Source organism: Nocardia sp. CC227C, assembly GCF_030767025.1.
Classification (GTDB): Bacteria; Actinomycetota; Actinomycetes; order Mycobacteriales; family Mycobacteriaceae; genus Nocardia.
This window is the reverse complement of the sequence record NZ_JASITE010000010.1, coordinates 112087-226321: the sequence shown is the minus strand read 5'-3', so window position 1 is coordinate 226321 and position 114235 is coordinate 112087. Positions and strand designations below refer to the sequence as shown.

118 protein-coding genes and 3 pseudogenes (2 of these 121 running past the window's edge) are annotated in these 114235 nt (G+C 66.2%); 90 read left to right on the top strand and 31 right to left on the bottom strand.

Features of this window, described 5'->3' with window-relative positions:
- The 7 genes from QMO76_RS21765 to QMO76_RS21735 form a co-directional block, all read right to left on the bottom strand.
- Positions 1-24 carry the start of a vitamin K epoxide reductase family protein gene (locus QMO76_RS21765; RefSeq protein WP_306363157.1) on the bottom strand. 546 nt of this gene lie to the left of the window's left edge, so the window shows 24 of its 570 coding nt (coding positions 1-24); it begins with the start codon at positions 22-24; its stop codon lies beyond the left edge, outside the window.
- Positions 21-809, bottom strand: coding sequence for a thioredoxin domain-containing protein (locus QMO76_RS21760; protein ID WP_306363156.1), 789 nt, complete (start codon positions 807-809; stop codon positions 21-23). Before QMO76_RS21760 ends, QMO76_RS21765 begins: the two co-directional genes overlap by 4 nt.
- Positions 810-952: 143 nt before the next feature.
- Positions 953-1804, bottom strand: coding sequence for a polyphosphate kinase 2 family protein (locus tag QMO76_RS21755; protein WP_306363155.1), 852 nt, complete (start codon positions 1802-1804; stop codon positions 953-955).
- Positions 1805-1902: 98 nt separating this feature from the next.
- Entirely contained in the window at positions 1903-2598 is a 696-nt protein-coding gene (locus QMO76_RS21750) for an ESX secretion-associated protein EspG (RefSeq protein WP_306363154.1), read from the bottom strand.
- 272 nt (positions 2599-2870) lie between these two features.
- Positions 2871-4112: a trans-acting enoyl reductase family protein gene (locus QMO76_RS21745; RefSeq protein WP_306363153.1), complete on the bottom strand. Its 1242-nt coding sequence runs from the start codon at positions 4110-4112 to the stop codon at positions 2871-2873.
- 22 nt (positions 4113-4134) lie between these two features.
- Complete coding sequence (locus QMO76_RS21740) at positions 4135-5580, bottom strand: AarF/ABC1/UbiB kinase family protein (protein ID WP_306363152.1); 1446 nt, start codon at positions 5578-5580, stop codon at positions 4135-4137.
- A gap of 212 nt (positions 5581-5792) precedes the next feature.
- On the bottom strand, positions 5793-6485 hold the full coding sequence (locus tag QMO76_RS21735; protein WP_306363219.1) for a TetR/AcrR family transcriptional regulator: 693 nt from the start codon (positions 6483-6485) through the stop codon (positions 5793-5795).
- A 158-nt stretch (positions 6486-6643) separates the two neighbouring features.
- Here QMO76_RS21735 and QMO76_RS21730 point away from each other — a divergent pair, with 158 nt between their 5' ends.
- The 6 genes from QMO76_RS21730 to QMO76_RS21705 all read left to right on the top strand — a co-directional run bounded on the left by QMO76_RS21730 (position 6644) and on the right by QMO76_RS21705 (position 12164).
- The gene (locus QMO76_RS21730) at positions 6644-7975 is read left to right on the top strand and encodes a DUF445 domain-containing protein (RefSeq protein ID WP_372342035.1); all 1332 of its coding nucleotides are present in this window, start codon (positions 6644-6646) and stop codon (positions 7973-7975) included.
- 125 nt (positions 7976-8100) lie between these two features.
- Positions 8101-8640: a helix-turn-helix domain-containing protein gene (locus QMO76_RS21725; protein WP_282780609.1), complete on the top strand. Its 540-nt coding sequence runs from the start codon at positions 8101-8103 to the stop codon at positions 8638-8640.
- The gene (locus QMO76_RS21720) at positions 8637-9296 is read left to right on the top strand and encodes a heparin-binding hemagglutinin (RefSeq protein WP_306363151.1); all 660 of its coding nucleotides are present in this window, start codon (positions 8637-8639) and stop codon (positions 9294-9296) included. The genes QMO76_RS21725 and QMO76_RS21720 overlap by 4 nt, the downstream gene beginning before the upstream one ends.
- Positions 9297-9430: 134 nt before the next feature.
- Entirely contained in the window at positions 9431-9724 is a 294-nt protein-coding gene (locus QMO76_RS21715) for a DUF2516 family protein (protein ID WP_306363150.1), read from the top strand.
- A gap of 148 nt (positions 9725-9872) precedes the next feature.
- On the top strand, positions 9873-10895 hold the full coding sequence (locus tag QMO76_RS21710; protein WP_306363149.1) for an alpha/beta fold hydrolase: 1023 nt from the start codon (positions 9873-9875) through the stop codon (positions 10893-10895).
- Positions 10896-11150: 255 nt separating this feature from the next.
- Positions 11151-12164, top strand: a complete 1014-nt coding sequence (locus QMO76_RS21705; protein ID WP_306363148.1) for an alpha/beta fold hydrolase — start codon at positions 11151-11153, stop codon at positions 12162-12164.
- 153 nt (positions 12165-12317) lie between these two features.
- Here the strand turns inward: QMO76_RS21705 and purU are convergent, their stop codons facing one another.
- Together purU and QMO76_RS21695 are read right to left on the bottom strand one after the other, a co-directional pair.
- Entirely contained in the window at positions 12318-13205 is an 888-nt protein-coding gene (purU, locus tag QMO76_RS21700; protein WP_306363147.1) for a formyltetrahydrofolate deformylase, read from the bottom strand.
- A 57-nt stretch (positions 13206-13262) separates the two neighbouring features.
- Entirely contained in the window at positions 13263-13823 is a 561-nt protein-coding gene (locus tag QMO76_RS21695) for a GNAT family N-acetyltransferase (RefSeq protein ID WP_306363146.1), read from the bottom strand.
- Positions 13824-13894: 71 nt separating this feature from the next.
- On the opposite strand from QMO76_RS21695, the gene deoC reads away from it, so the two are divergent.
- Positions 13895-14554: a deoxyribose-phosphate aldolase gene (gene deoC, locus QMO76_RS21690; RefSeq protein WP_306363145.1), complete on the top strand. Its 660-nt coding sequence runs from the start codon at positions 13895-13897 to the stop codon at positions 14552-14554.
- A 341-nt stretch (positions 14555-14895) separates the two neighbouring features.
- Here deoC and QMO76_RS21685 read toward each other — a convergent pair whose 3' ends face one another.
- Positions 14896-16251 carry a DUF2993 domain-containing protein gene (locus tag QMO76_RS21685; protein ID WP_306363144.1) on the bottom strand — a complete coding sequence of 452 codons (1356 nt, stop codon included), beginning with the start codon at positions 16249-16251 and terminating at the stop codon, positions 14896-14898.
- 112 nt (positions 16252-16363) lie between these two features.
- Here QMO76_RS21685 and QMO76_RS21680 point away from each other — a divergent pair, with 112 nt between their 5' ends.
- Together QMO76_RS21680 and QMO76_RS21675 are read left to right on the top strand one after the other, a co-directional pair.
- Positions 16364-16966: a hypothetical protein gene (locus QMO76_RS21680; RefSeq protein ID WP_306363143.1), complete on the top strand. Its 603-nt coding sequence runs from the start codon at positions 16364-16366 to the stop codon at positions 16964-16966.
- 134 nt (positions 16967-17100) lie between these two features.
- Entirely contained in the window at positions 17101-18606 is a 1506-nt protein-coding gene (locus QMO76_RS21675) for a hypothetical protein (RefSeq protein ID WP_306363142.1), read from the top strand.
- A 6-nt stretch (positions 18607-18612) separates the two neighbouring features.
- Here QMO76_RS21675 and QMO76_RS21670 read toward each other — a convergent pair whose 3' ends face one another.
- From QMO76_RS21670 to QMO76_RS21660, 3 genes are read right to left on the bottom strand one after another with little or no spacing between them, the layout of a single operon-like run.
- A complete protein-coding gene (locus QMO76_RS21670) occupies positions 18613-19410 on the bottom strand; it encodes a class I SAM-dependent methyltransferase (protein ID WP_306363141.1) in 798 nt (265 codons plus the stop codon).
- Complete coding sequence (locus tag QMO76_RS21665; protein WP_306363140.1) at positions 19380-19895, bottom strand: DUF2505 domain-containing protein; 516 nt, start codon at positions 19893-19895, stop codon at positions 19380-19382. The genes QMO76_RS21670 and QMO76_RS21665 overlap by 31 nt, the downstream gene beginning before the upstream one ends.
- 31 nt (positions 19896-19926) lie before the next feature.
- Complete coding sequence (locus QMO76_RS21660) at positions 19927-20412, bottom strand: DUF2505 domain-containing protein (RefSeq protein ID WP_306363139.1); 486 nt, start codon at positions 20410-20412, stop codon at positions 19927-19929.
- A gap of 68 nt (positions 20413-20480) precedes the next feature.
- Between QMO76_RS21660 and QMO76_RS21655 the strand changes: the two genes are divergently transcribed.
- From QMO76_RS21655 to QMO76_RS21645, 3 genes are all read left to right on the top strand, one after another.
- A complete protein-coding gene (locus tag QMO76_RS21655) occupies positions 20481-21758 on the top strand; it encodes a UDP-N-acetylmuramate dehydrogenase (protein ID WP_306363217.1) in 1278 nt (425 codons plus the stop codon).
- 96 nt (positions 21759-21854) lie between these two features.
- Positions 21855-23063 carry an Ig-like domain-containing protein gene (locus QMO76_RS21650; RefSeq protein ID WP_372342034.1) on the top strand — a complete coding sequence of 403 codons (1209 nt, stop codon included), beginning with the start codon at positions 21855-21857 and terminating at the stop codon, positions 23061-23063.
- 67 nt (positions 23064-23130) lie between these two features.
- On the top strand, positions 23131-24945 hold the full coding sequence (locus tag QMO76_RS21645) for a hypothetical protein (protein ID WP_306363138.1): 1815 nt from the start codon (positions 23131-23133) through the stop codon (positions 24943-24945).
- 88 nt (positions 24946-25033) lie between these two features.
- Here QMO76_RS21645 and QMO76_RS21640 read toward each other — a convergent pair whose 3' ends face one another.
- The 4 genes from QMO76_RS21640 to QMO76_RS21625 all read right to left on the bottom strand — a co-directional run bounded on the left by QMO76_RS21640 (position 25034) and on the right by QMO76_RS21625 (position 29367).
- Positions 25034-26590, bottom strand: a complete 1557-nt coding sequence (locus tag QMO76_RS21640; protein ID WP_306363137.1) for a class I adenylate-forming enzyme family protein — start codon at positions 26588-26590, stop codon at positions 25034-25036.
- Positions 26587-27339 (bottom strand): glycosyltransferase family 2 protein, encoded by a 753-nt coding sequence (locus QMO76_RS21635; protein ID WP_306363136.1) that lies wholly within the window; start codon positions 27337-27339, stop codon positions 26587-26589. Before QMO76_RS21635 ends, QMO76_RS21640 begins: the two co-directional genes overlap by 4 nt.
- Positions 27340-27448: 109 nt before the next feature.
- The gene (locus QMO76_RS21630; protein WP_306363135.1) at positions 27449-28333 is read right to left on the bottom strand and encodes a hypothetical protein; all 885 of its coding nucleotides are present in this window, start codon (positions 28331-28333) and stop codon (positions 27449-27451) included.
- A complete protein-coding gene (locus tag QMO76_RS21625; protein WP_306363134.1) occupies positions 28330-29367 on the bottom strand; it encodes a 3-oxoacyl-ACP synthase III family protein in 1038 nt (345 codons plus the stop codon). The genes QMO76_RS21630 and QMO76_RS21625 overlap by 4 nt, the downstream gene beginning before the upstream one ends.
- A 116-nt stretch (positions 29368-29483) precedes the next feature.
- Here QMO76_RS21625 and QMO76_RS21620 point away from each other — a divergent pair, with 116 nt between their 5' ends.
- Both QMO76_RS21620 and QMO76_RS21615 read left to right on the top strand, forming a co-directional pair.
- Positions 29484-29759, top strand: a complete 276-nt coding sequence (locus QMO76_RS21620; RefSeq protein ID WP_306363133.1) for a hypothetical protein — start codon at positions 29484-29486, stop codon at positions 29757-29759.
- A gap of 79 nt (positions 29760-29838) precedes the next feature.
- Positions 29839-30414: a TetR/AcrR family transcriptional regulator gene (locus QMO76_RS21615; protein ID WP_306363132.1), complete on the top strand. Its 576-nt coding sequence runs from the start codon at positions 29839-29841 to the stop codon at positions 30412-30414.
- Here QMO76_RS21615 and QMO76_RS21610 read toward each other — a convergent pair.
- The gene (locus QMO76_RS21610) at positions 30401-31135 is read right to left on the bottom strand and encodes a helix-turn-helix domain-containing protein (protein WP_306363131.1); all 735 of its coding nucleotides are present in this window, start codon (positions 31133-31135) and stop codon (positions 30401-30403) included. The genes QMO76_RS21615 and QMO76_RS21610 overlap by 14 nt on opposite strands.
- A 697-nt stretch (positions 31136-31832) precedes the next feature.
- Here QMO76_RS21610 and QMO76_RS21605 point away from each other — a divergent pair.
- Positions 31833-32030 (top strand): hypothetical protein, encoded by a 198-nt coding sequence (locus QMO76_RS21605; protein ID WP_306363130.1) that lies wholly within the window; start codon positions 31833-31835, stop codon positions 32028-32030.
- 104 nt (positions 32031-32134) lie between these two features.
- Here the strand turns inward: QMO76_RS21605 and QMO76_RS21600 are convergent, their stop codons facing one another.
- Positions 32135-32389 carry a helix-turn-helix domain-containing protein gene (locus QMO76_RS21600; RefSeq protein WP_282777319.1) on the bottom strand — a complete coding sequence of 85 codons (255 nt, stop codon included), beginning with the start codon at positions 32387-32389 and terminating at the stop codon, positions 32135-32137.
- 140 nt (positions 32390-32529) lie between these two features.
- On the opposite strand from QMO76_RS21600, the gene QMO76_RS21595 reads away from it, so the two are divergent.
- From QMO76_RS21595 to QMO76_RS21585, 3 genes are all read left to right on the top strand, one after another.
- Positions 32530-33087, top strand: a complete 558-nt coding sequence (locus QMO76_RS21595) for a helix-turn-helix domain-containing protein (RefSeq protein ID WP_306363129.1) — start codon at positions 32530-32532, stop codon at positions 33085-33087.
- Between the two features lie 88 nt (positions 33088-33175).
- Positions 33176-33913 carry an alpha/beta fold hydrolase gene (locus tag QMO76_RS21590; RefSeq protein ID WP_306363128.1) on the top strand — a complete coding sequence of 246 codons (738 nt, stop codon included), beginning with the start codon at positions 33176-33178 and terminating at the stop codon, positions 33911-33913.
- 1 nt (position 33914) lies between these two features.
- A complete protein-coding gene (locus QMO76_RS21585) occupies positions 33915-34586 on the top strand; it encodes a hypothetical protein (protein WP_306363127.1) in 672 nt (223 codons plus the stop codon).
- A gap of 4 nt (positions 34587-34590) precedes the next feature.
- Here QMO76_RS21585 and QMO76_RS21580 read toward each other — a convergent pair whose 3' ends face one another.
- Together QMO76_RS21580 and QMO76_RS21575 are read right to left on the bottom strand one after the other, a co-directional pair.
- On the bottom strand, positions 34591-34788 hold the full coding sequence (locus tag QMO76_RS21580; protein ID WP_306363126.1) for a DUF397 domain-containing protein: 198 nt from the start codon (positions 34786-34788) through the stop codon (positions 34591-34593).
- Positions 34781-35581, bottom strand: coding sequence for a helix-turn-helix transcriptional regulator (locus QMO76_RS21575; RefSeq protein ID WP_306363125.1), 801 nt, complete (start codon positions 35579-35581; stop codon positions 34781-34783). Before QMO76_RS21575 ends, QMO76_RS21580 begins: the two co-directional genes overlap by 8 nt.
- 172 nt (positions 35582-35753) lie before the next feature.
- On the opposite strand from QMO76_RS21575, the gene QMO76_RS21570 reads away from it, so the two are divergent.
- From QMO76_RS21570 to QMO76_RS21485, 18 genes and pseudogenes are all read left to right on the top strand, one after another.
- On the top strand, positions 35754-35951 hold the full coding sequence (locus tag QMO76_RS21570; RefSeq protein WP_306363124.1) for a hypothetical protein: 198 nt from the start codon (positions 35754-35756) through the stop codon (positions 35949-35951).
- A gap of 327 nt (positions 35952-36278) precedes the next feature.
- Positions 36279-36946: pseudogene (locus tag QMO76_RS21565) on the top strand (IS5 family transposase); the annotation flags it as partial.
- Between the two features lie 18 nt (positions 36947-36964).
- On the top strand, positions 36965-37099 hold the full coding sequence (locus QMO76_RS21560; protein WP_306363123.1) for a hypothetical protein: 135 nt from the start codon (positions 36965-36967) through the stop codon (positions 37097-37099).
- A gap of 616 nt (positions 37100-37715) precedes the next feature.
- Positions 37716-38123: a hypothetical protein gene (locus QMO76_RS21555; protein ID WP_306363122.1), complete on the top strand. Its 408-nt coding sequence runs from the start codon at positions 37716-37718 to the stop codon at positions 38121-38123.
- A gap of 99 nt (positions 38124-38222) precedes the next feature.
- Positions 38223-39047, top strand: coding sequence for a hypothetical protein (locus QMO76_RS21550; RefSeq protein ID WP_306363121.1), 825 nt, complete (start codon positions 38223-38225; stop codon positions 39045-39047).
- A 173-nt stretch (positions 39048-39220) separates the two neighbouring features.
- A complete protein-coding gene (locus QMO76_RS21545; RefSeq protein WP_306363120.1) occupies positions 39221-39493 on the top strand; it encodes a hypothetical protein in 273 nt (90 codons plus the stop codon).
- Positions 39447-40835 (top strand): IS701 family transposase, encoded by a 1389-nt coding sequence (locus tag QMO76_RS21540; protein ID WP_306363119.1) that lies wholly within the window; start codon positions 39447-39449, stop codon positions 40833-40835. The genes QMO76_RS21545 and QMO76_RS21540 overlap by 47 nt, the downstream gene beginning before the upstream one ends.
- A 162-nt stretch (positions 40836-40997) precedes the next feature.
- A complete protein-coding gene (locus QMO76_RS21535; protein WP_306363118.1) occupies positions 40998-41444 on the top strand; it encodes a hypothetical protein in 447 nt (148 codons plus the stop codon).
- A gap of 143 nt (positions 41445-41587) precedes the next feature.
- A complete protein-coding gene (locus QMO76_RS21530) occupies positions 41588-43018 on the top strand; it encodes a hypothetical protein (RefSeq protein ID WP_306363117.1) in 1431 nt (476 codons plus the stop codon).
- A 137-nt stretch (positions 43019-43155) separates the two neighbouring features.
- Positions 43156-43707, top strand: a complete 552-nt coding sequence (locus QMO76_RS21525; protein ID WP_306363116.1) for a hypothetical protein — start codon at positions 43156-43158, stop codon at positions 43705-43707.
- 193 nt (positions 43708-43900) lie between these two features.
- Positions 43901-44338, top strand: coding sequence for a hypothetical protein (locus QMO76_RS21520; RefSeq protein WP_306363115.1), 438 nt, complete (start codon positions 43901-43903; stop codon positions 44336-44338).
- Between the two features lie 75 nt (positions 44339-44413).
- The gene (locus QMO76_RS21515; RefSeq protein ID WP_306363114.1) at positions 44414-44779 is read left to right on the top strand and encodes a hypothetical protein; all 366 of its coding nucleotides are present in this window, start codon (positions 44414-44416) and stop codon (positions 44777-44779) included.
- Positions 44780-45272: 493 nt separating this feature from the next.
- A complete protein-coding gene (locus QMO76_RS21510; protein ID WP_306363113.1) occupies positions 45273-45482 on the top strand; it encodes a hypothetical protein in 210 nt (69 codons plus the stop codon).
- Entirely contained in the window at positions 45483-45779 is a 297-nt protein-coding gene (locus tag QMO76_RS21505; RefSeq protein WP_143983727.1) for a hypothetical protein, read from the top strand. It begins immediately after the preceding gene.
- Between the two features lie 286 nt (positions 45780-46065).
- Complete coding sequence (locus tag QMO76_RS21500) at positions 46066-46689, top strand: hypothetical protein (RefSeq protein WP_306363112.1); 624 nt, start codon at positions 46066-46068, stop codon at positions 46687-46689.
- Positions 46686-49487: a hypothetical protein gene (locus tag QMO76_RS21495; RefSeq protein ID WP_306363111.1), complete on the top strand. Its 2802-nt coding sequence runs from the start codon at positions 46686-46688 to the stop codon at positions 49485-49487. Before QMO76_RS21500 ends, QMO76_RS21495 begins: the two co-directional genes overlap by 4 nt.
- Entirely contained in the window at positions 49481-50074 is a 594-nt protein-coding gene (locus QMO76_RS21490; RefSeq protein ID WP_306363110.1) for a hypothetical protein, read from the top strand. The genes QMO76_RS21495 and QMO76_RS21490 overlap by 7 nt, the downstream gene beginning before the upstream one ends.
- A 24-nt stretch (positions 50075-50098) precedes the next feature.
- A complete protein-coding gene (locus tag QMO76_RS21485; RefSeq protein WP_306363109.1) occupies positions 50099-50623 on the top strand; it encodes an SUKH-4 family immunity protein in 525 nt (174 codons plus the stop codon).
- A 553-nt stretch (positions 50624-51176) separates the two neighbouring features.
- Here QMO76_RS21485 and QMO76_RS21480 read toward each other — a convergent pair.
- A complete protein-coding gene (locus QMO76_RS21480; protein ID WP_306363108.1) occupies positions 51177-51791 on the bottom strand; it encodes an SMI1/KNR4 family protein in 615 nt (204 codons plus the stop codon).
- A gap of 142 nt (positions 51792-51933) precedes the next feature.
- Between QMO76_RS21480 and QMO76_RS21475 the strand changes: the two genes are divergently transcribed.
- From QMO76_RS21475 to QMO76_RS21395, 17 genes are all read left to right on the top strand, one after another.
- Entirely contained in the window at positions 51934-52371 is a 438-nt protein-coding gene (locus tag QMO76_RS21475; RefSeq protein ID WP_306363107.1) for a hypothetical protein, read from the top strand.
- A 75-nt stretch (positions 52372-52446) separates the two neighbouring features.
- A complete protein-coding gene (locus tag QMO76_RS21470) occupies positions 52447-53037 on the top strand; it encodes a hypothetical protein (RefSeq protein ID WP_306363106.1) in 591 nt (196 codons plus the stop codon).
- A 201-nt stretch (positions 53038-53238) separates the two neighbouring features.
- Positions 53239-53529, top strand: coding sequence for a hypothetical protein (locus QMO76_RS21465; protein ID WP_282777287.1), 291 nt, complete (start codon positions 53239-53241; stop codon positions 53527-53529).
- 62 nt (positions 53530-53591) lie between these two features.
- Positions 53592-53906 (top strand): DUF5361 domain-containing protein, encoded by a 315-nt coding sequence (locus QMO76_RS21460; RefSeq protein WP_306363105.1) that lies wholly within the window; start codon positions 53592-53594, stop codon positions 53904-53906.
- Positions 53907-54007: 101 nt separating this feature from the next.
- Positions 54008-56383, top strand: coding sequence for a hypothetical protein (locus QMO76_RS21455; protein ID WP_306363104.1), 2376 nt, complete (start codon positions 54008-54010; stop codon positions 56381-56383).
- Positions 56380-57273, top strand: coding sequence for a phage tail protein (locus QMO76_RS21450; RefSeq protein ID WP_306363103.1), 894 nt, complete (start codon positions 56380-56382; stop codon positions 57271-57273). The genes QMO76_RS21455 and QMO76_RS21450 overlap by 4 nt, the downstream gene beginning before the upstream one ends.
- On the top strand, positions 57273-58838 hold the full coding sequence (locus QMO76_RS21445; protein WP_306363215.1) for a phage tail protein: 1566 nt from the start codon (positions 57273-57275) through the stop codon (positions 58836-58838). The genes QMO76_RS21450 and QMO76_RS21445 overlap by 1 nt, the downstream gene beginning before the upstream one ends.
- Complete coding sequence (locus tag QMO76_RS21440) at positions 58754-59899, top strand: hypothetical protein (protein ID WP_306363102.1); 1146 nt, start codon at positions 58754-58756, stop codon at positions 59897-59899. The genes QMO76_RS21445 and QMO76_RS21440 overlap by 85 nt, the downstream gene beginning before the upstream one ends.
- Before the next feature lie 4 nt (positions 59900-59903).
- Positions 59904-60980, top strand: a complete 1077-nt coding sequence (locus QMO76_RS21435; RefSeq protein WP_306363101.1) for a hypothetical protein — start codon at positions 59904-59906, stop codon at positions 60978-60980.
- A 12-nt stretch (positions 60981-60992) separates the two neighbouring features.
- Positions 60993-62042 (top strand): hypothetical protein, encoded by a 1050-nt coding sequence (locus tag QMO76_RS21430; protein WP_306363100.1) that lies wholly within the window; start codon positions 60993-60995, stop codon positions 62040-62042.
- Positions 62043-62125: 83 nt separating this feature from the next.
- Positions 62126-63418, top strand: a complete 1293-nt coding sequence (locus tag QMO76_RS21425; protein WP_306363099.1) for a hypothetical protein — start codon at positions 62126-62128, stop codon at positions 63416-63418.
- A gap of 44 nt (positions 63419-63462) precedes the next feature.
- Positions 63463-63867, top strand: coding sequence for a hypothetical protein (locus QMO76_RS21420; protein WP_306363098.1), 405 nt, complete (start codon positions 63463-63465; stop codon positions 63865-63867).
- A 16-nt stretch (positions 63868-63883) separates the two neighbouring features.
- Entirely contained in the window at positions 63884-64648 is a 765-nt protein-coding gene (locus QMO76_RS21415) for an N-acetylmuramoyl-L-alanine amidase (RefSeq protein ID WP_306363097.1), read from the top strand.
- Between the two features lie 5 nt (positions 64649-64653).
- Entirely contained in the window at positions 64654-64848 is a 195-nt protein-coding gene (locus QMO76_RS21410) for a hypothetical protein (protein ID WP_306363096.1), read from the top strand.
- 78 nt (positions 64849-64926) lie between these two features.
- Positions 64927-65289, top strand: a complete 363-nt coding sequence (locus QMO76_RS21405; protein ID WP_306363095.1) for a hypothetical protein — start codon at positions 64927-64929, stop codon at positions 65287-65289.
- 706 nt (positions 65290-65995) lie between these two features.
- A complete protein-coding gene (locus QMO76_RS21400) occupies positions 65996-67981 on the top strand; it encodes a hypothetical protein (protein ID WP_306363094.1) in 1986 nt (661 codons plus the stop codon).
- 68 nt (positions 67982-68049) lie between these two features.
- Positions 68050-68469, top strand: coding sequence for a hypothetical protein (locus QMO76_RS21395; protein ID WP_306363093.1), 420 nt, complete (start codon positions 68050-68052; stop codon positions 68467-68469).
- A gap of 449 nt (positions 68470-68918) precedes the next feature.
- On the opposite strand, the gene QMO76_RS21390 is transcribed toward QMO76_RS21395, so the two are convergent.
- A complete protein-coding gene (locus tag QMO76_RS21390) occupies positions 68919-69476 on the bottom strand; it encodes a hypothetical protein (RefSeq protein WP_306363092.1) in 558 nt (185 codons plus the stop codon).
- A gap of 213 nt (positions 69477-69689) precedes the next feature.
- Between QMO76_RS21390 and QMO76_RS21385 the strand changes: the two genes are divergently transcribed.
- From QMO76_RS21385 to QMO76_RS21355, 7 genes and pseudogenes are all read left to right on the top strand, one after another.
- The gene (locus QMO76_RS21385) at positions 69690-70145 is read left to right on the top strand and encodes a hypothetical protein (RefSeq protein WP_306363091.1); all 456 of its coding nucleotides are present in this window, start codon (positions 69690-69692) and stop codon (positions 70143-70145) included.
- Positions 70129-70602, top strand: coding sequence for an NUDIX domain-containing protein (locus QMO76_RS21380; RefSeq protein ID WP_306363090.1), 474 nt, complete (start codon positions 70129-70131; stop codon positions 70600-70602). Before QMO76_RS21385 ends, QMO76_RS21380 begins: the two co-directional genes overlap by 17 nt.
- A gap of 263 nt (positions 70603-70865) precedes the next feature.
- The gene (locus tag QMO76_RS21375; RefSeq protein WP_306363089.1) at positions 70866-71681 is read left to right on the top strand and encodes a type II toxin-antitoxin system HipA family toxin; all 816 of its coding nucleotides are present in this window, start codon (positions 70866-70868) and stop codon (positions 71679-71681) included.
- 509 nt (positions 71682-72190) lie between these two features.
- Positions 72191-72967 carry a hypothetical protein gene (locus QMO76_RS21370; protein ID WP_306363088.1) on the top strand — a complete coding sequence of 259 codons (777 nt, stop codon included), beginning with the start codon at positions 72191-72193 and terminating at the stop codon, positions 72965-72967.
- A gap of 71 nt (positions 72968-73038) precedes the next feature.
- Positions 73039-73353 carry a hypothetical protein gene (locus QMO76_RS21365; protein WP_306363087.1) on the top strand — a complete coding sequence of 105 codons (315 nt, stop codon included), beginning with the start codon at positions 73039-73041 and terminating at the stop codon, positions 73351-73353.
- 789 nt (positions 73354-74142) lie between these two features.
- Positions 74143-74592, top strand: a pseudogene (locus QMO76_RS21360) (FAD-binding protein); the annotation flags it as partial.
- Positions 74593-74775: 183 nt separating this feature from the next.
- Positions 74776-75600, top strand: coding sequence for a BBE domain-containing protein (locus QMO76_RS21355; protein WP_306363214.1), 825 nt, complete (start codon positions 74776-74778; stop codon positions 75598-75600).
- Positions 75601-75604: 4 nt separating this feature from the next.
- Here QMO76_RS21355 and QMO76_RS21350 read toward each other — a convergent pair whose 3' ends face one another.
- Positions 75605-76429 carry a cyclase family protein gene (locus QMO76_RS21350; protein ID WP_306363086.1) on the bottom strand — a complete coding sequence of 275 codons (825 nt, stop codon included), beginning with the start codon at positions 76427-76429 and terminating at the stop codon, positions 75605-75607.
- Positions 76430-76781: 352 nt separating this feature from the next.
- Here QMO76_RS21350 and QMO76_RS21345 point away from each other — a divergent pair, with 352 nt between their 5' ends.
- Positions 76782-77129, top strand: a complete 348-nt coding sequence (locus QMO76_RS21345) for a hypothetical protein (protein ID WP_306363085.1) — start codon at positions 76782-76784, stop codon at positions 77127-77129.
- Positions 77130-77290: 161 nt separating this feature from the next.
- Here QMO76_RS21345 and QMO76_RS21340 read toward each other — a convergent pair whose 3' ends face one another.
- Complete coding sequence (locus QMO76_RS21340) at positions 77291-78028, bottom strand: SDR family NAD(P)-dependent oxidoreductase (protein WP_306363084.1); 738 nt, start codon at positions 78026-78028, stop codon at positions 77291-77293.
- 74 nt (positions 78029-78102) lie between these two features.
- Between QMO76_RS21340 and QMO76_RS21335 the strand changes: the two genes are divergently transcribed.
- The 9 genes from QMO76_RS21335 (at position 78103) to QMO76_RS21295 (ending at position 89852) form a co-directional block, all read left to right on the top strand.
- The gene (locus tag QMO76_RS21335; RefSeq protein WP_306363083.1) at positions 78103-78927 is read left to right on the top strand and encodes an alpha/beta fold hydrolase; all 825 of its coding nucleotides are present in this window, start codon (positions 78103-78105) and stop codon (positions 78925-78927) included.
- Between the two features lie 298 nt (positions 78928-79225).
- Entirely contained in the window at positions 79226-80578 is a 1353-nt protein-coding gene (gene mshA / locus QMO76_RS21330) for a D-inositol-3-phosphate glycosyltransferase (RefSeq protein ID WP_306363082.1), read from the top strand.
- Positions 80575-81108, top strand: coding sequence for a YbjN domain-containing protein (locus QMO76_RS21325; RefSeq protein ID WP_306363081.1), 534 nt, complete (start codon positions 80575-80577; stop codon positions 81106-81108). The genes mshA and QMO76_RS21325 overlap by 4 nt, the downstream gene beginning before the upstream one ends.
- 18 nt (positions 81109-81126) lie before the next feature.
- Positions 81127-82044, top strand: a complete 918-nt coding sequence (locus QMO76_RS21320; RefSeq protein ID WP_306363080.1) for an ROK family protein — start codon at positions 81127-81129, stop codon at positions 82042-82044.
- Positions 82045-82226: 182 nt separating this feature from the next.
- Positions 82227-82964 (top strand): phosphoglyceromutase, encoded by a 738-nt coding sequence (locus tag QMO76_RS21315; protein ID WP_039817626.1) that lies wholly within the window; start codon positions 82227-82229, stop codon positions 82962-82964.
- A gap of 300 nt (positions 82965-83264) precedes the next feature.
- Positions 83265-85316: a CocE/NonD family hydrolase gene (locus tag QMO76_RS21310; RefSeq protein ID WP_306363079.1), complete on the top strand. Its 2052-nt coding sequence runs from the start codon at positions 83265-83267 to the stop codon at positions 85314-85316.
- Positions 85317-85444: 128 nt separating this feature from the next.
- Complete coding sequence (locus QMO76_RS21305) at positions 85445-87475, top strand: CocE/NonD family hydrolase (RefSeq protein ID WP_306363078.1); 2031 nt, start codon at positions 85445-85447, stop codon at positions 87473-87475.
- 446 nt (positions 87476-87921) lie between these two features.
- Positions 87922-89166, top strand: coding sequence for a cell wall metabolism sensor histidine kinase WalK (locus tag QMO76_RS21300; RefSeq protein WP_306363077.1), 1245 nt, complete (start codon positions 87922-87924; stop codon positions 89164-89166).
- Positions 89163-89852 (top strand): response regulator transcription factor, encoded by a 690-nt coding sequence (locus QMO76_RS21295; protein WP_306363076.1) that lies wholly within the window; start codon positions 89163-89165, stop codon positions 89850-89852. Before QMO76_RS21300 ends, QMO76_RS21295 begins: the two co-directional genes overlap by 4 nt.
- 205 nt (positions 89853-90057) lie before the next feature.
- On the opposite strand, the gene QMO76_RS21290 is transcribed toward QMO76_RS21295, so the two are convergent.
- Both QMO76_RS21290 and QMO76_RS21285 read right to left on the bottom strand, forming a co-directional pair.
- Positions 90058-90309 (bottom strand): hypothetical protein, encoded by a 252-nt coding sequence (locus tag QMO76_RS21290; RefSeq protein ID WP_306363075.1) that lies wholly within the window; start codon positions 90307-90309, stop codon positions 90058-90060.
- Between the two features lie 11 nt (positions 90310-90320).
- Positions 90321-91184 (bottom strand): hypothetical protein, encoded by an 864-nt coding sequence (locus tag QMO76_RS21285; RefSeq protein WP_372342032.1) that lies wholly within the window; start codon positions 91182-91184, stop codon positions 90321-90323.
- 65 nt (positions 91185-91249) lie between these two features.
- On the opposite strand from QMO76_RS21285, the gene QMO76_RS21280 reads away from it, so the two are divergent.
- The 9 genes from QMO76_RS21280 to QMO76_RS21240 all read left to right on the top strand — a co-directional run bounded on the left by QMO76_RS21280 (position 91250) and on the right by QMO76_RS21240 (position 101104).
- Complete coding sequence (locus tag QMO76_RS21280) at positions 91250-92257, top strand: Ppx/GppA phosphatase family protein (protein ID WP_306363074.1); 1008 nt, start codon at positions 91250-91252, stop codon at positions 92255-92257.
- The gene (locus QMO76_RS21275) at positions 92254-94446 is read left to right on the top strand and encodes a hypothetical protein (RefSeq protein ID WP_306363223.1); all 2193 of its coding nucleotides are present in this window, start codon (positions 92254-92256) and stop codon (positions 94444-94446) included. The genes QMO76_RS21280 and QMO76_RS21275 overlap by 4 nt, the downstream gene beginning before the upstream one ends.
- Positions 94447-94469: 23 nt before the next feature.
- Positions 94470-95402: a sugar phosphate isomerase/epimerase family protein gene (locus QMO76_RS21270; protein WP_372342037.1), complete on the top strand. Its 933-nt coding sequence runs from the start codon at positions 94470-94472 to the stop codon at positions 95400-95402.
- 548 nt (positions 95403-95950) lie between these two features.
- On the top strand, positions 95951-96850 hold the full coding sequence (locus tag QMO76_RS21265; protein WP_306363073.1) for a thioesterase family protein: 900 nt from the start codon (positions 95951-95953) through the stop codon (positions 96848-96850).
- Between the two features lie 141 nt (positions 96851-96991).
- Entirely contained in the window at positions 96992-97810 is an 819-nt protein-coding gene (gene proC / locus QMO76_RS21260; RefSeq protein ID WP_306363072.1) for a pyrroline-5-carboxylate reductase, read from the top strand.
- A gap of 513 nt (positions 97811-98323) precedes the next feature.
- Complete coding sequence (locus QMO76_RS21255) at positions 98324-98563, top strand: helix-turn-helix domain-containing protein (RefSeq protein WP_081592759.1); 240 nt, start codon at positions 98324-98326, stop codon at positions 98561-98563.
- Positions 98564-98749: 186 nt separating this feature from the next.
- On the top strand, positions 98750-98851 hold the full coding sequence (locus QMO76_RS21250) for a 30S ribosomal protein bS22 (RefSeq protein ID WP_003402602.1): 102 nt from the start codon (positions 98750-98752) through the stop codon (positions 98849-98851).
- Between the two features lie 211 nt (positions 98852-99062).
- On the top strand, positions 99063-100094 hold the full coding sequence (locus tag QMO76_RS21245; protein ID WP_306363071.1) for an NAD-dependent epimerase/dehydratase family protein: 1032 nt from the start codon (positions 99063-99065) through the stop codon (positions 100092-100094).
- A complete protein-coding gene (locus QMO76_RS21240) occupies positions 100091-101104 on the top strand; it encodes a lysophospholipid acyltransferase family protein (RefSeq protein ID WP_306363070.1) in 1014 nt (337 codons plus the stop codon). The genes QMO76_RS21245 and QMO76_RS21240 overlap by 4 nt, the downstream gene beginning before the upstream one ends.
- 217 nt (positions 101105-101321) lie before the next feature.
- On the opposite strand, the gene QMO76_RS21235 is transcribed toward QMO76_RS21240, so the two are convergent.
- Entirely contained in the window at positions 101322-102245 is a 924-nt protein-coding gene (locus tag QMO76_RS21235) for an HAD family phosphatase (protein WP_306363211.1), read from the bottom strand.
- A gap of 171 nt (positions 102246-102416) precedes the next feature.
- Here QMO76_RS21235 and QMO76_RS21230 point away from each other — a divergent pair, with 171 nt between their 5' ends.
- The 5 genes from QMO76_RS21230 (at position 102417) to QMO76_RS21210 (ending at position 107959) form a co-directional block, all read left to right on the top strand.
- Positions 102417-102677, top strand: a complete 261-nt coding sequence (locus tag QMO76_RS21230; RefSeq protein WP_306363069.1) for a glutaredoxin family protein — start codon at positions 102417-102419, stop codon at positions 102675-102677.
- A gap of 309 nt (positions 102678-102986) precedes the next feature.
- A complete protein-coding gene (locus tag QMO76_RS21225; RefSeq protein WP_029926077.1) occupies positions 102987-103844 on the top strand; it encodes a redox-sensing transcriptional repressor Rex in 858 nt (285 codons plus the stop codon).
- Positions 103841-105289, top strand: coding sequence for a glutamyl-tRNA reductase (locus QMO76_RS21220; RefSeq protein WP_306363068.1), 1449 nt, complete (start codon positions 103841-103843; stop codon positions 105287-105289). Before QMO76_RS21225 ends, QMO76_RS21220 begins: the two co-directional genes overlap by 4 nt.
- 8 nt (positions 105290-105297) lie before the next feature.
- Positions 105298-106320, top strand: coding sequence for a hydroxymethylbilane synthase (gene hemC / locus QMO76_RS21215; RefSeq protein WP_306363210.1), 1023 nt, complete (start codon positions 105298-105300; stop codon positions 106318-106320).
- A gap of 73 nt (positions 106321-106393) precedes the next feature.
- Entirely contained in the window at positions 106394-107959 is a 1566-nt protein-coding gene (locus tag QMO76_RS21210) for a bifunctional uroporphyrinogen-III C-methyltransferase/uroporphyrinogen-III synthase (RefSeq protein WP_306363067.1), read from the top strand.
- 486 nt (positions 107960-108445) lie between these two features.
- Here QMO76_RS21210 and QMO76_RS21205 read toward each other — a convergent pair whose 3' ends face one another.
- Positions 108446-108802, bottom strand: a complete 357-nt coding sequence (locus QMO76_RS21205) for a hypothetical protein (protein ID WP_306363066.1) — start codon at positions 108800-108802, stop codon at positions 108446-108448.
- Between the two features lie 40 nt (positions 108803-108842).
- Positions 108843-109130: a hypothetical protein gene (locus QMO76_RS21200; protein WP_306363065.1), complete on the bottom strand. Its 288-nt coding sequence runs from the start codon at positions 109128-109130 to the stop codon at positions 108843-108845.
- On the opposite strand from QMO76_RS21200, the pseudogene QMO76_RS35390 reads away from it, so the two are divergent.
- The 5 genes and pseudogenes from QMO76_RS35390 to QMO76_RS21180 all read left to right on the top strand — a co-directional run.
- Positions 109038-109292, top strand: a pseudogene (locus QMO76_RS35390) (hypothetical protein); the annotation flags it as partial. The gene QMO76_RS21200 and the pseudogene QMO76_RS35390 sit on opposite strands and share 93 nt — an antisense overlap.
- A gap of 390 nt (positions 109293-109682) precedes the next feature.
- On the top strand, positions 109683-110660 hold the full coding sequence (gene hemB, locus QMO76_RS21195; RefSeq protein WP_306363064.1) for a porphobilinogen synthase: 978 nt from the start codon (positions 109683-109685) through the stop codon (positions 110658-110660).
- Positions 110657-111166, top strand: coding sequence for a hypothetical protein (locus QMO76_RS21190; RefSeq protein WP_306363063.1), 510 nt, complete (start codon positions 110657-110659; stop codon positions 111164-111166). Before hemB ends, QMO76_RS21190 begins: the two co-directional genes overlap by 4 nt.
- A gap of 274 nt (positions 111167-111440) precedes the next feature.
- Positions 111441-111962: a hypothetical protein gene (locus QMO76_RS21185; protein WP_306363062.1), complete on the top strand. Its 522-nt coding sequence runs from the start codon at positions 111441-111443 to the stop codon at positions 111960-111962.
- Positions 111962-112276, top strand: a complete 315-nt coding sequence (locus tag QMO76_RS21180) for a hypothetical protein (protein WP_306363061.1) — start codon at positions 111962-111964, stop codon at positions 112274-112276. The genes QMO76_RS21185 and QMO76_RS21180 overlap by 1 nt, the downstream gene beginning before the upstream one ends.
- Positions 112277-112436: 160 nt before the next feature.
- Here QMO76_RS21180 and QMO76_RS21175 read toward each other — a convergent pair whose 3' ends face one another.
- Complete coding sequence (locus QMO76_RS21175; RefSeq protein ID WP_306363060.1) at positions 112437-112823, bottom strand: hypothetical protein; 387 nt, start codon at positions 112821-112823, stop codon at positions 112437-112439.
- A 151-nt stretch (positions 112824-112974) separates the two neighbouring features.
- On the opposite strand from QMO76_RS21175, the gene hemL reads away from it, so the two are divergent.
- Positions 112975-114235: the 5' portion of a glutamate-1-semialdehyde 2,1-aminomutase gene (gene hemL / locus QMO76_RS21170; protein ID WP_306363059.1), read on the top strand. It continues 74 nt past the right edge of the window; only the first 1261 of its 1335 coding nucleotides appear in the window; its start codon is at positions 112975-112977; its stop codon lies beyond the right edge, outside the window.

The window sequence follows — 114235 nt, the reverse complement described above, 5'->3', positions numbered from 1 at the left end:
CTTGGGCGTAGCCGTGATGATCACTTCGCCGCGGCCTCGATCACCGGTCGCAGCCCATCCTTGCTCATCAGCTCCTGCTGGGTCTCCACCTGCTCGCCGTTGACGTACACCGACGGCGTGGACTTGACGCCCGCGTCGAAGACGGCCTGCGTTTCCGCCTTGACGAAGGCGGCGTACTTGTTGTCCCGAATGTCCTGCGCCACCGCGGGATCGGTGTACCCGGCCGCGGCCGCGATCTCGATCAGCTGATCATCGGTGAGGCCGGGGCCGCCACCTTCGGGCGTCTGCGCGGCGAACAGCTTCGCCAGGAACTGCTGGAACTTCGCCGGATCGGCGGTGCCCACCACGTACGCCGCATTGGCGGCGCGCGAGGAGTACTGGTTGCTGGAGGCGCGGTCCAGGAACGAGATGATGTTGTACTCCACCGTGGCGGTGCCGTCGGTCACCGCCTGCTCCAGCACCTCGCCATTGGCCTGCTCGAACATGGCGCAGGCCGGGCACTGCGGGTCCGCGACCACCTGGATCTTCACCGTGGCGTCGGCATCGCCGACCCGGACGGCGCCACCCGGGGTGAGGTTCGGCGGCACCGCGCCCTGGCTGGAGTCGAAGCCGAGCGTCGGGTTGAAGGCCGTGGATTCGTCCTTGTCCTCCCGGCCCATGGCGATGCCGATGATGATCGCCGCGACCAGGCCCACCAGCACGGCGGCCACCACCACCTGGATGGCGATCTTGCGATTGCGGTCGGACCGCTGCGCCGCCGCGAGCGGGTTCTTCCGAAGATCCTGCTTGCTCACCTGTGCGTTCACCACGCCTTTCTATCTCCTCGGACCCATGCGCCTGCATCGTACGGCTGGGACCGCGAGATTTGCGTGACCGCTGACGGCCGCGACCAGACACACATCGAGCGCCATCATGGCGGGTGAACCTGAGAGATTCCTGGTACGCCGGTGCGTCAGGACTTCAGCAGGCGGCGCTTCTGCTCCTCGATATCGAAATTCGCGGGCGGCCATTCCAGCTTCAGGCCCTGGAGGGCGTCGATGAGCAATTCGGTGACGGCCAGGCGCGAATACCACTTGTGATCGGCGGGCAGCAGATGCCAGGGCGCGTACTCGGTGTTCGTCCGGTCCAGAATGGCCTGGTACGCCTCCTGATAGGCGGGCCAGTAGGCGCGTTCGTCGATATCGGCCGGGTTGAACTTCCAATACTTGTCGGCGCGTTCGAGGCGCTGCATGAGGCGCTTGCGCTGTTCCTCGAGCGAGACGAACATGGCGACCTTCACGATCGTGGTGCCGCTGTCGACCACCTTGCGCTCGAACTTGTTGATTTCGTCATAGCGCTTCTCCCACACCTCCGGCGGGACCAGTTCGTGGACGCGCACCACGAGCACGTCCTCGTAGTGCGATCGGTCGAAGACACCGATCTGGCCGGGGCGGGGCAGCTCCTTGCGAATGCGCCACAGGTAGTGGTGTTTGCGCTCGATCTCGGTCGGCACGCCGAAGGCGGCGTGGTCCACGCCCTGCGGATCGACCGAGCCGATGACGTGCCGGACGATGCCGCCCTTGCCCGCGGTGTCCATGCCCTGCAGGACCAGCAGGACGCTGCGCTGGTCGCCGGTGCGGCCGTTGGCGTAGAGGCGTTCCTGGAGATCGGAGAGCACCACGGCCCGCTCGGCGAGCAGTTTCTCTCCGGCCTTCTTGTCACCCTTGAAGCCCGGGGTGGCCGAGGTGTCGAATTTCTTGACCTTCGTGCCGTTCGCCCGCAGGGCCTTGGTCACCGGAACAGACCAGGAAGTCGATTTCGCCATCTCTGACATGTAGCACGGTGGGGCGGACCCGCGTGGCGGACTCGCCGAAATCCACCCGTTGCCAACTGTTCACCCACAAGTCGCCGGAACCGGAGGATTCACAGCCGAGCCATGTGCATGAGCGCGGCGGCGAAATCCGCATCGCTCACCGGGGTCAGCGTCAGATCGGCGTCGGTGGTGAGCAGATAGCGGCCGTCATCGGAGAAGTCCAGCCAGGTGCGGTGCCGGGTGGGCGGGGACAGCGGGTTGGCCGGATCCACCGAGACGGTGATGAAGCCGCGCCCGTCCACCGGCTCGTTCAGTTTGCGACGGAAAAGGGCTGCGTCACCGCGGGTTTCGCGTTCGGCACAGCGATTGCCGCCCGCATCGCGCAGCACCGCGTCCTGGGGCTCCCGCAACTGGGCGAGGCGACCGGCCGGTGCCGAGCCGACGGCCTCCACCAGCTCCCGGCCCAGGCGCTCGGCCGGGCACACCATGACGCTCACCGCGTCCGGCAGTCCGATCAGCACGCCGGCGCGCTGCTGTGCCACCGCGGCGAAGGCGCGGACGGCCGGGCCCGCGGTCCGCTCGCCGAACAGGGTGACGGTGGTGGCGTCGGAGCGGGCGCACAGCATGAGGGCGGCCGTGAGCTCCGGATCGGTGCGGCGCAGGAACCGGTGCCGCAAACGCTCCGGGGTATCCGGGGTTTCGGGCGTCGCGATGGTGTGCAGCGGGTAGGGGCGGCGGTCCTGTCGGGTTTCCCGCGTCCAGATCAGGCTGAACTCCTCGGGGGTCAACAGCCACTTGGCGTTCACGGCAGGAGTTCCCCCTGGTAGCCGGGATATGACGAGCGATTCCCGACGTCCGATGCGGACATGTAGGGCGTTCCCCTTTCTCCGAGCACCCCTGGCGTCCCGCTGAGGACCCTACCGGGGCTCCCGAATCGGTGTGTGGATCCGGGAGTTGCTCGAATATGACCTGTCCCATTATGGATTCCGGTCCTGGATATCCATTTTGGATAGTGCATGGCATGCGGGAGCGCGGCCGCCCCGCGAGCAGCGCCCCCGTACGCGGAGGCGCTGTCGGATCAGGCGGTCTCGACCTCGATGGTCATTCCGGCGGCGCGCAGCCGCTCGGTGAGCGCATCACCCATAGCCGAAGCGGGAGTGAGGATTCCGGCGATCTCCGGCAGCGTGTCGAAGGCCAGCGCCAGCCCCGACTGTCCGAGCATGACCGAGGTGGCCTGATAGCCCGGATCGCCCTGACCGGCAAAGGTGCACACGTATTTCGCCCCGGACGTGGTGTGCGCGAAGGTGCGCATGGTGAACCAGCCACGGCGGCGGGCGCTTTCGCTCGGGCCGGTGCCGGGCTTGGGCACCATGCGGTCGAGCAGCCTGCGCCCCATCGCGACGCGCGACAGCACCGCGCCCGCGGCCATGGTCGCCACGATGCCGCCCGCCAGCCCGGCGGCCACCAGCGGTGCGGCGGTGGACGATCCGACGCTCATGACCTCGCGGTAGCGGAAGTTCTTGCCGTAAGGCCAGCCGAGCAGGCCATTGCTGCGGCGCACCACCTTGGTGTTGTGCGCGGCCATCACGAAGGTCGCCACCCAGCCGTCCAGGCTGGGGTCGATGCTCGACGCCCGGGCCAGCGCCTGATCGGTCTGGCGGCCCACCGCGGGGTCCAGGGACTTGTCCGGGCTGAGCGAATACGGGTGCGACATGATCGACGCCTTGGCCGGATCGGCCGCGATGGCCTCCATCATGGCCCGCCCCGAATCCACGGTGCCGCCGCTCACGCCGCCCTTGAACGAGGCCACCAGCGTGGTGTCGGTCAGCTCGCCGGTATTGTCCGCGACGCTGCGCCGGTACAGCTGGTAAACGCTCAGATCCGACGGAATCGAGTCGTAGCCACAGGAATTCACGATCTTCGCACCGGTCTCGGCGGCCTTGTCGCCGAACCGGTCGATGCATTCGCGGATGAACAGCGGCTCACCGGTGAGGTCGGCGTAGTGCGTGCCGTTCTCGGCACACGCCCGGACCAGCGGCAGACCGTAGCGCAGGTACGGGCCGACCGTGGTCACCACGACCTTGGTGCGCGCGGCCAGTGCGTCCAGCGACGCCTGGTCCGACGAATCCGCGACCACCAGCGGCCAGTCCGCGGCGGCCGCACCGAGTTCGGCACGCACCGCGGCCAGCTTCGATTCCGAACGGCCCGCCAGCGCGATGCGCGCGCCCGCGGGCGCGGCCTCGGCGAGGTATTCCGCGGTCAGTTTCCCGACGAAGCCGGTCGCTCCGAACAGTACGAGGTCGAATTCCCGGTCGGCCATTGGCTTCTCCTCATGCGGCGGTTCACGCCTTGGTGGTGGTGCGTTTGCGGGTGGTCTTCTTCTTGGCGGGCGCGGCCTTCGGTTTCGGCTCCGGCGCGGGCCGGGTGGCCAGCCAGGCGTGATGCGCCTTGCCCAGCTCGGTGACCGGTGCGTCGCCGTAAAGCCATTCGCGGGCGATGCGGTGCCAGTTGTTGGTGGCCTCCAACTGCCCGAGCATGCCGAAGGTGAGGAAATCCGCGCGGCGCGAGAACAGGTGCTCCGGCGGCAGATTCTGCTGCTTCATCCCCGCGAACTCACTGGCCCGCGGATCCACCGCGAGCACGAACGCCCCGGAAGCCAGCTCGGGCGTGATGGTCAACTCCTGGTCGATGAGCGCCCACTCACAGGCCGCCAGCACGTATTCCAGGCACTCCTCGGGCGTGATCTCCTCGGGTGACTCGATGACGCCACGCTGCACCATGAGGTCACGCAGATCCTCCGCGCGCTCCTCGGCCGCGGCGCGAATGCAGGTGATCTCGAATCGGACGTGCTCGGGATCCATCCGGTTGAACAGGCCGAAATCGAGGAAGGCGACCCGGCCGTCGTCGCCGAGCAGCAGATTGCCCGGATGCGGATCGCCGCAGAACTCGTTGAAGGTGAACAGCGATCCCACGTAGAAGCGGTAGATGATCTCGCCGATGCGATCGCGCTCGGCATCGGGCAGCTGCCGGATCTCGTCGAAGCCGCGCCCCGGGAAGTACTCGCTCACCAGCACCCGGGTGGTGGACAGCTCCGGCATGGTGTCGGGCACCACGATGAACGGGTGCCCGGCGAACAGGCGCGCGATCTCCCGCTGGGTGTCGGCCTCGGCGACGTAGTCGAGTTCGCTCTCCAGATTCAGCCGCAGCTCGTCCAGGACGGCGGGCGTCACCCAGGGCATGGCCGACTGCAGGACGCGGCGAAACATGGCCAGGTTCTTCAGATCCGCGCGCACGGCCGCGTCGATGCCCGGGTACTGGACCTTCACCGCCACGGCGCGGCCGTCGTGCAGGGTGGCGCGGTACACCTGGCCGATGGAGGCGGCGGCGACCGGCTCGGGACCGAACTCGGCGAAGACCTGGTCGAGGGGTTTGCCGTAGTCCTCCTCGATGACCGCGCGCATGACGTCGAAGTTCACGGTGGGCGCGCTGTCGCGCAGCACGGCGAGGCGGCGCTGGAAGCGGTCACGGTGTTCGGGCGGCACCAGATCCAGGTCGAGCACCGAGAGCATCTGCCCGAGCTTCATGGCGACGCCCTTCATGGTGCCGAGCACCATCACCATCTGTTCGGTGGCCCGGATCATGGACTCCTCGGCCATCCGGGCGCGGACGGCCTCCGAACGCCCCCGCATGGAGCGCCGGGTCTTCTGTGCGCGCAAGGCATTACCGGCGACCGCCATACCGAGCTTCGTCCCCCGCGCAAGCCTGGATGTGGGCAGCTCTTTCGCCATAGGTGACCCTCCAGAAGGTGTCGGCGCCCCCGTTGGTGCCGACTCGGCGGCTGTTCGGCGCACTCTCGTGCCCGCCGTTGATCAGACTAACCAAAGGCCGCCGATCCGGCCTAGCACCGCGTGGCTGCCGGACGGACTACCTCGCCGCGGATTGTTGTCGTGCGGATTTCCGCTGCGTGGAAAGCTTGGTCGGCAGGGAACGGATGGCCCCGTCAGGCCAGGTTTTCCGGATCCGGGAGCACATGTTCCTGGGCGTTGAACCATTCCCGCGAACCGCCCGCGCGAATCATGCCCTCGATCGCGCTCCACGCCATCATGGTGAGGTAGTCGAGCATCTCCTCGCTCGACATGGTGCGGTTGGTGACCCACCAGTCCGTCGCCAGCTGCACACCGCCGACGAGGACGTACGCCCACAGCATCGCCCCGCGCGTATCCACATCCCGGTCGATCGCCTTGTCGGTGATGACCGCCGCCACCACCTGCGCGAACAGCTTCTCGAAGTCCGCGAGCGTGGAGGTGTCGGTGGAGGCCCCGTTGCCCATGATGAAGCGGTAGACGTCGGTGTCGGCGTCCACCGTGTGCACGTAGGCGGCGAGTGTATTGCGCACCAACTGATATTCGTCGAGGTCATCGCTGATGGCCTCGTAGATGCGCGGCATGAGCGTGGTCTCGATGAACCGCTCCATGGTGGCCCGCGTCAGATCCTGCTTATCCGAGAAGTACCGGTACAGGACGGTCTTGGAGACGCCGATCTCGGCGGCGATCTCATCCATGCCCACATCGCCGCCGCGTTTGCGGATGGCGGCGAGCGTCCCGTCGACGAGTTCCTCGCGCCGGTCTATCTTGTGCTGTTGCCAGCGTCGCTTGCGGCCGTCCACGCGGCCGGGGCGCGCTGTGGTGTCCATGGCGGCGCTCACGGTCTCCTTCGTGGTCAGCGTCGACTCCCTCGCTCGCGTTCCGGTGCTGGTCCCCTTCAGCTTAAGCCTCGCATGCGCCCGATATCGCGGTTCGGGCGCGGCCCGGTAGCCGGGCGCAGTCGGCGGGACACCGCAGAATGGAACATATGGAGCAACCCACCGGCAGCACCGGGGTACTCGAACCGACGAAGAAGAGCGCGCCGACCGGGGCCTTCGCCGACCTCATGGACGACGAGGGCAAGGCGCGCGACCTACGGCGGATGAAACTGGTCGCCACCGCCTTCCTGGCCGCGGCAACGATCGTCTATCTCTTCTGCCGCTGGACCGAATCGCGTGGCGCGGGCGGCGAGTGGGTCGGCTACGTGCGGGCCGCGTCCGAGGCGGGCATGGTCGGCGCGCTGGCCGACTGGTTCGCGGTGACGGCGCTGTTCCGGCATCCGCTGGGGCTGCCGATCCCGCACACCGCCATCATCCGCAAGAAGAAGGACCAGCTCGGCGAGAGCCTCGGCGATTTCGTGCGTACCAACTTCCTGTCCCCGGAGGTGGTGGCGGAGAAGGTTAATTCGGCCCAGATCTCGCTGCGTCTGGGCCGCTGGATGGCGGATCCGGAGCATGCCGAACGGGTGGCGGAGGAGTCGGCCACCATTCTGCGGGCGGTCATCGGCGTGCTGCGCGACGAGGACGTCGAGCAGGTCATCGACCACACCATCGTCAAACGCATCGCCGAACCGCTGTGGGGGCCGCCGATCGGCAAGGTGCTCGACGAGCTGCTGGCCGACAACCGCCAGCAGCCACTGCTGGACCTGCTGGCGGAGCGGGCGCACCAGTGGGCGCTGGGCAGCCAGGAGACCATCGACCGCATCGTCGAGCGCGACGCCCCGGGCTGGGCGCCGAAGTTCGTCAACACGCTGCTGGCCGAGCGGATCTATCGGGAATTGGTGGAATTCACCTGGAAGGTGCGTTCGCAGCCGGATCATGAGGTGCGGCAGGCCGCGAACCGGTTCCTCTCCGAATTCGCGCACGATCTGCAATTCGACGACGCGATGATCAAGAAGGCCGAACGGGTGAAGTCGGAACTGATGGGCCGGGAGGAGATCACCGGTATGGCGCATGCCACCTGGCGGGCGGCCAAACGGATGATCCTGGAATCGGCCGAGGATCCGAACTCCACGCTGCGGCGCAAGGTGGCCGACAATGTGCAGCAGTTGGGTCAGCGCCTGGTGGACGAGCCGGGTATGAGCGAGCGGGTCGACGGCTGGGTCGAGCGGGGCACCCGCTATCTGGTGTCCAACTACGGTCAGGAGGTCGCGACGCTGGTCAGTGACACGGTTGCCCGCTGGGATGCGGAGGAGGCCAGCCGCAAGATCGAATTGCAGGCGGGTCGCGATCTGCAATTCATCCGCATCAACGGAACAGTGGTGGGATCGCTGGCCGGCCTGGCGATTTATTCGATATCGCATGTGCTGTTCCAGGGCTGACCGCAAAGCTGGACAAATGCCTAGGTGTGGCGGCCAGGCGTTTGCCGAATAAGTGCTAGCAGGGGTGCTTGCAAGAGCTAGCACCCTGACTTAGAATTGACCCCACAACCGCCGGAAGGTGAGTGATGGCACAGGAACCCGAGGTTCCCAACCCGAACATCGACCCGTCGCCGGAGACGTCCGACGACGGCGGAGATGCCAAGGGCCGCGTAGCCAACGCGGCACACGACATCGGGGGCTTCATCCGGGCGCAACGCGAGGCCGCGCAGGTCTCCCTGCGCCAACTCGCCGCGCTGGCGGGGGTGAGCAATCCGTACCTCAGCCAGATCGAGCGTGGGTTGCGCAACCCGTCCGCCGAGGTGCTCGCGCAGATCGCGAAGGGTCTGCGGGTGTCCTCGGAGGTCTTGTACATGCGGGCCGGGTACCTCGAGCAGAGGCCGCACAGCCCGGTCCGGGATGCCCTGCTGGCCGAGACGGCGATCACCGAACGCCAGAAACAGGTGCTCCTGGACATCTACGAATCGTTCCGCCGGGAAAACGCGGCGAACGAGGACCGAGGGGACGCGACGGACCACAAGGGGGGCGTTCCCGGGGGAGACAGGGACAACGAGGTTCCGCACCGCATCACTGAAGTTCCGCCACGCCAGGAGAACGAGCAACCATGACCGAAACCAAGCTTCCCACCGCCGTAGCCAAGCCGCTCTACGCCGGCGTCGGCGCGGGCGACACCGTGTACGCGCAGGTCAAGGATATTGTCGAGAAGGTGCGCGAGCAGGTCGCCGCCACCGACGTGTCCGGCCGCGTGGAAGAGGCCCGCGAGCGCTTCGCCAACCTGCCGGCCGACATGCAGGAGCAGATCGAGACCATCCGCACCCGGGTGTCCACGCTGCCCTCCGAGCTGCCGGACGATCTCGCCGAACTGCGCGAGAAGCTCACCGCCGAGGAGCTGCGTCGCCTTGCCGACCAGTACTACCACCAGGTCCTCGACCTGTACGCCGACCTGGCCGCCCGCGGCGAGGAGACGGTCGAGCGGCTGCGCGCCAACCCGTCCTTCGAGGAGCGCTTCGAGCAGGTCGAGAGCTTCTACAGCGACCTGGTGACCCGCACCGAGGATGTGCTGGGCAAGGTGCAGGACCAGGTCGGCCCGCTGCTGGGCCGCGTGGCCGAGCAGGCCGAGGAGATCGAGGAGACCGTCGAGGCCGAGGTCGTCAAGGTGACCGACGAGCCCGCCGAGACCCCGGCCGCCAAGAAGGCCCCGGCCAAGAAGGCTCCCGCCAAGAAGGCCCCGGCCAAGAAGGCCACCCCCGCCGCCAAGAAGTAAGCGGCGCACCCCGTTCCGGCGGCCTCCGCACATGACGATGCGCGGAGGCCGCCGTCGGCGTGCCCGGGGCGAGGCGAATCCGGTATGTCCTACCGGTGATTTCGGGCCGGTGCGGTGGCGGTGTTGCTCGTATCATGGGTGGGGTGAATTCGATTACCGGGATGATTTTTCTGCTGCTGTGGCTGGGTGCGCTCGGTATGACCCTCTTCGCCCTGATCCACGCCGTTCGGCAGCGCCCGGACGCGTTCACGGCGGTCGACAAGCTGAGCAAGCCCGCATGGGTCGGCATTCTGTGCGGTGCGCTGCTGTTCCTCCTGATCGCTCAGGGCTTCTTCCTGCTGATGATCATCGCGGTGATCGCCAGCGGTGTGTATCTGGCCGATGTGCGGCCCAAGGTCGATGAGGTGCAGCGCGGTCCGCGCTGGTAGACGCTGCGGGGGCGGGGCTCCGCAGCGAATTCGCCGGGTGTCGGCAGTCCTGAGTGGACTGTCGGCACCCGATTTTTTTGGTGCTTGCACTAGCAAGCGGACCTCCGATGGAGTTACTGTATCGAGCAGTAACACAAAGGAGTGTCCTATGCGGGCAAAGCTGCCTACACCGGCGGACCTTGCGGGGAAGGTCCGCGACCTGATGCTCGCGCATCGGTCAGCTCTGCGGACCCGGGTCTACGAGACCGCGGCGCTCAACACCCCGTCCGCTCCCCACGAGGCCGTCACGGTGACCGCCGGTGACGGCACCCGCCTGCGGGCGCACGTCTATGGCCCCGCCGACGCCGACACCATCGTGCTGGTGCACGGCTGGACCTGCAGCCTCGAATACTGGAACCCGCAGATCAACGCCTTCGCCGACGAGTACCGCGTGGTCGCCTACGACGTGCGCGGCCACGGCGAGAGCGAGCGCGGCCGCAGCCCGCTCACCACCGACCTGCTGGCCGACGACCTACAGGCGGTGCTGGAGGCCACCCTGCGCCCCGGCGAGCGCGCGGTCCTGGTCGGCCACAGTCTGGGCGGCATGACCATGCAGGCGTGGGCCGGTCGCCATCCCGACCAGGTGTCCGCCCGCGCGGCCGCCGTGCTGCTCACCAACACCGCCGCCGCGGACCTGATCGCCGAGACCACCGTGGTGCCGTCCTTCGGCCCCGACCTCGCCCGCCGCCTGCCCTTCCTGGTCGGCCTGCTGGCCCTGAGCGCTCCGCTCCCGCTGCCGCCGGTCGGGCCGATTCCCTGGGTGCTGCGCCGTCAGATCATGACGCTGGCGGCGGTCGGCGATATCGCCCTGTTCTCGCACAACATCGTGCGTTCCTGCCCGGCGGCCGTGCGCGGTCGCTTCGGCACCCTGCTGTCCTACCTCGACGTTGGTCGTGGCGCACTGAACTTCAGCGTGCCGACCACGGTCATCGCGGGCGAGTTCGATTTCATGACTCCGCCCGTGCATTCCGAGCGCATTGTCGAAATGCTGCGTGAGGTGGGCTCTTTCGACGGTTACCGCATCCTTCCCACCGGTCATCTGGGCAATGTCGAGGCATACGAGCAGTTCAACGCCGAACTGGCTCGGGTTGCCAAGGCCGCCTTCACGATTCCGGCCGCCGTCGGCGCGTAGATCGCTCGCGCGGGAGCGCGGATGCCCGTGCGACAACGGCGTCGCGCGGGCATTCGGCGTGCCGGAACCGGCATAAGTCGGGACGAAACCGTGTTGTAGATAACAGCCGTCCCGATTTTCCGATGAATGCCATTGCGGCGGAACGGGTAATCAATGAGGGCAGCCGCATACGACCGAGTGTCACGATTCGGGTGCTTGCTATTGCTAGCACCGGTGCTTGCTGGGTAGTGTGCCGTAGGACACAAAGGAGTGCTCATGCTGGTGAAGCTGCCTGAAGCGGTGACCGACCTCCGGGCCGACGCGCTGACCGCCCCGTACCGGGCCAGACTGCGGGCTCGGAAGTACGCGACCGAGTCGTTCAACGCACCGCGAATCGCCCCCGACGTCATTCCGGTCACCACGCGCGACGGCGCGAAGCTGCGTGTGCACGCCTACGGCCCGGCCGATCGCGAGGTGCTGGTCTTCGCCCACGGCTGGTCGTGCAGCCTGGAGTACTGGTACCCGCAGATCAACGCCTTCGCCGGCGACTACCGCGTGGTCTCCTTCGATCAGCGCGGTCACGGCGAGAGCGACCTCGGCAAGCGCGGTTTCAGCGATGCGCAGCTGGCCGACGACTTCTCCGACATCCTGGACGCGGTCCTGCGTCCCGGCCAGCGCGCGGTGCTGGTGGGCCACAGCATGGGCGGCATGACCATCCAGGCGTGGGCCAAGCACTATCCGGAGCAGGTGGCGCAGCGTGCCCGTTCGGTCCTGCTGGCCACCACCGCGGCGGGCCGAATCTCCGGCCGCGCCACCGTGATTCCGCTGTTCAACGACCTGATTCCGGCACCGCGCCTGATGGCGCTGGCGCTGTTCGGCACCCCGGTCCCGCTGCCGGGCGGTCCGGCGGTGAACCTGATCGCCAAGTCGCGGCTGCTGACCCCGTCGGCCACCACCGACCAGGCGGAATTCGGCCTGTCCATCGTGCGTTCGTGCCGTCCGTCGGTGCGCGCCGCCGTGGCCCGCGGCTTGATCGACCTGGACATCAATGGCGCTGCCGCGGATCTGTGCGTACCCACCACCGTCATGGCGGGCTCGCACGACCGGCTGCTCCCGGAGATCCACTCCCGCGAGATCGCCGACACCCTCTCGGCGGCGGGCTGTCTGGAGCGCTACGTGATCCTGCCGACCGGCCACCTGCCGAACATCGAGGCCGTCGACGAGTTCAATACCGAGGTCGAGCGCATTATTCGCGTCGGCCGTCGCGGACGCATCGCCGCCGCCGGATAACACGCGGGTTCGAGCGCTTTCGCTGCTGTGCTCCACGCGAGCGCGCTGTGCTCCGCGCGAGTTCGCGGGCGCGGCGGCGAACCGTCCTACTGCCGAACGTCTTTCCGGCGTGCCGGTGGCGGCCGGTGCCCCGGCGGCGGAGAGCCGCCGCGTTCAGGAGAACACGACGGTGCGGCGGCCGTGGACGAGCACCCGGCCCTCGAGGTGCCAGCGCAGTCCGCGCGCCAGGACGACGCGCTCGATATCGCGGCCCTGCCGGACCATGTCGCGCACGGTGTCGGCGTGGTCGATGCGAATGACGTCCTGTTCGATGATCGGGCCCGCGTCGAGTTCGGCGGTCACGTAGTGGCAGGTCGCGCCGATCAGCTTCACGCCTCGGGCGAAGGCCTGGTGGTACGGGCGCGCGCCCACGAAAGACGGCAGGAAGCTGTGGTGGATGTTGATGGCGCGCCCCGCCCAGTGCTCGCACAGCTGCGGCGGCAGCACCTGCATGAATCGGGCCAGCACCACGGCGTGCGGATCGTGGACGTCCACCAGTTCCCGCACCTGCTCGAAGGCCGGACCGCGTTCGGCCGGGTCCTTGGGGAAGGGCACGTAGTGGAACTTCACGCCGTGCGCCTCGGTGATGGCGGCCAGGTCGGGGTGGTTGCCGATCACGGCCTCGATGGTGGCGGGCAGCTCGCCCATGGTGGCGCGGCCGAGGAGATCGTGCAGGCAGTGCCCGTCCTTGCTGACCAGCAGGACGGCGCGGCGCTTGGCTCCGGAGTCGTGGACCTGCCATTCGGTCTCCGGACCCAGCTCGGCCGCCACCGCGGTGAACCGGTCGCGCAGTTCGTCGAGGTCGAACGGCACCGTGGCCGCCTCGATGGCCTGCCGCGTGAAGAACCAGCCGGTCTCGAAGTCGGAGTGGTAACCGGCCTCCACGATCGACCCGCCGAAGTCGGCGATGAAGGAGGTGATCCGGGCGATGATGCCCGGACGGTCCGGGCAGCCCAGCGTCAGCACATAACGCCGATCATCGGTGGCAGCGGCAGAACTCATACCGGCCATCCTCCCAGGGGCGGCACTGTGACCTCCGTCAGGGGCGAGCCGCCCGGGTCACAATTCGTAGAACGGGTCGGCGTAGCGGAACTCGCCGCTGATCTCGTCCTCGTACGCGCTCAGCGGCCGTACCTGGAAATGTGACGCCCATTCGGGATTGTCCGGCACGATGCCCATGCGCGCACCGGGCACGAATCCGAAGCGCGGGTAGTAGTCGAGGCTGCCCAGCAGGCCCACCAGGGGCTCGTCGAGTGCGTCGGCCGCGCCCAGCGCCGCGTGCATGAGGGCCGAGCCGACGCCGCCGCTCTGGAACTCCGGCAGCACGCCGATCGGGCCCAACGCCAGCACCGGGAACGGCCCGACCGCGGCCCGGGTGAGACAGATGTGGCCGACCACGCGCTCCTGCGATTCGACCACCATGGTGAGAGTGGGAATCCACCCGGAGTTGTCGCGCAGCCGTCGCACCAGATCGACCTCGGGTGGATCGGCGAGGGCCGCCGGTGCGCCATCGTCCGGCCAGGGGTCGCCGTGGGCGTTGGCGTACTGGGCGGCGAAGGCGTTCCGGTGCACCGCGGCTACGGCGGCGACGTCGCCCGGACGCTCGCGACGAATCAGCACACCTACGAGTGTGCGGGACAGCGGTCCGCACTCGCAATGAAATTGCCACCGATATGCCAAACTCACAGCCCATGGCACAGCTTTCCCGCCGGGACGTGGCGGCACTGATCGATCACACCCTGCTCGCGCCGGAGGCGACCACCGCCGAGGTGGCCGCGCTCGTGGACGAAGCCCGCGACCTCGGCGTCCTCGCGGTCTGCGTTTCCCCGTCCATGTTGCCGCTGCGCGCCCCCGGCCTGGTGGTTGCCACCGTCGCGGGTTTCCCGTCCGGCAAGCATCATTCGCTGGTCAAGGGCACCGAGGCGCGGCTGGCGGTGGATCAGGGCGCGGACGAGGTGGATATGGTCATCGACGTCGGCGCGGCGGTGGCGGGTGATTTCAACGCGGTGCTGGGCGACATCGTCACGGTGCGCGAGGCCGTCGGGGACCGCGCGCTGCTCAAGGTGATCATCGAATCGGCGGCCCTCACCGATGCGGCGATCGTGGAATGCTGCCGGGCTGCCGAACGCGCCGGAGCCGATTTCGTGAAGACCTCCACCGGTTTTCATCCGGCCGGTGGGGCGAGCGCGCACGCGGTGCGATTGATGGCCGAGACGGTCGGCGACCGTTTGGGTGTCAAGGCCAGCGGTGGAATCCGCACCGCCGAGGCGGCCGCGGAGATGATCGCGGCGGGGGCGACCCGGCTGGGGCTGTCACGCTCACGCGAGGTGCTGGCCGGGTTCCCGGACTGACCCGATCTCGCGGGCTGGCTCGATCACGCGGCCGCCCTGCCCCGACCCCGCGGCCCCGACCCTGCGGCGACGAATCGTCGCGCACCACGGCACCCGACCAGGACGGCGATCCGCGGGTGGGCGTGATCTACCGCGGTGAGCGTTCCGCCGCACGACGCTCATCGCCGCAGCCCGAGCGGAGTGCCAGCGAGCGGGAACGGTCGCTCACCCAGCGACGCCGACCGGGTCCGGCCCGGTAGACGCGGGAATCGGCACACACATACCCGCTCGCGGTGTGAGCGCCGGACGCCCGAGCAGGGCGCTGTTGAAACACCCGTCAACCCGGGTATTTCAACAGGCTGTCAGCAGCGGAAGTCGGAGGAATCGCCCTGCGCGGCAGGCAGTTCGGTCCGGCCGCCCGCGAGCAGTACCCGCAGGCCGCTGTCGGTGACCTGGACCTCGGTGGGCTGCAGGCCCATCGGGTAGCTCTGCAGGCTCTCCGCCATCAGGTTGACGATGCCCTCGACCAGGTCGGTGGGCAGGCCGAAGCCGAGCAGCGAGGCCGCCTCGGTGGTGACCTCCACCTTGTCGCCGACCACCTGGGGCTTGACCTCGAGGCCCGCGAGTCCGCCGAGAACCGCGAAGGTCAGCGTGTCCGTGGTCGGATTGGACTGGACGCCGGAGACCAAACCGCCCAAGGTCTGCGCGATGCCGTCGTTGCTCCAGGTGACATCGGCCGAGGAGCTGCCGATGGTGCCGCCGCCGCGCCCGTTGTCCACCACTTCGATGTCGTTGAACTTCGCGTGCACCACCATGCCAACGGCGGGACCGAATTTGGTGTCGTCGCTGTTCACCGTCACCGACGACACCTTGCCGTCGAACATGGTGATGAGCATGGGTTTGGCCCCGAACGACACGTCGATCCTGGACCCCATCTCCTGTTCGAACTGGGAGGTGATGCAGTTCTCCACGGTGCGCCGCGCGTACGCCTCACCACCGGCCAGGGCGGCAATGGCGAGCAGCGCGACCACGACGGCGACGACGAGCAGGGTGCGACCACGCATCCAGGACGAACCTCCTCCGGAGCCAGTGGCATTCGGCCCCACCGGCGGCGGGGGAGTGGTCGGCGGCTGCTGTTCGCCGCCGGGTGCCGCGCCCGCCGCCAAGGCGGCCGCGTCGAAGGTCTCGGTGCCGTACGGTCCCAGCACCGTGGTGTCCTGGCGGCCGGACGGATCCGGATCGCCCGTCGCCTCGGTGCGGTGTTCGGACGGATTCCGGTGCGCCCCGCGCACGTCGTCCTGCAGCGGGTACGCGGATTCGGCTGACGTGCGCAGGATCTCGGTGGGTGCCGAGTCGGACACGGACTCGCGGCCGCCGAATGCCGCGGTGGTGTCGTCGTTTCCGGTCTCGTCGGCCGCCGTGTTCGCGGCCAGCACCTCGGTCGGCGCCGAGTCCGACACCGACTTGCCGCTCCCGAATGCCCGCGTGGTGTCGTCGTTTCCGGTCGCGGCGGGGTCGGGCCGACCGCTGCCGAGGACTTCGGTGGCGTCGCCGGGTGCTCGGGATCTGTGTTCGGCGGTGGTGTCCGGTAGGGCGGTGCCCGGCTCGTGGCTCACTTCGTTTCCGGTGCCGCCGACCAGGGTGGCGTCCGGGTCCGAGGCGTGAGGCGCGCCGGTATCGCGCTCGGCCGCGTCGTCCGAGGTGGGTTTCGAGCTCATGGGGGCGATTCTTCCCGAGGTTTCTGTGTGGGCTCTGTGCTTCCGATGAGGTGTTGACCGAACCTGGGCTGAATGTGACATAACGCACAACCCCCGGCGTAATCTGTTTCACATGGCTGGGGAAGCCGCAGCGGAGCGGGATTCTGGACGCGGTTGGCAGGAGTTGCGGCGGCTGGCCGGTCGGCACGCGGGGTATTTCACGACCAGGCAGGTGCTGCGCACCGGCTGCGAGGTCCAGGTTCGCGACGGTTTGCGGGACGGCTCGGTGTCCCGGGCCGGGGTGGGCCTGCTGCGCCTGAGCGACTGGCCGGATGGTCCGCTCGACGAGTACGCCATGTGGTCGGCGTGGTTCGACGGCGCCGCCGCGGTCTCGCACCACAGCGCCGCCGAGCTGCACGGCCTGGGTCGCCTGCGCCCCCGCTACGTGCACATCTCCGCCGGGCCGGGCCGTTTCCCCCTCTCACCGCGCCTGGTGGTCCTGCGCCGCGCCCTCGCTCGCACCGACATCCAGTCCGCGGGCGCGTTCCTGGTCACCACCCCGCTGCGCACGGTCCTCGATCTGGCCGAAACCGGCATCGGCCAGTCCGCCCTGGACGAAGTCGTAGCCGACGCCGTAGCCATAGACCGCTGCGCCAGCACCGACATCCGCACCGCCTGCACCGCCCTCCCCCCACCCACCGCCACCCGCCTACACCGCGCCCTCGCCCGCGCGTGACCGCTGGCCGGTGTGGTCGTGCGGTGCGCTTTGGCTGGTGGGTGGTCGTGGCGGTCGCTGCGCCGGTGAGTGTCGGGACCTGTGGGTGGTGGCTGGGTCGCGCCGGAATCCGGTTCGTGGCAGGGTGACTGACCATGGCGAAGGTCGGCTGTGGTGCGTGGGATCTGAGCTTTCCCCCGGGTCCGCCCGATCGGGTCGTGGATATGTTCACCGCCGCCGTGGTGGCCGACGCGGTGCGTCGGTTCGACGCGGACCTCGCGCAGTCGGTGGAGACGTGCCGGGATTGGCGGCGCGGGTATCGCGGGGTTTTCCGCGGTGTGACGGCATTGGCGGTGTCCGCGCCCACGGTGTCGCTGGGTATCGCCGAAGAGGGGCTGGCGTCGCTGCGCACCATGCTGCGGTTCGCGGCGGGCCGCCGGGTTGTCGCGCTGCGGTCGGTGAACGTGGCCGCGGAAGCGGACGATACGGATCTGGCTACCGGTCGCGTGGACGGCACGGCCGAGCCGGTGCGGCGGCTGGAGGTGCCGTATCGCGGAGAGGTGTTGGCGGAGGAGCGGTTACGGCGGCAGCTGGCGAGCTGGCGACGTGACGGCATCGTGGAGCCCGGTTTCGCGACGGCGGTGGAACGGGTCATCGACCATCCGGAATGGCTGCCGCTGCCCGGTTTCCGGCTGACGGTGGTGGGCGCGTCCGCGCATCTCGCTTCCTTGCGGCCGCTGTTGTCCTGGGGTGCGGAGGTTTTGGCGGTGGACCGTCCGGGCCGTTCCCGCTGGGATCGCCTGCACGCCGTGGCGCGTGCCCGTGCGGGCTCGCTGCGCTTCCCGCTCACCGAGTCCGGCCCCGGCGCGGATCTCACCAAACACTTTCCGACGCTGGTCCGTTGGATACTCGCGCAGGCCGACGCCCGCCCGGTGCTGGGCCTGTACGCGAGCAATCCGGGTGCGGCCGGGGTGCGGCTGTCCGCGGCGGCCGATGTGCTCGCCGAGGCGGTGCTGCGCGCCCGCCCGGACACCGCGCTCGCCTACCTGGGCGCGTCCACCGACTGCTACGCGGTGCCCCCGGCGGTGCTGTCGGCGGCGCGGGAACGCGCGACCGGTGGGGGTGTGCGCGACACGGTGCGGGGCGCGCTGCGCCGCGTGACCCCCTGGCCGGTGTACCACCCGAACTATCCGGAGCCGGTCCGCACCGCCGACGGCGCGCACTGGGGTCTGTTCGACAACCTCCCGACTATTCTCGGCCCGGACTACGCTCTGGCCCAACGTATTCCGCGCTGGCGCGCCGTGCTGACCCGCGCCGCCGGTGGCACCGTCTCCTATACCGTCGCCCCGCCCGCCTGGCCCACCGATATCCGGGAGGCCACGCTGCGCCCGATCACCCTGCGCGGCGTCGACCGCTACGGCATCGAGGTCTTCGAACCGTCGACGGCCCGCACCCTGTTGGCCGCCAAACTGGTGGCCGACCTGTTCGACCCGGCCCCCGACCCCGACGCCAATCCCGAGTCCCTCTTCACGTTCGGCGCGGCGCACGGCGGCCTGTGGCGGCAGCCCTTCCAACCGAGTTCCCTGCTCGCCCCCTCCACCCTGCTCGGCTGCCTGGACGCCGTGCGCGACTTCGGCGAGCGCCACCTCCGCCCGCACTGATTCCGCTCACCGCGGCGCGACGGCCGCCCACGGCACCGACAGCACGCAGTCGCGCAGCCGCCGCCGGTATCCCCGCAGCGGAAACCCTTCCTGCCGCAGCAGTTCCGCCGCGTGCCGCCATCGCACTCGCGGCCCGAACACCGCCAGCGGCGCGGCATGGGCCCACGCCCGGTCGGCGGCGCTGAGCAGGGTGTGGATGGGCTCGCCCGGGATATTGCGGTGGATCAGGACTTTCGGCAGCCGTTCGGCGAGGTCGGAGGGCTTCTCGATATCGAACGGGTCCCAGGCGAGGGTCAGCGAGAGCGGTCCGTCACGGCCGAGCAGCACCCACGCGCACCGCCGACCCAGCTCGTCGCAGGTGCCGTCCATGAGCAGCCCGTCGGGCGCGAGACCACCGAGAATGGTGTCCCACGCCCCCGACACCGCCGATTCCGGATACTGCCGCAGGACATTGAAGGCCCGCACCAGATCCGGCCGCAGGCCCGCCAATTCGAAACCCCCGCGCGCGAACTCGACGCCGTCGCGGCCGGACACCACCCGCGCGGGGTCGATCTCCAGCCCCACCACGCGAATATCGGCGCGCACCGTCCGCAGCCGCGCGGCCAATTCCAGCGTGGTGACCGGCATGGCCCCGTAACCGAGGTCGACGACCAGCGGCCGCGCCGCCGCCAGCAGCCGCCCGGTTACCAGCGCGTCGTGGACCAGCCACCGGTCACCGCGCCGCAGCCGGTTGATGCCGGTGGTGCCGCGCGTGATGGTGCCGACGGGTTTGGCTAGTGGACGGGTTTCAGCTCGTCCAGCCACCGCTGTGTCATTTCGGCTTCCGCCCGGAACAGGTCGATCAGGTTCACGAGCAGCAGTTGTTCGAGCTTGGTTCCGAAGAAGGGGATCTGCACCTGCGCCCGGGAGGAGATGCGCAGGGTGCTGCCGATCTCGGTGGGGAACAGGTGCAGCTTTCCGCCGAGCGTGCCCGGCCCGTTCGGGATTTCCGCCGTGTAGGTGCCGTGCACCTCGGGGCCGAAGGGGTCGTAGCGTTCGGTGCGGGTGATGGTCATATCGCCGCGCATGACGGTCTGCGCCATGGGTGGCAGCATGTCGCGCGGCAGCACATGGCGCAGCACCACTTCGATGCCGTCATCGCCCGCCGTCAGGTTCACCACGTCGTTGGGTGAGTATTTCCGCATCTCCTCGATCCGCGCGTCCCAGTAGGCGCGGCTGGACAGGGCCGCGTAGACCTCTTCGGTGGTGTGCAGCGGATAGCGGGCGGAGTAGTCGAGTCGGCGGGCCATGAGCGGTGAGGTTACCGGCGGATAGCCGCGGTCAGTGCGAAGACAGCCAATTGTCGGTGAACTCGGCTTCGCGGACGAGCAGGTCGCTCAGGTTCTCCTGGATGGCGGCTTCGATCTTGCGGCCGAAGAGCGGGATCTTGACCTCGATATTGCCGTCGACCACGTAGGTGGAGCCGGTGCCGTCCGCGCTGAGAGTGAGGGTGCCGTTCACTTCGGCGGGCGCGCCGTCCACCCGCGCGGTGAAGGTGCCCGACGAGCCGTTCCAGATCTCGGTCCGCGGAATCACCAGCCCGTCCGGTTTGATCGCGGTGATCTGGGCGGGCAGGTCCGCGGCGGGAATGGTCTGGATGAGCTCCACGTGCACCCGCTCGCCGTCGATGACGATGGATTCGATGCGCGCGTTGTCGCCGCCGACCTGCTCGACGCGGTCCTTCCAGTACTGCTCGTTGGCGAAGGCCGCGCGTACGGAGGCGGCGGAGTGGGCGGAGCGCCCGGTGAAGGCCAGAGGTGTCGCCATGGGGGGACAGGCTACCGTCTGTGCCTGTGCGTACTTCTCGGGTGGTGCCGTTCGAGCACCTGCGGGACATGCTGGCGACAACCGGCGCGCGACTGCGCGACGCGGTACCGCTGGCGGAGCTGACGACCCTGCGGGTGGGCGGCCCGGCCCCCGTCGCGGATTGCGCCACCACGGAGGCGCTGGTGGCGACGGTCCGCGCGCTGGACGCCGCCGACATCCCGGTGCTGTTGGTCGCGGGCGGTTCGAACCTGCTCGTCGCGGATGAGGGGTTCCCCGGCGTGGTGGTGCGCATCGCCACCGCGGGTGTGCGGATCACGGCCGCCACGACCGGAGCCGTCTCCACCACCTCCGGCACGGCCGTCGTCACCAGCCACACCGGTGCACCTGCCGCCCCGGCCGTCGACGTGCCCCACTCGGTGCGCGACGTCGCCGGGAACGTCGACACGGTCGCCGTCGAGGCCGACGCGCACGACGCCGCGCGATCGGATGCTGCCGCCGCCGCGCCCGACGAGGCCGACCTGACCGGTGCGGTGCGCGTGATCGCCGAGGCGGGCGCGAACTGGGACGCCGTGGTCGCCGAGACGGTCGCCGCCGGTTACGGCGGTCTGGAATGCCTGTCCGGCATTCCGGGTTCCGCGGGTGCGACGCCGGTGCAGAATGTCGGCGCGTACGGCGTCGAGGTCGCGCACCTGCTCACCCGCGTCCAACTGCTGGACCGCGCGTCCGGCGAGATCGCCTGGGTCGATCCCGCCGAGCTCGGGTTCGGCTATCGCACCTCGGTGCTCAAGCACAGCGATCACGCGGTCGTGCTTGCCGTGGAGTTCGCCCTGCGCGCCGACGGCTCCAGCGCACCCCTGCGCTACCGCGAACTGGCCGCCGCCCTCGGCGCCGAGGAGGGCGAGTCCCGGCCCGCCGCCGAGGTCCGCGCGGGGGTGCTGCGGCTGCGCGCGGGCAAGGGCATGGTGCTGGATCCGGCCGATCACGACACCTGGAGCGCGGGCTCGTTCTTCACCAACCCGGTGGTGCCCGCCGCCCGTGTCGAGGAGGTGCGGGCGGCGATCGCCGCACGGTTGGGCTCGGATGTGGCGGTGCCCACCTATCCCGCCCCGGACGGCGTGAAGTTCTCGGCGGGCTGGCTCATCGAGCGCGCGGGTTTCGCCAAGGGATTCCCGGACGAGTCCGCTCCCGCGCGGCTGTCCACGAAGCACACCCTGGCCTTGACGAATCGCGGTGCGGCCAAGGCGTCGGATGTGGTCGCGCTGGCCCGCACGGTCCGCGACGGTGTGGCCGAGCGCTTCGGCATCCGCCTGGAACCGGAGCCCGTCACCGTCGGCCTGACGCTCTGAAGGGGTGGCGTTCCCCACGGTCCGCGCAGCCCGGGGGACGCGGTATCGCGGGGTAACTTGGCGTAAGTGAGCAATCGAGGAGGATCCGCCAGACGAGTGGCCACGGTGCTGACCGCGTTTCTCGCCGCGGTCGCGCTGCTGGCCGGATGTTCATCGGATAAGGGCGGTGGCCCGGAGGCGCCCGCGGGGCCCGTCGCACAGGTGACAGTCGATCCCGGCGACGGCGCCGACGACGTCAACCCGACCGCACCCGTCTCGGTCTCGGTGGCCGACGGCCGCATCGACCAGGTGGCCCTGACCAACCCCAACGGCAAACAGGTCACCGGCGAGTTCAACGCCGACCACACGGCCTTCTCGGTGACCGAGCCGCTCGGCTACGGCGTCACCTACAGCTGGTCGGGCACCGCCACCGGCACCGACGGCAAGCCGGTGCCGATCGACGCGAAGTTCACCACGGTGCGACCCGAGTCGACGGTGTCGGCGACCATCAATATCGGCGACGGCCAGCAGGTCGGCATCGCCGCGCCGATCATCGTGCAGTTCAGCGAGCACGTCGAGAACAAGGCCGCGGTGGAGCAGGCCATGACGGTCACCACCGATCCGGGCGTGGAGGGTTCGTGGGCGTGGCTGCCCGACGACAACGGCGGCTCCCGCGCGCACTGGCGTCCGCGCGAGTACTGGACGCCCGGCACCACGGTGGACATGCGGGCCGAGCTGTACGGCATCGACATGGGCGACGGTGCGTACGGCGCGGCCGACATGACCTCGAATTTCAGCATCGGCCGCGCCCAGATCGTGCAGGCCGACGCTCCCGGCCACCGCATGCGGGTGGTGCGCGACGGCCAGGTCGTCTTCGATTTCCCGGTCAGCTACGGCGAGGGCAATGAGGACCGCAATGTCACCCGCTCCGGCATCCACGTGGTGACCGAGAAGTACGAGGATTTCATGATGTCCAACCCGCCGTATTACGAGAACGTGCGGGAGCGCTGGGCGGTGCGCATCTCCAACAACGGCGAGTTCATCCACGCCAATCCGGAATCGCTGTCGGCGCAGGGCAATACGAATGTCACCAACGGCTGCATCAATCTGAGCCCGGCGGACGCGCAGGCGTATTTCCCGACCGCGCTGTACGGCGACCCGGTCGAGGTGACCGGTACCCGCATCCAGCTGTCGGCGGCCGACGGTGACATCTACGACTGGACCATCGACTGGAACACCTGGAAGAGCATGTCGGCGCTGCAGGGCGATCCCGCGCCCGCCGTCTCGGCCACCCCGCTGCCGCCGGGCCCGCCGCGCGCCAACTGAACCTGGTCGTTCGACCTGCTGATCGCGGGCCCGCCGACTACCGTTGACGCGGTAGTGAGGAGGGCCCGTGGTCGTTGCGGGAGCGGGGCCGGTACGCCCGCTGAGTCCATCGGAGCGGTGGTTCTGGATCATCGACCGCATCTCCCAGTCCAACTGCATCGGGCGGATTCGCGTGCACGGTCGGATCGAGCCGGACCGACTGGAGCGCGCGGCCACGGCACTGGTGACCGAATATCCGCTGCTGCGAGTCGGAGTCGAGCACGGCGCGGCCTTCGCCCCGCGCTTCGTCCCACTGGCCGACCCCCGGCTCCCCGTGCGCCGCGTGGAGACCGACGACCCCGAGCTCTGGCGAGCCGCGGTGGACGCCGAACTGGCGGCACCCTTCGACACCGCGACCGGCCTGGCGCGGGCGGTGGACATCGTGCACGCGGTCGGCACCCCGGCGGAACACCACGACATCCTGCTGACCGTCTCCCACGTACTCCTCGACGGCCGCTCTTTGATCACCCTGCTGCGCAAGCTGATCGACTACGCGGCAGCGGATGGCGGAGCGGGCGCTGCGGCAATTCCCGTATCGGCGTTCGAGTCCGCCGCCGACGGCCCCGCTGCCGCACCGGAACCCGATCCGGCAGGGCGTCATGATGGAGCCGCCGGAGTGGGTTCCGGGGCCACCGGGTTTGATGTCGGGACAGCCGCGCCCGAATCCGGCGTTGCCGCATCTCCCGTGCCGGAACGCGAGTTCTCCGCGTCCGGTCCGCCCCACGCCGTCGTGGAAACCGATTCTGCCGGGCCGACAGTGGGAGTCTCCAGAACCGTCGGGGGCGGTGCCGGGGCTGCCGCGCCGGAACCCGGCGCTACCACCGGCGCGGCCGGGCTCGTTGCGCCGGGAGCGGGGGCGAGCGGAGTCTCGCCCGCCGCAGCGGAATCCGACCCCGCATGGCGTGGTCAGTCACCACCGACACCCGTCACCGGGGCGGCCGTGACACGACGTTCGTCTGCTTCGCGGCCACCGTTTCCTCCGGCCGACGACCTCATTCCCCCTGCGGCGCGCGGGATCTGGCGCTATCTGTATACGACCCTCGCGGATCAGGCGGTGGCCCTGATACGCCGCCCCCGGTTGCTGACCGGTGCCGGACCGGTGCCACTGCCGCAGCGGCGGACCCGGTCGGTGCGGCGGGTGCTGGACGCGCGACGGCTCGCCGCGCTGACGGCGCGGTGCCGCGTCGCCGGTGTCACGGTGCACGGTGCGCTGGTCGGCGCGGTGGCGTTCGCCATCGGAAGCACGGTGCGCCCGAATCGCGGCGGCTGCACCGGAATCGCCTCCCCGGTGGACTTCCGGCAGCGACTGATCCCCGCACCGGACGCCGACGAGCTCGGCATCTACGCCCCGGTGCTCACCACCTTCGTGCGCTTCGGCCCCCGGCGGTCGCTCTGGTCGGCGGCTGGTTCGGTGAACCGTCAGCTCGACCGCAAGGTCCGGCAGCTTCGGCACCTGTCCACGGTCGCCGGGATGCGCTACGGCACCCCCAAGTCGCTCGAATCCGGCTGGCGCGTAGTGAAACTCATCGACCGCCGCGCCCCGTGGAATGTCTCGGTGACCAACCTCGGCCGCGTCGACTTCCCGCCCGCGCCGGGGGAGTGGCGCACCTGCGGCCTGTCCGTCGCCGCGGGCAACTCCTGTGTCAGCGCCCTCACCGTCGCCGTGGCCACCGCCCACGACGAGATGAGCCTCGAGTTCTGTTACGTGGACGGCGTACTGTCCCCGGAGTCCGCCGAACGCTTCGCCGATCTGGTACTCGCGACCCTGACCACTCGGGCCGAACAGCCCGGCACTGCGCGACTCCTTCGAAGGAGTCACCTCTTCCAGCTTTTCAGCCGCTAGGGCCTGGCAAATATGTGCGACCGCCGAAGCGTGACACGAGTTTCCCGGGTGCGGAGTGCGGTGCATCCGCCTGTGACGAACGCGCGTATCACCCGCGCAGCAGGGCCCGCAGTGCCGCGCGGTCCGGCTTGCGGGTGCGTCCGCGCACCGGTATCTCGTCGACCACCGCGATCTCGTCGGGCAGCGCGGACGTGTCGATCAGCCGGGGCAGTTCGCGGGCGAGGCGCTCCCGCACCTCCGCCTCGTCCCCGTCCGCCACCACGGCGAGCACGATCCGCTCGTCCCCGATCTCGTCGGGCAGTCCGACCATGATCGCCTGGCGCACGCCGCGCACCCGCGCGATCACGGGTTCGTACAGTCCGGGATAGATATTGGTCTTGCCGCGGATCATCATGTCCTTCTTGCGGCCGACCAGCACGATGGTGTCGCCGTCCCAGCGCGCGAGGTCGCCGGTGCGCACTTCTTTCAGCGGTGGTTCGCCGAGGTATCCGCGGCACAGGTTCGGTCCGGACAGGATCAGCTCACCGTCGTCGGCCACCCGGGCGTCCACACCGTTGACCGGTGCGCCCAGCGGATCGCCCGCACCGTCGTAGCTCAGCTTGGCCGTCCCGGTGGTGACCGCCACCGGCAGGATCTCGGTCATCCCGTAGATGGCGAGGAATTCACAGCCGGGCAGCGCGGCCCGCGCCCGGCGCAGCAGCGCGGTGGTCACCGGTGCACCGCCGAGTGACACCTCCCGCAGCGCGGGGGCCGCCAGCGCTCCGGATTCGACGGCGGTCAGCGCCACCGCCAGATCGGCGGGCGTGAAGAACGCGTGCGTCGCCTCGCCCAGTCCGCGGGTGAACTCGACCGGGTCGATATGCGTGCCGAAGCGCGGATAGCGCGGCAGCGACCACCGCGCCCCCGCCATGAGCGCGGGCAACCCCATCATCAGCTGTTCGGTGTGCAGGTGCGCTCCCGGCCCGAGACTGGACCGCCCCGCCATGGCGGCCAGACCGGCCCCGAGCGAACCCCGGGTGTGCACAACGGCTTTGGGATCATCGGTGGTGCCCGAGGTGAAGACGATCAGCGCATCGCTGTCGGGTTCGGGCCGCCGTACGGTACCCGTCGCGCCCGGCTCCAGCACCCGCCGCTCGGCACCCGTCGCACCTGGCTCCAGCAGTCGTCGCAGCGGCAGCGATCCGCCGGGGGTGCCCGGCAGCCGCGGACCGCTGTGAATGTGCCGGACTCGCAGCCGCCCGAACGCGGGCAGCTCCAGCCCTCTGGTCCGCCCGACCCGACGCAGTGGCCCGCTCAACAGGTGGAGCAGGGATTCGGTTGCTGCCCAAGTAGGTTCGACGACACGCAGCCGTCGCGCGAACAGCTCCGGTCCCACCCCCGGATCGACGAAGACGATGGTCCCCCCGGCGGCGATGGTGCCGAAGATGAGCGCCACCGCGTCCACGCACGGGCGGATGGAGAACAGCATCCGATCGCCGGATCGAAACCCGTTGGCGTGCAGCCGTTCCGCGACGCCGCCGATGAGCGCGTCGAGTTCGCCGTAGCTGAGCGGCCGCGCGCCGACCATCCCCAAGGCCGGGGCGTCGGGATGCCGTCGCGCCCGCTCCCGCAGCGGTTCCAGGAAGTCGCCCGGACCGTCGCTCACCGAATGTCCACCAGTTCCGGCTTGTACCGGTGGTCGGCGTACCAGGCGAGCGTCTTGCGGATACCCCACGCCCGCACCCGCCGATTGGAGCCGAAAACCCGGACGTCCCTACGCAATCCGTAATCGGTGGTTATCGTCCGCACGGCATTGACCAGCGCCCGGTCCTCGTGCAGCTCTTCGATGGCCGTGCGCGGGAACCCGCCCGCCGCCTGGTACAGCTCGGCGGTGATGGCCATATTGCACCCGGGCGTCATCACATACGGCCCCAGATAGCGCGGGTCCTGGTTCCCGGGCCGGAATCTGCCGAACGTGGACGCCACCTCCAGTGCGAACCGGATGACATTGCGGTCGGCCCAGCTCACGCCCTCGTCGGTGCGCGGTATGAGCTGCCCGCTGATCAGGCGCAGTCCGGAGTCGAACCCCGCGTGGATGCGCGCCGTCCAGTCGGAGGCCGGTACGCAGTCGGCGTCGGTGCGCGCCAGCCGGGTGGCTCCCGAGGCGATGGCGTGCCGCATGCCGGTATCGGCCGCGGCACCGGTGCCCTTCTGGGATTCGTGGATGATCTCGATGCGCATGTCCGGGTGCGCGGCGGCGAAGTCCTTCACCACCGACGCGGTGCCGTCGGTGGAGCTGTTGTCCACCACGACCAGCGTGAAGTCGCGGTCGCGCTGGGCGGCGAGCGCGTCCAGGGTGGCCCCGATGCCGTATTCCTCGTTGTAGGCGGGCACGATCACCCAGAGTTTGCTCATGACCCCTCCCGCGGTCCGGCGAACGCGCCCCGATGTGAAACGCACTCGAGGGCGAAATCGCGCGCCGTCCGGTCGGTGTTATCCGTGCTCACCCGCATGGTCGCGCATCTCACCCCAGCCGATAGGTGATGGCGGCGGCGGTCGGCCCCGCTCCCGCCGCCACGAACAGCACGGCCTGCTGACCGTCGAGCTTGCCGCCCTCGCGGGCGGTCAGGTAGCCGACCGGCAGCGCGGAGGTGTGCGCGTCACCCTCGGTATCGTCCGCGTACAGGGCTCCGGCGGGCAGGCCGAGCCGTTCGGCGAGCAGTTCGGGGAAGTCCGGGGTGGGCCGCCCGCACACCAGCGCGGTGCGGGTGATGTCGATATCGTCGACCTCCACCGCGGCCAGCGCCGCTTCCACGGCGTGCTGGAGCAACTCGTCCACGGTGGTCGCGGAGCGGTCGACGACGATGGTGGAGCGTCCGGTGGTGCCCATCCGCGGCAGATTCACGAACCCCACCGGGTGCGGTCGTTCCTCCGTCGCCCCCACGTGCAGACTGCCGAACCCCGCCCGGCCATCCGATCTCTCGAGCACCAGCGCCGCCCCGACGGGCGTGATCGGGAATCCGGCGACGGGTTCGGCCGAGGTGGACGGATGCGCGTCCCCGGAGACGATCAGCACCCGTCGCACCGCGTCCGATGCGAGCAGCGCCTGGCTCACCTGCACGGCATTGAGCACCCCGCAGGCCCCGTTCATGAGGTCGAAGCTCAGGCACGGCACATCCCCGCTGGCGTATTCCAGTCCGATGCCCACCTGCTGCTGGATCAGCGCCGACATGGCCGGTTCCACCATATTGGCGTCCCGGTAGACGCCCACATTGATGAGCGCGTCGATGTGGGCGGGCGTGGTTCCGGCCCGGTCGATGGCCTGTTTCGCGGCCAGCGCCGCCTGCTCGATGGAGCTGCCGCGGCCCGTGACCGCGGCGATCGAGGAGATCACGATGCCCATGGTCATCCCACCCGCAATTCGCCGAGGGTCACCGAGAGGAATCCGGCCACCACACCGGAGGCGGCGGGCACCATCAGCACCTTCGCGCCGCCGGTGAGCCGCCCCTGCTTCAGCGCGTCGTGCAGCACCACGAAATGTGATGTGGACGCGGTATTTCCGTATTTGTCGAGCACCATCAATCCGGGTGGCATCGCGGCGTCGAATTCTCGCTCAGCGATCTTGTTGATCATTTCCACCGCGGGGCCGCTGAATTGGTGATGAATCACGTAGTCGTAGCCCTCATCGCCGAATTCGCTCCCGCGCTCGCGCAGGAAATCGGTCTGCCGCGTGGTCCACAGCAAATATCGGGCTTCGTTGTGCATGGCCCGGTTGTCGGTGTACAGCGCGATGCCGGGACTCTTGTCGCTGGGCATGCCGAGACACAGGTTCGCGAAGGCGGCGCTGGTATTGAGTTCGACGTATTCGATGCCCTCGTCGGCCCCGCCGTCGGCGTCGAGCACCACCGCCGCGCCCGCGTCGCCGACCGTGAGCGAGGCGAACTGCGGATCGTACTTCTCCGACATCTCCCGCACGGCGGTAGCGGAGATGGGCGTGATGTCCTCACCGGACACCACCATGCCGCGCCGTGCGATTCCGGCACGAATCATCCTGTCCAGCACCAGAACTCCGGTCAGCATGCCCGCGCAGGCATTGGAGACGTCGAAGTGCACGGCCCGGTGCGCGCCGAGTTCGTTGCGCAGCATGAGGGCGAAGGACGGCTCGAGGGTGAAGTCGCCGTCGCGAATGCGGGTGATCGAACAGGAGATGATCACATCCAGGTCCGCGGCGTCGTAGCGGGAATTCGCGAGCGCGTCGCGGGCGGCATCGGCCGCGAGGGTGAACGAGTCCTCATCCGCACCGGCCGTGCGCCGGGCGCGCACGCCGCTCACCCGCTCCAGGTCGATGGGGTTGTCGATGGACAGCTGCCGCATAAGCTCTGCGGTAGTCACCTCGTTGTCGGGCAGTTTCGATCCCACCGCTTCGATGCGCGATCTCACCATGTTCGGCTCCAGACAGTGATCGGTTGCGGGCGACCGTAGCAGTGTGTGTATTTCGGTTTTGAAAAATTCTCAGGTCAGATGTGTGATGTGAACGACATTGCGCCCCGGGAGGATCGATGTTGGGTACCGCCGAACGCCACGAATTGGCGCTGCTCGCCGCCGGTCAGCCCTGGTTGCCGGCGCTCTTGCTCGCCGGTCGTCTGGCCCGCCCCATCCGCAAGGTGCCCAAGCTCGGCTGGTTCGTGGCGGACCCGGTGGTGGCCCACTCCGAGCTGTCGGCGCTGCCGCGCGCCCTCACCGTCGCCGAACGTCCCTACGAGATCGTCGAAAGGCGTTATCGCCGAAAGGTTTTCATTCCCACATACGAGACCCTGCGCATCCGGCTGATCTGAGCCTGGAATTACCGCTCCGTATGTTGTACTCTGACTGTAGTGTTCTAATCCGGAGTGTAGACGAACGGAGTGATGTCAGGTGGTGCGCACCAATCCCGAACGCCGACGGGCGCTGCTGGACGGCGCGATCGAGGTCCTGGCCCGCGACGGCGCGCGCGGCCTCACCTTCCGTGCCGTCGACAAGGAGGCGGCGGTCCCGGCGGGCACCGCCTCCAACTACTTCGCCAACCGCGACGACCTGCTCGTCCAGGTGGGCCACCGCTACTACGAGCGCCTGACACCCAGCGACGAGACCATGACCAAGCTCGCCGAGGCCCCGCGCACCCGGGAGACCATCACCGAACTCATGACCGACGTGGTCGACCGCATCACCAACTTCCGTACCGGCTATATCGCCCAGTTGGAACTGCGTCTGGAATCCACCCGCCGCCCCGAACTCCAGGCCCTGCTCACCGAGCGGGTGCGCACCGATATCGACTTCAATATCCGCAACCATCTCGATTCCGGTATGCCCGGCGACGAGGACACGGTGCTCCTGCTCTACCTCGCCCTCAACTGGCTCATTCTCGAACGCCTCACCCTCCCCGGCATTTTCACCGAGGAACGGGCGCGCGAACTGGTCGCCGTCGCGGTGGACCGGGCTATCGGCGGGTGAATTCCTCGGGTATCAGCCGGAACAGCCACCAGGGGCGACTGGGCAGTTCCGGGGTATAGAGGCGCACCGCCATTCGCCGCACGCGCCGACTGCGCACATCCCGGATGCGCAGACTTTCCTCCGGCGAATACGGCGCGGGTATTCCGCTGTTCCAGAGTTCTTCCCACTCCGGTGCGAGCCGGCACCGTTCGATGATCTCCTCCACACTGCGGTCCGGGGTGATGACCGAGGTGAACATGCGCAGCCCGTGTTGGAGGCGGTGCGCCTCCCGACGCCATTCGACCATCACGGTGCGCGCGATCGGGTCCAGGAACATCCATTCGACGAAGTTCTTGCCGGCCCGCATTCCCGGAAAAGTCCGCTGGTAGGCGGTATTCGCCGCGACGATGGTGAAGGTCGGCATGAGATAGAGGCTGGCCGGATGGTCGAGGCTGGCCAGATCGGCGAGATCGCCGGGCGCGGGTCCGGCGGATTCGGTCTGCGGCGCCAGTCCGAACACACTCGGCAGGACCAGGCCGAGAATATGCCTGCGATAGATCGGCGGCACATCGAGCTCGTCGAACAGCGCCTGCAAGGTGTTCAGCGTGGTGGTCCGCGTGCCCGCCTCGATCTTCTCGATGAGCGAGACCGATACGTTGGCGCGTGTGGCGAGCTGTGCCCGACTGAGCCCGACATCCAGTCTGCGCTGGCGTAGATACTCGCCAAACATGTTGTTGACCAACGGATATCACCTCTCGGTCGGCATCGATCCCGGTTCCCGCCCCGCGTTCGCGCACGGATTGTGTGGACGGCGATCGTTGAACTCCCATCGCCTACTCCCGGATAATAGAACATATGTTCGAAGCATAACGATTTAGGTGTCGTGACCTGCGTGTCGAAGGTCACGACACCGCCGTGGTCGGGGTGGAAGGCGGTCAGGTGGGCTGGTTGGATGTGTGTATCGGAAAACGAATCGGGTGGGCGATGACCGCCGCGGGGGTCGAGGTCGGTGAACTCGCGGGGTGTATCGGAATCGCGGACTCGGAGTTGATCGACCGAATGTCGGAACCGGCGTCGTTCACGCTCGCGGAGTTGATTCGAATGTCGGCCCCCTTGCGGTGCAACGCTTTCGAACTCCTGCCCTTCCCCGGCTGTCCGTTGGCCGCACCCGGCGGAGTGTGTTGTTGCGCAAGGGGCGCCGCGAATCCTCGGCAATCGTGACTTGTGGGTGGTGTCGCGTCGATGGGTAGCGAATCGCCGTGTAGCAGAGCGCCTTTGAAGTTCCTTTAGCTCGGCTATGGGATATAAATACGTGGATTCCGGTGCGGAAGCCGTTCCGGCCGGAATCAGCTCGAAGCTGAGCACTTGAAGGTAAGGGGAAACTGATCGTGGAAATTGGCTCGATGCCCGAGTTGATGGCGCAGGGTGCGTGCTCTGAAATGGCGTTGCGATCCGCCATCGGCGGCGATGCCGTCAACCGGGTCATCGACGGCAGTGCGACCGTCGCCGACGTGCTGATCGCCGCCTGGGTGGGGAGGGCCGCCGATCCGGCCCAGACTCTTGTCGACTACGCGCGCCTGTACGTCGGGATACCGGTCGACGAGACCGGTAGGCCCAACGGTACGTGGTGTGCCTGACGCGCCATGGTGTGCCGTGGCCGCCGCATCGGCGACGGCCACGTATGTACGGGTGGATCGGGTTTTCCGCGCCACCCGGTGAATCGAACCGGCCGGGAGCCTTCTCAGCGCGGCGGCTCGATACCCTTCGTCGCGAGCGCTACGAACTCGCGCATGGGTATCTCGAGCGCTTCGCAGAGCGCGAAGAGCTGATTCATATCCGGTGACCGCTCACCGTTCTCGAACCGCTGGATGGTGCTGAGCCCCAGTCCGGTGCGGTCGGCGAGTTGTTGCCGGGAGAGGTGCTTGCGTGCGCGTGACGCCCGCAGCTCGTTGCCCACTGCGCGGTTGATCTCCGCGGCCGTCTCATTCAAGCCCATACGGACCATTCTGAAGTCCGAACGGAGTTGTCGCAACGACTTCGATCGTGGCGTAGGCGATGCCGTCATGCTTCCTGCAAACTCCGGGAAAAATCCGTTCGGGGTTGCTACGGGTCCAAACGGACCATATTGTGCTCCGTATGGAACAGTTGGATGTGCTTGTTGCGGACCGGGTGCGGCGCATCGCTACGCAACTGGGTTGCGATAGCGATGACCTTGCCTGGTGTCTCGGCCTGTCTCGGGATGAGTTGCGGCCGCTGCTGGCCGCGCGGCGATCCTTCACGCTGGAGCAATTGGCGCGGATCGCCCATGCCCTCGGCTGCCCTGTGGAGGAGTTGATTCCGGACGTCGAGGCGTCGGCTGAGCGATCCGGTGCGACCTCCGAATGCCGTTCCTCGGCTTGCGAAGCCGACCATTCGCAAGGTGCGTGTGACATATCTCACGACGCCGTACCCGCAGAGTTTCCACTTACACGCAACCTTTCAGTTAACGCGCAGCATGCGCTCAGCGATGCCGCCGAATACCTGCCGCGCCTGACCGGATTCGACCCGTGGCGACCGGCCGTCCCCGGCCTGCCATACCTCTCCGGTGCTGAACCGAATGCCGTCGCGGTCATCGTGATCCACGACCCGCGCGACGGCCGCGTGTGCAGCACCACGCTCATCGCATCCCCCGACGGCTCCGCAGTGGCCCGCTGACTCTCTCTCGCCCCCCACGCACGAAGCCGCCCTGTCCGGCGTGTTCCGTGATCGCTCCCTGCCCGCTCAGCAGAAAGTCCCACCCGCCATGACCGAATCAACCGAGAAGATCGACGTGCTCATCATGGGCGGCACCTGGAACCCCCACGGCGAGGGCGTCACCGCCGCCTTCGCGAACAATCTCGACCCCGCCCGCTTCACCCCGCGCATGGTCGCCTATCCCGCCGACTACGGTCGTCAGGTCGCATTCGCCGACAGTCTCGCTGCGGGCCGCAAGGCGCTGTTCGAGGCCATCGAGGCCACCCCGAACCGCGTCGTGCTCGCCGGATACTCCCAGGGCGCGGCCATCGCCGGTGACGTGGCCGCCGAGATCGGCAAGGGCCTCCGGCCGCACCTGGAGGTGGCCGCCTGCGCCCTCATCGCCGACCCGCTCCGCCCCGCCGGTCAGTGCGTCGGCCCCGAACCCGGCGGCTACGGCATCGCGGGCCAACGCTGGATCCCCTTCATTCCGGCGTATTGGGCTGCGGCACAAGGTGATCCGATCACGGCTCTGCCGCCCGGCAATGCTCTCCGGCTGATCGCCGACCTCTCCGAGTACTTCTGCCTCGCCGACCGCGACGCCATGCTCCGCTGGGGCCAGAGCCTGTTCGAGATCGCCGTCCACAAGCGCCTCCAACGCTGGTGGTCCCCCAAGAACTGGACAACCTGGACCGGCGTCCTCGCCTACACCCGCGGCTACCTGCTCGACGGCCGCCACACCGACGACTACATCCGCCTCGGCCACGCCGCCCGCCTGGCCGACACCATCAACCGAGAGGTGGCCTGACATGACCCCCGACCACCTCTACCTCTCCCACGACGCCATCCGCGACCTGGACCGTTTGCTCCGCGAAATCCCGGACCTGGCAGCGGATCTCACCGACGCGTTCGCCTGCCGCACCCGCCTCAACGGCCCCACCGAATACCGCCTCCAGCCACGCTCCGCCACCCAGCCCCTGCCCTACAACCCCGCCGCCTCCAAAGCCGCCGACCACCTGCACGCCACCCTGGTCTCCTGGACCCGCCTCATCTGCGAACAACGCGGCCTCCCCTACACCGCCGGCGCCACCACCCCCGCCCTGGCCCGCTGGCTGCACCGCAACCTCATCGCCTTCGCCATGACCGAAGGCGTCGAATCCGCCCCCACCGACATAGCGGCAGCCGTAGCCGCAGCGACCCGCATCGTCTGCCCACCAGCCCGCGAACGCCCCATCAATACCGACCAGATCGCCCAGGCTCGCCGGGCGCGCCTGAATGCCTCCGGAATCGCCACGCTGGCAAAGGAATTGGGAGAGAAGTATCAGAGCCTGACCGTACGCAGAGTGCAGACGCTCCGCGACGCGGGCCGCATCGACCCGGTCCCGGGTCCATGGTCGCCGGACCTGCCTGAGCTGTTCGTGGTGGGGGAGGTGTTGGACGCGCACCTCACTCATCCGACACGCCGCCGCGTAGCGGCATGATCCGCTATATCCCCGCCAGATCGTCGAATTCCCCCGCCTTGCACCCGCGCAGCCAGGCGCTGAACTCCGCAGTCGTAAAGGCGAGGGTTCCCCGCTCCGGCGCGTTGCTATTACGAATCAGAACCCCATCGGCTGTCCCGGCGACTTCCACGCACGTCTCCGGATTGGTGAAGCTCGACTTCCGCCACTGTAGGTCAGGCACGGACCCTCCAGGTATCGGCCAACTCGCGCAAGAACTCGCGGGACTGCCTGGGCGACAGCGCAACACGGCACGCATGCTCGAACGCGGCCGCGAAGTACTCGACTTCGTCGGCATTGGTGATGAACTGACCCCCACTGTATCCCTCGATGTGCACCCGGGCCGCGCACCACGGGTGGCTCATCATCACGAAGTCACCCAACCGCCGCGCCGCGTAGGGGCCGGAGTCGTACGTCGTGATGCGAATGGTGACATTCGGCAACTCGGACAGTTCGACCATGACGCCGAGCTGTTCGGCCATTACAGCGGCATCGCCGACCCGCATATGCAGCGCCGACTCGGGTTGCACCACCTCGAGTGTGAGGTCTCCATCGTGTACGCGCTTCTGGCGGTACCGGCGCTGGTCCACCGTGCGTCGCAGATAGGTATCCGTGACCGGCGGAATGCAGAGCCCGCGGGCCAGGTGCTCCACATAGGCCGGTGTCTGGAGAAGTCCGTATACGGCACGCGGCTCGTGCGCCCGCAGCATGGTCGCGGACTGCTCCATGCCCAGATACGTCGTCAGCCACTCCGGCAGCTGCTTGGAATGCTGCGGAACGCTGCTGAGCATCGCGTCCAGTTCATCGAGCGTGACCCCGAGAGCCTCGGCGTACACGGACCGCTGCGACGGCTGCGGCGTGCTCTCATCCCGCTCCCACTTGCCCAGCGTCGTCCGATCGACACCGACCAGTCGGGCAACCTGCTCTTGCGTCCTACCGGCCGCCTTGCGTGCGTCGATCAACAGTTTGCGTCGCACAAACACATCATAGCCACCTCATATAAGCCGTGGACTCGCTTGCCGAGAACCCGCATTCTGAACTCGAGCACCCGGAGCCGGGACGAATACCGCGCCCACACAACAGCACTGACCGACGAACCACGGTCCGTGCGCCCGGCACCGGGTGCTCCCTGCCCCCCGGAGGTCCCCCATGGACTACACCCTGTCGGAATTGCTGGCGATGGCCGCCCACTCCGAACCCGGTACCCCCTTCACCGTCGACCAGGCCCACGAAGCCATGCGCATCCACCGCGAATGCGCCGTCTACCACTGCCCGCGCAAGACCGCCGCCTTCGAAGCCCTGATCGAGGCCGGTCGCATCGTCCCCGACTCCTCCCGGAGGTACTGATGTCCGCGTACCTGCTCCTCGCCCTCGCATCCGTACTCCTCTTCAGCGCAGGCTATGTCGCGGGCCGCCGCCCCGCCCGCCGCCGCCCGCCGGGCCGCCACCGCCACGACCCAACCCGATCCAACCAACTGCACGTGGCCCAGCTTCTGGCCACCGCGATGGTCATGTAAACCCCGTCCTACCAGGCACTTTCAAGAAGTTTAGATTCGGAGTTGACTTCCGATAACCCTCAAATGGATCGTTGCACCAAATAAATAAGACGGTGTCTCACATGGATGTAGTAATTCCGATCGTGTCGAGATCGGTTGTGGTGGATGATGTTCGGTCGTGGTGGATGCGTTGTCGCAGCAACTGGTGCCGGGTGAGCTGTGGGAGCTGGCCGAGCCGCTGCTGCCGAAGTTCGAGCCCGCAAGCAGGGCGGTGGTGTCGCGCCGACCGACCAGCGGGCGGTGTTCACCGCCGTGGTGTACGTGCTGACCAGCGGTGGTGCGTGGCGGATGCTGCCGCCGTCGTTCGGGGTCACCGTGCCGACGGCGCATCGCCGGTTCACGGTATGGACGAAAGCCGGAGTATGGCGGCGGCTGTATCGTGCGGTGCTGGACGAGCTGGGCAGCCGAGGACTGATCGACTGGTCCAGGGCAGTGGTCGACGCGGCCAGCGTCCGGGCGAAAGGGGGCGATCTGACCGGCCCGAACCCGACCGACCGTGGCAAGTCCGGCTCGAAGATCCATGTGCTGTCCGATCAGGCCGGAATTCCACTGTCGGTGGCGGTTTCGGCCGCCAACGTCCACGACTCGCAGGCACTGCGGCCGCTGGTGAAAGCGATCCTGGCGGTGTGTTCCCGGCGCGGTCCGCGGCGGTGTCGGCCGGGCAAGCTGCACGCCGACAAAGCCTACGACCAGCCCTAGTTGCGGATGTGGGTACGCCGCCGCGGCATGGCAGTCCGTATCGCCCGCAAGGGAATCGAGTCCGCGGAACGGTTGGGCCGCCACCGATGAGTGATCGAGAGAACGGTGTCGTGGCTGACCGGCTACCACCGCCTCAATATCCGCTACGACCGCAAGGGAACTCACTATCTGAGCTTCCTGACGCTGACAGCGGCGCTCACCTGCTTCAAGAAGCTGACGAAGGCGAAAGCCGCCATGTGAGACACCGTCTTAAATATGTGCATGCCGATCGGGGATGAAGCGTTCAGAAGAAGCGAGCAAGGCAGATGAGGCGAAGTTATCGGAACGACTACAGGGATGCAGTAAAGCGAATTGAGAAACGTGCTGAGTTGTGACTTCTGTTGCCTGGCCGAAACGCTGGACAACGTTCTAAGGTTCTGGCTGAGAAGCGAAAACTCAATCAACCAGAAAGAAAGGATGTTGGCTAGCCGGGTTAAGTGATTGGCAACCAAACAGATGGGTCAGTTTATCGAGCAGCAACTATCGGGAAATGATGCTCTGGATAATATCGGCCCGATTGAAGATGGAACGAATCATGGTCGTGGGCAGCAAATTCGCAACCAATTGAATCATCCGAGTGTAAAGATACCACTGGGATCTACTATCAGGATTGAGATTCTTCGATGGTGAGTGAGCGTAGAATATCACGTTTCAATTCTGTATAGCCACCGACCTGGATCAACTGGATGGAGGACAATCAACGACGAGCGGCTGCCCTGGGGATATACTGTCGGATATCGTGTCCCAGGTCAGACGGACTGGATTGCTCGTACGGCTATAGCAAACTGATCACAGAAAGAAGTTGAACTACTAAGTGATGCGTGAACGGTACCTAGTTGATGCGATTGTCGAGAACATATTGTCCGAGATCCCTTCGAATTCGGATGTGGTCAGGGCTATTTTAACTGGGGCTGGAAGCACCTTTGGACTAGATATCAAGGTATATGGTGCTGAGGGTATCAAACTGGTCTTAGATTATCCTATCGGTGTTCCCTTGGAAGTGGCGGAGTTGCGAGACTTAATGGCCGTGACCGGCATGGGTTCGTGGTTCACTTTCTCCTTGACGATACGTCGGGATGGTGATGTGCATACGGAGTTCGACTATGAGAAGCCTGAAGAGTCAGCGTTGTACTGGCTGGATTTGGCGGGTGATCTGAAGCGTCATCCTCGCGATAAACCGCCTCGATGGATGCTTGATGCGATTGAGAAACAGCTTGACGAATGAATCGCTGTTGCAGACTTAACGAGATTGGCTGACGGATCTAATTTTCTGCCACCGAAAGTCGACGGATCATTGACAATATTTGAGCGATGGGTGGGCTAGATGGCGAGAATAGATGAAACCCAGCGGCTTATTGGTCGTATTGTTGAAGAAATTCTGCGGCAGGCTCCCGACGGCTGGTCGAGAATGGATTTCTCGTTTGTCGCAGCTGGCAACATGCTGCGGTATGAACTGGAGTTGGACACTGACGCCGTTCCCAATATTGATCCGCCCGGCCTAATCAAAGAATTGCGACACTCGATGTTCGTTGCCGGTAGGGGTACTTGGTACACTATGTGGCTGGCTATTGAATCCAATGGATCAGTTAGCGCCTCGTTCGACTTCGAGAATAGACCCCCCGGAGGTCTCATTGGGTCAGCCCTAGAAGATGATCTTCGTCTTTATCCACGTGAAGTCGTTCCGGATTGGGTCCGTGAAGACCTTGAAGCGTCGCGTGCATTAACTGGATCTGACGAAAGGTCTACTCCGTTGTTTCCAGGTTCCTGGCGTAGCTTTTCCCGGGCCGTCAATGCTTCAAGTTCGCCTTTCGATGATCCTATTGATAGGTTCACTATTGAGAAAGAGGCTGGAAAGTTTGTGCCGGATGACACTGAGATGAGATATCTTAAGCTTACGTATGTGTATTCCAGTGCGGTAGAACCTATGCAGTCATATATCGAAATAGACGGCGAAGGCTATGAGAACCGCAGAGTGAATGTATTCCCCGATGGCCGGGTAGAGAATGCCAGTCTCTACGAAGAGGGTGAGTTTACTTCTTTGTCGGATACTAGGTATTCAGAACTTGGTAAAAGTGTTGATGGTCAGTATATGGTTGAGGAGGTAACTCCACAACAGTTTCAAGCCGAGTGGCTGGTGGCGGAGGCATAGTTCATTGTCCGCACGGTCACCACACTGCCCTCAGTATGGAGCTTACGTAGCTGCTTAAGTGGCCCGCGAAAACGAGCTGATTGGTGCGATCGTCGAGAGCATATTATCCGAGACCCCGTCGAATTCGGAAGTGGTTAGTGCGATTCTTGGATAGTTCTGGCGATCCTGCTATCGTGTATCAGCGCCTTATAGCAGAAATCATCGATCATGTGCGTGCGAAAGCTCCACATGATTGGCGTCAGATTGATTTGATATATATTGCGGTTGGTCGTTCTATCGAGATGAAGATCGGTGTCGATACTGCGGAAGGTCCAATACCTGGCATCGGCGGTCCAATAGGTATTCCGCGTGCGGTGGACGAGCTACGTGATCTAATACTCCAGCCGGACTTCGTGATCGATGATGCTGCTGGTCAGGGTGCCGGAAGTGGGGCGGCCACCGCGTGATCATGTTGTGTTTGTGTGGGACACAACTGAATTGGGGGTGGCCGCGCCCGACAGCGTAGCCGCTGACCGGTGGCGGCAACAGCTCGACGAGTTCACCGGCCGGATCGGGCCGCGGTTCGCCAGGGTCGAGACTCGCCGGACCGCCACGAGGATGCTGACCGGGATGATCTCGGAGTTGCCGACCAAGAACTGCTGGACACTTGCCGAATACGCTGGCGATCGGTCGCCGGACGCGATGCAGCACCTGCTGTCGTCCGCGGTCATCGACGATGACGGACTGCGAGAGGACCTGCGCGACTATGTGATCGAGCATGTGGGTGAGGTCGACGCGACGCTCGTGGTCGACGAAACCGGTGACGTCAAGAAGGGCAGCCATACCGTCGGGGTCCAACGTCAATACACCGGCACAGCCGGCCGGATCGAAAACAGTCAGGTCGCTGTCTACCTCACCTATGCCACGGCCGCCGGGCACGCCTTCCTCGACAACGCCCTCTACCTGCCGAGATCGTGGACCACCGACCCGGCTCGCTGCCAGGGAGCCGGTGTACCGGCCGACGTGGTTTTCGCGACCAAACCCGCTCTGGCGAAACGGATGATCATCGGCGCTCTCGACGCCGGCGTCCCCGCACGGTGGGTGACCGGTGACGAGGTCTACGGCAGCGACCCGCAACTGCGCGCGGAGCTCGAATCACGCAGTGCTGGTTATGTTTTCGCCGTTGCTCGTGATCACCGCCTCACCACGGCGACCGGCCGCGTCCGCGCCGACATCCTCGCGAAAGGGCTGCCGAAGCGAGCGTGGCAGCAACTCTCGGCCGGTGACGGCGCCAAAGGACCCCGCGTCTACGACTGGGCCTGGATAGAGACCGGCGCCGATGACGACAAGGCCCGTCCAGGACATCGCTGGCTGGTCATCCGCCGCAACCAGCGCACCGGGGAACTGGCCTACTACCGCTGCTGGAACACCGAACCGGTGCCGCTGGCCCGGCTGGTGAAAGTGGCCGGTCGCCGCTGGTCGACAGAGGAGAATTTCCAAACCGCCAAGACCCTGACCGGGCTCGACCAGCACCAGGTGCGATGCTGGCGCTCGTGGCACCGCTGGACCCTGCTGGCCATCCTCGCCCACGCCTTCCTCACCGTCGCGGCCATCACCGCCCGCGACGACACCCACCGCACCGAACTGATTGCATTGACCCGCAACGAAATCCGGCATCTGTTCACCACACTGGTTCTCACACCGGTCCGCGCCGCCAGCCACCGGACACACTGGTCACACTGGCGACGCCGACATCAATACCGCGCCCGACGCAGCCACTACCAGCGACGATCCCGACTCACACCATGATCACGAAGTCCGGCTGGAGTACTAGCGGAAGACTCGACCGTAGATGCGCCTGCCTCTACTCCAAACGAACCGACTGGCCCTCAGCCCACTACACCCCCGACAACCTTGCTAGATATCCCAGAAACGACCGGTCGGAACGAAGGAGATTCCTGGGACGGGACCATGCTCGACGGCCGAGCCGTCAAGTACACCATCCCGGAGGGAAACGGCAACAACACCGTCGATCTCGAAATCATGAATCCGGATGGAACGGTAGACCGTTGGCGAATCGCGCGCAACGCACAGGGAGGCTTACAGCATTGGCATGACGATGCTGATGGGAACTCTTCGTACGCAGTGAAGCTGACAGCGGATTCGGACTGGAGTTTCCAAACATTCCTACCAGGAACATCGACATCTGGTCTACCCAGCCGGGTCTCGGGTGCTACTACGGACTTGAGCAAGACCTACCAGCCTGAATTCGACGAGCAAGGGCGCTATATCGGGGTCAGTATCGGCGACTTGAAACCCGGCGGGCTATACGACAACCAGTTCCACGACCTATACAACAACGTCTCCTTCAATCGAACGGTAGTGGCGTCGATGGTCGACTGGAGAGTTCGTTGGTAGGTGAAGTCGACAGCTCTGGTCACGGATGGCGATTGGATGAGCGAGGTCGGCGTTGGGAAGTATATGTCGACGACAACGGAAATCCAGCGCATCGGCGTTTCGACCCGGCGACAAGGGGATGGAGCTTCATCTACCTAGACGGGATGAACCTCAAGGATGAGTCGTTCGATTCTTCTGGGAAGCTGCTCAATTCTATCACGCTAGACCCAGAAGGCACGGAACTGGAATCGTTGGACCGTATAGGTGGGCTGCTTATCAAGGGCACCCGCGGCACCGACGGAAAACTCTCCTACAGGTTCAAGGATGAGAGTGACAACCGTCGTGGAACAATGGTCAATCTACCCGCAGGTGGTATGCGCCTGTACTACGACGACTACGAGACTGTCGAATTTAGTAGAGATGGGACAGAGGTCAAGCGGTACAACAGACTTGGTGACCGGTCCTTCAATCAGTGGATCTCACACGAGTTCAAAATGTCGGTGCTCCGTGCAGCGGTGGGACTACTCGAAGGCGCGAGCGGCTTGATCGGAACAAATGACGTGATCAATATGGCCGGACAGGCTATGGGTTACAACCCACATCTGGCGACACGACAGGAAGTGCTCGATAGCTTCGAACAGGCAAGTAACAGCCTGCTTCAGGCCGGTGCCGAACACGCTGCGATCGTCGCGAGCGAACTTGCCGTCTATCGAGCGGGTGGACAAAGTCTCAGTGATGTCTTTGAGAACAGCATGCCGAGCCTTCTTAACGTGCTGAACGAGGAATCCAAATTCTTCCTCGGCACCGACTGGAGCGGAATAGGAGACAACCCCGGCGCGATCCTTGGTAGCGTCACCATTGGCTTCGCGTCCCTATACATACCGGTTAAAGGGCCGCGAATCATCAAGGGTGCGCTTGAATCCGAAGCTAATGTATTTGCGGAGTACGGAGTTCACGGTTCGCGGAGTGGTAAGGCCATCTCGTACTTCGAAGGGGAAGCACTAGGTTCTCTCTCAACTCGATCGCCCGTCCTGTATGGAGTGAATAGGAAATCTATCGATGCTGTCGGGCATACCGATTCCATGGCAAAGGCCACACCATCACCGTACGAAGGTACCGCTCCAACTGTGGAGAGTATTCGACTTGGGACCGTTCGGATGGAGGAGCACCCGAGCTTTGCTGCCGTGCAAGCGCATCTTGAGAAGATTGGCTACCCACTCAGGGTTGAAAGCTATTGGGGGCGTCCGCCTCGAGTCGCGCGTTCAGCGATTGTTGATGCACAGGGCAACGTAATTGGGTACGAACAGTATATTCGAGGAATCAGTGGTATGCGTTTCCTTGATCTCGAACATGAGTTTGGTCATGTGGACCAAATGCTGTATCGTTTTAGAAATAATCCTCCCATTCACGATCGAATCAAGAGAGTTCCTGGAAAGCCGGACAGTTCAGTCCCACATAAACCCGATGATTACACGGGACGTCAAGACAAGATAGCAGAGTTTCATATTCGATTGAAAGAGTATCTGTGGTTGGCTCAGAGAGGTGCATCGAGGGAGGTTCTCGATCAACAGGCCGATTTGGTGACCGACGGTTGAGTGATGTATCGAAAAGTCGTGTACGCCCCAGGTTCGAAGGCGAAGCTAGACAAAGCCTGGGCGGAAGAGTATTTTCCGGATATCGAATTTCTCATATTCATGTACGAACGAAGTGGTCGCACATTAAGGGGTGGCAGGTGAAGGTTCCCAATCAGTGGGATTTCTTAGTGTATGCAGAGTCGTTGCCATGGGCAGTCGCGTTCGAGAATTCCGAGTTATTGCAAGGGGGGTATGTAGTTGGATTGAATTCGCGTATTGAGATTCGGTTTGTATCTGACGTTTCTTGCGTAGCTCCTCCGTGGGATAATCCGGACATTGTCGATGATTCAATTGCCTCCGCGGCGGATGCTCGTGTTTGGGCCTTGCGGACATCTGAATATTCAGTAACTCCGAACGATGTGTTGCATGGTAGTGAGGAAGTAGTTCCACTCCTACATGGAGAATCGAGCGACCCGGATGCTGATCCACAAAATGGTGTCGTTTGGTATGTGAGTGAGGAAGAGTGGGGGTGTTTGGCATCCGAGCTTGAAGATTTAGTTTGTAATACCAGCCCGCTCGGTGAATTCGTCAATTTTTCAGATCTATCAGAAACCAATCTCTCGCACTTCATAGTAGAACGATTTCTTGCTTCTAGTCTATTGTCGAGCCACACCGTTGATGTCCTTCGGCGAGCGGGATACGAAAAGTAGTGCTAGTTTTCCGCAATGTGATACTGTCCGCTTATCTGGCGAATTGTTGAATATCCTAGAATGGAACCCCGACGATTGGTCGAAGATGGAGTTCGGTAACTAATCGTCGTGGTCGGATTGCATCCACCAACTTGCCTACCGGCTTGTAGGGGATAAGATAGAAATGAATCCTTGAATTTGAATGGAATTGGCTATGTCTGAACGTATAGAGTTCTCTGACATCGAAAGCTGTCTAGTCGATTTCCTGACCGATCAGCTTGCGGCCCTGCCCGATACCGCGCAGGTGGTCACGACAGTGCCCGACCCGAAGCCCGCCCGTATGGTGCGGGTTGCCCGGAACGACCGCAAGCCTCGGCTGGACGTCGAGGACAGGGAGGGCCGTCGTGGCGCTCACTTGATCCTCGATCGTCCTCGGGTGGTCTTCGAGTGCACCGATGACGCCGGTGGTGCGGCCGAGCTGGCCGCGCTGGTGCGCGGGATGGTGAATGCCGCCGCACCCGGGTACATCGGTCCCGCGTGGTGTGACCACATCGAGGATGCCGGCCTGGAAAACGACACCGACCCGGTGACTGCCGCTCCGCGGTACACGCTTGTCACCGACTTGATCGTGCGAGGAAGAGTCCTCGCGTGACTCCCCCGGCGACGCGGGAGTAATAACTGAATATCCATCCCTAGGGCCTGCGCAAATCCCAAGGGAGACAACACAATGGCTATGCCCTCCAGCAAGTTCATCGGCGCCGGCACCCCGAATATCGCTGTTACCGGTGGTGTCCTGGTCGCCCCGCTGGCTTCCACGCTGCCGACCTCCGCGGACGGTGCTATCGATGCCGCGTTCAAGGCGCTCGGCTATGTGTCCGAGGACGGTATCGAGTCGATGGGTGAGCGGCGGATCGAGTCCGTGAAGGACTGGAACGCCGACATCATCACTGCTCTTCGGCACAGGCTACTTCGAGGGCCGCCGCGCCGCCCGTCACCGCCAGCCGGGCCGCCACCGCTACGACCCCAGCCGATCCAGCCAACTGCATCTGGCCCGGCTTCTACTGGTACTGAAACCACCGCGATGCTCCTGTAAACCGCCGTCCTACCAGGCACTTTCAAGAATCTTCAGATTCGGTGTTGACTTCCGATCATGCTTAGGTGAAGATAGGTGCAGCGCCAGAGCTGCGCCCAAATCCCGGAATCTCCGGACACTCCCGCGGCAGGAACCTCAATCCTCCGAACGGAACTCCCGAACCAAAGCCTTCGCCACGTGCGACGCCCTCAGGGTTCCAGTTCTCGGATTGACCACCGCTGCAACGAATCTCATCGTCAGCGGTCACGTCGCGCGCTCTGACCCGAGCCCTCGATCCCACCTTCGGGATCGGGGGCTCGGTCATTGAAACACCCCTCTCCACACCAACGAGGAGCACCCATGGTTCTCGGCCTGTCCATCAATGAATGGATCACCATCGGCATGCTGATCGCCCAGCTGATCGCCGCCGTAGCCCCACTGATCCCGTAACCCGCCGGGCCCCTGCTTTCCAGAGCGGCACCGGGCCCCGCAGCACTTGTCGAAAGGAAACACCATGCGACTCAACAGGGTTCCCGAACCGGCTCTGGTGCGCTCCATCCTCGTAGCCGTCTCCGGCGTAGCCGCCTACCTCCTGGGCCGCCAACTGAACACCGACTGGATCGAAGCCGCCCTCACCCTCTACGGCCTGCTCACGCCGGTCATAGCCGGGGCGGTGATCAGACCGGCCGTCACCCCGGTAATCCGGACGGACGGTGAGAGCTGAATGCAGTCATGGCTGAACCCGGAACTGGTACAGGCCATCGGAGTAGCGGTCGCGACGGTCATCGGCGCGGTAACCGCCTGGCAGGCACGAGAAGTCGCGAAACTCCGTGAACGCGTCGCCGCCCTGGAAGACCAGGCCGCCAGCGACCATCTCCGCTTCCGCGACGCCATCCGCCTGATCCGAGCCCTCCAACGTCACATCGACGAGCTGCTCACCTTCCTGCGCCTGCACGTCCCCGGCCAGGAACCACCCCGGGCGAAGTATCAGATCCCCGCCACCCTCGAAGAAGAAATCTGACGCCCCAGATGTGACGCCTTCGCGTCCAATTCCCATGCGGCAGGCCCCCGAAACCCTTCCACAGGTTACCGAGCGGGTTCAGAGCCCGCCGCATGCCCGCCCCCAGCGCGCCGCGTCTCCCGCAGGTGGTCCGCGGTAGCAGACGCCCGCCGCAGCGCAGGGGCGTAAATGGTCCCGCCCCCGGAATGTCCCCTCAACTCCGGGGGCGGGACCCCACACCTTGCGATTCCGAGCCCGAGCCGGCTCGCGATCCGTCATGCCCAGACCCGGAAGGCCCCGAATTCTCATGTCCGACAAGGAAATCATCGAGTCAGTCCACTTCGGCACCCAGCCCCCGCCGCAGTCGAACTACATGAAAACCGACACCGGCCAACTGGTCACCCCAGAATTCCTGTCCTTCCTCCAACAAACCCTCACCGGCAAGCTCGCCGAACACAAGCCCGACGCCGATCTCGACCCCCAGGTCCGCGCTCTGGCCGAAGAGCTCTCGGTCATCCACCTCCCGGAATGGCACAGCGAGGTAGGCCGAAAACTGGCCGACCCCACCGTAACCAGCATCAAACAAGCCACCCGAGTAGCCGAATACCTCGTCAAACGCGGCGTCCGAGTCCACCCCGAACTCGAAGAAATCCGCTGGACCCCCACCCCCGGCGGCCCACCCGGAGCCTTCGACACCGGCATGCACATCACCAAGGACATCCATGGCAACTGGCCCACCCCCGACCCCGAGTCCTACTACGACCTGGAACAAATCCAGGTCAAACAAACCGACGACGGCCTCTGGTGCGCCACCCACCCCCGCGGCCTGGCCACCGAAGCCCCCACCAAGACCGACGCCTACGCGGGCATGCTCGAGCAGCTGCGCCAGCGCATCGAAGCGGCACGCGAGGTCGGCAAGGAGCGGTCGTGACCGCCCTGGAAGGCGATCAGTGGTGGCGACGGGACTGGCTGGGGTCGCTGAACCCCGCAGGCGTCGGTAGCGCCGGGAACTCACCGCAGGCCGCTTCTGCTGGTGAGGGAAGAATCTTCAGCTATTCGGTGACCTCGGCAGCAGCGGCTGCGGAACTCTATTCGCGCATTCGCCGAGCCGATGACTTGCTGAACGGTGCGACGACGTCAGCGGAATCCGTTCCCGATGTGGTTCTACCCGGATCAGCCTTCGTCGTCGATGTCGACGCTGGATCGGAGCTCGACGAGCGCGGCTTCCGAATACCGCAAGAAGGAACAGTACCGAATCCGGGGCAGGCGGTTCCTCCCGAGGACCAACAGCTTCCAACACCGCAACCACAGCCCAACCCGCCCCAGCAGCCGGTCCCGGACTCGACTGTCAGCGATGACCGGCAGCAACCGGGCCAGACCGCCCCCGGGGTGGATGTCGAAAAGTTGGATGGCTATGTCGCGCCGGAGACCTTGGAGTTGGTGCCGGTCCTGCGGCCGTTCTACAACGCGGACGGGACGTTGAAGTCGCGTGAGCAGTTGGCCGCGGAGGGGTTGATCCGTGACGTCATGGATCTTCCCAGCGCGTTGACCGCCGATGAGCCTGGTCCGGTGCCGTTGTCGGGTGGGGGAACGGTCGATATCGAGGTGACCGGTACGGCGACCGAGGAGGAGACCAAGTACACGGTCGATCTGTCCAACGGTGACCATCATGAATGGACTCGTGAGGGTGGCCTGCGACCGAGACTTGTCGATGGCAACACCGTTCCGGTTTATGACCCGAACACGGTCGGGTTGATCCCCACCACCCCGACTCTCCCGTCGTTCTACAGCGGGATCGGGCCGGATGGGGAGCGGGTTGTCGTCCCGGTTCCGGTCCGTCCCCGGCGCCTTGTTCTGCCCAGTGATCCGAACGTCGCTGAGATTGTCCGTATCCGCTATACCGACGGCACCTATGGTCTCGCGGCGATGGATTTCCTGGGGCGGTATCTGTATTCGGTCGATGAGAACTGGAACAGGATCGAGCCCACCGAATCCGACCCGTTCATGGACAAGAGCATGTTCGAGAACACGGTCTCCTTCGGTGCCGGCCTGTTGCGCCCGATCGTCGACAGCGTCAAAGACACTGCCGCGTTGTTCGGAATCGGTGGCCCAGGAGCCGCGGAAGCCTGGCAAGACAGTATCGGCGGTCTCGGATCTCTCGTCGGGCTCGGTCCAGCGGGCGGTCCGGGGTTCGTGGATTCGTGGAAGGCGGTCGGGAAAGACTTTCTGGGTTGGGACGAGTGGGCGCGAGGCGATTGGTCCTATGCGTTGGGAATCGTCGTCTCGAACGTCGGCACGACGATTGGTACCGGTGGCGCGGCGTTGGTCCCGAGAATCAACAAGGCCGTCAACAGCATCCCGGACATCGATGCCCCGACGACCAAGAACCAAGCACCGGACACCGTTGTCGAGAACCCGGACCGTACGCGCACCGATCCAACTCCAGGCCAACAGGAGGTCGGCGAAGCCGCCCAGCCGAAGGAACAGAAACCCCAGCCCGAGGCCGAACCTATAAACAACGAGCCCACACCTGGGACCGGAAACATCCATCGCAGCCCAGATGTCGGCCCGATTGATCCATCACCGGATCGGGCAACGGACGCAACGAATACGCAACCGAGTTCACCCAGCGCAGGTGCAGAAGCGCCCGTTCTATCAGGCCCAGTGAATGGAATTGGTGAGATCTCGCCGGAGTCAAACATTCCCAATGGGATCACCGAACCTCGGGGGAAAGGCGGCCTCACCAACGCAATAGCGCAATACCACTACCGGCCCGACCCGCTAGTCAACGCATCGACTCGTCGCCGAGAGCCGGACAAGGTCGATCGCAATGCAGAGACGCCCAATCGGCATGCTGATTCAGAAGCGGTACCGCAGAAGAGGCGAGATGCGACGCACTCCCCTCAGTCAGGCGATCTAGCGCCTGAAACAGTTGTCGAAGCAGAGACAACCGTCGTCGCGCGAGCAGGTAGCGGTGGGTCTGGTGGGCGTTCATTTGGGAGCAGTACGAGTGGTACTGGTTCAGGGACAGGATCGCGAAGAGCGCGGACCTCCAGTAGCGTCGGGACACCCGCGACAGCGCGAACGAGTTCGAGCGGTGGCATAGACCGCCCCAGTGCAGGTAAAGATCGTACATCTACTCGGTGGCGAGTGAAGTCGCAGTCCAATGAAGGTGACAACCATAGATCCTCCCGACGACCAGTCATGAACCCTGATGGAAGTTGGACGATATTCATTGAAAGAAAACCGAGTTGGAGCAAGAAAGACTTTCGACGGAAGGTTGAAATTCTAAAACGAGAAGCCGACAAGGGGAACCTCGTCCGTAAGCCGGATAGTCTTCAAACACGTAACGGAACACCTCAAACAGCCGCTCGCAAGAGATTCAGAGATCATATCAACAAAGAGTACCGTGCCGCTGTCGAAAAGGTGAACGAGCGCTACGATAGCAGGATGAAGGTGATAAAAGACCGTGTGCAACGTGATAAACTTACTCACGCGGCACAATGGCTGAAAGCGGAGGCGAAATGGGCGAGAGATCGGAAACTGGACAGGCTCAGAACCAAACAGATGGATCATTACATCGAACTGCAGTTGTTTGGAAAGGATGAAAAAGGGAATCTCGGGCCCGTTGAAGACATTAGTAACCACGGATTAGGACTTCAGATTAGAGATCAGCTAGGTAGTGTGAAGGACTATTCGATTGTCAGGATTGAGGTCTTGAAGTGGTGAGTCCACTTTATTCTGAAGTTGCCGAAAAGGTTCAAATAATCCGCGATATTCTGAGCGACGATGATGCTCTCTATTCGCTTGCAGAATTTCCGCCAGGAATCGACTTGAACGCTTCCATGGCTCTTGCGTCTTATCGTGAGGCGTTCGCATTGCCCGATAGATCAGATGAAGTGGCAGACATAAACCTGGACAACCTGAATCTGCCTGTGGGTCTGGTCGAGCTCTACCAAATTTCGGATAGCCCCATGGCCGGCGGGATCGAATTCTACAGTGAAAGCCAGTTAACAAAAGGATCTGTACTCGATGCTGAAGGGATTCCATGCTCCATACAGGAGCATTGGCTTCGGTTTGCCCTGGTCGCCAATGACAACTTTCTCGTAAGTCTCACGGACGGCCGTGTCATGTACTCCGACCACTCTGCATGGAGATATGGCAGTACTAACAGTTCGAGAATTGTTTCGTCGGATGTTTTGAGCTTTGTAAATGAATATATGCTTGGTCCCAAGTATCTTGAGTTTGAACCCACGCATGGACTTGAAGAGGTTTATGGGTGGTACCGATTCCTGCGTGAGCATAGCCTTGTCTAGCGAAATGATCGGAGTTTTGTATTCATGCCAACCAACGAGAAATATTACAAGGCATGGATGGGTGGAGGAGGATGTTTCGCCATGCCGCTCGCGGAGTGGAGAGAAGAAGCCAGTGCGCTAGAAGATTCCTACCCAACGATAGATTCACTACCATTCCAGGTATCCTATCTGTATACATCTGTGATGCAGCATGAATTGGATCTGTTCTCCCGGGTACATCTGCATTCTGGCGACGAGGAAGAGAAGATTCCAGCTGTTCTAATAGGAGCCGTTCCGGATGATCAAGATGTCCTGTTTCTCTTCGATCTGAAGGCCGGTACGGTCATAAATATTGACCTGCAAGAGCCAATCCCTGAAGTCGTAAACTCAAGTTTGCGGCAGTTTGCTCTATTCCTATATGAGTTGTCTCTTTATTTTAGCGTCGATGAAGGGGAGTCGCATTGTGCTGAACGAGCTGCTAGTTTGCGTCGACGCCTGCGAGAAATCGATCCGCAGGCATTCACTGATCCGGATTCATGGTGGTCGATAGCCCTGGGTGTACTTGAATAGTGAATTTATGACGTGTTCGGCATAGCCTGTACTCAAGCGTTATAGGTCCGGAAGGCCAATGATAACGGAATATAGACTCTATGATGCGGAATGGAATGAGATTTCAGATTTCCGGCTAAAGCTGTACAATCCAAGGAGGATGACTAGACCGGGACAAGTGAGGACGATTCCGAGAAATCCGGTGTACCCGTCACCGCCGCCGTGAGGTCGACTGGCTGGAACATTCGTGCGGCTGAGGGATTTCATGAGAGGGCTTACATGAACGACTTATCTCTGGACGATCAGAAGGAAATCGATATAGCTATCGCTAATGCGACTCTCGCCTGCGTCGGCGATGGGGAATCGATCGTCGACGTTGCGATTGGTATAGGTGAGGGTCGAGTGACAACTCATGTTGAAACCGATCGCCGTACTCTGATTATTCCGTCTGACGATTTATGTGCTGCGGCTAGCGCTTTAGCCGAATTGCATGATCGGAATGGCACGAACTTGACTGACGCAAACTACAGATTTCAACTTACGATCTCGGGCCGATGGCAGATGGTTGCAAATTTTAGCTATTGAGCTGCATCTTGGTTTGGAATCGCTTAAATAGCGCATTTGTGAACTGTTCGTCAGGGCTGCCGAACCAGGGTCCGCTCCAGGACTCGGAAGGTTGCCAAATTCCGGAATAAACCTCTTCTAGTAGGATTTCCAGTAACTCGGTGAAACTAGATGCGCAAATAAAGTGTATTTCGTCGTCGATTCCGAAATTTATTATCTGACCTCGTTTTCCGTGCGGCCCTGGATCGAGATCGAGGCCCACGTACTGCCTGTCTATAGGATCGGCCCACAGTGGAATCCAGCCAGGTGAAGTGAATAGCGGCTTTATGATGCCCTCCGCTCCTGGGAAGACGCCTCCAAACTTGTTGACCCGCTCGAGATCTTCTGGATAGTCCCAGTAGGTTGACCAGTGAGACCAAGCTTCTTGGATATGTTTCGTCGACAAAAAATTTAGAGTCGGAATGCAGGGTACGCCATGGTCGCCCGCTGGTGTGATTACGGATAACTGGCCATTGTGCCGTTTGAGTACATCTTTGACATCATCGGGAAGTGCTTGTCCGAGGGCTTCCTCAAGGATGTCCAGCTCGGTCGCGGTAGCCGGAGGCGACAAGTTATCGTAGGCCATCGGGGCATTGTTACGAAGCCACGACACATATAATTCGAATAGATCTACCGCCTGCATGCTTGCATGCTAGCAGAACTTGAGAAGTTAAGCGTGCTGAGATCGGTCGGGAGTTGGTTCCTGCTACAGTTTGATGGGAATAGGTATGATTGAAAAAATACTGTTTGACAATATCGAGGATTGCCTCCTTAATTTCTTGGCCAGTCAGCTCTCAGATGTATCCGATCCTGCGGAGGTGGTCACGACAGTGCCCGACCCGAAGCCCGCCCGTATGGTGCGGGTTGCCCGGAACGACCGCAAGCCTCGGCTGGACGTCGAGGACAGGGAGGGCCGTCGTGGCGCTCACTTGATCCTCGATCGTCCTCGGGTGGTCTTCGAGTGCACCGATGACGCCGGTGGTGCGGCCGAGCTGGCCGCGCTGGTGCGCGGGATGGTGAATGCCGCCGCACCCGGGTACATCGGTACCGCGTGGTGTGACCACATCGAGGATGCCGGCCTGGAAAACGACACCGACCCGGTGACTGCCGCTCCGCGGTACACGCTTGTCACCGACTTGATCGTGCGAGGAAGAGTCCTCGCGTGACTCCCCCGGCGACGCGGGAGTAATAACTGAATATCCATCCCTAGGGCCTGCGCAAATCCCAAGGGAGACAACACAATGGCTATGCCCTCCAGCAAGTTCATCGGCGCCGGCACCCCGAATATCGCTGTTACCGGTGGTGTCCTGGTCGCCCCGCTGGCTTCCACGCTGCCGACCTCCGCGGACGGTGCTATCGATGCCGCGTTCAAGGCGCTCGGCTATGTGTCCGAGGACGGTATCGAGTCGATGGGTGAGCGGCGGATCGAGTCCGTGAAGGACTGGAACGCCGACATCATCGCCCAGCTGCAGACCGAGCACTCGGTGCGTTTCGGTCTGACCCTGTACGCGGCCTGGGATCAGGACGTGCTGCGTGAGGTCTTCGGCGAGGACAATGTCACGCCGACCGAGGCTACCGCCACCTCCGGTGCGCTGTACACCGTGACGGAGAACGGCGCTCCGCTGAAGCACCGCGCTTGGGTCTTCGACATGGCGAACGAAGAGAAGAAGCTGCGTATCGTCCTGCCGAACGCCAAGATCACCTCGGTTACCGAGAAGAAGTTCGTTTCGACCGAACTGGCCGGCTTCATGATCACCGTCGAGGCGTTCAAGGACGACAGCGGCATCAAGGCGTACCGCTACCTGAACGACGGCAACAAGCTCGCCGCCTGATCCCGACGGTTTCCACCGTCACCTATCCCTGAGTTCGAACCCCGCGGGGTCGAACCATATCTGAGGACGGCCCATGCCGTCCGACAAGCCCCCAACGGCGGCGGGATTCCATCCTATGCGCAGGCCCGCCCGTCGCCGTTGGGCCTTCTCATATCAACGCCTGCGCATGCACAACAACCACTCGAAAGGGTCTGCGTAACAATGACTTCTCCGAAAGCCCCCATCACCATCGCACAGCCGATCAAGGTGAAGGACGACTTCTTCTACCGCGTGAACGGCGTCGAGATCCAGCTGCCGTCGCTGTCCTACCTCAAGCCGGGCGTGGTCCGCCGGATTCGGCGACTCAGCGATGTGGACGCGATGTACACCCTGCTGGAGATGAGCCTCTCGCCCGAAGCGCTGGCGGCACTGGACGATATGGATCCGGACGCCTACCACGAAATGCTGGAGGCCTGGCGCGCGCACTCGGGGATCAGCCTGGGGGAATTCTGAGCCTCGATGCTCTTCTCGAAGAGTATTGCGAGGCAATCGAATACGACCTGATCAGGCTCGGCTTGCGGCTGCGCCGGCTCGGCGGTGACGAGCTGAGCTGGCGCGACCTCAAGGCCGTCGTGACATTCCAGCCGCCCGACTCGGCGCTGATGCGGACCATGCACCCGGAAACCTCTCGGTGGCAGCTGGATCAGCAGCTGATGGCGGAGATGGCCGACTGCCTGCGGTGGCTGATGTGGTCCAAGAGCGACGACGCCCGCCACGGGCGAAACCGGCCCGCGCGGATTCCACGGCCCGGCGTCGAATCCGATCGAGAACGGGTCGGCACGGCCATGAGCATCGACCGGATCAACGAGTTCCTCGGCTGGAGCGAGTAGTCCTCGCCGGTGGCCGGGTGCGGGCGCAATCGGCCCAGAAAGTGAATGCAATTGTGGACAAGCAACGCCCACCGGCAATGACACTGCCGGACATTCTTGCGATGACAACCAGCGGGCAGCCCGCCCCCGGGAAGCGGATCACGCTGCCCAGCGGCGCGGTGTGGGAAGGAGGGCCCACGGCGGGAACCTCACTCATCACCCTGCCCGATGAGGACCCGATCCTGGTCTCGGACAACGGGTCCGGGGCACCCAACGCACTGGTCGGCCGTTCCGGCCCGTTCGGTGCCCTGGCCCGCGCGTTCGAGGAAGTACTCGGGCACGTTCCGAACTTCGTCACCGACCGGGTGGCCGCCGAGACGCGAAATCTCCTGCGCGGGCTACCCGCACCCGAGGAGGGGGAGACCGAAACCAGGATCATCAAGTTCAGCTCCAAGGCCACTCTGATCAACCCCGCCAAGAAGCGCGGCGGCTCCGGCGGGGACGAGGTAGTCGAGCAGCATGATCAGGATCCGGACGAGACACCGATCCGCCGTGCACGCGGCGGCCTGGTGCACCGGCCGGGCGACTTCATCAGCGGCCTGATCCCCGGATTGGGTCCCTCCACCGCCGACGATGTGTCGCTGCGCGCGTCCCGTGGCGAGTACGTGGTCAATGCCGAGGCGACGGCGAACACGCTGTCGCTGCTGGACGCGATCAATGCGGGCTGGGTGCCGTCGGCGCAGTTCCTGACCGGGATGTTGGAGGGCTTCAGCTCACCGATGCCCGAAACCGTCGCTACGACACCGACTCTCGAACAATGGCGCGGCCTGCTCGGCCAAGGCGTGATCGCGGACATGCTCGGCAATGCCGGTGCGGCCGCGGTGAACGCCGCGGGCTGGGCCGGATCGGCGCTGGGTTCCGCACTCGCCCCGCTCTTCCAGCCCGGCGGCCCGCTGAGCGCCCAGGCGCAGAACACCGCCAACCCTCCGGTGCAGACTCCGCCGAGTTCGACCGCTCCGGGGTCGCCACTGCCACTGACCGCCTCGATGCAGGCCAAGCCGTCCGGGATGCTCGGAGCGCTGGCGGGCCTCGGAGTGCCCGGCATCGGCAACGGAACCACGGGCAATGGGATCACCGAGCTGGGTGCGCTGTCGAGCGCGTTGAGTTCCGGAATCGCCGGAGCCGCAGCGGAAGCCGGGAGCCGGGTCGGCGCTGCGCTGGGGGCGGTCATCGCACCGGCGCTGGGTCCCTCCGGGCAGCTGGTGCCGGAGATCGGCGAACAGCTCGGGCGGCTGATCGGCTCGCAGTTCGGCGGTGAGCTCACCGCGTCGATGAGTCTGCGAACCGAGATCCCCGGACAGCCGGGCACCGGAGCTGGCGGCGGTGCGGGTGCGACGACCAGCCCGGATGGAACGCCCACCGTAGGGTCCGGAGCGGGATCGCCTACCTCAGGCGGCGGCAGCATCGTGGGCGGTGCGGGCCCAGCGGCCGCTAGCGGTGTCTATGACGCGGCGGGGGAGGGCTCCCGCTGGGTGTACCTGCCGAGCGATCCGGAGAAGGGGCTGACCGGCGGGTGGGCGTACGTGACGCCGACCGACTCGGGTGTGCGCACCGCCGCGCCTCCGGCTGGGACTCAGATCGAGTCCATGATGCCGGACAAGGACGGCGTCGCTCCGCCCATGGTGGATTCTCTCGGAAGCGTCGATTGGTTCGGCGCGCTCACCGAGAACGGCCCGAAATCCCTCGCCCTCGAGTCGCATCCGTACAACCAGTACGAAGGAAATTTCAAAGACCTGCTGCAACTGGCATCGGAGAAGGTCGGCGGCGATCTCGGAACCCTGCTCACACCGATTCTGGGAGCGAATGCTCCTGACGCACTGGGCAAGCTCGCAGCGGTGCTCACCGCGCCGATCGGTCAGGCATACGCCGACGCCGATCCGAATGGCGACTGGACCAACACGATCGGCTACTGGCTCAGCCAGGCCACCGGGATTCCGTGGAGTCCAACGGGACAACAAGGTTCCGGGGGAGTGCCGCAGCCATCCATCCCAGAGCAGATCGGCCTCAACGCCCTGTCGTCCGGCATCCAAGGCCTCCAACAGGGCGGCCTGCTACGCGGCCTCACGGGAGCGATCTCCAGCGCGGTCTCGTCCGCGGGCAGCCTGATCGGCAGCGCGGCGGGCACCCTCATCGCACCCTTCCTGGGCCCGGCCGCCCCACTCGGCCCGGTCATCGGCCAGATGCTGGGTTCGATGGTCGGCGGCGTGATCGGCGATCAACTCACCCGCCCCATCGAGTGGGCCGGTTACGCGGTGAAAGAGCTGGTCGGCACCGGTTTCGGTCTTACCGATCTGGCGGAAGGACCGGGCGGGCACACCGCCCGCGTCGATATCTACAACTTCAACGGCACAGACCCCAAGAGCGCGTCCATCGCGGTGGAGCGGGTTCGCCGGCGCCGGGCTCTGGCGCAGCAACGCGGAGGAGGTTTCGGGCGATGACCCACCAACTTTTGGAAACCCACGGCACCAAGGTCGTGCTGTGGGACGTCAACGGCCGGGTGTGGCATCTGTCCGGCACCAATTCCGGCCGCGAGGGTGTGCGGCTGTCACAGCAGGCGGGATACATGTTCGCGCCGGTGCAGCTGCTCGTCTCGGAGGGTGCGCGCCAGGACGGCGCGACCTTCATTCGCTCGGTGCGCTCCAAGAAGGAATGGGATTTCCTGGTCGTCGTCTCCGGAGGAGCGAAAAGCGCTGAGGTGGACCCGATTCGGAACTTCCACGCCGTGCACGACGCGTGGTTCCGAGGATGGTCGACGGACAAGCCGGTGACGGTCGGGTACTACACGCGGCATCAGGGCTGGCGCTTCCAGCAGGCTCAGTTGGACTCTGCTCCCGAACCTGTCGGTGATGTGGATCCGGCCAGAAACGCGGTGGCCGTGTACAAGATGTCGGCCACCGCCATGGATCCGTTGGAGCGCCATTTCGACGAGAACGCCGTCTGGACGAACACTTCCGGCCTCAACGAGGGCATCGTGCGTTTGCGCAATGCCGCCGATCAGCCGACGTGGCCGAGGTACACGATGAACGGCCCCGGTCGGTGGTCGATCCTGGATCCGGTCGACGGCGATCTGGTGCGCATGGTGCAGACACCGACGCTGCAGGAAGGCGAGACACTGCGGATCGACACGCATCCACGACACCGGACCGCTCGCTTGTATGAGAAGGGAGCTTCGCAGGGCCGTAACGTGTGGGCGCAACTCGCGGGCCGCCGCTGGTTGCAGTCCATGGCACCCTGGACCGCCACCGACATCACCGTGCGCGTGGAGGGCGGTACGACCGCATCCAGCATCATCGCCACGGTCACCCCTCGTTCCTCGAGGCCGTTCTGATGAGCGCCGGGGCTTGGGATCCGCACGCTGAAGCGCGGCGGATGGATGAATCGTTCCGGGTGGACCAGGAGCATGCGCGCAACCCGGATGTGCTCGTGCGCTACTGGGACAAGGATATGCGCGAGGTGGGCGAGGAGCACAGCTACCTGTCGCTCGAGTTCACCTATCCGCGTAACTCGGCGGGCGGCCTGAAAATGATCTGCCCGCGCGACATGCTGCACTTCGACCATCTGTTCAACAACGAGGACGGAGAAGACGCGACGATCCCGATCACCGTCAACACCAGGGGATTCCGTTGGGACGGATACATTACCAAGGCGTCGATCGTCCGTGATGACAATGGTGTCGAGACAGTCGATATCGAAGCAATCCACGCCTGGAACCACGTCGCCACAATCTGTTGTTGGGCATCGCCGTTCGCGCCGGTCCTGGCGCAGTTTCCGCGTCACCACATCCTGTTCGGGCCGGTGCGGTCGCTGGTCACCACGTACCTGACGATGAACCTGATGAGATTGCAGGGCGACGCGATCTTCCCGATCACGGTGGTACCGGTGGATCCATTGCGTGACACCAGTCGGTGGAGTGCGGCTTCTGCGCGATTCGACATGGCGGACAAGCTCTTTGCGCCCATGCTCGAAGACTCCGGCGTCATGCTCACCGCCCGGTTCTTCCTGCCGGGCGAAGACGAGCAGCCCGCGCCGGAATGGTTCTACCTCGAGAAGCCGACGGTGGTGCTGGAGACCGTCGACAAATCCGGCGTCACAGGCAGTACCGGCACGCTGTTGGACGGAATCCAATCGTGGATCGAGGAATTCGCCGATGACGGTACGACTCCGGTTCGCTATCCCAAATTCGACTCCACCACCGAGTACGAAGCGATCTACGGGCAGCCGGGCAAATTCGGCACCGTGCGGAACTTCCCCTGGGTGTGGTACTTCGAAGGTGAGTACTCCGGGATCGGGCAGTCCGAGGTAGCGCTGCACAAGCCGACAGCCACCGACATCATCATCGGCGGTCGTTCACCCGGCTGGGTGAACGCGGGCATCGAGGTTGTGATCAAGGGCCTGCTCTCGCTGGTCGGTTTGGACTTCCTCTACCGCGGTCAGCTCAACGACGTATTCCTCGCTTGGATGGTCTATCGGGACGCGGAGCGGGTACGACGCGCGGGTCCCTACGCGTTCCGCGAGCTGTACATCACCGGCAGTGACAAGGCGTTCAATCTGGACGGGCTGGTCGCGGCGCGTCAGGGCCTGCACCTGACCCGCGGATACACCAGCCATCGCGTGACGATCGAGGATAACGCGCCCTATCTGCTCGGCAGAGACTTCGGGCTCGGTGACCAGATCGGCTTCGCCATGGGGCAGCACGTGTTCACCGATTACGTCACCGAACTGACATTCGTCGACAACCGGGAAACCCCGGCCGTCTGGCAGATCACGGTCGGTGACGGCGCCGATGAAGAGGACTCGATCGTCAAGGCATGGCAGCGCCTCGGCCGAGTCGCTTCCGCCATCAAGGATCTGTCGACCGATGTCGGCGCCGACCTCGATCTGCTCATCTTCTAACTTCCCTGGAAGGAAATACTATGGCGGACATCAGTTTTCCCGCCCATCTAACCGTGGAGCGGGAGCTCGACATCGACGGGCTGCCGATTCTGACCGCGCAGGTCGCGGTGTCCGATGACGTCGCGGCGCTGCCGCTTCCGAAAGGCCCCACCGGTGAGCCGGGCAAGCGCGGCCGCCCTCGGACGACATTTCGGAAAATGGGCGAGATCGCCAATGCGGCGGCCAGGCCGACCGGACTGGCTGCCGAAGACCGCGGCAAGTGGTGGCACCGTCTCGATGACAACGGCATGGACGTCTGGACGGGCGTGAGCTGGCAGCACTCGCCAGCGGCTGTCGGGCCGAAGGGTGAGGTAGCGGAGCCGAACACGATCATCGGCACCACCACGAACCGCCGTGCCGATCTGACCGTCCCGGCCGTCGAATTCGTCGGTCCGGGCGCCCAGCAGCGACTCGAGGTCACCGTGCCTGCGGGGTTCCGCGGTCCGCAGGGACCCGCGGGTGAATCGGGGCCGATCTCGAGCGCGCCCGATTTCGACCAGGCGAACGGGCCCATCGATGGCGGGGTATTCGCCTACCAGCGCAGCAGCGGAAAGTTCCGTGCCGCGCCGCCACCGCTCGGTGTCGGGCCGTGGTCGTGGTACGGGACGGACTTCATCGACGACACCGAGGACTCGGTGCCCCGAATCATCGTGGGCACCTTCACAATCCCCGCCCAGGACTTCGTGTGGCGGCCGGTTGTCCATGGTCACCTCCGGTACCGGACACCAGACACCTCGGGCACGGTCGGCGCTTGGTCCTCGGTCCGACTGCACACTGCGGGAGGCGTCATCGTCGCCGCATCCAGCACGACCGCCGGTGGTTGGACGTACATGCCGCTGCGTCCGTCGTATCGCGAAGGCGACGGCACCAAGACCCTGTCGCCGACCTCGACCTTCGCCACCGTCCCCGCCGGGCAGGCGGCCAACCTCGTGGTGTCGATCGAGCGCCACGGCAGCAGCGGCAAGATCGCGTTCGACAACCACCGAGCCTCGCTGGTCGTCGACGCTCAACCGATCGGATGATGAAATGTTCACGATAGGCGAGTATTTCGAATCGACACTGATCCGCGGTATCGACGAGGGAATCGGTACGCCGATGATCGTGCAGTCGATGCAGGGCACTCCGCGTGACGGGTCGCTCGAACTGATGACCGGAACGGTCGGTGATGCGGGTCCCACTGGTGAGCCGTGCCGCCCGTTTCGCTGGGAGGGTGATATCGCCGACCAGGCAGCCCTGTTCGCCCTCAGCCCCAAGCTGACCACCGCACACGCGGGCAAGGCGTGGCGAGTGCTGTCCACCGACACACTGATGTATTGGAACGGTACGAGTTTCGATACTTTCACCGATGCCTTCGGCGGTGCTGGGCCGGACGGTGATCCATGCACCGTGTCCATCGGGACCGTCGCCACCGGACCCGTCGGCTCGGAACTGGAGGCCACGATCAGCGGCACCCCGCCCAATCTGGTCCTGCACTTGACCGTGCCGCGTGGGATCCAAGGCGAAAAGGGTGTATCCGGCGGGCCGGGCCCGATTCGGCAGGCCCCCGACTATGCAGATGGCACCCATACCGAGGGCATGGTTCCCATGTGGGATGCGACGAGCCAGAAATGGACCGCGCAGCCTTACCCGGGTCTGCGTGGGCCGTGGTCCATTGTCGAAGCCACCGCTTGGGACGGCAGCGCGGGTTTCGCGCCATCGCAGAGCGGTATCTCGGCCGAGTCCTACGCCGTCGCGCAGCTCGACATTCCAGCGCAGGATTGCGCTTGGCGACCCCTGGTCGCCGGGGGTGTCATCGTGCGAACCAGCGAGGGTTCCGGCAACTTCACCACTCGGGTCGACGCCGAAGTCCGATTGGATTCCACCAGCGGGCAAACCGTCGCTCTCGGGGCCGGGACCGTGTTCGGAGTGGACGGCTTCTGCTCCTTTCAACCGTTCTACGCGACGCATGCCATGACCCCCGCGAGCACTGTCGGTGTGGTGCCCGCAGGTACCGCGGCGACCCTGCACGTGGTGCTGCGCCGGATGACCGGCGACGCCAGTTACACCTATACCCGTAGCGGTGCCCAGATACTCTGCTGGGCTCAGCCGGTGCGGGAGCTGTGAGGACGGATTTCGATGACCGATGCAACCCACACCGCCTACGACGACGACATCATGATCACGATGCACGGTGTTTCCGATACTGTCGGGCTGCCGTACACCGCGAATCCGTTCGAGGTCGCCGATCGGGAAGCGCTGCTCGAACTCCGCGAAGGAGCGTCCGGACCTCCCGGCCCCGATGGCGAGCCGGGCTGGCCCTGGTACTGGCAGGGGGACGTCGCCGACCCATCGGCGCTGCACGAACTTCAGTTGACAACCGATGACGCGCGGAAGGCGTGGCGGGTCGTCTCGGAGAACGCGATCTACTACTGGACCGGGCTCGAGCTCATCGCCTTCGCGAATGCCTTCGGGAAAACCGGGCGTCGCGGGCCGGTGAACCGACTGACCGGGGTCGGAATCGCCGGACCGACCGGATCATCGGCAGCCGCCACGGTCACTGGAACAGCGCCCGAACAGCGAGTGGAGATCACCTTCCCCCGCGGCGAGACCGGCGAAATGGGTGACCCGGGACAGACTGGGAGGATTCAGGACTCGGCTGACGTTCTGATCGATGACGACCATCCGATCGGGCACGGTCACGTCCTGGGCTGGGACGCCGACACCGGCAAGTTCGTTCCGGTTCCGGGCCCGCGTCCGGGCGGGCCGTGGGCTGTCGCGCAGAATCAGTTCTCGTCCGGCCGACAGCTCTCCGAATCCCCGAATGTATTGGCCGCCATCACCATTCCTGGTCAGCCCGTCTCCTGGCGGCCCATGGTGAACGGCCGGATCAACGTCGTCACGCATACCAGCGGCGTCTCGCTCTGCGATGTCGAGGTGCGGGTCGGCGGGCTGGACGGTGAGCTTGTCGGATACGGGCACGGCTATCCGTCCGCCAATTTCGCTGAAGTGAACATCGTTCCGACGTTCCAGTACGCGATGACGCCGGAGTCGAATTTCGGTGTCATCTCCGCCAATCAGACCACAACGTTGTACGTGATCCTCAAGCGCGTCCGGGGAACCGCGCGTTACTCCGTGTCGAACGACGGCGCTCAGCTGATCGTGCACGCCCAGCCCGTACAGCCCTGACATCTCGAATTCCGCTCGGCTTCGCGAGAAGCCGATCCTCGGCATGCCCTCCTCGGCTGCCTCCCGCTCGAAAGGACTGACCCATGGCCGAACTGCCTCCGCTGAAGTACGGAAAAGTCGTCGGACGTTTCCTCGCCAATGTCGCCGACGGCCCCGATATCGGCGACCTACCCGAATTCCTGCCGCTGCGAGGCACTCTCACCTTCACCGCCGACGCTCCGAAGATTCTCGTCGGTGACGCCGAACCGGCGCCCGCCACCTACGTGCAGCTGCCCGAGCACTACGAATGCCAGCTGGACGAGTTCGGCTACCTCACCTGGCGCGGTAAGCGCGGCGTGCGGCTGGTCGCGCCCGGAGCGGCGACCAATCCGACGGATTGGACCTGGCGGGTGTCGTTCAACCTGAACTACGACGGCCGTCAGATTCCGATGGAGTCGTTCAGCTTCGCCGTCACCGAGTATGTGGCGGGTCCCGATCCGGAGAACCCGGATGCGGGCTCCTCGGGCCTGGTCGACCTGACCCTGGTCGCTCCGGTTCCCGCCAGTCCCGGCAATGCCGTCGTGCGCGGTGAGCGTGGCGAGGGCATCCAGATCGACGGGCAGGTCGCCACCTACGGTGAGCTGCCCGCGGATCCGGCCGACGGCGCGCAGTATGTCGTCACCGCCGACGGGCTGCTGTACGTCTACCACGCGGCGGCGGAGGGCTGGACCCCCGACGGGCAGGGCATCGTCATCCGCGGCCCGGCGGGAACCACCGAATGGTCCGGCATCACCGGCAAGCCGGCGACCTTCCCGCCGACCATCGGTGCCACCGCGACCACCGCCGTCGCCGGCGACGATCCGCGGCTGAACGATTCCAGAACCCCGCTGCCGCACACGCATCCGGCCAACCAGATCTCCGACTCCACGGCGACCGGCCGCGCATTGCTCACCGCGAGCGACGCTGCCGCCGCCCGCACGACGCTCGACACCATCGCCGCCGACGACTCCCGACTCGCCGATGCCCGCGTGCCCACCGCCGCCGGGCAGGCGTACGACATCGCCTTCAAGTCCCACAACGGAACTCGCACCTCGGGTGCGGGCAATGTGATGCCGGAGGGCCTGCGTATCGAGCGACCGATCAACATCACCTCCATCACCTATCGCGGTGAAACCGCGGGCACCGGCAACCTGGTCGTCGAGCTGCGGAAGAACGGCACCACCATTCCGGGCAGCGCCGCCACCATCGCTGCTGACGATCACATCGGCGATACCGTCGTTACATCCGGTGCGCCTTGGGATTTCGCGGTCGGCGACCGTCTGACCGTGCACATCACCACTGTCGACAGCCCGGCTGGCAAGGGGCTTCAGGCGAGCCTGCGGGGGGTGACCTCCTGATGCTTCTGGTTGTCTCCGGTGCGACGAGCATTGCGTCGATGGGCATGAACAAGGTTGGAGATCAGCCGATCAGCGCGGGAGCTTCCGATCGAAAGCTGACGGGCTGGACGGAGCGCAGCGGTTTCACCGGCAGCGTCATCGCGAACGACGAACTCGTCGTCGGTGACTCCGGTCCGATCGCGGTGCAGTGTCGAATCCAGCTGACAGCGGATTGGTCGCCGCAGTTCGGTGGACTGCTGACGGTCCGACTCCTGCACAACGGCTCGGAGGTGCGCACCGCGAACTTCGCGAACGGCACCGCCGCTCTGGCCCTGCCCAGCACCACCATCGCCGTTCAAGCCGGTGACCGCCTGTCGGTCGTGCTGACCAACTCCACGGCCAACCCGGTGCCGCACGACGCCACCGTGCAGGGCGGATCCAACACCTATCTCTACTTCGACGCGGCATAGCGAAGGAGATCAGCCTATGCCATGGACCGGAGATCCGATCTGGCTCGCGGACGTGCTCCGCGCTGCCGGACTGCGGGTAATCGAACACGACGGCTGGCGCGACCGCGGGCACGGCGACTTCCGTGACCTGCGAGGCGTGCTCTGCCATCACACGGCGGGCGGCGGTGCGAACGACTGGCGGATAGTGCAGTACGGCCGACCCGATCTGGAAGGCCCACTGGCACAGCTGGTTCTGGAACGTGACGGCACCTACCGGGTGATCGCGGCGGGCGTGTGCTGGCACGCCGGCCGCGGCTCCTGGCCCGGTTGGCCCACCGACAACGCCAACTATCACGTCATCGGCATCGAAGCCGTCTCGCGCGGCGACGGAACCGACTGGACCCCAGCGCAACTCGACGCTTACAAGCGCGGCTGCGCCGCCATCCTGGCCCGCATCGGCCGCACCGCGGCCGATTGCGTGGCCCATCGCGAATACAGCCGCGAAGGAAAAATCGACCCGGCCGGCATCGAGATGAATGCGTTCCGCCGCGATGTCCAGGCCCTTATTGACGGAGAGAAGGCACCGATGACAGCAGCGGACGTTGCCCAAATCGAGGATTTCATCGCCGCGTTCTGCGGCCCGATCGGCAGCGATGTCAAGGACATTCGCGAGCAGCTGTGCGGCCTCGCCCAGCGCGACGCCGGGCAGTACGGCGGTTGGCCGCAGTTGGACAACCTCACCGTTGTAGACGCGCTCGCCGACATCCGGGCCCGGCTGGACCGACTGGAACAGCAGGGGTAACAGCCATGTCGAACCCGAGTCGCCAGCACATCCCCGCCTGGACCCCCGGAAACGTCAGCGCCGGTAGTCCCGCCGACACCGGCCCCAACCGGGTGTTCAACTTCAACAACATGAGCGAGGCGCAAACCGCGCACCTCGTCAAACGAGTCAATCGCGGTCGAAAGATCGTGAAATCCGCTGGAAGCGCACACAAGACGTAGACGTCTCGTGTCGCAATGAACCCACGAGGGCGGTGCTCCGAATCGGAGCACCGCCCTTCTGCATCAGGAGTCCCGACAATGACCGAAATCATTCACATCGGCGTGTGGCGCAGTACCGAATGGTCGACCATCCAGATCCCCAACGGAGCCGAGCTCACCTGGGCCAAGCGCGCCACCCTCGGCATCCCGGGCGGTTCCCCGGACCCGAACTACTTCCACACCTATTGGAGCGTGCCCGACTGGTACTACGGCGAGCAAACCGCCCTGATCCGCGAGGGTTCCTACCCCAGCAGGGATCTCGAAGGCAACCCGATCCCCAGCCTCTCCGGTATCCCGGGCGCGGTTCCGTTCATCAATAACGACGTCTTCTTCTGGATCAGCACCGCCAATGTCGTCCCGGGCGACTACCCACCGAACACCAGCCTCGCACCTACATCCTGAACACTCCGGCCTCGCATCCGGTCGAGAAGATCCGATGCGACGCGTAGCGCGGGCGGGCGTGAGTTGCCTACCCGCGCTTCTCATTTCATCAGTCCCGAGCCCGAGCGGCCGGGACTTTCTCATGCCATCTCCCGGAAGGTCTCTGTCAGATGCTCGAGAACGAAGCTATCGAATTCGGTCGCAACGTGCGCGGGGTCCACCCATGAGCGCATCAGGGATCGACTGGAAGCGGCGGGCGGATTGGCTGGATTCGTTGACTCCGCTGTCAGCCGTCGAAGGCGGTGACTCGGCGCAGTCCAGAGGGCGAGTGCACACCTACACGGGTATGAACCCGGAGCGTGCGGCACGCAAGCTCGCTCGAATACTGGCCGCCGAGGACCTGCAAGCCATAAGACCTGTCGCTCCCTCTGGACGATCAATCCCGTCGGCACAGCCGATCGCCAAGCCGTACAACCCGGAAGCGCCGGGCGGCGAACAAGGCCCGATCCCCGTTCGCACGCCGCAGCCCGACGGGGAGACCCCGCCGACCCCGGTCGCACCGACACCAGCGCCACCGAGGCGGCAGCCCTCAGACACTGATCCCGGTCCAACGAGCACCGGGCCGACCGCGTTCGAACAGATCTACGACCCGGAAAGCACCGCGGGAAAGCCGGGAACACAGATGGCGCCGTTCATACCTACGCCGACTGCGACACCTCCCCCACAGGTGTCGACCCCGCAAACATCGCCGAGCCGAACCGACGATCTGATTGCCCCGCCTTCGGCGAACCCCGAGGACTCCGCCACGGCTCCGCCGGCTGTACTGCCGGACGTCATCGCCAATCCGAGGACGATCTTCCTGACCGGTACGGCCTACACCGAACAGGAACTCGCGGCCGACGCCGATCTGGTGCGCCAGGGGCCGATGTTGGGGCCGTACGTCGGGAACGGACTGAGCGCCTACGACCGGGCATGGATGCGGATCGATAAGGCGCGCTACACGCCTATCGAGCAGCTCTATGACCTGCAGTGGGCCATGCGCGGCACCTCCACCGTCGAGGAGATGATCAGGCAGCAGCAAGCGATGCTGCGCCTGCAAGCGGCGGGAATCTCATGGCTGGATCCGGCTGTCCGAGAGCATGTCAACGCCGTGAAGGACCTCCCAGTCCTACTCGACCCCACCCAGCCACCCAAGTACGCACCGCCCGTCACCGAGTCTGTCGATTCCGCACCGACTCCGTCCCGGCCGTTCAACATCAACCAATGGCAGGCTGATATCTCGAACAGCGTCTACGGCGCGGTCGACGACATGTTCGTCAACCCCGCCGTGGTGCTATGGGAGTACAAGCGTGGGGAAGGTGGCCACAGCGCCGCCGAGGCCGCCAGGGCGGCAGCGGAACTCGGCTTCAACATCGTCACCACGATCCCTGGCCCCGACACCGCGATTGCCGCCGGCGGGGCCTGGTTCCTGCGAGGGATTCGACGGCTGGGCCCGGAAGCGCGGGCACTGATCGAGGGCGCTGACAGCGCCGCGGACGCGGCGCGAGTGAGCAACCAACTCCAAGCCGAACGCCTCGTCGATGAAGTCGACGAGTTCGTTGGACGTCGACAATCCGGTTTTGGTGGACCAAGTGCGGCGCCGCCGTCCCGCGGAGACCTACCAAATCCCGTCCTGCCCGTGCCGTCAAAGCCACCAGCGGGCTCTGCTGGCCCACGTCAGCCTCGGGTTCCCGATCCGACGCCGGGCAACGCCGGGATACCCGGGGATCTGCGCCCACCCAATCCTAGAGCGGTGCTTCCACAGTTACAGCACGCTCCAAGCCGATGGGTACCGAACTTCGCTCGCAACGGGTTCGAATCGGTCAGGCAACTGCCTCGGCGGCTTCTCAGCAAGGCAGACGATCTTGCTGCGACGACAGCATTGGTTCTGCAAGAAATGGCAGCGGTATTTATGCGGAACCCATTGCCCGCCGGAGGTCCGAATCGTCTCCCTGCTCCCGGCCGGTTCGGTGCCACCCGATTCAACATGGAGGCCCCGCGTGGAAATAACAGCAGAGTTCAGGGTGGTGGTAGAGGGCCTGAACAACGGGCCGCCGATAGCCATCCTGACTACTTCAAGCCTGACGGTAAGCCTGTTGTCAGGGTCGAATTATCAGACCCCCGTTTGCTGCAACCGCTGAAGGAGCGAAATATAGAAGGTGCTAAATATTTCGTAGATGAGCGGGGAGTACCGCATAAGGTTGGAACCAAAGGGGATAATGACGATGCGCAGGCTGCCCTCCCTTTCCTTAATCAACAGCTGAAGCAATCGGGAGAATACTATAGCGGTAGTGGTTCAGGCAGTCGATACTACTTTCAAGCTGATCCTGACACTACCAGTTCTTTGGGAATCCCCAAAGCAGTGATCGCGGATACGGTTACGGGCACAACGGCTGACATGATCAGAGTTGCATGGAGGGACGGAAAAATCGTCAGCGTACGATCTGTTGACGCTACGGGTACGCGATCTCGTCGGCCGCGTGCATATATCAGTGCTATCGATACAATCAACAACAAACTCTCCTTCGATAGAAAGCATCAAGCGCAGGAGGTTGTGTATGTGGCACCCTCCGATGACTATGCGAACAAGGTAGCTGAGGCATTTGTTGATAATCCAAACGTTCGCATCGTTAATCCGGTAACAGGATTCGACAGAGTAGGTGGCCAAAGGTGACGGCGGGCTGTCCTGTGTGGCATTATAGACAGGGCAGCGCTGACGGCAATTGGGATTGCAGCTAGGAGATGGGTATATTGAGCAGGTATGCTGAGGTCGTCGTTTTAGCGCGTGACGCAAAGCTTGTGATGGATGGCCTTACGAAACCCGATAAATCGCGGCCATGGCAGCAGTCATTCATTCCGATCGATGACGCGATATTCTCTGGCGCGGGATATGAATTCGGATCCGATGAATGCTATATGTGGATTATCCAGTTTTATAGGAACAACTGGCAAGGATTGCTGGCACATCTTGAAAGCCTGCCATGGCCTCGGCCGGAGACTGTGCAGGTCCTCATTCGGGACGAAGAGGACGACTGCTTCGGTTTATGGATGATCTACGACGGCAAGCTAACGGAGGTCAATTTGCCGAGGACGCGCCGTGAAGTTGATCCCAGGCCGGGGTATGGTGTTTTGGTAAGAGAGGACAGCGGCATATCCGACTAGATGGTAGACAGTTGGCGCGCTCGATGTCTGATCGGGCGGGTTGCAGGCGGCTGGGGCTGGAAGTGAGTGAGTTTGCATTCTGGGTAGATGCACGTGCTGCGGAATATTTTCGCGACGTCATACGAGCAATGGTCGAAAACTATGAAATCTCGGAGCCTGAAGCTATTACCCGGATCAACGAGAGATTTATCGGCCTAGAATTCACTGGCGAGAATATCATCTACCATGAGCCCGAATCCTATTGGGCAAGAGATATAATCTTCGGTCACGACGTCTGGTGGAAGGATAGCGAGTCTATTTCGAGAATCCCTCCTCCGATGCGCTGGCAACGCTGGCTGCATCGCAGATTGTGGTGGCAGCAGTGGTGCAAGCTAAAGCGAACAAGGTGGTCGTCGAAGATGCGTCGGCGGCATAGTTGAAGTAGGGCGCTTTAAGATCCCTTCTTGCAGTCAGGTTCCAGTAACCGTACGTTGCGGCAGTTCCGGCGACGGTGGTGTAGCGCGCCGCGCGTAGGTCGTCTCCGGCGTCACGGTGATCACGTCCAGCTTTTCGACCAGCGACGGTGGTATTCGGCCGGACTCGAAGTGTTCTGGCCCGGGGATGATGACCGCCTCTGCGGCGAGGCGGGTGGCCTGTGCTTTCAGCCGGGCCACTGGCGGCCGCCCGAATTTCGGGTCATAGACGATCATGTCGGCGAAGTCATAGCCGAGCCGAGTGGCCAGCGTACGGATCTGGCTCTCGTCGTGGAACCGTGCAATTCCGGATACATCGGTTCGCAGGTACCCGATTGCCGTTGGCCTGTACTGCATCTCGGCTCCTCGCTGTGCGCGGTGGTCCGCATGGCGGCTCTCCAAGTAGACGCCGGAATGACTGTCGGTCGGGTCGTCGTAGGCGTTGATCTCTAGCACGCCACCGGGGAACTCTCCGAGCCGGATCCGCCTGGTCATATTGCTCCATTCATCGTGGCCGGCGACCGAGGCCGGGCGCTTGCGCCGGCTTGGTGTCATGTGGACCCACGGTATGACCGCCCGGCGGACACTTGAACTGCGCCGAGGACGCCTGCATGGACATTCCAGAACCACTGAAACGTCCCGCGTGTGTCCACTATGGTTTCGGTATGAGTCAGCGTCTCGAATCGGCGATGCTGCGAGCACAATTGGACTCCGCGGGGCTCGCAGCCGCTGTGGGTGTCGATGTGAAGACGGTCAACCGGTGGATGAGTGGATGTCGGCTACGCTTACCCGATTGTATTCGAGTTGTTGCCCGATGCGGCTGATGTCGTGGCCGCGAAGTGTCGGAACGGCACTCGCGTCCGGCTCGCGTTCGCAGACCCTGATTGTGCCCATGTAGTCGAGCGGGATGCGTTGGAGCAGATGAACGGAACTCTGGCCGGGCGTATTCGTAACGCTTTGAGCATGCTGGGAGCGTTGGCTGACACCTCGGGGTGTGAGATCGGTTTGCACACCGTGCATTTGTACAACTCAGTGTTCCGGTTCGATGACCAGATGATCGTCACGCCGTATCTCGTCCGTGCTCGCGGCTACCAGCACACAGCGCTGCACTTGAGGAAACTGTCGCCGCACGGCATGTTCTCGTCCTTCGCCGATCAGGTCGAGCAGATCTGGGGCAGCGTGGCCCCCTACAGTGAAGGGGTCGTTCATGGGCAAACGGCGTGACTATTACCGGGATCCGAACGCGCCGAAGCCGAACAGCTTGGTGCCGGGTGGTTCCGCGCTTGTTGTTGACGCGCGAGGTGCGATTCTGATGCAGCGGCGCAGCGATTCCGGTAACTGGTCCCTTCCGGGAGGGGTGATGGAGATCGGAGAAACGCTGGAGCAGTGCGTGATCCGCGAGACGAAGGAAGAGACCGGACTCGACATCGAGATCACCGGCCTGCTGGGGATATATACGGACCCCGAGCACGTCATCGAGTACGCCGACGGCGAGGTTCGTCAGGAGTTCAACACCACGTTCCATGGCCGGGTCTGCGGAGGGCGTGTAGCGGTCAGCGGCGAATCTACCGAGGTTCGCTTCATCCAGCCGGACGAGTTGGCTGAGCTGCCGGTACACGCGACCGTCAGGCTGCGGCTGCAGCATCACTCCGAGAGGAGAGCTCGCCCCTATCTGGGGTGAGCTGATACTGGGCCGACGTCATCGTGGTGTCCGGGGGGGGTGCTGGGGCGGGTGCCATGAACGGATGTGGAATTGTGTTGCGCGTTGTGGTCCACATCAACCCAACTTCGGCGATATTCTGCCGACTTCTTGCTCTTGGGTACCTTAGCCTGGGCGATATCACCAAAATCGGCAATATTCTGCCTATTCTGGCGTACCGTGGAGTATTCTGATTGAATCCCCACGATATCGGCAGAATATCGCCGATCTATGGAGGTGAAGCGATGACCGCGGTATTGAGCATCGGGGCCGCCATTCGCGCGGCTCGCCGCCGTCATCGGCTGACGCAGGAGCAGGGAGTGCAGCGTAAAGCCAGTGCGTCGATGATCAGCGTATCGTTCTCGGCTCGCTATGGGCGGTTCATTCTCAAGCTCTCGCAACCGGAGTACCCCCATCTGGTTGAAAACGAAGCGGCGCATCTGAAAGCGGCGAGGTTGATGAAAATTCCTGTAGCCGAGGCGAACCTGGTCACCGACCGCGTTGGCGACACCGGTCTGCTGGTGCGGCGTTTCGATCGGGTGCGCGAGGGCCGGTCGTGGCGGCGCTTGGCGTTCGAGGATGCGACCCAGGTACTGGGCTTACCTCCGGCGTCGAAGTATCAGCCCGATGCGGTCACCGTGATCAACACCCTCGCGCAGATTTCCGAGGCTCCGGCAGTGGCTCGCCGAAACCTCTACTTGCAGTTTCTCTTTGGCTGGCTAACCGGAAATGGCGACTTACACGCGAAGAACGTCGGTGTCGTCGAGGGGCCCGGCGGGAAGTGGGATATCGCACCGATATTCGACGTTCCGTGCACTCTGGTCTACGGAGACGACTCGATGGCACTGCCGATCGCCGGCCGGACCCGCAAACTACGCGCCCGTGACTGGGCCGCGTTAGCCGCGGAGATCGGACTCACCGAGCGAGCCGCAATGTCGGCGCGCACTGTCGCACTCCGAGCGGCCGCATCGGTCGATTATGCCGCCCTGCCGTTCTCAGGATCGCCTATCCGCCGAACGGAGAGCGAACTGCGTTGGCGACGTACCGAACTCGGCCACTGACTGCTGATTCGAATTGTGCAGCGAGGCGCCTGCTCCTCTGCCGCCCTCCGATCTCACCGATTTCTAGCTCGGGGTCGCACTCACGCGGTGCCGCGCCGCGGCTTCCAGTTCGCTGAACGGCTTATCACTTGGGTACTTCAGCAGCTCTAGCGAGGTCACAGTCGAGATTCAGGAAGGCTGATAGGGAAGCTGGGATGGCGGCGTGCCCCTGTCGCCCCCGGCCGCAGCGCTGGATGGCAGGGGTACGACGGTCTCGGCGTAGTCGGCTAGTGTCTGGGGTACTGGGGGAGGGTGCCATGAACGGACTTGGAATTGTGCCGAGCATTGTGGTCGACGTAGCTGCGGATGCTGCAGCACTTGGCGCGTCTGCATCGGTGGTGTCCGTGTCCATCGGTTTGCATTCGCGACCGGTCTCTGGAATCCGGTGACGGATGTCTGATATTCGTCTCCAGGGCACGCCACATGACTTCCGCTGGTACTGCGCCTGGCGGGAACCTTGTGGGATCGGCATGCTGGTTTTCAGCGTTGGTGCGCTGGTCTTGGCGGTCGCGCTTCCGGTGGTGGTGTTGGTGTCCACCGATTCGACTGCGGGTGGGCGGATCTGGTTGGCGGCGCTGCTCTTCGTGGCCTTCGGGCTCATCGCCGGGGTCAGCTGGCGCTTGGCCGACCCGCGGCGTCCGCCCGTTCACACTGATGCGGGTGGCCAGCAAGGTGCCGTAACTCTCCGACCGCCACGGGGGCAGATCGTGTTGGTGGCCGGCTTTCTGATGGCGGCTGTCGCTTTGGTCTGGTGGGGTGTTTCGGCCGGGGAAGCTGAGCTTGTCGCCTCCGGCGGCATGGGCATTGTGCTCTTGCTTCCGGCTCTGACGTTTCTGTACTGGTATCAGCGGCGCTCGCGACTGATGCTGTCTCCCAGCGGCTTTCGTATCATCACGCCCAATTGTGATTGGGAGTTTCGGTGGGAGGCGGTCACGGCGATCGGGACCGGGGACAACGGTAGGAATGTGCCCGCTGTAACTGTGCGCTGCCCGTCCGCCGCGATGACTTCGCGTCGCTCGCTCTTCCTCGCGCCCGCGGGGTGGCGGCCACCTCCGCAATCGACGGATGGTCCGTGGAAGATCGTTCCTGCGATGTGGGGAGTGGGACCGAACTCCCTGATATCGACATTGATTCACCTGCGCGCCTACGGCAGTCGAAGCTCATTGCACCGAGAGCATCTCGTTGCGATGCTTACCGCGCCACCGCTGCACGTGCGTATACGGATGCGCCGAGCGATGGACGTGTAGTTTCGATTCCATCACGGCGTACAGAAAGCTCGGTGCTGCACGGGATGTCGACCTGGTGTGAAGGAGGGGCTGTGTCTGAGTATTTCTATCTTGTCTGCAAGGAGAGGGAAGTCCTACTGTTTCTGGGAAAGGGGGTTAAGAAGGATGACGGTATCCTCGACTACTTTGCCATCGGCGATACGAGGAACGTAGCGAACCCTTTGCTGACTGAGGTCCTGTGGAAATTCTTAGCGGACTACGGGAAGTATGGTCTCTTGGTAGTGAGTGAATATGAAGCTGAGTTCGATGTCTTAGCCGGGTACCGAGAGATTGGCGGTGATCGGTTCGGGGATATTACACTCGAGGAGTATGTTTCAGATTGGAAGGGAGGCGCGGGCTGGAGCTGATTCAGCGGCTCTGAATTTTTTCTATGCCAGAATAGCAGTGCGATGATCGGCAAGATGAGTGCTATGCCAATCGCGCCGTATAGCACGATTTCTAGCTCGTCTGTCAATGCGCCGAGAGTGATCACTGCGGTGAAGGCAAGAAGAATGCCAGCTGCGAAATTGATGTAAACAAGAGGCTGTCTCAGCACGAACGTGTCTGAAGCTTGTGGGGGTCCATATCGCACTTGTGGGCGCCTGTACCTTGTGACTCGCCAGCATATATGGGCTGTAAGAATCACGGCTGTGAAATAGAGTGCGGATACGCAGGCTACGTCGGGTGAGGACGAGAATTCCGTAAGTGGAATCCATGTAATCATCGCGAACGCACTGGCTGCAGTTATGAAAAGGCCCGCTTTGGGAGGCTCTCTCCAGACGTAATGCCAGCGAAAGTTTCGCGGGGCTCCAGCGATCGTTCTAGGTTCCCCAAAAGTAGAGGGTGTTTCGTGCTGTGTCATGAATTAGCATCCAGTTTCTACCTGGTCGGCGACTGTCTACGACAGCGTGAGAAGTCTGTGGGCGGTTGTGGACTGCTGCACGGGGACTTCCTGTGTGGGGTACGCGGGTCGTGTCGACGGGGCGGGGTGGTGGGGTTGACGCTACTGTCGGGGGTGACCTTGTGGAAGTCGCCTGGGATGGGAGGGATTGGTGTCGGTTTCTCGGCGGCGGTTTCTTGCTGCTTCGGTTGTCGGTAGCGCTGCGGGGGCACTGGGGGTTTCGGTGGCTCGGGCCGGGGAGCCCGGGGCGGTCGGGATGGGGGAGGCTGAGTATGGGCGGTTGGTCGGGCGGGGGTATAACCGGCGGTTCAGCGCTCGGCCGGAGAAGATCTTCGTGCCTACCAGCGCTGAGGAGGTGCGGGTTGCGGTAGAACGGGCCGTCGGTGAGGGGCTGCGGGTGGCCGTGCGGTCGGGTGGGCATGGATTCGAGGACTTTGTGGATAACCCTGGGACGCAGGGGATTATCGACTTGGGGCGGGTGCGGGATGTTTATTGGGATGAAGAGCATCGGGCGTTTTCGGTGGGTGCCGGTGCTGATTTGGGGGATGTCTACGGGCGGTTGCTCGGGGGCTGGGGTGTGACGGTGCCCGCGGGGATCTGTCAGGGGGTCGGGGCCGGTGGGCATATTGCCGGGGGTGGGTATGGGCCGTTGTCTCGGCGGTTGGGGCTGGTGTCGGATCATCTGTACGGAGTTGAGGTTGTCACCGTGGAATCGGGTGGGCGGGCCTCCGTTACCGTGGCGACTCGGGACGGGGCACACAACGACCTGTGGTGGGCTCATACCGGTGGGGGCGGCGGGAATTTCGGGGTGGTGACGCGGTATTTGTTGCGGTCGGCGGATTCCGATGGGGCAGACGCCAGGCGGGCGTTGCCGATGGCTCCGGGGAGCATGGTTACCACGCGGCTGGTGTTGCCGGTGGCGACGGAGGAATCGTTCGTTCGCTTCGTGGGGAACTATCTCGCCTTCTTCGCCGAACACAGCCAGCCGGGGGATCGGTTCGCGGGGCTGTACGCTCCGCTGCATCTGAAGCCGGGGCTGGTGGGGTCGGATGTACTGATATTGCTCGATGGGGATCGGGCGGATGCCGGGGCGATGTTCGACGAGTTCGTGGCGGCATTGTCGGCGGGGGTGATGCCGGGGCCGGTGGTGCTGCCGGTGACGCGGGCCTCCTATGCGGACACGCTGGCGAATACGTATTACGCCAAGGGGATGCCCGGGTTTCGGGTGAAGGCGCGGTCCGGATATCTGCGGCGGGCGTACTCGGAGGAGCAGTTGCGGGTGCTGTACCGGTATCTCGGTGATGTGCGGTATCTCGGGGAATCGCAGGTGGAGTTCCTGCCGGTCGGTGGGGCCATCAATGCGGTGGCGGCGGATGCCACGGCTACCCCGGCGCGGGATTCGTTCATGAAGATGCTGATTCACGCGGCGTGGCGGCTGCCGGGGGATGACGAGCGGTTCATCGCGTGGGCGCGGGAGATGTATCGGGAGCTGTATGCGGAGACCGGTGGGGTGCCGGTGCGGAATGCGGCCAACGGGGGTGCGTACATCAACTATCCGGATACGGATCTGACGGATCCGCGGTGGAATACCTCGGGCGTGCCCTGGTACACGCTCTACTACGGCGACAACTATGCACGGTTGCGTCGGATCAAAGCCGCATGGGATCCGAATACGGTCTTCCGGCACGGTCTTTCGCTGGACCGGCCCGCCTGACGCATCAGGTCAGCGCCAGGACGCGGCAGGGGCCGCCGGTGCCACCCGCGTGTTTGGGCGCGCCGATGACGACGGTCGCGCCATAGGCCGGAACCTGGGCGAGGTTCGCGAGCATTTCGACGCCGTAGCGGCCCGCACCGAGAAAGGCCGTGTGCGCGCCGAAGTCGCGACTCGTGCCGGGGTCCAGGCTCAGGGTGTCGACGCCCGCGCCGACAATCGAACGGTCCGACACCAGGAATTCGGCTGCCTCGGTCGCGAATCCGGGGGTGTGCATGCGGCCTCCTGAATCCAGGTTCAGGAATGCACCGGGCGAGGCGAGCCGGTGCTCCCAGCCCGAGTGCAGTGCCACGAAGGCGCGATCGGGAATGCGGCCGTGGTGGGACTCCCATGTCTCGATATCGGAAACCGTCAGTGCGGCATCGGGATCGCTCGATGCCTTCGACGCGATATCGATGACGACCAGGGGAGCGACCAGATCAGCGGCCGGGATGCGGTCGACCGATGCCGCTTCGCGTACTCGGTGCAGCGGCGCGTCGACGTGGGTGCCGGTATGTTCCCAGAAAGCCAAGGCGTTCTGACCGAATCCGCCACTCTCGTGCCACGCCACGGGAATGGAGATGAATGGCGGATTCCCGGGCCAGACGGGCAGTTCCGGTGACAGCGTGTGCGTCAGGTCGACCACACCACCGGAAAGATTCGGCGCGGCCTGTGCGGAACCCATCGCGGAAACCGCGGCGAGCGCGCCCGCGGCACCGAACCACGCGCGCCGACTGAACCGAGGGTTGTCGGCCGCCGCGTGCGCGGTGCGGACAATCCGCGGTGAGCACATGCTTCCTTCTCTCAGGCGGGTGGAACATTCGCTACGCACCATTGCACTTCCGCCACACAGTCATTCGCCAGACCGGATAAATGAGATCTTCGTCATACTCGCCCGGCAGGGTTTGGTGTGTTTGTCCATTTGCGGTGCAGGGCAGAGGCTTTCGAAGCATGTACTCGACCGATCGGTCTTTCCCGTATTGAACTGGAAGAGGTTTGAACTTGTCGGACCCTTCCGATAGAAGTTGGACGTTCAATACAAACCGAGGCATTTCGCACTCGGAGTCGGGGAGAAACGGGGTTAGAACATGGTCCGTCGGGCTTTCAAGAATGCCGGTCGCAAGGCTGTTATCGGGGCGGTCGCGGTGAGCGCGATTTTCGCCGGAGCCGGTGTGGCGTCGGCTGAGACGGCTGCGCCGGAGCCGGTTGCCGGGCAGCAGGTTTCGGGTGGAATTCCGCTCGAGATCGCCACCGATCCGAGTGCGCAGAACTCCGATCCGCTGGCCAATGGCGCGGCCGCCGGTGCGGCCGCCGGTGCCGTGGGTTCGGCCGCGACGAATGCCGCCGCCTGCCTGCTGGTGCCCGGTGCGGGCAGCGTCGCCGCACCCGCCTGTGCGCTCGCCGGCGCGGTGCACGGTGCGATGACCGGCACCATTATCGGTCTGCTGGTGGGCGCGGTGTCGCCGCAGTCGGTGCCGCAGGTGCTGCCCTGATCGAATGAAATCCGGCGGGCCTGACGAGGTGCGGTCGGAAAAGAGCGTGGAATCCGCTTCCGCCTGACGAGGCGGCGGCGGATCGAAACGGAGCCCGGAATCGGCGAACGATTCCGGGCTCTTTCGCGTTCGGGGCTTTTCGTGTTCCGGGCGGTCGAGTGTCAGGAACGGCGCGCGAAACGGCCCGCCTCGGCCTGATCCCGTGGCTTGACGATGATCTGGTCCAGATTCACATGCGACGGGCGCGACGCCACGAAACCGACGATCTCCGCGATGTCCTGGGCGACAAGGGGATCGATGCCTTGATAGACACCAGCGGCCCGTTCCTCGTCGCCGTCGAAGCGGACCAGGGAGAACTCGGTTTCCACCGCGCCCGGCGCGATTTCGGTGAGCCGGACCGGCTGGCCGAGGAGTTCCCCGCGCAAGGTGCGGTGCAGAACCGCCTGCGCGTGCTTGGCCGAGGTGTAGCCGGAACCATTGTCGTAAGCCTGGAAGGCCGCCACCGAGGTTATCGTGACGATCAGCCCGTCGCCCGAGGCAATGAGTTTCGGCAGCAGTGCCTTCGTCATCCGCAGCGTACCGAGTACGTTTGTTTCCCACATCCAGCGCCAGTCGTCGAGATCCGCCGCCGCGACGGTCGCCAAACCCTTCGCCCCACCGGCATTGTTGACCAGCACATCGACGGATTCGACCGCCTCGGTGAAGGCGCGCACCGATTCCTCGTCGGTGACATCCAGGGGCAGGGCGGTGCCACCGATTTCCGCGGCCAGTTTCTCCAGGCGTTCGACGCGGCGAGCGCCCACGTACACGTGGTACCCCTGGGTGGCGAGTTCGCGGGCGGTGGCCTCGCCGATGCCCGAGCTGGCTCCGGTGACGACTGCGGTGCGAGTGCTGCTCATGGTGCGAGCTTAAGCCGCCCCACCGTAAACATTCCGGTCGGTAGCTCCACGCGGAAAGGTTTAGCCTGACGGGTATGGCGATTCGTGAAGTGGTGAGCGCGGACGGGACGACCATCGTGTACCGGGCGGAGGGGCCGGACGACGCGCGGCCGCTGGTGCTGCTGCACGGATGGGCCGGAAACCTGCGCTGCTGGGGGCGCGCCGGTGACCTGCTGGCGCAGCGGTACCGGGTGATCGCCGTGGACCTGCGCGGCCACGGCTACTCCGGTGCGCCGGAGACCGGCTACGACAACCCCAAGAACTGGGCCGCCGACGTGGCCGCGGTCCTGGCGGGCGAGGGCATCGAGCAGGACGCGGTGCTGCTCGGCTGGTCCTACGGCGGCATCGTGCAGACCGATTACGTCGCCACCTACGGCACCGCCGCGGTCGCGGGCCTGATCTACAGCGGGTCGTTGGCCGGAATCGGCCGCGGCGTCCCGGGGGCCGAACCCGGCCCGGCCATGCAGAAGGCCATTCCGGACGTCTTCGACGAGAGCGCCGGGCGCGCCATGCGCGGCTTCGCCGCCTTCGGCAATGCCAACACCGGGCCCGGACGGGACAAGGGCGAGGACGCGCAGCGGCTGTTCGGCGGCAGCCTGGCGACCCTGCCACGGGTCCGCAAGGCCCTCTTCTACCGCACCACCGACAACACCGACGCTCTGCGCACCCTCGACATCCCGGTCTTCGTCATGCACGGCACCGCCGACCCGGTGGTGCCGGTCGAGAGCGGCCGCTACATCGCCGAGACCGCCCCGAACGTCCGCACCTCCTACTGGGACGACGCGCAGCACGGGCTGTTCGTGGAGGATCCGGAACGGTTCGCGGCCGAGGTCACCGAGTTCGTGGAGGGGCTCTCGTAGCCCGATCCCGCGCGCGCGGACTGCCGCTCGGGCTGGCCCGCTCGACGATGCGCTGCCGACGTCGCGGTAGGTCGGAAAGCCGTGCGCGAGTGGCCCTGTGCGGTCGCGCATCCGGCCCGGTCGCAGGCCGTGCGTGGCCGCTCGCGTCCGCGTCCGCGACCCGTGCCCGGCGGGCTGTCGCGCCACCTGTGCCGCGCGCTGTCCGGTCAACCACCCTTCTCGAATTTCCTTGTGACCCCGGTCACTTGGTGGGGTAACTCATGTACGACCACGCATCCCGCGCGTGCACACTGGGTGGGTGGTGAGTCAACGTAGCGACCTACGGCCGAATCGGGTTGCCGTCCTGTCGGTGCATACCTCGCCACTCGCCCAACCCGGCACCGGCGATGCCGGTGGCATGAACGTCTACGTGCTGCAAACCGCCATTGAGCTGGCCAAACGCGGCACCGAGGTGGAGATCTTCACCCGGGCCACCTCCTCCAACGACGAACCCGCGGTCGAAGCCGCGCCGGGCGTGCTGGTGCGCCATGTGGTCGCCGGACCGTTCGAGGGGCTCGACAAGCACGATCTGCCCACGCAGCTGTGCCCGTTCGCGGGCGAGGTGCTGCGGACCGAGGCGCGGCACCAGCCCGGGCACTACGACCTCATCCACTCGCACTACTGGCTGTCCGGCCAGGTCGGCTGGCTGACGCGGGACCGCTGGCGGGTGCCCCTGGTGCACACCGCGCACACCCTCGCCGCCGTGAAGAACCTGCACCTGGCCGAGGGCGACTGCCCGGAACCGGCCGCGCGGGAGATCGGCGAGAAGCAGATCGTCGCCGAGGCCGACCGCCTGGTCGCCAACACCGGCGAGGAAGCCCGCGAACTCGTCCAGCTCTACGGCGCGGAACCCGAGCGCATCGATGTGGTGCTGCCGGGCGCGGACCTCACTCGCTACCGCCCCGGCGACCGCACCGCCGCCCGCATCGAACTCGGCCTGCCGCTGGACGAGCGCATTGTCGCCTTCGTCGGCCGTATCCAGCCGCTCAAGGCCCCCGACGTGCTGGTCCGCGCCGCCGCCCGCGTGCTCGCCGACGATCCGGCGACCCCGCTGCGCGTCCTGATCGTGGGCGGCCCCTCCGGCACCGGGCTGGAACGCCCGGACGCCCTCATCGACCTGGCCGCCGATCTCGGCATCGCCGACCGCGTCACCTTCCTGCCGCCGCAGCCCCCGCACCGGCTCGTGCAGGTGTACCGGGCCGCCGATCTGGTGGCCGTCCCCAGCTACAACGAGTCGTTCGGCCTGGTCGCCATCGAGGCGCAGGCCAGCGGCACCCCCGTGCTGGCCGCCGAGGTGGGCGGCCTGGGCACCGCCGTGCGCGATGGCGTCTCCGGCCTGCTCGTCCCCGGCCACCGCACCGACGACTGGGCCGCCGCGTTGCGCTCCCTGCTCGACGCCCCCGCCCGCCTGCGCGAGATGGGCGCGGCGGCGGTCGAGCACGCCGCCAACTTCTCCTGGGCGCACACCGCCGACGGTCTGCTGGACAGTTACTCCGCCGCCCTGGCCGGATTCCGCGACACCCGTATGCGCAGGAGTACGGTGGCGACGGAGAGCAATCAGGCCAGATCGCGGGCGCTGTGGCGGCGCCGGATGGGAGCAGTGCGTCGATGAGCGACCCGAACCTGCCGACCGCGCAACTGACCGAGACCGCGCTCGCCACGGCCCGGCTCATCGACGACGCCCTGCGCGAGCGCGAGATCGAATACTCGCGCGAACGCGAGGACATGTTCGTCGCGGTGCTGCCGGGTGAGCGCAAGCTCAAAACCAATGTCATCGTCACCGTCGGCAACCACGGCGTGCGGATGGAGACCTTCGTCTGCCGCAAGCCGGACGAAAACCACGAGGGCGTCTACAAATTCATGCTGCGGCGCAATCGCCGCCTCTACGGCGTGGCCTACACCCTCGACAATCTGGGCGATATCTACCTGGTCGGCCGGATGGCCACGCACGCCGTCACTCCCGACGAACTGGACCGCTGGTTCGGACAGATCCTCGAGGCCGTCGACGCCGACTTCAATGTGCTGCTCGAACTCGGATTCGCCGAATCCATTCGCCGGGAATGGAAATGGCGTGTCTCGCGCGGGGAGTCGCTGAAGAACCTGCGCGCTTTCGAACATCTCGTCGACACCGAACAGCCCTGACACGTAGGGTCGCCGATCATGGTGATGCTGGCGCTGGATATCGGGGCGACGAAATTCGCTGCCGGAACGGTGGATTCGGATGGGGTCGTACAGGATGTGCGGCGGATTCCGGTGCCGCGCACCGAGGTGTGGGACGCCTGCCGGGAACTGCTGTCGAGCGTGGCCGGGGATGCCGAGGTGACCGCCGTCGGCATCGGCGCGGCCGGGCCCGTGGATGTGCGCACCGGCACCACCGGTCCGCTCAATATCCCCGAATGGGTGCACGGGTTCGAGCTGGAGAAGGCGGTCCGGAAGCTGTTCCCGGACGCCATTGTTCGCTTCGCCATCGACGGCGTCTGCCTGGTGCTGGCCGAACAGCGGTTCGGCGCGGCGCGCGGCATTCCGAACGTGCTGGCACTGACCGTCTCCTCCGGGATCGGCGGCGGCGTCATCAGCAATGGGCGAGTCGTGTTCGGCCGCACCGGAAACGCCGGGCACATCGGCCACATCATCGTGCCGGGCAGTGACGAACCCTGCGCCTGCGGCGGTTCCGGCTGCGTGGAGGCGGTGGCCAGCGGGCCGTCCTCGGTGCGGTGGGCGCGCCGCCAGGGCTGGACCGGCAGCACCGGCATCGAACTGTCGACCGCGGCGCGGGCGGGCGACGAGATCGCCATCGCCGCACTGCGCCGCGCGGGCACCGCGCTGGGCGTCGCCATCTCCTCGGCGGCCGCACTGCTGGACACCGACCTGGTGGTTGTCGGCGGCGGCTTCGCGCAATCGGGTGAGCACCTGTGGCGGCCGCTGCGCGAGACCGTGGCCGCCCGCGCCCGCCTCACCTTCACCCGCGGACTGCACGTGCTGCCCTCGGAACTCACCGACCAGGCCACCCTCGCGGGCGCGGGCCTGCTGGCCTACGACGCCGCCGAGGACGCCCCGGGCGACTGCCTGTCGTTCTGAGGAGAAGGCACGATTCCGGGCCGCGGGTCCACGTCGCTCAGCACGCGGCGCACGCCCGCGGCACCGAGTCGCCCGGGCGTGCTGGGACGGCCTCGGAAGTCTCGCGCGATGCGGCGGCGGGTTCGGGTTCGCCGCCGCAGGGTCTCGATTGCGAACGAAACAGCACGTGGGAGGATGGCCCCATGACGTACACCCTGGTATTGCTGCGCCACGGCGAGAGCGAATGGAATGCCCTGAATCTGTTCACCGGCTGGGTGGACGTGCGCCTGACCGACAAGGGTGTGGCCGAGGGCAAGCGCGCCGGTGAACTGCTGGCCGAGCAGGGCATCCTGCCGGATGTCGTCTACACCTCGCTGCTGCGTCGCGCCATCTCCACCGCGAACAACGCCCTGGACGCCTGCGACCGGCACTGGATTCCGGTCATCCGCGACTGGCGGCTCAACGAGCGCCACTACGGCGCGTTGCAGGGCAAGAACAAGGCGGAGATCAAGGAGCAGTACGGCAACGAGCAGTTCATGCTCTGGCGGCGCAGCTACGACACCCCGCCGCCGCCCATCGAGCCGGGCAGCGAGTACAGCCAGGACGGCGACCCGCGCTACGACGGCATCGAGGTGCCGCTGACCGAATGCCTGAAGGATGTCGTGGCGCGCATGGTGCCGTACTGGGAGGACACCATTTCCAAGGATCTCCTCGCCGGTAAGACGGTTCTGGTTGCCGCGCACGGTAATTCGCTGCGCGCTTTGGTGAAGCACCTGGACGGCATCTCCGACGAGGACATCGCGGGGCTGAACATTCCCACCGGCATTCCGCTGAAGTACGAGCTGGACGAGAATCTGCGTCCGGTCGGCCCGGCCGTATACCTGGATCCGGAGGCCGCGGCCGCCGGGGCCGCCGCGGTGGCGAACCAGGGCGCGAAGTAGCGATTCGCTCGTCCGGCGAACCCGCCGGGTTTTCGACGCGTTGTGACCGAAATATTCGGTCGCAACGCGTTTTTCGCTTTTCGTGCATTCTGAAACACCATTAGTGCAGGTCAGGGCCAACTGATGGCATGTGGCGTAAATCTCACTACGCGCGCGTAGGGTATTTGGGCCTCTACCTCGGAACTCTATTTACCGCAGGAATGCCCGTTTTATCGAGTAACGGTAACCGGGGTTTGCAACTTACTTGTCGGTAGCTAAACTCCCTCGCGTTCGACCACGTCGAGAGGTAGATCACGTTCAATGAAGCACGCGCTACGGGCCACGGTCGCGGCTGTCGCCGCCGCGGTCCTGGTTCCTCTTACCGGGATCACCGCCGCGGCGGCTCCCGCCCCCACCGGACCCGACGGCGGAGCCGCCGGAGTCGCCTGGACCGCGCAGCACGATGCGGGGCAGCGGTATCCGAACGTCTTCATCGAGTGGGACGTGCCCATCACCATGAGCGACGGCACCGTCCTCAAGGGCAATGTCTACCGCCCGGCCGACGCCTCGGGACGGCCCATCGACGAGCCGACGCCGACCGTCGTCAACCTGACGCCCTACACCAAGCTGGTGTCGAACCTCGGTGATCACGCCGCGTCCATCCCGGGCCTGTCCGACGCCCTGCTCGGCTTCTTCCGGCAGATCAACCTCTCCGGCACCCCGATCTCCGGGCTCGGCGACCTGATCAATGCCGCGGGCAACGGCCAGATCCGCAACTTCACCGTGGACCGCCAGCTCATCAAGTCCGGGTACACGCAGGTCGTCGTGGACGTGCGCGGAACCGGCTTCTCCCAGGGCGAATGGGATATGCTGCGCGACCGCGAACAGCGTGACACCGTCGAGGTCATCGACTGGGCGTCCGAGCAGCCGTGGTCCAACGGCCGCATCGGCATGAACGGCATCTCCTACTCGGCCATCAACCAGGTGCAGGCCGCCGAGCAGCAGCCGCCCGCACTCCAGGCGATCTTCCCCATCGTGCCCGGCAGCGACCTCGTCGACGACGTGCTCGCACCCGGCGGCGGCTTCGGCTTCAACTTCATTCCGCTCTGGCTGTCGGCCATCAACGGCCTCAAGTGGGTGCCGGACCTGGCCTCGATCGCCAACGGGCGCTTCGACGAGCAGTGGCTGCGGGACCGGATCAACAATCCGTTCACCTATCTGGACGTGTTGATCTCCGCCTACACCAGCCAGCGCATGGAGGATCTCGACCCGCGCGTGGTGCGCATGCTCGACGACACCACCCCGGAACGCCGTGCGTGGCTGGGTGATCCGAGCCGCATCCAGGTGCCGACCTTCGTCTACGGCGGCTGGCACGACCTGTTCACCTACTCGGAATCCCAGATCTACAACGAGATTCCGCTGCCGCCGGGGCAGAAACAGCTGATGATGGGCAACAGCTACCACATCACCTCCGGTGCGGAGAGCTCCCGTCCCGGACAGCCGCCGCGCCTGGACGTGCTGCAGCGCGCGTGGTTCGACAAGTGGCTCAAGGGAATCGACAACGGCATCGACGCCTACGGTCCGGTGACCCTCAAGCAGCAGGGCGGCGGCTGGATCACCAAGGGCGGCTTCGGTGATTCCGCACCGGCCGCGGAGCGGGCCGAACACCGGCGCATGTATCTGTCGTCGCAGATCAGCGGTACCGCCCACAGTGTCTACGACGGTTCGCTCACCGGCTCGGCCAATGGCGACACCGCGCGTCTGACCGTCTCCCCGGGGCTGACCACCATCTGCTCCAACGACGCCGCCCAGGCCACCGCGGGCTTCCTGTCCATCGTCGACGGCTGCGCCAAGGACTCCCGGATCGCGGAGAGCAATGCGCTCACCTTCACCAGTGCGCCGGTGCTCGAGGCCACCACCGTCTCGGGTCCGATCGCCCTGCACCTGAATACGGTGCAGGACTCGGTCGACGGCTACTGGACGGTCACCGTCAACGACGTCGCCCCCGACGGCACCTCCACGGTGCTGACCTCGGGGCAGCTCATGGCCTCGCTGCGGCAGGTCGACGAATCCCGCAGCAGCCGTTCGGCCAATGGCGACTACACCGATCCGCGCGCCTACACCTCGCTCGACAGGCGGGAGCTGGCGGTGCCCGGCGAGGTGACCACCCTCGATATCGCCCTCTCGGCCACCGAGGCGGTGCTTCAGCCCGGACACCGGCTGCGCGTCTCCGTCTTCGCGGGCAACTTCCCGAAGGGCCTGCCGATTCTGCCGATGCTCATCGACACCGGCCTGCTGCCGCAGCATGTGCAGCTGGACCCGAATCGTCCGAGCTTCGTCAACATTCCGGTCCGCGGAAACTCCGGTTGGTGACTTCCGCCGACCGGGCGTGAATGATCCGGGTGTGCACAATGGGGTGCGCACCCGGATCTTTTTGTGCTGTTTCACGAAACCCGACCGAAGTCCGTTCCGTCTCAGACGGTTCGGCTTAGCATCGGTTCGTGCTCAAGTACGCAACAGCGCTTCTGGCTGCCCTGGCACTGCTTCCGTTCGTATCGCCCGGCGCCGCGGCGACTCCCGCCGCCACCGGCCCGGACGGTGGCGCGGCGGGGGCGGCGTGGGCGCGCGCCAATGACGGACCGCATCCGTATCCGAACGTCTACATCGAATGGGATGTGCCCATCACGATGAGCGACGGCACCGTGCTGAAGGCCAATGTCTACCATCCGGCCGACGCGTCCGGGCGGCCCATCACCGAGCCGACGCCGACCATCGTGAACTTCACGCCCTATACGAAACTCGGCTCGATGATCGCGGATTCGGCGTTCTCGATTCCGGGGCTCTCCGACCTGATCGTGGAACTGGCGCGCGGCATCGACCTCACGGGCACACCCTTCTCCGGGCTCACCGACCTCACCAAGGCGCTCGGCGGCGGACTGATCCGCACCTTCACCGTGGACCGCGACCTCATCAGGTCCGGGTACACACAGGTCGTCGTGGACGTGCGCGGAACCGGCTTCTCCCAGGGGATCTGGGATCTGCTCGGGCCGCGCGAACAGCAGGACACCGTCGAAACCATCGACTGGGCCGCGAAACAGCCGTGGTCGACCGGGGATATCGGCATGACCGGGGTCAGCTACTCGGGACTCAACCAGTTGCAGGCCGCGGCGAAGAACCCGCCCGCGCTCGAGGCCATCTTCCCGGTGGTGCCGTCGCGCAATCCCTTCCGCGATCTCGTCGCGCCCGGCGGTGCGATCGGCGTCGCGTTCATGCCGATGTGGCTGGCGGCGGTGAACGGCGGCAAGCTGGTGCCGGACCTGACGGCGCTGGCGCAGGGGCGCTTCGATATGAAGTGGCTGGCCGACCGCCTGGCCGACCCTTTCACCTTCGTCGACGCGCTGTTGGAGGTGTTCGTCCAGCCCGACATCGAGGCGCTGAGCCCGAAGGTGCGACAGCTGCTGGACAGCGACAGCCCGATGCGGCAGGCGTGGGAGACCGATCCGGAGGCCATTACCGCGCCCACCTTCATCACCGGCGGCTGGCACGATGTCTTCGTCGCCTCGCAGGCCGATGTGTACCGGCGAATCCCCTTGCCGCCCGGACAGAAACAGCTGCTCTCCGGCGACGGCTACCACATCTCCAACGGCAATGAATCCGGACGGCCGGGGCTGCCGCCCCGCATGGACGTGCTCCAGCAGGCGTGGTTCGACAAGTGGCTCAAGGGAATCGACAACGGCATCGACGCGTTCGGGCCGGTGACGGTCAAGCAGCAGGGCGGTGGCTGGGTCAGTCTGCCGTCGTTCCCGCGACCCGGGGTGGAGTACCGGCGCATGTATCTCGCGGCAGCACCCAGCGGAACCGGCGGACACAGTGTGCACGACGGTTCGCTGTTCACCGCGCCGAGCCCGAGTATCGACACCCTCACCGTCGCACCGGGTCTCACCGGCCTGTGCTCGCGTGACTCCGCCCAGCAGCTCGTCGGCATCACCTCCATCCTCGACGCCTGCGGCAAGGATTCGCGCATCTGGGAATCCAACGGCCTCACCTTCACCAGCGCTCCGGTGGCCGCGGCCACCACCATCTCCGGACCGATCGCGGTGCGCCTGCGGACCGTGCACGACGCCGCCGACGGCTACTGGACCGTCACGGTCAACGACGTCGCCCCCGACGGCCGCTCGACCACCCTGTCGACCGGCCAACTCGTCGCCTCGCTGCGGCAACTCGACGAATCCCGCAGTACCCGCCTGCCGAGTGGCGACTACACCGACCCGGTGCCCGACCTCTCGCTCGACACCCGGCAGCCGACCCAGCCGGGCGTCCCGGTGACACTCGACATCTCGGTGGCGGGGGTCGAGGCCGTACTCCAGCCGGGACACCGGCTCCGGGTGGACGTCTACGCGGGCAACTTCCCGAAGGGCCTACCGCCCACCGCCATCACCACCGACACCCAACTGCGCCCGCAGCACCTGCTGCTCGACCCGTCCGAGCCGAGCTTCGTCAATATTCCGGTGCAGGGGAATTCGGGCTGGTAGAGGCGGTCTGGGGCGGCTGCGCGCCGTCGGGACCCATGGGCTGATCCGGCCGTGTCGACGCCCGCCGACGGAAGGAAACCCGAAAGGCGCTCGGGGGTGCCAGGGCTGCTGGCACGCTGGAACGGTGACCTTCGCGGTCGTGGGTGAGAGCGCTGCTGCGCTCTCCCGACTCTCGGCGCGTGGGCCGGAACGACGACAGGGTTCGCGCGTCCATGTACGGAGGTGATTTCGACGAACGAGTACACCGCCTAGTTGCGCCCGATATGCCGGACCTGCACTGATCTGAAAAGTACGGACCGGCTGGTCGGGGCGCGATTTCGGACAATCACCCCGTTCCCCAACACTGTGTGAACGGTGGGCTAACATGCGCCGAAGTGCCCGTGACCTGCACGAAACTTAGCGCACCCGGGGTTTGGTCACCTGTCGGCGACCGTACGATTCAGAGTGTGAGCGTTCCACAGGCCGTGCTGTTGGCAGTCCTCGCGGCCGTCGTCGGACTGGCCGTGGGCGGACTGCTCATTCCGTATGTGAACGCGCGGCAGGCCCGCCGCGCGGCCGACGAATCCGGCCTCACCATGTCGCAGGTGCTCGACCTGATCGTGCTCGCCTCCGAGAGCGGTATCGCCGTCGTCGACCAATACCGCGATGTCGTGCTGGTCAACCCCCGTGCCGAGGAACTCGGCGTGGTGCGCGACCGGTTGCTCGACGATCGCGCCTGGATGGCCGTGCAGGAGGTGCTCGGCACCGGGCACGATGTCGACTTCGACATCACCGCCAAACACCCCATGCCCGGCCGCGGCCGGCTCGCGGTGCGCGGCGTGGCCCGGCCGCTGTCGCAGGAGAACCCCAACTTCGTGGTGCTCTTCGCCGACGACGACTCCGAGCAGGCGCGGATGGAGGCCACCCGCCGCGACTTCGTGGCAAACGTCTCACACGAACTCAAGACCCCCGTCGGGGCGATGAGCCTGCTGGCCGAGGCGCTGCTGGAATCGGCCGACGATCCCGACTCCGTGCGGCACTTCGGTGAACGGCTGCACGGCGAGGCCCGGCGGATGGGCAAGATGGTCACCGAACTCATCGCGCTGTCGCGACTCCAGGGCGCGGAGAAACTGCCCGAACTCGAGGCGGTCTCCGTGGACACCGTCGTCGGCCAGGCCATCGAGCGCTCCCGCACCGCCGCCGAGGCCGCGGGCATCACCGTGAGCACCGACCGCGACAGCGAACTCGAGGTGCTCGGCGACCAGACCCTGCTCATCACGGCGCTGTCCAACCTGGTGGAGAACGCCATCGCCTACTCACCGCGCGGCTCGCACGTCTCGGTGAGCCGGTCGCTGCGCGGCGGCTATGTGAACATCGCCGTCACCGACCGCGGCATCGGCATCGCCAAGGAAGACCAGCAGCGCGTGTTCGAGCGGTTCTTCCGCGCCGACAAGGCACGCTCGCGCGCCACCGGGGGAACCGGGCTCGGGCTGGCTATCGTCAAGCACGTGGCCGCCAACCACAACGGTGAGATCACCCTGTGGAGCAAGCAGGGCACCGGCTCCACGTTCACGCTGCGGATACCGGTCCATCCGGCCGACCCCGCGCCGAGCGACAAGAAGACTTCCGCCGGGGCTCCGGCGGGGAAGAAGGAAACCGGCCCGCGCCCCGCCGGGCGGGCCAGAACAAACGGTGTGGAGGCAACCCGATGACGAGAGTGCTGATCGTCGAGGACGAGGAGTCGCTGGCCGATCCGCTCGCGTTCCTGCTGCGCAAGGAGGGGTTCGAGGTAGCCGTGGTCGGTGACGGACCGTCCGCGCTGGCCGAATACGACCGCGCCGGCGCTGACATCGTGCTGCTCGACCTCATGCTCCCCGGCATGAGCGGCACCGACGTGTGCAAGCAGCTGCGGATTCGCGGCAGCGTGCCCGTCATCATGGTGACTGCGCGCGACAGCGAGATCGACAAGGTGGTCGGCCTGGAACTCGGCGCGGACGACTACGTGACCAAGCCGTACTCGTCGCGCGAACTCATCGCCCGCATCCGCGCCGTGCTGCGCCGCGGCGTCGGCGACGAACCCGACAACGGCGTCGAGACCGGCGTGCTGGAGGCCGGCCCCGTCCGCATGGATGTCGACCGCCACACCGTGCAGGTCAACGGCAAGCCGGTCACCCTGCCGCTCAAGGAGTTCGACCTGCTCGAATACCTGCTGCGCAACTCCGGCCGGGTACTCACCCGCGGCCAGCTCATCGACCGCGTCTGGGGAGCCGACTACGTGGGCGACACCAAAACCCTCGACGTGCACGTCAAGCGCCTGCGCTCCAAGATCGAAGCCGACCCCGCCAAGCCGGAACACCTGGTCACCGTGCGCGGCCTCGGCTACAAACTGGAGGCCTAGCCCCGCGAACCCACGCCCGCTCCGGAACGCCGGAGCGGGCGCCAGCTGTGCGCTGTTGCCGCCGCTGGCGCTGCCTGCCGAGCACGGCAGTCCGCATTCTCATGCTGCCGTCGTGGGAACCGCCCGATACATCTCGCGCCCGCGACCACGAGCCGCACGCGCGCTGCGGCCACGAGACCGCACGCGGGCGCGCTGCGGCCACGCTCTAGCTACTGCCGAAGAGTCCGGGCAGGCCGTCGGCGCTGCCGGTGCCGCCGGGGGTGCCCGGCTCACCCGGATCCGGCTGCGACGGATCCCGCACCCAGACCTCGATGGTCTCGGTGCCGCCGCCCTGCGAACAGGTGATGAGATGGCGGTCCGGGGTGGTCGGCGTCCAGCTCAGGTGCGCCTCGCCGACCGGCCACGGCACCTTGGGGCCGCTGATGTCCTCGCCGTTGTCGGACCAGTAGACCAGCAACCCGATCCCGCTCAGTCCTCGGGCGCCGCCCGTTCCGCGGCGATGGCCGTCGCCGGGTGCACCGCGACGATGCCCAGTCCCTCCCGCCGCCGGCAATGCCGCGCCAGTTCCTCGTACGCGGGCTGCCCGAGCAGCTCGATCAGCTCCGGCGCGTACGCCTGCCAGACCGGCCGTGTGCCCACATGCGCGTCGGGCGATCCGGTGCAGTACCAGTTCAGGTCCTCCCCGCCCGGCCCCCAGCCGCGACGGTCGTACTCGGTGATCCAGGTCTTGAGGATCTCCACCCCGTCGGGCCGGTCCACCCACTCCTGCACCCGCCGGATGGGCAGCTGCCAGCACACCTCGGGCTTCACCGTGAGCGGCTCCAGGCCCCTGCGCAGGGCCATGCTGTGCAGGGCGCAGCCGATGCCGCCCGCGAAGCCGGGGCGGTTCAGGAAGATGCAGGCGCCGTCGATCCGGCGGGTGCGCAGGGCGGGCTCGTCGTCGAGTTCGTCCTGCTCGAGGTAGAGCTTCTTGCGGACCCGGCCGGTGTCGTCCACCGCTTCGTCCATCAGCTGCCAGTCCTCGCGTGTGAGCATTTTCACACCGCGGTGCAGCTTCTTGCCGTCGTCGGCATCGGAGAGGAAAGCGCCGTGTGAACAGCAACCGTCATCGACGCGGCCCTCGATGATGCCCTGACATGCGGGGGTGCCGAATACGCACGTCCACCGCGAGAGCAGCCAGGTGAGGTCCGCCGCGATCAGGTGCTCGTCATTTGCTGGGTCGACGAACTCGATCCATTCTCGGGGGAAGTCCAGTTCGACCTCGGGACTCGGATCGATCTTCGCCGCTGATCGGAGCCCGGTGGGTCCGCTCGCGGATGCGCCTGCCGTCACAACGCGGAACGCTAACAGTTCGGTCGCCGCGCCTGAAGGGACGCCACACCCAGTACCGTGTTCTTGTGCGGCTCGGTGTACTGGATGTGGGAAGCAATACCGTCCACCTGCTGGTGGTGGACGCGCATCGCGGTGGCCATCCGCTGCCGATGAGTTCGACGAAGGCGACCCTGCGGTTGTCGGAGAACATGGACGAGCGGGGGCGGATCACCCCGGAGGGGTCGGCGCGGCTCACCCGCACCGTAGCCGAATTCGCAAGCATCGCAACGACTTCCGGCTGTGTGGAGCTGATGGCCTTCGCCACCTCGGCGGTGCGCGATGCCACCAACTCCGAGGAGGTGCTGGCCGTGGTGCGCGCCGAGACCGGCGTGAACCTGCGGGTGTTGAGCGGGGTCGACGAAGCCCGCAACACCTTCCTGGCGGTGCGCCGCTGGTACGGCTGGAGTGCGGGGCGGATCCTCAACCTGGATATCGGCGGCGGATCGCTGGAGATGAGCAATGGCGCCGACGAGGACCCGGATGTGGCGCTGTCGCTGCAACTGGGCGCCGGGCGGCTCACCCGGGACTGGCTGCGTCACGACCCGCCCGGCAAGCGCCGGGTGGCCGTGCTGCGCGACTGGCTCGACGCCGAACTGGTGATTCCGACCAAACAGCTGCTCGAACCCGGCCGCCCGGATCTGGCCGTCGGCACCTCCAAGACCTTCCGCTCCCTGGCCAGGCTGACCGGCGCCGCCCCCTCGGCGGCGGGTCCGCGGGTGCGGCGTACGCTCACCAGTTCCGGTCTGCGTCAGCTGATCGCCTTCATCTCTCGAATGACGGCCGCCGACCGGGCAGAATTGGAAGGCGTAAGTTCGGATCGGTCACAGCAACTGGTGGCTGGCGCATTGGTCGCGGAGGCGAGTATGCGGGCACTGTCGCTGGATACGTTGGAAATCTGCCCCTGGGCACTGCGGGAGGGATTGATCCTGCGAAAACTGGATACCGACTTGGATAGCGAACCGATAGCTGGTGGGGCACAATCTGATGCTCGTCCGCCCCTGGAGGGCACCCCGATCGAAACGGTAATTCGATGACCGAGGATTCGAACCAGCTGTCCGTCGCCGAACTGCTGGCCCGTAACGGCCAGCAGGGCTCCTCCGGTGGCGGAGGCGGGCGGCGTCGGCGCAGCGGCCGCGGCATCTCCGTGGCGGATCTGACCGGCGATATGCCGCAGGTGCGGGAGGGCTCTTCCTCGCATGCGGCACCCGATGACGAAGTCGGGGTCGACGGCGCGTCCGCGCCCGCTTCGATGGAATCGGACTTTTCGAACTTCTCGAATTATCCGGACTACTCCAACTATTCAGTGGATACACCCGCGCAGGAGTCGAATTTCGGCTACGCGTCGGGTTCCGAACAGGAGAATTCTCCGCTTTCCGGCCCTATCGCTTATTACGACCCGCTCGCCCCGACCGAAACTCCGGACGCGTCGGCGCAGTCGTCGGGATACAACTGGAACTCACCCGGACAGCTGGACTGGCCCCCCACCGAAACCCCCGGGACCAACGGTTACGGGGCAGTCGGCGGCTCGGGGCCCACGCGGGGCGGCCGCCGCGCCCGCCGGGAGGCGGCCGAGGCCAATGGCTACGGCGATGCGAGCGGATTCGAGTCGAACGGTTACGACGCCAACGGGAATTCCTACGGCGCGAACGGCACTGGCGCGAACGGCAGTGGCTACGGCGCGCAGCACTTCGGCGGCCTCGAAGGAACCGAGCGGCCGAAGGGCGGACGTCGCCGCAAACCCGACCCGCAGGCCGATCTCGAGTCCGAGGCGTCGGATGCCGCCGGGCAGCAAGAATTCGGTGCACCGAGCGCCGGAGCACGTGGATTCGGGGAATCCGGTGCGAACGGACACGGCTTCGGCGAACCCGAGGCCGGAGGGCGCGGGTTCGGCGAACCCGGGTCCCGTGGTTTCGGTGCGCCGGGCGCGCGTGAATTCGGTGCGCCGGGCACGCGTGGCTTCGGTGCGCCGGGCACGCGTGGTTTCGGTGAAGCCGGGTCCCGTGGTTTCGGTGCGCCGGGCGCGCGTGAATTCGGTGCGCCCGGTGCCGGTGGTTACGGCGAAGCGGGTGCGCGTGGCTTCGGTGAGCCCGGTGCCGGTGGGCGGGGTTTCGGTGCGCCCGGGCCCGATGCCCGCGGCTTCGGTGACCCGGGCGCTGGCGCACGTCGCTTCGGTGAGCCGGGGCCGCGCGGCTTCGGCGAGCCGCCTGCCGAACCCGGTGCGCGCGGTTTCGGCGAGGACGCGGTCCCGCCGGGTGCGGCCGGGGCTCCGGCGACCGAAACGGGCGGGCGTCGCCGTCGCCGCTTCGATCCCGATGACGACACCACCGAGGTGCGCCCCTACCGCGGCGCGGCGGCGGACGCGCCGCTACCGAGCTGGGGCGCGCAGGACGCCGAGGCGCCACCGCGCGAGGGCGCCGCGCCCATGTCCCGCTCCGCGCGGCGGCATGCCGAGGAGCGGCGGGCGGCCGACGCGCAGCCCGATGCCGAGGCGTGGGACGACGAGCCCGACGAGCCCGACGAACCCGCGCGGCGCGGTGACCGCTCCGGCGCGGGCAAGCTGCCCGCCTGGTCGGCGCGAAGACGCCAGGCGACCGACCCCGCCCCGCCGCCGTCGGACGACCGGACCGCGGCGTGGACCCTGGCCGGCCAGGATCAGCAGCTGGTCTCCGGCGAGACGGTTGCCGGTGATCTGCTACGCGACGCTCAGGATCGCGACGACGAACCGGCCCCGCGTCGTTCGCGTCGTTCCGGCGGACGCTCCTTCGGCAAGGGGGCATTCGGGCGCAAGTCCCGCGCCGCCGAACCGGACGATATGTACGCCGGCGCCACCGAGGTCTACTCCCCACTGCGGGATGACGACGAAATCGAGGACGGCGCAAGAACTTCTGTGGTCGCACGGGTCAGCGCCGTCGCCGGTCGCGCCCGTCGTTCCCGCACCACGCGGAAATCCGACGAGGAAGAGAATCGTCGGCAATGGCTGATTCTGGGCGGGCAGAGCACCGCCGCCGCAGTCGCGGGAATGTTGCTGTTCAAGGGATTCGAACGCATGTGGGAAATGCTCCCGTGGGTTGCCTTGGCGCTGGCGATGATCGTGATTCTCGGACTTGTCGCACTCGTCCGAGTTCTGCGTCGCACCGATGACATTTTCAGCACTGTGATTGCTGTCGTGGTAGGCGTCTTCGTGACGCTGGGACCGCTAGCCTTTCTACTCAGTACTAGCTGAGCAGGGAGCGGGCAGTGGGGAATATCGGGCAGACGCCGGGGGTCGTGCACGAGAACGGCGGGGGGCACAGGGAAATCCGGGTGGGCTTGTCCACCGCCTCGGTGTATCCCGAGAACACCGAGGCCGCATTCCGGTATGCGGCCGAACTCGGTTACGACGGCGTGGAACTCATGGTGTGGGCGGAACCGGCCAGCCAGAGCATTTCCACGGTGCAGACGCTGGTGCACCGCTATCAGGTGCCGGTGCTCGCCGTGCACGCGCCGTGCCTGCTGATCTCGCAACGGGTGTGGGGGTCGGACCCGATCGCGAAACTCACCCGCAGCGTGCACACCGCGGAGGCATTGGGGGCGGCGACCGTGGTGGTGCATCCGCCGTTCCGGTGGCAGCGGCGGTACGCGGAGGGATTCGCCGAGCAGATCGTCGAACTCGAGGACAGCAGCCCGATTTCGGTGGCGGTGGAGAACATGTTCCCGATGCGGGTGGCCGACACCTTGTTCGCGCGGGGCGAGGCTGCCATCCGGCGGCTGGAGCGGCGCGGGGGACCGGGGCCGTCGCTGACGGCCTTCACGCCGTCCTACGACCCCACCGACACCGGTTTCCGGAACTACACCCTCGACACCTCGCATACGGCCACCGCGGGGATGAACCCCCTGGCGCTGGCCGAGCGGATGGGATCCGGGCTCACCCACATCCACCTGGCCGACGGGCGGGGTGCGGCGCACGACGAGCATCTGATCCCGGGGGAGGGTTCGCAGCCGCTGGTGGAACTCGGCGCGGCGGTGAGCGCCAGCGGGTTCCGCGGCCAGGTGGTGATCGAGATCAATACCCAGAACGCGCGCACCACCTTCGATCGGGCGGCGATGCTGCATCGGGCGCTGGCGTTCGCGCGGCGGCATTTCAACGGAGCAGAGGCGGATGCCCAGGAACCGGAGCCCAGCGGGGCTCGGCGCGGGTAGAGGCCGCCGGGATGCCGGTGCGGTGCGAGCCCGGAATATCTGCGCTTGCCCACCTGCGCATCAGGCGCGCCCGAGCGTGGGTGCGGATGGCTCGAGCGTGGGTGCGGATGGCTCGAGCGTGGGTGCGGATGGCTCGAGCGTGGGTGCGGATGGCTCGAGCGTGGGTGCGGATGGCTCGAGCGTAGGTGCGGATGGCTCGAGCGTAGGTGCGGACTGTTCGAGCGTAGGTGCGGACTGTTCGAGCGTAGGTGCGGACTGTTCGAGCGTAGGTGCGGACGGTCCGAGCGTAGGTGCGGACGGTTCGAGCGTAGGTGCGGACGGTTCGAGCGCAGGAACGGGACCGCCCGAGCGTAAGAGCAGACGGCCCGAGAGCAGGCGCGGACCGCCCGAACTTGGGCGGTGGGGTTCGGGCGTGGGCCGTCGGTTCCAGGCGCACCTGGTCGGGCGAGGTGCGGACCGTTCGGGGCGGGGGTGATTCGCAACACGGAGGGACCGATCGGTTCACTCATGGTCGTACGCTGTACAAACCTAGTGAGGAGGAGTAGCGGATGACAGTGGAGTCGACCGTCGATCGGGAACGGGTCGGCAGCGGGGCGGACGACGCGCCGTTCAGCCGGGTGTGCGCGGTGACCGAGTTGGCGTCCGAATCCGCGGAGATCGGGCGCTACGCGGGCATTATCGAGCCGATCTGGACCATCGGGCCGAAGCTGCACGGCGGCACCATGGTCGCGGGCAGCGCCGCGGCGGCGGTGGCGTGGCTGCGGCGGATCACGCCCGAGCGCGCCGCCATGTTCCCGATCGCCGCCAGCTCCGACTTCCTCGGCGCACCCGATCCGGGCGAGGTCGAGTACGAGGTGCGCACCCGCAAGCTCGGCCGCCAGATCTGCCTGGTCGACGTGGGCCTCATCCAGGGCGGTCGCACCCTGGTCCACACCGCCTTCACCCTCAGCCACCTCGACGACATCGAGCCGGTGTACGCGCCCGACAAATCCGAGGGCATGTCCCCCGAACCGTCGGCCGACGCGCTCGCCTACGACGACAACAACCCCATGGGCAAGCTCGTCCATGTCGCGCAGGGCTCCTCGGTCGCCCTGGACGGCACCTCCGCCCCCTTCCTCACCGGCGCGCAGGGCGAACCCGAACTGCGCCTGTGGATCCGCCCCTTCGCCGCCGACGAGGCCGACGCCGACGTCTTCGCCTTCTTCGCCATGATGGCCGCCGATATGAGCCCGCCGGTCCCCATGAACCGCGGCCACTTCGGCTGGGCACCCACCGTCCAGCTCACCACCTACCTGCGCCGCCGCCCCGCCCCCGGCTGGCTCCGAATCATCGCCTCCGCCAAGGAGATCGGCGGCCGCATGTTCGACGAGGACCAACTCGTCCTGGACTCCACCGGCGCGATCGTCGCGCAGAGCCGCCAACTGGCCCTCATTCCTCAGCAGCCCTGAGGGGGACTCGCCGGGTACGGCCCAACATCGGTTCGGCGCCCAACGCAGGCGCGCGTACGAGACCGCCGACGGCACTCAGCCGGGCGCTGAAGGCACGGGGAGGCGGGGGAGCGAGGCGGGCTAGCGCTAGCCTTGAAACTCATGACGAGGATTGCGGTGATCGGTGGAGGCCGGATCGGGGAGGCGCTGGTCGCCGGCCTGCTCGAATCCGGGCGGGCGAGCAAGGATCTGGTGGTGGTCGAGCCGGTCCCGGCGCGCGCCGAGGCGCTGGCCCAGCGGTTCGGGTCGCGGGTCACCGATTCGGTGAGTGACGCCGTCGTCGGCGCGGATCTGATCGTGGTCGCGGTGAAGCCGCACGATGTGGACGGCGTGCTGACCGAACTCGTCAAGGCGGAGCTGGGCGACGATCGCGACCAGGTACTGGTGTCCCTGGCCGCCGGTATCCCCACCGCCCGCTTCGAGACCAAGCTGCCCGCCGGCTTCCCGGTGGTGCGCGTGATGCCGAATACCCCGATGCTGGTCGGTCAGGGCATGAGCGCCATCGCGCCCGGCCGCTACGCCCGCCCCGAGCAGCTGCGGACGGTCACCGAGATGCTGGAGTCGGTGGGCAAGGTCGTCACCGTCGCCGAATCGCAGATGGACGCCGTCACCGCCGTGTCGGGCTCCGGCCCGGCCTACTTCTTCCTCATCGTGGAGGCCATGATCGACGCCGGTGTCGGCCTGGGCCTCACCCGCGATGTGGCGTCCCAGTTGGTGGTGCAGACCATGCTCGGCGCGGCCGCGCTGCTGGACGAGTCCGGCCAATCTGCCGCCGAGTTGCGGGCGGCCGTGACGTCCCCGGCGGGCACCACCGCCGCCGCCGTCCGCGAACTCGAACGCGGCGCGGTGCGCGCGGTGGTCCACGAGGCCCTGCACGCCGCCAAGGACCGCGCCGCGGAGATGGGCGTGTCCTCGGACTGACCGCTCCACCGATCCCGCCCCAGCCCCGGAGCGGCACCAACGGATCGCTACGCCTGCCGCGCCCAGGAACCGAGCGACCGCTCCGCAACGGTTCCGCAGATGGGGTCCCACCTCCCGCAGCTACGCACCCACCTGAGCGACCGTTCCGGAGCGGCTCTCGCAGCCAGGCACACCTGCCCTACCAACCGCTCCCCCGAGCTGAGCGGCCCCCCCGTATGGTTCGCGGCGCGTCCCGGTTCTGGACTGACGGAGCGGGGGAGCGAAGCGGAGGAGCGGAGGAGGGAAGAACCGGGACCTCCAGCGCCGCGAACCCGCCCCGGAGCGCAGCGGAGGGGCAAATCCAACACAGTTGCTGGTTTGCTGCCGGGCTCCGAAACGCCCCAGCAAAGGTGGATTTCTCACACCCGTCGCAGCAATCCCACTGGTCACGATAAGCTGCAAGGAGCACGTGCGTGTCTGTTCCGCCGGTGGGGAAGCCGGCGGCGCGGACGTGCCGGAGGTCAGTGGCGCATGATGGGAAACAGTCAAGCGAGGTCCGGAAACAGCCCAATCAACGCAGGGAACGTCATCGGCGGCGGAACTCAGTTCCTCACGGTCGCCGAAGTGGCGAGTCTGATGCGGGTTTCCAAGATGACGGTGTACCGGTTGGTGCATTCGGGAGAGTTGCCCGCGGTGCGGGTCGGCAGATCCTTCCGGGTGCACGCCAAAGCCGTGCACGACTACCTGGAGACGTCGTACTTCGACGCCGGGTAGGCACGGTCGCCGACCGGTTTCGTTCGCCGAACGATGGCCCGGTAGCATTGACCGGCATCCTGTACGTGCCGGTGGTGCCGTCGGGTCTTCGTCGGCCCGTTACGGGTTTGGACTGTGCAGGGTCAGGAATGTTGAACCCCGCGGACGCGGGGCTGACGACCCGAGTAGAACGCGAGGAACAACCCTATGGGTTCTGTGATCAAGAAGCGCCGCAAGCGCATGTCGAAGAAGAAGCACCGCAAGCTGCTTCGTCGCACCCGCGTGCAGCGTCGCAAACTCGGCAAGTAAGAGCTGAGTCGTAGCTGAAGCCCGTCGCCCGCCGCGACGGGCTTCAGCTTTTTCGTCGGGTGACCGAACTCATCGTTAGATCCTGGTTAATAGCCTTCGGCGACCCCCTGTCCTGCGGTTACTCTGGGAGCGCGGGAAAAACAGAAATGGGGGCTTGCAAGTGGGTTCCGGTGGGCCGAGCATCCGAGACGGGCATGCGCCCCGGGTTGTGATGGTTACCGGTGCGAGCCGGTTCTTCGGTGGGAACGTGGTGGCCCGGCTGGCCGCCGACGAGTCCATCGAACGGATCATCGCGGTCGACGCGAAACAGCCGGGCCGGGAGCTGCTCCGCCGGATGGGGCGCGCCGAGTTCGTTCGGGCCGATATTCGAAATCCGTTGATACGCAAGGTGATCGATGGAAATCAGGTGGATACGGTGATCCACCCGGCGGCACTGTCCCGGCCGCCCTCGGGTGGCGGCCGCGCGGCCATGAAGGACATCAACGCCTTGGGCGCGATGCAGCTGTTCGCGGTCTGCCAGAAGTCCGAGCACGTGCGTCGCGTGGTCGTGCGGTCCTCGTCGGCCGTGTACGGCTGTAGTGCGAAGGACCCGGTGCGGTTCACCGAGGAGATGAGTGCGCGCACCCCACCACGCGGCTGGTTCGCGCGCGACATGATCGAGGTGGAGGGATTCGTGCGCGGGCTCGCACGGCGGCGTCCCGATATCTCGGCGGCCATTCTGCGCTTCTCACCGATCGTGGGACCGCGGTTGGCCGGTCGCGGGGTGCAGTATTTCCGTTCGCCGGTCACGCCCACCATCCTGGGACGCGATCCGCGGCTGCAACTGCTGCACGAGGAGGACGCCATCGCGGCGCTCACCCATGCGGCCATGGGCGCGCCGGGCGGCACCTTCAATGTCGCGGGTGACGGTGCGATGGCGCTGTCACAGGCCATCCGCCGCGCGGGCCGGATCGAATTGCCGGTCCCCTTCCTGGCTTTCCGCACCTTCGGTCGCAGCATAATGGGACCGGTAATGCGGGAATTCACCGCCGAACAGATCGACTACTTCCATTTCGGCTGCGGGCTGGACACCACCCGGATGCGCACCGAACTGGGTTTCGAGCCGCGCTGGACCACGGTGCAGGCTTTCGACGACTACATAGGGGGCGCAGCGTTGCGGCCCGTAATCGATCCCCGCTGGATCGACGCCGCGGAGAACAAACTTCTCGGCCTGCTCGGGGCCGGGACGGGAGCACACCAATGAACGACGTAGCGAAGGTGATTCGACTTCACGATGTGGATTTCGAGGCGCGGCACCGTCCGTCGCGCCAGTGGCCGGGGGAGCGCGCGCTGAGTCCGGTCACCTCGTTGACCGATCGGCTGGCCGAAGCCGAAGCGCGGCAGCCGAAATCGCTGGGGGAGCTGATTCGCGGGGCCGTCGCCGACGGGGTCCGCACCACCGCCGACTTCGCGCGTCGTCGGCTCACCGGTGACTACCAGGTCGACGAGTTCGGTTTGGACGAGCACCTGCTGGAGTCGGTGATCCTCCCGGCGCTGCGACCGCTGTCGGAGCTGTGGTTCCGGGTGGAGGTCAGCGGTATCGAGAACCTGCCGGAGTCCGGTGGCGCGCTGGTGGTCTCCAATCACGCGGGCACGGTGCCGTTGGACGGGCTCATGCTCCAGCTGGCCGTGCACGATCGGCATCCGAAGCAGCGGGCGCTGCGGCTGCTGGCGGCGGATCTCGTCTTCGAGCTGCCGCTCGTCGGCGGCTTGGCGCGCAAGGCCGGGCATACCCTGGCCTGCCCGGCGGACGCCGAAAGGCTTTTGCGCGCCGGGGAAATCGCGGGCGTGTTCCCCGAGGGGTACAAGGGGATCGGCAAGCCGTACTCGGAGCGGTACAAGTTGCAGCGGTTCGGGCGCGGCGGGTTCGTCTCGGCCGCGGTGAAGACCGGGGTGCCGATCATCCCGTGCTCGATCGTCGGTTCCGAGGAGATCTACCCGAAGCTCGCGGACATCAAGCCGCTGGCGCGCCTGCTCGGCGTCCCGTACTTCCCGGTGACGCCGTTGTTCCCGCATCTGGGACCGCTGGGTGCGCTGCCGCTGCCGTCCAAGTGGCATATCGAGTTCGGTGCGCCCATCCCGACGAGCGGGTACGAACCGGCCGACGCGGACGATCCGATGACCATGTTCGAGATCACCGATCAGGTGCGCGAGAACATCCAGCAGACGCTGTACAAGCTGCTCACCAAGCGCCGCAATCCGTTCACCGGTTGAGGCGGACGCCCCGGCGTGACATATGGAACGGCCCCGGTCCGGACGGACCGGGGCCGGTGTGTTTCCTGCCACTTTGTCTACGACGGCTCGTAGTGTGACCTACTACACGCTGTAGTCTGCGGACATGCCTATGTGGATCATCCCGATCATCTCGATCGTCAGCGCCGTGCTCATCGCCATCCTCTTCGTGGGTGGTTTCCCCAAGGATGACCACTGATCAACCCGCTTTGGCCTCACGCTTGCGCGTGAGGACCGCGGCGGCCGCACCGCCCGCGGCGCCCAGCGCCAGGGCGGTCGGCACGCCCACCTTCGCGGCCTTGCGCCCGGTGCGGAAGTCGCGAATCTCCCACCCGCGATTCTTGGCCACCTCGCGCAGATCCGAATCCGGATTGATGGCCACCGACGTGCCCACCAGCGAGAGCATCGGCACGTCGTTGTGGCTGTCGGAGTAGGCCGTGCAGCGCTTCAGGTTCAGACCCTCGCGAATCGCCAGGGTGCGCACCGCGTGCGCCTTGCCGAGCCCGTGCAGGATGTCGCCCACCAGGCGGCCGGTGAACACGCCGTCGCGGCTCTCCGCGACCGTGCCCAGCGCACCCGTGAGACCCAGTCGCTTGGCGATGACCTGCGCCAGCTCCACCGGGGTCGCGGTGACCAGCCACACCTGCTGACCGGCGTCGAGATGCATCTGCGCCAGCGCGCGGGTGCCCGGCCAGATCTTGTCGGCGATGATCTCGTCGTAGATCTCCTCGCCCAGTTCGGCCAACTCGGCGGTGGAGCGCCCGGCGATGAAGGACAGCGCCTTCTCCTTGCCGCTGGCCATATCGGCGCTGCTCTCCTTGCCGCTGACCCGGAATTTCACCTGCTTCCAGGCGATATCCACCAGGTCCGAGGTCTTGAAGTACTTGCGCGCCGCCAGTCCGCGCGCGAAATGCACGATGGACGCGCCCTGCACCATGGTGTTGTCGACATCGAAGAACGCCGCCGCGGTGAGGTCGCGCGGCACCGATTCGGCGACCGGCTCCTCGGCCTCGTGCAGGGCCAGCGCGGCCTCGGCGCTGGCCTCGCCCGCCAGATTGGCGCGGACCTCCTCCTCCGTCGGGCCGAACGGACTGCGGGCGATCCGGGTGAACTGGTCCTGCAGACCACCCCAGCGGGTGGGAAATTCACCGAATCGTCCCGCGATGAAACTCGTCCTCGCCTCTTTCGATCGTTCCGGCACCAGTACCTCCGCGGGGTTCACGTGAACACGTCCACAGTATCCCGGTCCGATGGCCGGAACGTAGACGGCGATCGACAAGTGTTGAATGACGCTATGAGTGATCCCACCCCGCAGGTGACCTTGCTGACCCGCGCCGGGTGCCAGCTGTGCACCCTCGCACTCGAACAATTGCGCGACATCTGCGCGGAATTCGGCATCGAACCCGCCACCGTCGACGTGGACGAGGCCGCGGCCACCGATCCGGGATTGCGCGCCGAATACGGTGACCGGCTGCCGGTGGTCCTGCTGGACGGGCGGGAACACAGCTATTTCGATGTGGACGAACCGCGATTGCGGGCCGATCTCGCGCGGTGAAACGCGGCGTGGACGCCGGGCTCGATTTGCGGCGCGTCCCGTAGCGGTGTCCGCACGATAGGGGTTGAATGACCCACGGGGCCGGAGCCCGGCACAAAGTGACTGAATTCACCGACTTTGTGAAGGGCTGCACAAGCGGTTACGGTGGTGGCACGCAACCCGCCTCGAGGGTATCTCGGGGGCAGTGGTAGCAGCCCCTAGAACCCGACATGACCTGCACGCGACCGCCTCGCGACGGTCGCCCCGGCGTCGGGTCGACAGCACGAAACCCGGACACCCACCCCCGGCCGGACGAGGAGCGCAAGCGACGTGACAGAGCAGCATGAGACGCCCGGTGGCGTCTCCGGCAGGGCTCTGCAGAAGGACATACCGCAAGCCACGGTAGCGCGGCTCGCCACGTATCTCCGGGTGCTCGCCGTTCTCGCCGACGAAGGTACGGCCATCGTATCGAGTGAGGAACTGGCTGTCGCGGCGGGTGTCGGTTCCGCCAAACTGCGCAAGGATCTTTCGTTCCTCGGACCCAACGGCGTGCGCGGGGTCGGCTACGACGTGATCAAGTTGCGCGACCGCATCGAGGACGTGCTCGGCCTGTCCGAGGGCCACCGCGTGGTGCTGGTGGGCGCGGGCAATCTGGGCCGCGCGCTGATCGGCTACGGCGGCTTCCGGCGGCGCGGCTTCTCCATGGTCGGCATCTTCGACAACGATCCGGCGGTGATCGGCACCACCGTGAGCGGGCTGCCGATCCGCGACGTGGCCGAGCTGCCCCGGGCCATCGGCCTGCTGGAACCGACCATCGCGGTCATCACGGTCCCCGACGCGGCCGCGCAGGGGGTCTGCGACCTGCTGGTCGAGGCCGGTATGCAGAGCATTCTGAGCTTTTCCCCGGTCGCCTTGGACGCGCCCGACGCCGTGGAGGTGCGGCGGGTGGACCTGGCGGTCGAGATGCAGTTGCTGTCCTTCGAACGCGCCCGCAACGCCGAGCTCGAGGCCGCCGAATCCGAGGTGGCCGCCGGGGAGACGGTGGGCGCGGATACCGTGCGCGCGGCGGCCGACGCGGCGCTGGAGCGCACCGTGCACACCGCCGAACGCGGCACGCGGCGGGTGACGCCGATTCAGACTTCTCATGCGGCAATGGAGCCAACCAAGGGATCGGTGGTCACGCCATGAGTGTGCTGCTCGTCGGTATTTCACATCGGAGCGCGCCGGTCGCGGTGCTGGAGAAGGTCGCGATCACCTCCGACGACCGGCCCAAGCTGACCGACAAGATGCTTTCCTCCAGCCACGTCTCGGAGGCCATGATCGTGTCCACCTGCAACCGGGTGGAGATCTACGCGGTGGTCGACGCCTTCCACGGCGGGCTCGGCGAGATCAGCGACATGCTCACCAAGCACTCCGGGCTACCGCTGCCCGAACTCACCAAGCACGCCTACGTGCGCTACGCCGAGGCCGCCGCCGAGCATCTGTTCGCCGTCGCCTCCGGCCTGGACTCCATGGTGGTCGGCGAACAGCAGGTGCTCAGCCAGATCCGCGCCGCCTACGCCGCCTCCGACGCGCAGCAGGCCGCCGGGCGCACCCTGCACGAGCTGGCGCAGCACGCGCTGCGGGTGGGCAAGCGGGTGCACTCCGAAACCGGTATCGACCGGGCGGGCGCGTCGGTGGTGTCGGTGGCGCTGGATCGGGCCCGCATGGTGCTCGGCGCGGCGGAGATGAGCCGCGAGGCCGCCGCCAGCGTCAGCGAAACCGCTGTGACGCCGTACGATTCGGCGCTCATCGGCCGCACCGCGCTGGTGCTCGGCGCGGGCGCCATGGGCGGACTCGCGGTGGCGCAGCTGGCGCGGGCCGGGGTCGGGCGCGTCATCGTGGTGAACCGGACCCTGGAGCGGGCGCAGCGCCTGGCGCGCACCGCCACCGATATGCACGGCGTCACGGCCGATGCCATGGAGATGTCGCGCATGGTCGAGGCCATGGCGGCGGCCGACGTGGTGGTCACCTGTACCGGCGCGGTCGGCGCGGTGGTGACCCTCGCCGACGTGCACCGCGCCCTGGCCGGTCGCCCGCACCAGCACCTGGTGATCTGCGATCTGGGCCTGCCGCGCGATGTGGAGCACGCCGTGGCCGGACTGCCCGGCGTGACCGTCATCGACATGGAGACGCTGCAGCGCGACCCGTCGGCCGGGGCCGCTGCCGCCGACACCGTCGCAGCGCGCGGAATCGTCGCCGACGAGCTCGCCAAATACCTCGCCGGACAGCGCATGGCCGAGGTCACCCCGACCGTGGCCGCGCTGCGCCAGCGTGCGGCCGAGGTGGTCGAAGCCGAACTGCTGCGCCTGGATTCGCGGCTGCCGAGCCTGGCCGCCGACGACCGCGAGGAGGTGGCGCGCACCGTGCGCCGCGTCGTCGACAAACTGCTGCACGCACCGACGGTGCGGGTCAAGCAGCTGGCCTCCACACCGGGAGGCGACAGCTACGCCGAAGCGCTGCGTGAGCTGTTCGAACTGAAACCAGGTGCGGCACAAGCGGTCGCCGCACCCATGGAGATCGCGGCGCTCGGGGAGCTCGCCGACGATTTCACCGCCGCACATCTCGGGGACGAACAGGGGCCCAACTCATGACCGGAGCGATGGTGCACGGAGATCAGGACACGAGGGCGCGCGGCACGGTCGAATCACCGTGGCGCATCGGTACCCGCGGCAGCCTGCTGGCGCTGACCCAGGCGGGCACCGTGCGCGACGCCCTGATCGCGGCGGGCCAGCACGCCGAACTCGTGATCGTGAAGACCGCGGGCGACAAGTCGTCGGACCCGGTCGAGAAGATCGGCGTCGGCGTGTTCACCGCCGCCCTGCGCGAGGAATTGGCCGCGCAGACCGTCGATATCGCGGTGCACTCCTACAAGGACCTGCCGACCGCGCCGGACGAGCGCTTCACCATCGCGGCCGTGCCGCCGCGCGAGGATCCGCGCGACGCCCTGGTGGCGCGCGACGGCCTGGTCCTCGGTGAGCTGCCCGCCGGTTCGGTCATCGGCACCTCCGCGCCGCGCCGCGCCGCCCAGCTGCGCGCGCTCGGCTTGGGTCTCGAGGTGGTGCCGCTGCGCGGCAACCTCGACACCCGCATGCGCAAGGTGGCCGAGGGCGAACTCGATGCCGTGGTGGTGGCGCGGGCCGGACTGGTCCGCATCGGCCGCACCGACGTCATCACCGAAAGCTTGGAACCGGTGCAGATGCTGCCCGCCCCCGCACAGGGTGCGCTGGCGGTCGAGTGTCGCGCCGAGGACACCGAACTCGCGACCATCCTGTCCGCGCTCGACGACCCGGGCACCCGTGCCGCGGTGGCCGCCGAGCGTGCGCTGCTGGCCGAACTCGAGGCCGGTTGCACCGCTCCGGTGGGTGCGCTGGCCGAGGTCGTCGAATCGCTCGACGACGACGGCCGGGTGGTGGAGGAGTTGTCGCTGCGCGGTGGCGCGGCGGCGATCGACGGCTCGGACGTGATCCGGGCGTCTGTGGTCGGCTCGCTCGCGAATGCCGCTGAGCTGGGCCGTTCATTGGCGCGTGAGCTCTTGGAGCTGGGGGCGCGCGACCTGCTCAGCGCCCCCCCGGTAGGCGCTGCCGTTGACAGCAATCCCAGCCCGATGGAGAACAACCCATGACTGAGCGCAGCGAAGGAATCATGAGCACAGGGCCGTCGGCCGTGACCGTATCGAGCGCCGGCGAGGTGCGGGCATGAGCCGGGCCGCCAAGAAGCACCCCGGGCGGATCCTATTCGTGGGATCCGGTCCGGGTGATCCGGCGCTGCTCACCGTCCGGGCCCGCGAGGTGCTCGGGCGGGCGACGCTGGCGTTCACCGATCCCGATGTCGACAAGGGCGTGCTGGCGCTGATCGGCACCGCGGTCGAGGCGGGCCCCGACGGGGAGCGTCCCGTCGATGTGCGCCCGGCGCTCGGCGATCCGAGCGAGGTGGCCAAGACTCTCATCTCCGAGGCGCGGGCCGGGCACGATGTGGTGCGCCTGGTCTCCGGTGACCCGCTGACCACCGATTCGGTGATCCAGGAGGTCAATTCGGTCACCCGCTCGCACATGGTGTTCGAGGTGCTGCCCGGGCTGCCGTCCGGTGCGACGGTGCCCGCGTACGCGGGTATCGCCCTGGGCTCCAGCCACACCGAGGTGGATGTGCGCGGCGAGGTGGACTGGGCGGCCGTCGCGGCCGCGCCGGGTCCGCTGGTGCTGCACGCCACCTCCGGGCATCTGGCCGAGACCGCGAGCGCGCTGGTGGAGCACGGGCTCGCGCCGCAGACCCCGGTGGCGGTGACCGTGCGCGGCACCACCCGGCAGCAGCGCACCATCGAGGCCACGCTGGCGACGCTCAACAACGCCGCGTCCGAACTGGTCGGCCCGCTCGTGGTGACGGTCGGCAAGGAGGTCGAGAAGCGCTCCAAGATGTCGTGGTGGGAGTCGCGGGCGCTGTACGGCTGGACCGTGCTGGTGCCGCGCACCAAGGAACAGGCCGGTGAGATGAGCGAGAAGCTCGTCATGCACGGGGCCATTCCGATGGAGGTTCCCACCATCGCGGTGGAGCCGCCGCGCTCGCCCGCGCAGATGGAGCGCGCGGTGAAGGGCCTGGTGGACGGCCGCTACCAGTGGGTGGTGTTCACCTCCACCAATGCCGTGCGCGCGGTGTGGGAGAAGTTCGGCGAGTTCGGGCTCGATGCCCGCGCGTTCTCCGGTGTGAAGATCGCCTGCGTGGGCGAGGCCACCGCGGAGAAGGTGCGCTCGTTCGGCATCAACCCCGAGCTGGTGCCGTCGGGGGAGCAGTCCTCCGAGGGCCTGCTGGCCGACTTCCCGCCCTACGACGACGTTTTCGATCCGGTCAACCGGGTGCTGCTGCCGCGCGCGGATATCGCCACCGAGACCCTCGCCGAGGGGCTGCGCGACCGTGGCTGGGAGATCGACGATGTGACGGCCTACCGCACCGTGCGCGCCTCGCCGCCGCCCGCGGAGACCCGCGAGATGATCAAGACCGGCGGTTTCGACGCGGTGCTGTTCACCTCGTCCTCCACCGTGCGGAACCTGGTCGGCATCGCGGGTAAGCCGCACGCGCGCACCATCGTCGCCTGCATCGGCCCCAAGACCGCCGAGACGGCCATCGAATTCGGTCTGCGCGTGGATGTGCAGCCGGATGTGGCGCAGGTCGGACCGCTCGTCGAGGCGCTCGCCGAGCATGCCGCGCACCTGCGCGCGGAAGGTCTGCTCCCGCCGCCGCGGAAGAAGAGCCGCCGCAGCAGCCGGTAACCGGCCGCGAACTTCGACGCCAACGGGCCCCGCACTCGAAACGTGCGGGGCCCGTTGCCTTCCCCGGTGACCCCGGAGTCCTCATCTCTCTCCGAGGCCGTGCCCGGGCCGCGTCGGCCGACTCGGTTCGACCGAATCCGACCGCCGCAGTTCATCGCGGCCCTCTCCACTCCTAGGGCAGGTGCCGCTCCGCCGCAACCGCTGGGCCGGGCGGCCAGCCGCGAACCGCTGGGCCGCGGGCGGCCAGCCGCGGACCGCTGGGCCGCGGGCGACCAGCCGTGTGCCGCCTGTCGCCCCACGCCTCGGCGCAGATCGCTCGAACGTGTTGGCGCAGATCGTTCGAACTCGGGCCGGGTCCACGCCGGATCGGATTCGGTGTGGGGTGTGCCGGTATCCCGCACCGGAATGGCGCGGTGCGGGATACCGGCCGGCGTCGGCGGTGGGCGGCGCACCCCCATGGCCAGCGCCGCCCACCGCCGTCGTGGTTCAGCGGCGGGCTTGCATGAGGCGGCGGACCATGCGGCAGGTGGTGGGGGAGGGCGGATGGACGCCGATCACCTCGGCGGTGTGGTGGATCTTCTCGTCGGTGACCTGGTCCGGGGCGAACGCACCCGCGTCGAGCAGGGCGATGGCCAGGCGCATGGCCTTGAGTCGGCGGTTGTGGGCGATGTACCAGGAGCGGGGCCGTCCGGCGGGTAGCGGCTGCTTGACCAGCGGACGCCAAGCCTCGGCGATGGAGTCCCCCTTCTTCGGGACGGTTGCGGTGGGCAGGGTGGCGATGGCAGCGAGCACGGTCGATCCTCTCGTCGCGATCGGGGCCGCCCGATGCGATCCCTCGAACATGTATTCGATTCTACCCGCTGCCTCCGACAAAATCCGCTGCTCACAGTGGGTTGAGCGGGTGCACCCGGGTCGCGAACTCTAGCGTGGCCTGCCAAGCTGTCAACTGCACGCCGCCGACGGCGGCCAACCGCTCACCGGCGGCTTCAGCGGCGCGCCCGTCTGGGACGCGGGCAGTGCGGCCGTGGTGGGGATGGCCGTGGCCGCCGACCGTCGCCGCCTGACCCGCACCGCGTTCATGATCCCGGTGAACGAGGTGCTCGGCCTCGACCCGGATTCGCTGCCGAACCCGTATCGCGGCCTGGAACCGTTCGGGGAGAACGACTCCCACCTCTACTACGGGCGCGGTCCGGATATCGACCGCGTGGTGGCGGCGCTGGGTGAGCTGTCCGTGGTGGCGGTCGTCGGCCGCTCCGGAATCGGGAAGTCGTCCCTGGTGCGCGCGGGCGTGGTGCCGCGCCTGCGCGCCGAGGGCGTGCGGGTCGTGTACCTGAGTGCTGAAACATCCTGGACGGCAACCGAGCCCGAAGCATCGCGGACGGCAGCCGAGCCTGAAGCGTCGCGGGTGGCAGTCGAGCCCGCAGCGTCGCAGGTGGTAGCGGAGCCCGAAGCGTCGCAGGTGCCAGCCGAGTCCGAAACATCGTGGGCAGCAGTTCCCCGAGTAGGTCGGCGAGCTCCGCGTCGACTGTCGCCGATTCCCGATTCGCTTCCATTCCCACCTCGCGCCAGCCACCGACACCGCGCTGTGCACCTTACGGCACCATCGGCACGCACTGTTCGGCGGAGCGCGCATCGGTCGAGAGTATTCGCAGGTCGAACGCATTTCCCGGACGGGGGTGGACCGTCCCGCGCCGCGTTCACGCCGGGGGCATATCATCGCCCTATGACCGGATTGGACCGCCCACGGCGGTTGCGCCGTACACCTGCACTGCGTCGGCTCGTCGCCGAAACCACCGTCGAGCCACGGCATTTGGTTCTGCCCATGTTCGTCGCCGACGGGATCGACGAGCCCCGCGAAATCTCCTCCATGCCGGGCGTGTACCAGCACTCCATGGATTCGCTGCGCAAGGCGGCCGTCGAGGCGGTCACCGCGGGCGTTGGTGGGCTGATGCTCTTCGGCGTGCCGAAGCCGGAGGACAAGGACGCGGCCGGGAGCGGGGCCAGCGACCCCGACGGCATTCTCAACCGCGGCCTGCGGGCGCTGGTGCAGGAGGTCGGCGGCTCCACCGTGGTCATGGCCGACACCTGCCTGGACGAGTTCACCGACCACGGCCACTGCGGTGTGCTGAGCCCCGACGGCGCGGTCGACAACGACGCCACCCTGGACCGCTATATCGACATGGCGCTGGCGCAAGCCGAGACCGGGGCCGACCTGCTCGGCACCAGCGGCATGATGGACGGCCAGGTGGCCGCCGTCCGCGCCGGGCTGGACGCGGCCGGACATATCGACACCGGCATCCTGGCCTACGCCGCCAAGTACGCCTCGGCCTTCTACGGCCCGTTCCGCGAGGCGGTCGGTTCGTCGTTGCAGGGCGACCGCCGCACCTATCAGCAGGATCCGGCCAACCGCCGCGAGGCCGTTCGCGAACTGGATCTGGATCTGGCCGAGGGCGCGGACATCGTCATGGTGAAACCCGCCATGTCGTATCTGGACATCCTGCGCGAGGTCGCCGACCGGTCCACGGTGCCGGTGGCCGCGTACCAGATCTCCGGTGAGTACGCCATGATCACCGCCGCCGCGCAGAACGGCTGGATCGACCGGCGCGGCGCGATTGTGGAGTCGCTCACCGGAATTCGGCGGGCGGGCGCGGATATCGTGCTCACCTACTGGGCGACCGAGGCCGCGCACTGGTTGTCGTGAATCGAATCGCTCCATCGACGGGCCCGCGGCCCGTCCCCGAGGATGTCCGCACCGCCACCCAGCTCTGGTGGGCCGCGCTGGCCGTTGGCGTGGTGCAGGTGATCGCCACCGTGCTCACACAGTTCGGGCAGCGCAGAGAACTGGCCGAGGAGTTCTTCGATCAGGTGCGGGCCGATCAGCCGACGGCCACCCTGGCGCAGGTCGAACTCATGGTGATGGTGGTGCTGGTCATCATGGCCGTGCTGTGGCTGGCGCTGCTGGGCGCGGGCGCGGCGGTGGTGTATCAGCTGGGGCGCGGAAAGTCTTGGGCTCGAACGGTTCTCATGGTGCTCGGCGTCTTCCTGGTGGTGGGCGGACTTGGTGCGCTGTTCGGGCCGGGCACGGGCGGCATCGCGGGTCTGGTGGCCGGCGGCGCGTCCATCGTGCAGGCGGTGCTGGCCGCCGGGGCCGTATTCCTCTGCTACCGCGCGGAATCCGACGCGTACTTCCGTCCCGGGCCGCGGTGAGCGCACCGGAGTTTGTACCAGCCGGTAGGCGCGGTATGGTGAGGACAGTCACAGGGAAATTGGGAACCGGAAGTCGGGCATCATCCGTTGGGCAATGGTGCGCTCGGCTCCGGTGGTTCGGAGGCAATGATGCGAGTGGTGATTCAGCAGCCGCACAGCCTTCGGCGAGATCTGCTGGTGCTGAGTCTGTTGATTCTGTTCGGACTGCTCACCCTCGCCGTGCTGTTGATTCCGGGGCTCGTCGGCTGACCCCCATGACCGAGACGCCGGGCCTATGACCGACGCGCCAGCGGCCCCCGCGCCTCCGGTGCTGTTCGCCGAGCCGGGTGCGCGCTGGCGGACCATCGCCTACGGTCCCGCCCTCTGCGGTCTCATTCTGGTGCTGGAAGTGGTGCGCGGCGGCGCGATCCACTGGTTCGGGCTGGCGTTCTGCGCGGCGCTGCTCGGCGGATTCGTCTGGTTGCAGGTGGTCGCCGGACGACGGCACATCAGTGTCGAGCTCACCGACACCCACCTGCGCCAGGGCACCGAACTGCTGCCGCTGCGGAATATCGCGGCCGTGCTGCCGGAGTTCGACGAGGAGTCCTGGGATGATGAGGACTGGCAGTCGGCCAGGGCACTGGGCGAACTCACCGGGGTGCCGCGGCGACGCGGCGGGATCAGACTGAAGTTGCGCGACGGCGGTCTGGTGCAGGCGTGGGCGCGCGATCACCGCACGCTGCGCGCCGAGCTCACCGCCGCGCTGGAACGGCTGCCGGATATCGAGGAACGGGACGAGGAGAAGGGGGCGCGCTGATGCGGTGGCGTGCCGTGCTCGCCGAATTTCTTCTGGTGCCGCTGTGCGGGGTGGCGGCGGTGTGGAGTTGGCGGCGAGGTGTTCAGACCAGCTGGTACGCGCCCAATGGCGATATACCGGGCTTCGAGGCGATGCGCTACGCGGGCCCGTGGTTGCTGCTGGCCGCGGTGGCCGTGGCGGTCGGCGGGTTGCTGCTCATCGACATCGTGGCGCGCACGCGCCGGGACATCGTGGCGCGCACGCGCCGGGACGCCGTGGCGCGCACGCGCCGGGACGCCGTGGTGCGCACGCGCCGGACAACCGCCGGACACTGACGCGCCATCGCGCCGATTGAACGCCCGTCTGGCGGACAATCTCCGAGTATGACGCTCATACCCGTGTTCTCCTGGCTGGATTTGCTACCGGTGCAGCTGAACTGCCTGCTCAGCACCGGGTGGGCGGCGTTCTGCCTGGGTCTGCCGCTGTCCTGACGACCTATCGCGTCCAATTCTGATACACGTCCAGCACCCGCCCGCCGCGGGTGCCGGGCGCGTTCAGGAACACCACGACCGAGCCGTCGGGATGCTGCGCCGCCTCCATCAGCACCTGCCGCAGTGAGGCGTGCACGCCGCCGTTGTCGTCCCGGTAGATCCGAGTCTCCGGATGCAGCCCCGCCCCCATCCGGTTCAGCGGCACGAACATGCTGACCACGGCCGGCAGCGGTCCGGACGCCGCCATCGCGGTCTCCTCGTGTGAGAGGTGCATTCCGATCCGTCCCTGATCCGGTTGGACGATCGGCACTCCCGCGCTGGCTTGTCCCGCCCCGAGCGTCAGTCCCGCCACGGCGGCGAACAGTCCCGCGCCGAAGAGTGCGATCCGCATGAACTTTTCCTCCTGTGGTCCGAAAATGCCCTGGTGCTCGAGATTACGCACCAGCAACTATGCAGCGAATGATTGACGCGCCGTGTGCGTTGGACCACCCCACTACACCCTGTCGTCGACGGTGGATCGGGCGGCTGCGACACTGGAAGCCGTGAGTTCTTCTCCGCGTCTGAGCCAGGCATCGGTGCCGGTCTCCGCCCAACTCTTCGCACGCGCCGCCGACGTGATCCCGGGTGGCGTGAACTCGCCGGTGCGAGCCTTCAAATCCGTCGGTGGGACACCACGCTTCATCGCCTCCGCACGCGGCTGCACGCTGACCGACGCCGACGGCAACGACTACGTGGATCTGGTGTGCTCGTGGGGGCCGATGATCCTGGGACACGCGCACCCGGCCGTGGTCGAGGCCGTGCAGCGCGCCGCCGCCGGTGGCCTGTCGTTCGGCGCGCCCACCGAGGCCGAAATCGAACTGGCCGAGGCCATCGCGGCGCGGGTCGCCCCGGCGGAACGGGTGCGACTGGTGAACTCCGGCACCGAGGCGACCATGAGCGCGGTGCGGCTGGCCCGCGGTTTCACCGGGCGCTCCAAGATCATCAAGTTCTCCGGCTGCTACCACGGACACGTGGACGCGCTGCTGGCCGACGCCGGTTCGGGCGTCGCCACCCTGGGCCTGCCCACCTCGCCGGGCGTCACCGGGGCGCAGGCCGCCGACACCATCGTGCTGCCCTACAACGACCTGGACGCCGTGGCCGCCGCCTTCGCCGCCCATCCGGGGCAGATCGCGTGCGTCATCACCGAGGCCGCCGCGGGCAATATGGGCGCGGTCGCACCGCTGCCCGGCTTCAACGCCGGACTGCGGCGGCTCACCGCCGAGCACGGCGCGCTGCTCGTCATGGACGAGGTCATGACCGGCTTCCGGGTGAGCCACTCCGGCTGGTACGGCATCGACGGCGTCGCCGGTGACCTCTACACCTTCGGCAAGGTGATGAGCGGGGGGCTGCCCGCCGCGGCCTTCGGCGGGCGCGCCGAGATCATGAACCACCTCGCGCCGCTGGGCCCGGTGTACCAGGCGGGCACGCTGTCCGGGAATCCGGTCGCGGTCGCCGCCGGTCTGGCCACGCTGCGCGCCGCCGACGACTCGGTGTACGCCACGCTGGACAAGAACGCGCAACGCCTCGGCGGACTGCTTACCGAGGCACTCACCGCCGCCGGTGTCGGTCATCGGGTGCAATTCGCGGGCAATATGGTGAGCGTGTTCTTCGCCGACACCCCGGTCACCGACTACGCCGCCGCCAAGGCCAGCGACACCTGGCGCTTCCCGGCGTTCTTCCACGCGCTGCTCGACCACGGCGTGTACGCGCCGCCGAGCGCGTTCGAGGCATGGTTCGTCTCCGCGGCGCTCGACGAGGACGCAT

Excerpts from the sequence above, each read along its gene's own strand:
- QMO76_RS21755 (WP_306363155.1), bottom strand. The coding sequence starts at position 1,804 with ATGGCGAAATCGACTTCCTGGTCTGTTCCGGTGACCAAGGCCCTGCGG.
- QMO76_RS21745 (WP_306363153.1), bottom strand. The coding sequence starts at position 4,112 with ATGGCCGACCGGGAATTCGACCTCGTACTGTTCGGAGCGACCGGCTTC.
- QMO76_RS21740 (WP_306363152.1), bottom strand. The coding sequence starts at position 5,580 with ATGGCGAAAGAGCTGCCCACATCCAGGCTTGCGCGGGGGACGAAGCTC.
- QMO76_RS21735 (WP_306363219.1), bottom strand. The coding sequence starts at position 6,485 with ATGGACACCACAGCGCGCCCCGGCCGCGTGGACGGCCGCAAGCGACGC.
- QMO76_RS21730 (WP_372342035.1), top strand. The coding sequence starts at position 6,644 with ATGGAGCAACCCACCGGCAGCACCGGGGTACTCGAACCGACGAAGAAG.
- QMO76_RS21725 (WP_282780609.1), top strand. The coding sequence starts at position 8,101 with ATGGCACAGGAACCCGAGGTTCCCAACCCGAACATCGACCCGTCGCCG.
- QMO76_RS21720 (WP_306363151.1), top strand. The coding sequence starts at position 8,637 with ATGACCGAAACCAAGCTTCCCACCGCCGTAGCCAAGCCGCTCTACGCC.
- QMO76_RS21715 (WP_306363150.1), top strand. The coding sequence starts at position 9,431 with ATGGGTGGGGTGAATTCGATTACCGGGATGATTTTTCTGCTGCTGTGG.
- QMO76_RS21710 (WP_306363149.1), top strand. The coding sequence starts at position 9,873 with ATGCGGGCAAAGCTGCCTACACCGGCGGACCTTGCGGGGAAGGTCCGC.
- QMO76_RS21705 (WP_306363148.1), top strand. The coding sequence starts at position 11,151 with ATGCTGGTGAAGCTGCCTGAAGCGGTGACCGACCTCCGGGCCGACGCG.
- purU (WP_306363147.1), bottom strand. The coding sequence starts at position 13,205 with ATGAGTTCTGCCGCTGCCACCGATGATCGGCGTTATGTGCTGACGCTG.
- deoC (WP_306363145.1), top strand. The coding sequence starts at position 13,895 with ATGGCACAGCTTTCCCGCCGGGACGTGGCGGCACTGATCGATCACACC.
- QMO76_RS21685 (WP_306363144.1), bottom strand. The coding sequence starts at position 16,251 with ATGAGCTCGAAACCCACCTCGGACGACGCGGCCGAGCGCGATACCGGC.
- QMO76_RS21680 (WP_306363143.1), top strand. The coding sequence starts at position 16,364 with ATGGCTGGGGAAGCCGCAGCGGAGCGGGATTCTGGACGCGGTTGGCAG.
- QMO76_RS21675 (WP_306363142.1), top strand. The coding sequence starts at position 17,101 with ATGGCGAAGGTCGGCTGTGGTGCGTGGGATCTGAGCTTTCCCCCGGGT.
- QMO76_RS21665 (WP_306363140.1), bottom strand. The coding sequence starts at position 19,895 with ATGGCCCGCCGACTCGACTACTCCGCCCGCTATCCGCTGCACACCACC.
- QMO76_RS21660 (WP_306363139.1), bottom strand. The coding sequence starts at position 20,412 with ATGGCGACACCTCTGGCCTTCACCGGGCGCTCCGCCCACTCCGCCGCC.
- QMO76_RS21655 (WP_306363217.1), top strand. The coding sequence starts at position 20,481 with ATGCTGGCGACAACCGGCGCGCGACTGCGCGACGCGGTACCGCTGGCG.
- QMO76_RS21635 (WP_306363136.1), bottom strand. The coding sequence starts at position 27,339 with ATGAGCAAACTCTGGGTGATCGTGCCCGCCTACAACGAGGAATACGGC.
- QMO76_RS21630 (WP_306363135.1), bottom strand. The coding sequence starts at position 28,333 with ATGACCATGGGCATCGTGATCTCCTCGATCGCCGCGGTCACGGGCCGC.
- QMO76_RS21625 (WP_306363134.1), bottom strand. The coding sequence starts at position 29,367 with ATGGTGAGATCGCGCATCGAAGCGGTGGGATCGAAACTGCCCGACAAC.
- QMO76_RS21620 (WP_306363133.1), top strand. The coding sequence starts at position 29,484 with ATGTTGGGTACCGCCGAACGCCACGAATTGGCGCTGCTCGCCGCCGGT.
- QMO76_RS21605 (WP_306363130.1), top strand. The coding sequence starts at position 31,833 with ATGGCGTTGCGATCCGCCATCGGCGGCGATGCCGTCAACCGGGTCATC.
- QMO76_RS21600 (WP_282777319.1), bottom strand. The coding sequence starts at position 32,389 with ATGGGCTTGAATGAGACGGCCGCGGAGATCAACCGCGCAGTGGGCAAC.
- QMO76_RS21595 (WP_306363129.1), top strand. The coding sequence starts at position 32,530 with ATGGAACAGTTGGATGTGCTTGTTGCGGACCGGGTGCGGCGCATCGCT.
- QMO76_RS21590 (WP_306363128.1), top strand. The coding sequence starts at position 33,176 with ATGACCGAATCAACCGAGAAGATCGACGTGCTCATCATGGGCGGCACC.
- QMO76_RS21585 (WP_306363127.1), top strand. The coding sequence starts at position 33,915 with ATGACCCCCGACCACCTCTACCTCTCCCACGACGCCATCCGCGACCTG.
- QMO76_RS21570 (WP_306363124.1), top strand. The coding sequence starts at position 35,754 with ATGGACTACACCCTGTCGGAATTGCTGGCGATGGCCGCCCACTCCGAA.
- QMO76_RS21555 (WP_306363122.1), top strand. The coding sequence starts at position 37,716 with ATGCGTGAACGGTACCTAGTTGATGCGATTGTCGAGAACATATTGTCC.
- QMO76_RS21550 (WP_306363121.1), top strand. The coding sequence starts at position 38,223 with ATGGCGAGAATAGATGAAACCCAGCGGCTTATTGGTCGTATTGTTGAA.
- QMO76_RS21540 (WP_306363119.1), top strand. The coding sequence starts at position 39,447 with ATGATGCTGCTGGTCAGGGTGCCGGAAGTGGGGCGGCCACCGCGTGAT.
- QMO76_RS21535 (WP_306363118.1), top strand. The coding sequence starts at position 40,998 with ATGCTCGACGGCCGAGCCGTCAAGTACACCATCCCGGAGGGAAACGGC.
- QMO76_RS21530 (WP_306363117.1), top strand. The coding sequence starts at position 41,588 with ATGAACCTCAAGGATGAGTCGTTCGATTCTTCTGGGAAGCTGCTCAAT.
- QMO76_RS21520 (WP_306363115.1), top strand. The coding sequence starts at position 43,901 with ATGTCTGAACGTATAGAGTTCTCTGACATCGAAAGCTGTCTAGTCGAT.
- QMO76_RS21515 (WP_306363114.1), top strand. The coding sequence starts at position 44,414 with ATGGCTATGCCCTCCAGCAAGTTCATCGGCGCCGGCACCCCGAATATC.
- QMO76_RS21510 (WP_306363113.1), top strand. The coding sequence starts at position 45,273 with ATGCGACTCAACAGGGTTCCCGAACCGGCTCTGGTGCGCTCCATCCTC.
- QMO76_RS21505 (WP_143983727.1), top strand. The coding sequence starts at position 45,483 with ATGCAGTCATGGCTGAACCCGGAACTGGTACAGGCCATCGGAGTAGCG.
- QMO76_RS21500 (WP_306363112.1), top strand. The coding sequence starts at position 46,066 with ATGTCCGACAAGGAAATCATCGAGTCAGTCCACTTCGGCACCCAGCCC.
- QMO76_RS21485 (WP_306363109.1), top strand. The coding sequence starts at position 50,099 with ATGCCAACCAACGAGAAATATTACAAGGCATGGATGGGTGGAGGAGGA.
- QMO76_RS21480 (WP_306363108.1), bottom strand. The coding sequence starts at position 51,791 with ATGGCCTACGATAACTTGTCGCCTCCGGCTACCGCGACCGAGCTGGAC.
- QMO76_RS21475 (WP_306363107.1), top strand. The coding sequence starts at position 51,934 with ATGATTGAAAAAATACTGTTTGACAATATCGAGGATTGCCTCCTTAAT.
- QMO76_RS21470 (WP_306363106.1), top strand. The coding sequence starts at position 52,447 with ATGGCTATGCCCTCCAGCAAGTTCATCGGCGCCGGCACCCCGAATATC.
- QMO76_RS21465 (WP_282777287.1), top strand. The coding sequence starts at position 53,239 with ATGACTTCTCCGAAAGCCCCCATCACCATCGCACAGCCGATCAAGGTG.
- QMO76_RS21455 (WP_306363104.1), top strand. The coding sequence starts at position 54,008 with ATGACAACCAGCGGGCAGCCCGCCCCCGGGAAGCGGATCACGCTGCCC.
- QMO76_RS21450 (WP_306363103.1), top strand. The coding sequence starts at position 56,380 with ATGACCCACCAACTTTTGGAAACCCACGGCACCAAGGTCGTGCTGTGG.
- QMO76_RS21445 (WP_306363215.1), top strand. The coding sequence starts at position 57,273 with ATGAGCGCCGGGGCTTGGGATCCGCACGCTGAAGCGCGGCGGATGGAT.
- QMO76_RS21440 (WP_306363102.1), top strand. The coding sequence starts at position 58,754 with ATGGCAGCGCCTCGGCCGAGTCGCTTCCGCCATCAAGGATCTGTCGAC.
- QMO76_RS21435 (WP_306363101.1), top strand. The coding sequence starts at position 59,904 with ATGTTCACGATAGGCGAGTATTTCGAATCGACACTGATCCGCGGTATC.
- QMO76_RS21430 (WP_306363100.1), top strand. The coding sequence starts at position 60,993 with ATGACCGATGCAACCCACACCGCCTACGACGACGACATCATGATCACG.
- QMO76_RS21425 (WP_306363099.1), top strand. The coding sequence starts at position 62,126 with ATGGCCGAACTGCCTCCGCTGAAGTACGGAAAAGTCGTCGGACGTTTC.
- QMO76_RS21420 (WP_306363098.1), top strand. The coding sequence starts at position 63,463 with ATGAACAAGGTTGGAGATCAGCCGATCAGCGCGGGAGCTTCCGATCGA.
- QMO76_RS21415 (WP_306363097.1), top strand. The coding sequence starts at position 63,884 with ATGCCATGGACCGGAGATCCGATCTGGCTCGCGGACGTGCTCCGCGCT.
- QMO76_RS21410 (WP_306363096.1), top strand. The coding sequence starts at position 64,654 with ATGTCGAACCCGAGTCGCCAGCACATCCCCGCCTGGACCCCCGGAAAC.
- QMO76_RS21405 (WP_306363095.1), top strand. The coding sequence starts at position 64,927 with ATGACCGAAATCATTCACATCGGCGTGTGGCGCAGTACCGAATGGTCG.
- QMO76_RS21395 (WP_306363093.1), top strand. The coding sequence starts at position 68,050 with ATGGGTATATTGAGCAGGTATGCTGAGGTCGTCGTTTTAGCGCGTGAC.
- QMO76_RS21390 (WP_306363092.1), bottom strand. The coding sequence starts at position 69,476 with ATGACACCAAGCCGGCGCAAGCGCCCGGCCTCGGTCGCCGGCCACGAT.
- QMO76_RS21380 (WP_306363090.1), top strand. The coding sequence starts at position 70,129 with ATGGGCAAACGGCGTGACTATTACCGGGATCCGAACGCGCCGAAGCCG.
- QMO76_RS21375 (WP_306363089.1), top strand. The coding sequence starts at position 70,866 with ATGACCGCGGTATTGAGCATCGGGGCCGCCATTCGCGCGGCTCGCCGC.
- QMO76_RS21370 (WP_306363088.1), top strand. The coding sequence starts at position 72,191 with ATGCTGGTTTTCAGCGTTGGTGCGCTGGTCTTGGCGGTCGCGCTTCCG.
- QMO76_RS21355 (WP_306363214.1), top strand. The coding sequence starts at position 74,776 with ATGGTTACCACGCGGCTGGTGTTGCCGGTGGCGACGGAGGAATCGTTC.
- QMO76_RS21350 (WP_306363086.1), bottom strand. The coding sequence starts at position 76,429 with ATGTGCTCACCGCGGATTGTCCGCACCGCGCACGCGGCGGCCGACAAC.
- QMO76_RS21340 (WP_306363084.1), bottom strand. The coding sequence starts at position 78,028 with ATGAGCAGCACTCGCACCGCAGTCGTCACCGGAGCCAGCTCGGGCATC.
- QMO76_RS21335 (WP_306363083.1), top strand. The coding sequence starts at position 78,103 with ATGGCGATTCGTGAAGTGGTGAGCGCGGACGGGACGACCATCGTGTAC.
- QMO76_RS21325 (WP_306363081.1), top strand. The coding sequence starts at position 80,575 with ATGAGCGACCCGAACCTGCCGACCGCGCAACTGACCGAGACCGCGCTC.
- QMO76_RS21320 (WP_306363080.1), top strand. The coding sequence starts at position 81,127 with ATGGTGATGCTGGCGCTGGATATCGGGGCGACGAAATTCGCTGCCGGA.
- QMO76_RS21315 (WP_039817626.1), top strand. The coding sequence starts at position 82,227 with ATGACGTACACCCTGGTATTGCTGCGCCACGGCGAGAGCGAATGGAAT.
- QMO76_RS21310 (WP_306363079.1), top strand. The coding sequence starts at position 83,265 with ATGAAGCACGCGCTACGGGCCACGGTCGCGGCTGTCGCCGCCGCGGTC.
- QMO76_RS21295 (WP_306363076.1), top strand. The coding sequence starts at position 89,163 with ATGACGAGAGTGCTGATCGTCGAGGACGAGGAGTCGCTGGCCGATCCG.
- QMO76_RS21275 (WP_306363223.1), top strand. The coding sequence starts at position 92,254 with ATGACCGAGGATTCGAACCAGCTGTCCGTCGCCGAACTGCTGGCCCGT.
- QMO76_RS21265 (WP_306363073.1), top strand. The coding sequence starts at position 95,951 with ATGACAGTGGAGTCGACCGTCGATCGGGAACGGGTCGGCAGCGGGGCG.
- proC (WP_306363072.1), top strand. The coding sequence starts at position 96,992 with ATGACGAGGATTGCGGTGATCGGTGGAGGCCGGATCGGGGAGGCGCTG.
- QMO76_RS21255 (WP_081592759.1), top strand. The coding sequence starts at position 98,324 with ATGGGAAACAGTCAAGCGAGGTCCGGAAACAGCCCAATCAACGCAGGG.
- QMO76_RS21250 (WP_003402602.1), top strand. The coding sequence starts at position 98,750 with ATGGGTTCTGTGATCAAGAAGCGCCGCAAGCGCATGTCGAAGAAGAAG.
- QMO76_RS21245 (WP_306363071.1), top strand. The coding sequence starts at position 99,063 with ATGGTTACCGGTGCGAGCCGGTTCTTCGGTGGGAACGTGGTGGCCCGG.
- QMO76_RS21240 (WP_306363070.1), top strand. The coding sequence starts at position 100,091 with ATGAACGACGTAGCGAAGGTGATTCGACTTCACGATGTGGATTTCGAG.
- QMO76_RS21230 (WP_306363069.1), top strand. The coding sequence starts at position 102,417 with ATGAGTGATCCCACCCCGCAGGTGACCTTGCTGACCCGCGCCGGGTGC.
- QMO76_RS21220 (WP_306363068.1), top strand. The coding sequence starts at position 103,841 with ATGAGTGTGCTGCTCGTCGGTATTTCACATCGGAGCGCGCCGGTCGCG.
- hemC (WP_306363210.1), top strand. The coding sequence starts at position 105,298 with ATGGTGCACGGAGATCAGGACACGAGGGCGCGCGGCACGGTCGAATCA.
- QMO76_RS21210 (WP_306363067.1), top strand. The coding sequence starts at position 106,394 with ATGAGCCGGGCCGCCAAGAAGCACCCCGGGCGGATCCTATTCGTGGGA.
- QMO76_RS21205 (WP_306363066.1), bottom strand. The coding sequence starts at position 108,802 with ATGTTCGAGGGATCGCATCGGGCGGCCCCGATCGCGACGAGAGGATCG.
- hemB (WP_306363064.1), top strand. The coding sequence starts at position 109,683 with ATGACCGGATTGGACCGCCCACGGCGGTTGCGCCGTACACCTGCACTG.
- QMO76_RS21185 (WP_306363062.1), top strand. The coding sequence starts at position 111,441 with ATGACCGACGCGCCAGCGGCCCCCGCGCCTCCGGTGCTGTTCGCCGAG.
- QMO76_RS21180 (WP_306363061.1), top strand. The coding sequence starts at position 111,962 with ATGCGGTGGCGTGCCGTGCTCGCCGAATTTCTTCTGGTGCCGCTGTGC.
- QMO76_RS21175 (WP_306363060.1), bottom strand. The coding sequence starts at position 112,823 with ATGCGGATCGCACTCTTCGGCGCGGGACTGTTCGCCGCCGTGGCGGGA.